This window comes from Actinomadura luteofluorescens, from assembly GCF_013409365.1.
GTDB classification, from domain to species: domain Bacteria; phylum Actinomycetota; class Actinomycetes; order Streptosporangiales; family Streptosporangiaceae; genus Spirillospora; species Spirillospora luteofluorescens.
Genome location: NZ_JACCBA010000001.1, coordinates 2,159,923 through 2,271,592 on the forward strand (window position 1 = coordinate 2,159,923; position 111,670 = coordinate 2,271,592).

Annotated in this window: 111 protein-coding genes, 6 tRNA genes and 3 pseudogenes (1 of these 120 cut by a window edge); 29 read left to right on the plus strand and 91 right to left on the minus strand. The window is 72.8% G+C overall.

Translation table 11 applies throughout. The features are described 5' to 3' along the window. Positions 1 to 22 precede the first annotated feature (22 nt). From BJY14_RS09850 to BJY14_RS09905, 12 genes and pseudogenes are all read right to left on the minus strand, one after another. A pseudogene (locus tag BJY14_RS09850) lies at positions 23 to 292 on the minus strand (tRNA (guanosine(37)-N1)-methyltransferase TrmD); the annotation flags it as partial. After that, positions 289 to 801 (minus strand): ribosome maturation factor RimM, encoded by a 513-nt coding sequence (gene rimM / locus BJY14_RS09855; RefSeq protein WP_179843325.1) that lies wholly within the window; start codon positions 799 to 801, stop codon positions 289 to 291. The gene rimM and the pseudogene BJY14_RS09850, both read right to left, overlap by 4 nt. A gap of 11 nt (positions 802 to 812) precedes the next feature. Further along, positions 813 to 1,055: an RNA-binding protein gene (locus BJY14_RS09860; protein WP_179843326.1), complete on the minus strand. Its 243-nt coding sequence runs from the start codon at positions 1,053 to 1,055 to the stop codon at positions 813 to 815. 1 nt (position 1,056) lies between these two features. Beyond that, positions 1,057 to 1,506, minus strand: coding sequence for a 30S ribosomal protein S16 (gene rpsP / locus BJY14_RS09865; protein ID WP_179843327.1), 450 nt, complete (start codon positions 1,504 to 1,506; stop codon positions 1,057 to 1,059). Positions 1,507 to 2,117: 611 nt separating this feature from the next. Next, the gene (gene ffh / locus BJY14_RS09870) at positions 2,118 to 3,698 is read right to left on the minus strand and encodes a signal recognition particle protein (protein ID WP_179843328.1); all 1,581 of its coding nucleotides are present in this window, start codon (positions 3,696 to 3,698) and stop codon (positions 2,118 to 2,120) included. An 87-nt stretch (positions 3,699 to 3,785) separates the two neighbouring features. Then, on the minus strand, positions 3,786 to 6,176 hold the full coding sequence (locus tag BJY14_RS09875; protein WP_179843329.1) for a [protein-PII] uridylyltransferase: 2,391 nt from the start codon (positions 6,174 to 6,176) through the stop codon (positions 3,786 to 3,788). A gap of 8 nt (positions 6,177 to 6,184) precedes the next feature. Next, positions 6,185 to 6,523, minus strand: coding sequence for a P-II family nitrogen regulator (locus BJY14_RS09880; RefSeq protein ID WP_089312877.1), 339 nt, complete (start codon positions 6,521 to 6,523; stop codon positions 6,185 to 6,187). Then, positions 6,520 to 7,881 (minus strand): ammonium transporter, encoded by a 1,362-nt coding sequence (locus BJY14_RS09885; protein WP_179843330.1) that lies wholly within the window; start codon positions 7,879 to 7,881, stop codon positions 6,520 to 6,522. The genes BJY14_RS09880 and BJY14_RS09885 overlap by 4 nt, the downstream gene beginning before the upstream one ends. Positions 7,882 to 8,072: 191 nt before the next feature. Then, positions 8,073 to 9,218, minus strand: a complete 1,146-nt coding sequence (ftsY, locus tag BJY14_RS09890) for a signal recognition particle-docking protein FtsY (protein WP_179843331.1) — start codon at positions 9,216 to 9,218, stop codon at positions 8,073 to 8,075. 136 nt (positions 9,219 to 9,354) lie between these two features. Continuing rightward, a complete protein-coding gene (locus tag BJY14_RS09895; protein WP_179843332.1) occupies positions 9,355 to 10,020 on the minus strand; it encodes a DivIVA domain-containing protein in 666 nt (221 codons plus the stop codon). Between the two features lie 5 nt (positions 10,021 to 10,025). Beyond that, on the minus strand, positions 10,026 to 11,177 hold the full coding sequence (locus tag BJY14_RS09900) for a globin domain-containing protein (protein WP_179843333.1): 1,152 nt from the start codon (positions 11,175 to 11,177) through the stop codon (positions 10,026 to 10,028). 3 nt (positions 11,178 to 11,180) lie between these two features. Further along, the gene (locus tag BJY14_RS09905; protein WP_179843334.1) at positions 11,181 to 11,588 is read right to left on the minus strand and encodes a globin domain-containing protein; all 408 of its coding nucleotides are present in this window, start codon (positions 11,586 to 11,588) and stop codon (positions 11,181 to 11,183) included. Between the two features lie 885 nt (positions 11,589 to 12,473). Here BJY14_RS09905 and BJY14_RS09910 point away from each other — a divergent pair. Then, the gene (locus BJY14_RS09910; RefSeq protein ID WP_179843335.1) at positions 12,474 to 12,995 is read left to right on the plus strand and encodes a hypothetical protein; all 522 of its coding nucleotides are present in this window, start codon (positions 12,474 to 12,476) and stop codon (positions 12,993 to 12,995) included. Between the two features lie 18 nt (positions 12,996 to 13,013). Here the strand turns inward: BJY14_RS09910 and BJY14_RS09915 are convergent, their stop codons facing one another. The 3 genes from BJY14_RS09915 to BJY14_RS09925 form a co-directional block, all read right to left on the minus strand. Further along, on the minus strand, positions 13,014 to 13,937 hold the full coding sequence (locus BJY14_RS09915; RefSeq protein WP_179843336.1) for a glycoside hydrolase family 16 protein: 924 nt from the start codon (positions 13,935 to 13,937) through the stop codon (positions 13,014 to 13,016). Positions 13,938 to 14,098: 161 nt separating this feature from the next. Next, a complete protein-coding gene (locus tag BJY14_RS09920; protein WP_179843337.1) occupies positions 14,099 to 14,770 on the minus strand; it encodes a response regulator transcription factor in 672 nt (223 codons plus the stop codon). Next, on the minus strand, positions 14,770 to 16,056 hold the full coding sequence (locus tag BJY14_RS09925; RefSeq protein ID WP_179843338.1) for a sensor histidine kinase: 1,287 nt from the start codon (positions 16,054 to 16,056) through the stop codon (positions 14,770 to 14,772). Before BJY14_RS09925 ends, BJY14_RS09920 begins: the two co-directional genes overlap by 1 nt. Before the next feature lie 109 nt (positions 16,057 to 16,165). On the opposite strand from BJY14_RS09925, the gene BJY14_RS09930 reads away from it, so the two are divergent. After that, positions 16,166 to 17,281, plus strand: a complete 1,116-nt coding sequence (locus tag BJY14_RS09930) for a DNA-directed RNA polymerase subunit beta family protein (protein WP_218905247.1) — start codon at positions 16,166 to 16,168, stop codon at positions 17,279 to 17,281. A gap of 13 nt (positions 17,282 to 17,294) precedes the next feature. Here the strand turns inward: BJY14_RS09930 and smc are convergent, their stop codons facing one another. From smc to rsmD, 10 genes are all read right to left on the minus strand, one after another. Continuing rightward, a complete protein-coding gene (gene smc / locus BJY14_RS09935; protein ID WP_179843340.1) occupies positions 17,295 to 20,957 on the minus strand; it encodes a chromosome segregation protein SMC in 3,663 nt (1,220 codons plus the stop codon). A gap of 871 nt (positions 20,958 to 21,828) precedes the next feature. Beyond that, a complete protein-coding gene (locus BJY14_RS09940; protein ID WP_141577590.1) occupies positions 21,829 to 22,026 on the minus strand; it encodes a hypothetical protein in 198 nt (65 codons plus the stop codon). A gap of 178 nt (positions 22,027 to 22,204) precedes the next feature. After that, positions 22,205 to 22,510 carry an acylphosphatase gene (locus BJY14_RS09945; protein ID WP_179843341.1) on the minus strand — a complete coding sequence of 102 codons (306 nt, stop codon included), beginning with the start codon at positions 22,508 to 22,510 and terminating at the stop codon, positions 22,205 to 22,207. 19 nt (positions 22,511 to 22,529) lie between these two features. Further along, positions 22,530 to 23,423, minus strand: coding sequence for a bifunctional DNA-formamidopyrimidine glycosylase/DNA-(apurinic or apyrimidinic site) lyase (gene mutM, locus BJY14_RS09950; protein ID WP_179843342.1), 894 nt, complete (start codon positions 23,421 to 23,423; stop codon positions 22,530 to 22,532). Next, on the minus strand, positions 23,416 to 24,180 hold the full coding sequence (rnc, locus tag BJY14_RS09955) for a ribonuclease III (protein ID WP_179849278.1): 765 nt from the start codon (positions 24,178 to 24,180) through the stop codon (positions 23,416 to 23,418). The genes mutM and rnc overlap by 8 nt, the downstream gene beginning before the upstream one ends. A gap of 317 nt (positions 24,181 to 24,497) precedes the next feature. After that, positions 24,498 to 24,677, minus strand: a complete 180-nt coding sequence (gene rpmF, locus BJY14_RS09960; protein ID WP_067632153.1) for a 50S ribosomal protein L32 — start codon at positions 24,675 to 24,677, stop codon at positions 24,498 to 24,500. A 1-nt stretch (position 24,678) separates the two neighbouring features. Then, positions 24,679 to 25,323 carry a YceD family protein gene (locus tag BJY14_RS09965; protein ID WP_179843343.1) on the minus strand — a complete coding sequence of 215 codons (645 nt, stop codon included), beginning with the start codon at positions 25,321 to 25,323 and terminating at the stop codon, positions 24,679 to 24,681. A gap of 96 nt (positions 25,324 to 25,419) precedes the next feature. Next, on the minus strand, positions 25,420 to 25,902 hold the full coding sequence (gene coaD / locus BJY14_RS09970) for a pantetheine-phosphate adenylyltransferase (RefSeq protein ID WP_179843344.1): 483 nt from the start codon (positions 25,900 to 25,902) through the stop codon (positions 25,420 to 25,422). Positions 25,903 to 25,996: 94 nt separating this feature from the next. Then, entirely contained in the window at positions 25,997 to 27,448 is a 1,452-nt protein-coding gene (locus tag BJY14_RS09975) for a penicillin-binding transpeptidase domain-containing protein (protein WP_179843345.1), read from the minus strand. A 30-nt stretch (positions 27,449 to 27,478) separates the two neighbouring features. Further along, positions 27,479 to 28,045: a 16S rRNA (guanine(966)-N(2))-methyltransferase RsmD gene (gene rsmD / locus BJY14_RS09980; protein ID WP_179843346.1), complete on the minus strand. Its 567-nt coding sequence runs from the start codon at positions 28,043 to 28,045 to the stop codon at positions 27,479 to 27,481. Positions 28,046 to 28,487: 442 nt separating this feature from the next. Here rsmD and BJY14_RS09985 point away from each other — a divergent pair, with 442 nt between their 5' ends. Further along, positions 28,488 to 28,697 carry a hypothetical protein gene (locus BJY14_RS09985; RefSeq protein ID WP_179843347.1) on the plus strand — a complete coding sequence of 70 codons (210 nt, stop codon included), beginning with the start codon at positions 28,488 to 28,490 and terminating at the stop codon, positions 28,695 to 28,697. Between the two features lie 672 nt (positions 28,698 to 29,369). On the opposite strand, the gene BJY14_RS09990 is transcribed toward BJY14_RS09985, so the two are convergent. From BJY14_RS09990 to fakA, 5 genes and pseudogenes are all read right to left on the minus strand, one after another. Continuing rightward, entirely contained in the window at positions 29,370 to 30,233 is an 864-nt protein-coding gene (locus BJY14_RS09990; protein ID WP_179843348.1) for a HEAT repeat domain-containing protein, read from the minus strand. 63 nt (positions 30,234 to 30,296) lie between these two features. Continuing rightward, on the minus strand, positions 30,297 to 30,377 hold the full coding sequence (locus tag BJY14_RS47685) for a putative leader peptide (protein WP_361077255.1): 81 nt from the start codon (positions 30,375 to 30,377) through the stop codon (positions 30,297 to 30,299). A gap of 57 nt (positions 30,378 to 30,434) precedes the next feature. Further along, positions 30,435 to 31,709 (minus strand): annotated as a pseudogene (locus BJY14_RS45035) (ATP-dependent DNA helicase RecG); the annotation flags it as partial. Between the two features lie 261 nt (positions 31,710 to 31,970). Further along, positions 31,971 to 33,647: pseudogene (locus BJY14_RS45040) on the minus strand (OB-fold nucleic acid binding domain-containing protein); the annotation flags it as partial. A gap of 32 nt (positions 33,648 to 33,679) precedes the next feature. Next, positions 33,680 to 35,275, minus strand: a complete 1,596-nt coding sequence (gene fakA, locus BJY14_RS10000; RefSeq protein ID WP_179843350.1) for a fatty acid kinase ATP-binding subunit FakA — start codon at positions 35,273 to 35,275, stop codon at positions 33,680 to 33,682. A 185-nt stretch (positions 35,276 to 35,460) separates the two neighbouring features. Here fakA and rpmB point away from each other — a divergent pair, with 185 nt between their 5' ends. Next, the gene (gene rpmB / locus BJY14_RS10005; protein WP_067632165.1) at positions 35,461 to 35,655 is read left to right on the plus strand and encodes a 50S ribosomal protein L28; all 195 of its coding nucleotides are present in this window, start codon (positions 35,461 to 35,463) and stop codon (positions 35,653 to 35,655) included. Between the two features lie 122 nt (positions 35,656 to 35,777). Here rpmB and thiD read toward each other — a convergent pair whose 3' ends face one another. From thiD to BJY14_RS10020, 3 genes are all read right to left on the minus strand, one after another. Next, entirely contained in the window at positions 35,778 to 36,581 is an 804-nt protein-coding gene (gene thiD / locus BJY14_RS10010; RefSeq protein WP_179843351.1) for a bifunctional hydroxymethylpyrimidine kinase/phosphomethylpyrimidine kinase, read from the minus strand. Positions 36,582 to 36,637: 56 nt separating this feature from the next. Then, on the minus strand, positions 36,638 to 37,519 hold the full coding sequence (locus BJY14_RS10015) for a cellulose binding domain-containing protein (protein ID WP_179843352.1): 882 nt from the start codon (positions 37,517 to 37,519) through the stop codon (positions 36,638 to 36,640). Positions 37,520 to 37,621: 102 nt separating this feature from the next. Further along, a complete protein-coding gene (locus BJY14_RS10020) occupies positions 37,622 to 38,542 on the minus strand; it encodes a thiamine-phosphate kinase (protein ID WP_179843353.1) in 921 nt (306 codons plus the stop codon). 132 nt (positions 38,543 to 38,674) lie between these two features. Here BJY14_RS10020 and BJY14_RS10025 point away from each other — a divergent pair, with 132 nt between their 5' ends. Then, positions 38,675 to 38,908, plus strand: coding sequence for an Lrp/AsnC family transcriptional regulator (locus tag BJY14_RS10025; RefSeq protein ID WP_141577613.1), 234 nt, complete (start codon positions 38,675 to 38,677; stop codon positions 38,906 to 38,908). 49 nt (positions 38,909 to 38,957) lie between these two features. Next, positions 38,958 to 39,374 (plus strand): DUF3515 domain-containing protein, encoded by a 417-nt coding sequence (locus BJY14_RS45045; RefSeq protein ID WP_281382261.1) that lies wholly within the window; start codon positions 38,958 to 38,960, stop codon positions 39,372 to 39,374. A 13-nt stretch (positions 39,375 to 39,387) separates the two neighbouring features. Here BJY14_RS45045 and BJY14_RS10035 read toward each other — a convergent pair whose 3' ends face one another. The 10 genes from BJY14_RS10035 to BJY14_RS10080 form a co-directional block, all read right to left on the minus strand. Continuing rightward, positions 39,388 to 39,939, minus strand: a complete 552-nt coding sequence (locus BJY14_RS10035; RefSeq protein ID WP_179843355.1) for a nuclear transport factor 2 family protein — start codon at positions 39,937 to 39,939, stop codon at positions 39,388 to 39,390. Further along, positions 39,939 to 40,133 carry a ferredoxin gene (locus BJY14_RS10040; RefSeq protein WP_179843356.1) on the minus strand — a complete coding sequence of 65 codons (195 nt, stop codon included), beginning with the start codon at positions 40,131 to 40,133 and terminating at the stop codon, positions 39,939 to 39,941. The genes BJY14_RS10035 and BJY14_RS10040 overlap by 1 nt, the downstream gene beginning before the upstream one ends. Further along, the gene (gene cyp51 / locus BJY14_RS10045) at positions 40,130 to 41,470 is read right to left on the minus strand and encodes a lanosterol 14-alpha demethylase (RefSeq protein ID WP_179843357.1); all 1,341 of its coding nucleotides are present in this window, start codon (positions 41,468 to 41,470) and stop codon (positions 40,130 to 40,132) included. Before cyp51 ends, BJY14_RS10040 begins: the two co-directional genes overlap by 4 nt. Then, positions 41,467 to 42,246, minus strand: coding sequence for an SDR family oxidoreductase (locus BJY14_RS10050; protein WP_179843358.1), 780 nt, complete (start codon positions 42,244 to 42,246; stop codon positions 41,467 to 41,469). The genes cyp51 and BJY14_RS10050 overlap by 4 nt, the downstream gene beginning before the upstream one ends. Continuing rightward, on the minus strand, positions 42,246 to 43,442 hold the full coding sequence (locus BJY14_RS47170; protein WP_312879109.1) for a cytochrome P450: 1,197 nt from the start codon (positions 43,440 to 43,442) through the stop codon (positions 42,246 to 42,248). The genes BJY14_RS10050 and BJY14_RS47170 overlap by 1 nt, the downstream gene beginning before the upstream one ends. A gap of 10 nt (positions 43,443 to 43,452) precedes the next feature. Then, positions 43,453 to 44,019, minus strand: coding sequence for a TetR/AcrR family transcriptional regulator (locus BJY14_RS10060; protein WP_218905252.1), 567 nt, complete (start codon positions 44,017 to 44,019; stop codon positions 43,453 to 43,455). An 80-nt stretch (positions 44,020 to 44,099) separates the two neighbouring features. Next, positions 44,100 to 44,183: transfer RNA gene (locus BJY14_RS10065), tRNA-Tyr, on the minus strand. 26 nt (positions 44,184 to 44,209) lie between these two features. After that, positions 44,210 to 44,282 (minus strand) — tRNA-Leu (locus tag BJY14_RS10070). Positions 44,283 to 44,287: 5 nt separating this feature from the next. Further along, a tRNA-Leu gene (locus BJY14_RS10075) sits at positions 44,288 to 44,361 on the minus strand. Between the two features lie 229 nt (positions 44,362 to 44,590). Continuing rightward, positions 44,591 to 46,042 (minus strand): protein kinase domain-containing protein, encoded by a 1,452-nt coding sequence (locus BJY14_RS10080; RefSeq protein ID WP_179843361.1) that lies wholly within the window; start codon positions 46,040 to 46,042, stop codon positions 44,591 to 44,593. Positions 46,043 to 46,288: 246 nt separating this feature from the next. Between BJY14_RS10080 and BJY14_RS10085 the strand changes: the two genes are divergently transcribed. From BJY14_RS10085 to BJY14_RS10100, 4 genes are all read left to right on the plus strand, one after another. After that, entirely contained in the window at positions 46,289 to 47,719 is a 1,431-nt protein-coding gene (locus tag BJY14_RS10085; protein WP_312879110.1) for an aldehyde dehydrogenase, read from the plus strand. Further along, positions 47,716 to 48,450, plus strand: coding sequence for an SDR family oxidoreductase (locus tag BJY14_RS10090; RefSeq protein ID WP_179843363.1), 735 nt, complete (start codon positions 47,716 to 47,718; stop codon positions 48,448 to 48,450). Before BJY14_RS10085 ends, BJY14_RS10090 begins: the two co-directional genes overlap by 4 nt. After that, the gene (locus tag BJY14_RS10095; RefSeq protein ID WP_179843364.1) at positions 48,447 to 49,322 is read left to right on the plus strand and encodes an NAD(P)-dependent oxidoreductase; all 876 of its coding nucleotides are present in this window, start codon (positions 48,447 to 48,449) and stop codon (positions 49,320 to 49,322) included. Before BJY14_RS10090 ends, BJY14_RS10095 begins: the two co-directional genes overlap by 4 nt. A gap of 73 nt (positions 49,323 to 49,395) precedes the next feature. Beyond that, complete coding sequence (locus BJY14_RS10100) at positions 49,396 to 49,767, plus strand: carboxymuconolactone decarboxylase family protein (RefSeq protein WP_312879112.1); 372 nt, start codon at positions 49,396 to 49,398, stop codon at positions 49,765 to 49,767. A gap of 173 nt (positions 49,768 to 49,940) precedes the next feature. Here BJY14_RS10100 and BJY14_RS10105 read toward each other — a convergent pair whose 3' ends face one another. Beyond that, a complete protein-coding gene (locus tag BJY14_RS10105) occupies positions 49,941 to 50,513 on the minus strand; it encodes an acetamidase/formamidase family protein (protein ID WP_179843366.1) in 573 nt (190 codons plus the stop codon). 159 nt (positions 50,514 to 50,672) lie between these two features. On the opposite strand from BJY14_RS10105, the gene BJY14_RS10110 reads away from it, so the two are divergent. After that, positions 50,673 to 52,532 (plus strand): beta-propeller domain-containing protein, encoded by a 1,860-nt coding sequence (locus BJY14_RS10110; RefSeq protein WP_218905256.1) that lies wholly within the window; start codon positions 50,673 to 50,675, stop codon positions 52,530 to 52,532. 110 nt (positions 52,533 to 52,642) lie between these two features. Next, a complete protein-coding gene (locus BJY14_RS10115; RefSeq protein ID WP_179843367.1) occupies positions 52,643 to 53,608 on the plus strand; it encodes an IS481 family transposase in 966 nt (321 codons plus the stop codon). A gap of 10 nt (positions 53,609 to 53,618) precedes the next feature. On the opposite strand, the gene BJY14_RS10120 is transcribed toward BJY14_RS10115, so the two are convergent. The 3 genes from BJY14_RS10120 to BJY14_RS10130 form a co-directional block, all read right to left on the minus strand. Beyond that, positions 53,619 to 54,743, minus strand: coding sequence for a D-alanine--D-alanine ligase family protein (locus BJY14_RS10120; RefSeq protein ID WP_179843368.1), 1,125 nt, complete (start codon positions 54,741 to 54,743; stop codon positions 53,619 to 53,621). 71 nt (positions 54,744 to 54,814) lie between these two features. Then, positions 54,815 to 55,804, minus strand: a complete 990-nt coding sequence (locus BJY14_RS10125; protein WP_179849280.1) for an NAD(P)H-dependent glycerol-3-phosphate dehydrogenase — start codon at positions 55,802 to 55,804, stop codon at positions 54,815 to 54,817. Between the two features lie 17 nt (positions 55,805 to 55,821). Beyond that, positions 55,822 to 56,730 (minus strand): lysophospholipid acyltransferase family protein, encoded by a 909-nt coding sequence (locus BJY14_RS10130; RefSeq protein ID WP_179843369.1) that lies wholly within the window; start codon positions 56,728 to 56,730, stop codon positions 55,822 to 55,824. An 84-nt stretch (positions 56,731 to 56,814) separates the two neighbouring features. Here BJY14_RS10130 and cofC point away from each other — a divergent pair, with 84 nt between their 5' ends. Both cofC and BJY14_RS10140 read left to right on the plus strand, forming a co-directional pair. After that, positions 56,815 to 57,492, plus strand: a complete 678-nt coding sequence (cofC, locus tag BJY14_RS10135) for a 2-phospho-L-lactate guanylyltransferase (protein WP_179843370.1) — start codon at positions 56,815 to 56,817, stop codon at positions 57,490 to 57,492. A gap of 10 nt (positions 57,493 to 57,502) precedes the next feature. Continuing rightward, positions 57,503 to 57,715, plus strand: coding sequence for a cold-shock protein (locus BJY14_RS10140; RefSeq protein WP_179843371.1), 213 nt, complete (start codon positions 57,503 to 57,505; stop codon positions 57,713 to 57,715). Between the two features lie 106 nt (positions 57,716 to 57,821). Here BJY14_RS10140 and BJY14_RS10145 read toward each other — a convergent pair whose 3' ends face one another. The 4 genes from BJY14_RS10145 to leuC all read right to left on the minus strand — a co-directional run bounded on the left by BJY14_RS10145 (position 57,822) and on the right by leuC (position 60,645). Next, positions 57,822 to 58,100, minus strand: a complete 279-nt coding sequence (locus BJY14_RS10145) for an HU family DNA-binding protein (RefSeq protein ID WP_026403810.1) — start codon at positions 58,098 to 58,100, stop codon at positions 57,822 to 57,824. Positions 58,101 to 58,258: 158 nt separating this feature from the next. Beyond that, a complete protein-coding gene (locus tag BJY14_RS45055) occupies positions 58,259 to 58,492 on the minus strand; it encodes an SCO5555 family protein (RefSeq protein WP_179843372.1) in 234 nt (77 codons plus the stop codon). Between the two features lie 158 nt (positions 58,493 to 58,650). Continuing rightward, a complete protein-coding gene (leuD, locus tag BJY14_RS10155; protein ID WP_179843373.1) occupies positions 58,651 to 59,238 on the minus strand; it encodes a 3-isopropylmalate dehydratase small subunit in 588 nt (195 codons plus the stop codon). A 9-nt stretch (positions 59,239 to 59,247) separates the two neighbouring features. Beyond that, entirely contained in the window at positions 59,248 to 60,645 is a 1,398-nt protein-coding gene (leuC, locus tag BJY14_RS10160) for a 3-isopropylmalate dehydratase large subunit (protein ID WP_179843374.1), read from the minus strand. A 118-nt stretch (positions 60,646 to 60,763) separates the two neighbouring features. On the opposite strand from leuC, the gene BJY14_RS10165 reads away from it, so the two are divergent. The 5 genes from BJY14_RS10165 (at position 60,764) to BJY14_RS10185 (ending at position 64,389) form a co-directional block, all read left to right on the plus strand. Continuing rightward, on the plus strand, positions 60,764 to 61,483 hold the full coding sequence (locus BJY14_RS10165; RefSeq protein ID WP_179843375.1) for an IclR family transcriptional regulator: 720 nt from the start codon (positions 60,764 to 60,766) through the stop codon (positions 61,481 to 61,483). A gap of 177 nt (positions 61,484 to 61,660) precedes the next feature. After that, on the plus strand, positions 61,661 to 62,317 hold the full coding sequence (locus BJY14_RS10170; protein WP_179843376.1) for a MerR family transcriptional regulator: 657 nt from the start codon (positions 61,661 to 61,663) through the stop codon (positions 62,315 to 62,317). Positions 62,318 to 62,384: 67 nt separating this feature from the next. Further along, positions 62,385 to 62,774 carry a YidH family protein gene (locus BJY14_RS10175; RefSeq protein ID WP_179843377.1) on the plus strand — a complete coding sequence of 130 codons (390 nt, stop codon included), beginning with the start codon at positions 62,385 to 62,387 and terminating at the stop codon, positions 62,772 to 62,774. Further along, entirely contained in the window at positions 62,771 to 63,073 is a 303-nt protein-coding gene (locus BJY14_RS10180) for a DUF202 domain-containing protein (protein ID WP_179843378.1), read from the plus strand. The genes BJY14_RS10175 and BJY14_RS10180 overlap by 4 nt, the downstream gene beginning before the upstream one ends. An 83-nt stretch (positions 63,074 to 63,156) precedes the next feature. Next, on the plus strand, positions 63,157 to 64,389 hold the full coding sequence (locus BJY14_RS10185) for an NAD(P)-binding domain-containing protein (protein ID WP_179843379.1): 1,233 nt from the start codon (positions 63,157 to 63,159) through the stop codon (positions 64,387 to 64,389). Here BJY14_RS10185 and BJY14_RS10190 read toward each other — a convergent pair. Further along, positions 64,386 to 65,360: a LysR family transcriptional regulator gene (locus tag BJY14_RS10190; RefSeq protein WP_312879115.1), complete on the minus strand. Its 975-nt coding sequence runs from the start codon at positions 65,358 to 65,360 to the stop codon at positions 64,386 to 64,388. The genes BJY14_RS10185 and BJY14_RS10190 overlap by 4 nt on opposite strands. A gap of 84 nt (positions 65,361 to 65,444) precedes the next feature. On the opposite strand from BJY14_RS10190, the gene BJY14_RS10195 reads away from it, so the two are divergent. Beyond that, entirely contained in the window at positions 65,445 to 65,843 is a 399-nt protein-coding gene (locus BJY14_RS10195) for an NUDIX hydrolase (RefSeq protein ID WP_258938485.1), read from the plus strand. Between the two features lie 124 nt (positions 65,844 to 65,967). Beyond that, positions 65,968 to 67,083: a glycoside hydrolase family 113 protein gene (locus BJY14_RS10200; protein ID WP_218905258.1), complete on the plus strand. Its 1,116-nt coding sequence runs from the start codon at positions 65,968 to 65,970 to the stop codon at positions 67,081 to 67,083. Here BJY14_RS10200 and BJY14_RS10205 read toward each other — a convergent pair. The 10 genes from BJY14_RS10205 to BJY14_RS10250 all read right to left on the minus strand — a co-directional run bounded on the left by BJY14_RS10205 (position 67,080) and on the right by BJY14_RS10250 (position 76,480). After that, entirely contained in the window at positions 67,080 to 68,447 is a 1,368-nt protein-coding gene (locus BJY14_RS10205; protein ID WP_179843381.1) for an NADH-quinone oxidoreductase subunit N, read from the minus strand. The genes BJY14_RS10200 and BJY14_RS10205 overlap by 4 nt on opposite strands. After that, positions 68,447 to 69,928 carry a complex I subunit 4 family protein gene (locus tag BJY14_RS10210; RefSeq protein WP_179843382.1) on the minus strand — a complete coding sequence of 494 codons (1,482 nt, stop codon included), beginning with the start codon at positions 69,926 to 69,928 and terminating at the stop codon, positions 68,447 to 68,449. The genes BJY14_RS10205 and BJY14_RS10210 overlap by 1 nt, the downstream gene beginning before the upstream one ends. Positions 69,929 to 69,932: 4 nt before the next feature. Continuing rightward, a complete protein-coding gene (locus tag BJY14_RS10215; RefSeq protein WP_179843383.1) occupies positions 69,933 to 71,570 on the minus strand; it encodes an NADH-quinone oxidoreductase subunit 5 family protein in 1,638 nt (545 codons plus the stop codon). A gap of 40 nt (positions 71,571 to 71,610) precedes the next feature. Continuing rightward, entirely contained in the window at positions 71,611 to 71,916 is a 306-nt protein-coding gene (gene nuoK / locus BJY14_RS10220) for an NADH-quinone oxidoreductase subunit NuoK (RefSeq protein ID WP_179843384.1), read from the minus strand. Beyond that, a complete protein-coding gene (locus tag BJY14_RS10225) occupies positions 71,913 to 72,428 on the minus strand; it encodes an NADH-quinone oxidoreductase subunit J (RefSeq protein WP_179843385.1) in 516 nt (171 codons plus the stop codon). The genes nuoK and BJY14_RS10225 overlap by 4 nt, the downstream gene beginning before the upstream one ends. A gap of 10 nt (positions 72,429 to 72,438) precedes the next feature. Then, positions 72,439 to 73,302, minus strand: a complete 864-nt coding sequence (locus BJY14_RS10230; protein ID WP_179843386.1) for a complex I subunit 1 family protein — start codon at positions 73,300 to 73,302, stop codon at positions 72,439 to 72,441. Continuing rightward, complete coding sequence (locus BJY14_RS10235) at positions 73,295 to 74,173, minus strand: hypothetical protein (RefSeq protein ID WP_312879116.1); 879 nt, start codon at positions 74,171 to 74,173, stop codon at positions 73,295 to 73,297. Before BJY14_RS10235 ends, BJY14_RS10230 begins: the two co-directional genes overlap by 8 nt. Continuing rightward, entirely contained in the window at positions 74,164 to 74,508 is a 345-nt protein-coding gene (locus tag BJY14_RS10240) for an NADH-quinone oxidoreductase subunit A (RefSeq protein ID WP_179843387.1), read from the minus strand. Before BJY14_RS10240 ends, BJY14_RS10235 begins: the two co-directional genes overlap by 10 nt. A gap of 87 nt (positions 74,509 to 74,595) precedes the next feature. Beyond that, positions 74,596 to 75,042: a helix-turn-helix transcriptional regulator gene (locus tag BJY14_RS10245; protein ID WP_179843388.1), complete on the minus strand. Its 447-nt coding sequence runs from the start codon at positions 75,040 to 75,042 to the stop codon at positions 74,596 to 74,598. Positions 75,043 to 75,775: 733 nt separating this feature from the next. Continuing rightward, positions 75,776 to 76,480 (minus strand): TetR/AcrR family transcriptional regulator, encoded by a 705-nt coding sequence (locus BJY14_RS10250; protein ID WP_179843389.1) that lies wholly within the window; start codon positions 76,478 to 76,480, stop codon positions 75,776 to 75,778. Between the two features lie 57 nt (positions 76,481 to 76,537). Here BJY14_RS10250 and BJY14_RS10255 point away from each other — a divergent pair, with 57 nt between their 5' ends. Genes BJY14_RS10255 through BJY14_RS10265 form a run of 3 tightly spaced genes read left to right on the plus strand, consistent with a single transcriptional unit; the run spans position 76,538 to position 78,402 of the window. Continuing rightward, positions 76,538 to 77,026 carry a cupin domain-containing protein gene (locus BJY14_RS10255; protein ID WP_312879117.1) on the plus strand — a complete coding sequence of 163 codons (489 nt, stop codon included), beginning with the start codon at positions 76,538 to 76,540 and terminating at the stop codon, positions 77,024 to 77,026. Positions 77,027 to 77,060: 34 nt separating this feature from the next. Further along, positions 77,061 to 77,558 (plus strand): hypothetical protein, encoded by a 498-nt coding sequence (locus tag BJY14_RS10260; RefSeq protein ID WP_179843391.1) that lies wholly within the window; start codon positions 77,061 to 77,063, stop codon positions 77,556 to 77,558. Beyond that, positions 77,530 to 78,402 carry an alpha/beta fold hydrolase gene (locus BJY14_RS10265; RefSeq protein ID WP_179843392.1) on the plus strand — a complete coding sequence of 291 codons (873 nt, stop codon included), beginning with the start codon at positions 77,530 to 77,532 and terminating at the stop codon, positions 78,400 to 78,402. The genes BJY14_RS10260 and BJY14_RS10265 overlap by 29 nt, the downstream gene beginning before the upstream one ends. Positions 78,403 to 78,458: 56 nt before the next feature. On the opposite strand, the gene BJY14_RS10270 is transcribed toward BJY14_RS10265, so the two are convergent. Then, positions 78,459 to 79,448, minus strand: coding sequence for an AraC family transcriptional regulator (locus BJY14_RS10270; protein ID WP_179843393.1), 990 nt, complete (start codon positions 79,446 to 79,448; stop codon positions 78,459 to 78,461). A gap of 168 nt (positions 79,449 to 79,616) precedes the next feature. On the opposite strand from BJY14_RS10270, the gene BJY14_RS10275 reads away from it, so the two are divergent. Continuing rightward, the gene (locus tag BJY14_RS10275; RefSeq protein ID WP_246395864.1) at positions 79,617 to 80,591 is read left to right on the plus strand and encodes an NADP-dependent oxidoreductase; all 975 of its coding nucleotides are present in this window, start codon (positions 79,617 to 79,619) and stop codon (positions 80,589 to 80,591) included. A gap of 159 nt (positions 80,592 to 80,750) precedes the next feature. Here the strand turns inward: BJY14_RS10275 and BJY14_RS10280 are convergent, their stop codons facing one another. The 3 genes from BJY14_RS10280 to BJY14_RS10290 form a co-directional block, all read right to left on the minus strand. Then, positions 80,751 to 81,083, minus strand: coding sequence for a YnfA family protein (locus BJY14_RS10280; protein WP_179843394.1), 333 nt, complete (start codon positions 81,081 to 81,083; stop codon positions 80,751 to 80,753). 13 nt (positions 81,084 to 81,096) lie between these two features. Then, on the minus strand, positions 81,097 to 81,567 hold the full coding sequence (locus tag BJY14_RS10285) for a MerR family transcriptional regulator (RefSeq protein ID WP_179843395.1): 471 nt from the start codon (positions 81,565 to 81,567) through the stop codon (positions 81,097 to 81,099). Between the two features lie 118 nt (positions 81,568 to 81,685). Beyond that, a complete protein-coding gene (locus BJY14_RS10290; protein WP_179843396.1) occupies positions 81,686 to 82,825 on the minus strand; it encodes an erythromycin esterase family protein in 1,140 nt (379 codons plus the stop codon). Between the two features lie 90 nt (positions 82,826 to 82,915). Between BJY14_RS10290 and BJY14_RS10295 the strand changes: the two genes are divergently transcribed. Next, positions 82,916 to 83,638 (plus strand): TioE family transcriptional regulator, encoded by a 723-nt coding sequence (locus tag BJY14_RS10295; RefSeq protein WP_218906242.1) that lies wholly within the window; start codon positions 82,916 to 82,918, stop codon positions 83,636 to 83,638. Here BJY14_RS10295 and BJY14_RS10300 read toward each other — a convergent pair. The 10 genes from BJY14_RS10300 to cimA form a co-directional block, all read right to left on the minus strand. Next, positions 83,541 to 84,239, minus strand: coding sequence for a phosphatase PAP2 family protein (locus BJY14_RS10300; protein WP_179843398.1), 699 nt, complete (start codon positions 84,237 to 84,239; stop codon positions 83,541 to 83,543). The two genes, BJY14_RS10295 and BJY14_RS10300, sit on opposite strands and share 98 nt — an antisense overlap. 118 nt (positions 84,240 to 84,357) lie before the next feature. After that, positions 84,358 to 84,430, minus strand: a tRNA-Glu gene (locus BJY14_RS10305). Between the two features lie 684 nt (positions 84,431 to 85,114). After that, positions 85,115 to 85,187: transfer RNA gene (locus BJY14_RS10310), tRNA-Glu, on the minus strand. Between the two features lie 24 nt (positions 85,188 to 85,211). After that, positions 85,212 to 85,283 (minus strand) — tRNA-Gln (locus BJY14_RS10315). A 101-nt stretch (positions 85,284 to 85,384) separates the two neighbouring features. Beyond that, positions 85,385 to 86,020 (minus strand): DUF2461 domain-containing protein, encoded by a 636-nt coding sequence (locus BJY14_RS10320; protein WP_179843399.1) that lies wholly within the window; start codon positions 86,018 to 86,020, stop codon positions 85,385 to 85,387. 10 nt (positions 86,021 to 86,030) lie between these two features. Then, complete coding sequence (locus BJY14_RS10325) at positions 86,031 to 86,798, minus strand: fumarylacetoacetate hydrolase family protein (RefSeq protein WP_179843400.1); 768 nt, start codon at positions 86,796 to 86,798, stop codon at positions 86,031 to 86,033. A gap of 63 nt (positions 86,799 to 86,861) precedes the next feature. Beyond that, positions 86,862 to 88,364, minus strand: coding sequence for a cellulose binding domain-containing protein (locus BJY14_RS10330; RefSeq protein ID WP_179843401.1), 1,503 nt, complete (start codon positions 88,362 to 88,364; stop codon positions 86,862 to 86,864). Positions 88,365 to 88,448: 84 nt separating this feature from the next. Beyond that, positions 88,449 to 88,817, minus strand: a complete 369-nt coding sequence (locus BJY14_RS10335) for a tetratricopeptide repeat protein (RefSeq protein WP_179843402.1) — start codon at positions 88,815 to 88,817, stop codon at positions 88,449 to 88,451. 263 nt (positions 88,818 to 89,080) lie between these two features. Further along, positions 89,081 to 89,359 carry a GNAT family N-acetyltransferase gene (locus tag BJY14_RS10340; protein WP_179843403.1) on the minus strand — a complete coding sequence of 93 codons (279 nt, stop codon included), beginning with the start codon at positions 89,357 to 89,359 and terminating at the stop codon, positions 89,081 to 89,083. Between the two features lie 36 nt (positions 89,360 to 89,395). Continuing rightward, positions 89,396 to 90,973 (minus strand): citramalate synthase, encoded by a 1,578-nt coding sequence (gene cimA, locus BJY14_RS10345; RefSeq protein WP_179833293.1) that lies wholly within the window; start codon positions 90,971 to 90,973, stop codon positions 89,396 to 89,398. A 385-nt stretch (positions 90,974 to 91,358) separates the two neighbouring features. Here cimA and BJY14_RS10350 point away from each other — a divergent pair, with 385 nt between their 5' ends. Then, a complete protein-coding gene (locus BJY14_RS10350) occupies positions 91,359 to 91,598 on the plus strand; it encodes a cold-shock protein (RefSeq protein ID WP_179843404.1) in 240 nt (79 codons plus the stop codon). Between the two features lie 77 nt (positions 91,599 to 91,675). Continuing rightward, positions 91,676 to 92,230, plus strand: coding sequence for a hypothetical protein (locus BJY14_RS10355; RefSeq protein ID WP_179843405.1), 555 nt, complete (start codon positions 91,676 to 91,678; stop codon positions 92,228 to 92,230). 52 nt (positions 92,231 to 92,282) lie between these two features. On the opposite strand, the gene BJY14_RS10360 is transcribed toward BJY14_RS10355, so the two are convergent. The 11 genes from BJY14_RS10360 to BJY14_RS10410 all read right to left on the minus strand — a co-directional run bounded on the left by BJY14_RS10360 (position 92,283) and on the right by BJY14_RS10410 (position 105,934). Beyond that, positions 92,283 to 93,386, minus strand: coding sequence for a branched-chain amino acid aminotransferase (locus tag BJY14_RS10360; protein WP_179843406.1), 1,104 nt, complete (start codon positions 93,384 to 93,386; stop codon positions 92,283 to 92,285). A gap of 164 nt (positions 93,387 to 93,550) precedes the next feature. Beyond that, positions 93,551 to 94,600, minus strand: a complete 1,050-nt coding sequence (locus BJY14_RS10365; protein WP_179843407.1) for a 3-isopropylmalate dehydrogenase — start codon at positions 94,598 to 94,600, stop codon at positions 93,551 to 93,553. Between the two features lie 58 nt (positions 94,601 to 94,658). Then, on the minus strand, positions 94,659 to 95,336 hold the full coding sequence (locus BJY14_RS10370; RefSeq protein WP_179843408.1) for a (2Fe-2S)-binding protein: 678 nt from the start codon (positions 95,334 to 95,336) through the stop codon (positions 94,659 to 94,661). 88 nt (positions 95,337 to 95,424) lie between these two features. Beyond that, positions 95,425 to 96,351, minus strand: coding sequence for an RNA polymerase sigma-70 factor (locus BJY14_RS10375; protein WP_179843409.1), 927 nt, complete (start codon positions 96,349 to 96,351; stop codon positions 95,425 to 95,427). A 6-nt stretch (positions 96,352 to 96,357) separates the two neighbouring features. Beyond that, positions 96,358 to 97,302, minus strand: coding sequence for an NAD-dependent epimerase/dehydratase family protein (locus tag BJY14_RS10380; protein WP_179843410.1), 945 nt, complete (start codon positions 97,300 to 97,302; stop codon positions 96,358 to 96,360). A 945-nt stretch (positions 97,303 to 98,247) separates the two neighbouring features. Continuing rightward, on the minus strand, positions 98,248 to 99,837 hold the full coding sequence (serA, locus tag BJY14_RS10385) for a phosphoglycerate dehydrogenase (RefSeq protein WP_179843411.1): 1,590 nt from the start codon (positions 99,835 to 99,837) through the stop codon (positions 98,248 to 98,250). Positions 99,838 to 100,011: 174 nt separating this feature from the next. After that, positions 100,012 to 100,350: a thymidylate synthase family protein gene (locus BJY14_RS10390; RefSeq protein ID WP_179843412.1), complete on the minus strand. Its 339-nt coding sequence runs from the start codon at positions 100,348 to 100,350 to the stop codon at positions 100,012 to 100,014. A 709-nt stretch (positions 100,351 to 101,059) separates the two neighbouring features. Further along, positions 101,060 to 102,601: a DUF2079 domain-containing protein gene (locus BJY14_RS10395; RefSeq protein ID WP_312879121.1), complete on the minus strand. Its 1,542-nt coding sequence runs from the start codon at positions 102,599 to 102,601 to the stop codon at positions 101,060 to 101,062. Positions 102,602 to 102,657: 56 nt separating this feature from the next. Beyond that, a complete protein-coding gene (locus BJY14_RS10400; RefSeq protein WP_179843413.1) occupies positions 102,658 to 104,637 on the minus strand; it encodes an FtsX-like permease family protein in 1,980 nt (659 codons plus the stop codon). Then, complete coding sequence (locus BJY14_RS10405) at positions 104,634 to 105,350, minus strand: ABC transporter ATP-binding protein (protein ID WP_179843414.1); 717 nt, start codon at positions 105,348 to 105,350, stop codon at positions 104,634 to 104,636. The genes BJY14_RS10400 and BJY14_RS10405 overlap by 4 nt, the downstream gene beginning before the upstream one ends. Then, positions 105,347 to 105,934, minus strand: a complete 588-nt coding sequence (locus BJY14_RS10410) for a PadR family transcriptional regulator (RefSeq protein ID WP_179843415.1) — start codon at positions 105,932 to 105,934, stop codon at positions 105,347 to 105,349. Before BJY14_RS10410 ends, BJY14_RS10405 begins: the two co-directional genes overlap by 4 nt. Before the next feature lie 133 nt (positions 105,935 to 106,067). Between BJY14_RS10410 and BJY14_RS10415 the strand changes: the two genes are divergently transcribed. After that, positions 106,068 to 106,862, plus strand: a complete 795-nt coding sequence (locus BJY14_RS10415) for a hypothetical protein (RefSeq protein WP_218905259.1) — start codon at positions 106,068 to 106,070, stop codon at positions 106,860 to 106,862. A 72-nt stretch (positions 106,863 to 106,934) separates the two neighbouring features. Here BJY14_RS10415 and ilvC read toward each other — a convergent pair whose 3' ends face one another. The 4 genes from ilvC to BJY14_RS10435 form a co-directional block, all read right to left on the minus strand. Continuing rightward, positions 106,935 to 107,918, minus strand: coding sequence for a ketol-acid reductoisomerase (gene ilvC, locus BJY14_RS10420; protein WP_179843417.1), 984 nt, complete (start codon positions 107,916 to 107,918; stop codon positions 106,935 to 106,937). 71 nt (positions 107,919 to 107,989) lie between these two features. Beyond that, positions 107,990 to 108,514 (minus strand): acetolactate synthase small subunit, encoded by a 525-nt coding sequence (gene ilvN, locus BJY14_RS10425; protein WP_179833280.1) that lies wholly within the window; start codon positions 108,512 to 108,514, stop codon positions 107,990 to 107,992. A gap of 5 nt (positions 108,515 to 108,519) precedes the next feature. Next, on the minus strand, positions 108,520 to 110,391 hold the full coding sequence (locus BJY14_RS10430; RefSeq protein ID WP_281382075.1) for an acetolactate synthase large subunit: 1,872 nt from the start codon (positions 110,389 to 110,391) through the stop codon (positions 108,520 to 108,522). Between the two features lie 145 nt (positions 110,392 to 110,536). Next, positions 110,537 to 111,670 carry the final stretch of a putative bifunctional diguanylate cyclase/phosphodiesterase gene (locus BJY14_RS10435; protein WP_179843419.1) on the minus strand. Its footprint extends 1,695 nt past the window's final position, so only the last 1,134 of its 2,829 coding nucleotides appear in the window; the start codon falls outside the window, past its right edge; the stop codon is at positions 110,537 to 110,539.

Consider the following 111,670-nt stretch of genomic DNA (forward strand, 5'->3'; position numbering starts at 1 on the left):
ATGTCGCGCCGGCGGCGTCCGCGGAGGAGGGCGGGGACGTTTCGCCGGGGGTGGGGGGGTTGGGCGGGGGGGCCAGGGTGTCGAGGGCCTCGCCCCAGGGGTCGGGTTTCATGACCATGCCGGGGCCGCCGCCGTAGGGGGTGTCGTCGACGGTGCGGTGCCGGTCGTGGGTCCATTCGCGCAGGTCGTGGACGCGGACGTCCAGCAAGCCGGCGCGCCGGGCCTTGCCCAGGAGGGAGATCTCCAGCGGAGCGAAGTACTCGGGGAAGATCGTGATTACGTCGAGTCTCATGATTCGTCGAGCAGGCCGGGGGGCGGATCTATGACGAGCCGCCCCCCGGGAACGTCCACCTCGGGGACGAGCGCGGCCACGAAGGGGACCAGCTTCTCGCCCCCGGCCCCGCGCACGACCAGGAGATCCTGGCCGTGGTGCAGGACATCCGCGACCAGGCCGACCTCGGTCCCGTCCGTGGTGACCACGGCGAGCCCGAGCAGTTCCTGGTCGTGGAAGTCGTCCGGGTCGGCGGACGGGGGGATGTCACCGGGGTCGACGACGAGCCACGTGCCGCGCAGTTCCTCCGCGGCGTCGCGGTCGCCGACCCCGGCGAAGCGCACGAGCAGGCGTCCCGAATGCCAGCGTTTCCGCTCGATGGTGAGCGGACCGGCGGTGACGGGGTCGGTGGCGAGCGCCGTGCCCGGGACGAACCGGGACTCCGGCTCGTCCGTGCGGACGTCGACGGTGACTTCGCCGCGAACCCCGTGCGGCCGTCCGATCCGTCCCACCACGAGCGGTTCGCTCATCGGGACGCCACTCAGCGGACCTCGTTGACGTCGAGCAGGTCGACACGCACGTAACGGCCTCCGGAGAGGGCGCTGATCACCGTGCGCAGGGCCTTGGCGGTGCGACCGCTTCGGCCGATGACCTTCCCGAGGTCCTCGGGGTGCACACGCACCTCCAGGACCCGGCCGCCCCTGATCCGGCGGGCGCGAACCTGGACGTCGTCCGGGTTCTCGACGATCCCGCGGACCAGGTGCTCGAGCGCTTCTTCGAGCACGTCAGCCCTCGCTCTTGGCTTCGTCGGTCTCGGTGGCCTTCGCCTCGGACTTCTTCGGCTCGGCCTTCTTCTTGCCGCGGGTCGCGCTGCCGGCGGCCTCGTCGTCGCCCAGCGACTCCTTGACGGCGGCCTCGAACGCGGCCTTCTTGTCGGCCTTCGGCTCGGCGACCTTGAGGGTGCCCTCGGCGCCCGGCTCGCCCTTGAACTTCTGCCAGTCGCCGGTGATCTTCAGCAGGTTGAGCACGGGCTCGGTCGGCTGCGCGCCGACACCCAGCCAGTACTGCGCACGCTCAGAGTCGATCTTGATGAGCGAGGGCTCCTGCTTGGGCTGGTAGAGCCCGATCTCCTCGATGGCCCGCCCGTCCCGCTTGGTGCGGGCGTCGGCGACGACGATCCGGTACTGCGGGTTCCGGATCTTCCCCAGACGCTTGAGCTTGATCTTGACTGCCACGGGTGTGGTGTACTCCAACTTCATCACTGGTTGGACGGGCCCGCGCCAGGTGGGGAACACCGGCTCACGGCCGCCCGATGGACTCCGGTCGCGCTGGACGAGAGAGGGCGCCTCGCGATTCCGGGTTTCCAGCCTGTCATTCTGCCAGACGTTCGCCGCGAAAGCGCAATCGCACAGACCGGGTGTCGCCCCTTCACCTCCGAGACAGCCCGTAACCCCCTGCCCCGGCCCGGCCACCGCGTCGCCATGGCGTCCAACACCCCGCTGCCGCGCACCCGCCCGCTGTGCCCCACACCTGCCTGTTGCCGCTCGCGTGTTTGCTGCCGTACAGGTGCTCGCTGTCGCGCGCGTGTTCGCTGCGGGCAGGTGCCGTTGGGGTGTACGTGAGCGGTGTTGCGCTTCGTTGTATGGCTGGTGGCCGTTGCATTGTTCTCTGCGGCCGGGGCGGGCTCGCGTTGGGCGGCTTGCTTGGGGCAGAGCCTGGCCGGGTGGCTGGGGCGGTGCTGTGGAGCTGTTTGTTCGCCGCGGTTCGTGCGGGTGGGTGCGTGTGTGGGCGCGGCAGGGCGGGCTCGAAGGGGCGCGCCCTGCCGCGCGGGTGCGATGGGGGGCAGTTACTTCTTTTTGCGGCCCTGGAGTTTGTTCAGGTCGGGCATCTGGAAGCCGGGGGGGAGTTGGCCGCCGCCCAGGCCGGGCGGGAGCTGGCCGCCGCCGAGGCCGGGTGGGAGGCCCTTCGGCATGCCCTCGGCTGCGGGGGCCTGCTCCTGGGGGGACTTGCCTCCCGCGGCGCGCTTGCGGGGGTCGCCGCTGCGCTGCTTGCCCTTCTTGTTCTTGGCGGCCTTCGCCGCCTTCGTGGCCTTGCGGCGGCCGCCGGGCATGCCGGGCAGGCCCATGCCGCCGGCCATCTGGCGCATCATCTTCTGCGCGTCGAAGAACCGGGTGACCAGGCTGCTGACCTCGCCGACGCCGACGCCGGAGCCCTGGGCGATGCGGGCCCGCCGCGAACCGTTGATGATCTTCGGCTGGGCGCGCTCCTGCGGGGTCATCGAGCGGATGATCGCGGCGATGCGGTCCAGGTCGCGGTCGTCGATCTGGCTGATCTGGTCGCGGACCTGGCCCATGCCCGGCATCATCCCGAGCAGGTTCCCGATCGGGCCGAGCTTGCGGATCATCATCATCTGCTCGAGGAAGTCCTCGAGGGTGAAGTCCTCGCCCGAGGCGAACTTGCTGGACATCTTCTCGGCCTGCTCGGCGTCGAACGCCTGCTCGGCCTGCTCGATCAGGGTGAGGATGTCGCCCATGTCGAGGATCCGGCCCGCCATGCGGTCCGGGTGGAAGACGCTGAAGTCCTCGAGCTTCTCGCCCGTGGAGGCGAACATGATGGGGCGTCCGGTGATGTGCCGGACGGACAGGGCCGCGCCGCCGCGCGCGTCGCCGTCGAGCTTGGTGAGCACGACGCCGTCGAAGCCGACGCCGTCCATGAAGGCCTGGGCGGTGTTGACCGCGTCCTGGCCGACCATGGCGTCGACGACGAACAGGATGTCGTCGGGGCGGACGGCGTCGCGGATGTCGACGGCCTGCTGCATCATCTCGGCGTCGATGCCGAGGCGGCCGGCGGTGTCGATGACGACGACGTCGTGCTGGGCGTGCCGGGCCTGGTCGATCGAGCGGCGCGCCACGTCGACCGGGTCGCCGACGCCGCTGCCCGGCTCGGGCGCGAACACCGGGACCCCGGCCCGCTCGCCGACGACCTGGAGCTGCTGGACGGCGTTGGGGCGCTGGAGGTCGGCCGCCACCAGCATCGGCGTGTGGCCCTCCTGCTTCAGCCAGCGGGCCAGCTTGCCGGCGAGGGTGGTCTTGCCGGCGCCCTGCAGGCCCGCGAGCATGATCACGGTCGGCGGGGTCTTGGCCAGCCGGATCCGCCGGGTCTCGCCGCCGAGGATGGTGATGAGCTCCTCGTTGACGATCTTGACGACCTGCTGCGCCGGGTTCAGCGCCTGCGAGACCTCCGAGCCCTGCGCCCGCTCCTTGATCTGCGCGATGAAGTCCTTGACCACGGGGAGCGCGACGTCGGCCTCAAGGAGCGCGATCCGGATCTCGCGGGCGGTCGCGTTGATGTCGGCCTCGGAGAGCCGGCCCTTGCTGCGCAGCGACGAGAAGACCGTCGTCAACCGGTCGGAGAGCGTCTCGAACACGTGTCTGGACCGTCCTTGGAAAGCTGCTGGGATCGCCTATCAGCGTATCGGGTCACACGGCGAGCCCCGCCCCCTCCGGGAACCCGGTCAGCGGAGGGTCTTCAGAACCCGGGTCCGGACCGCCGCCAGCGCGTCGGGGTCGTCGAGGGGGCGGCCCTGCTCGTCCACCACGTAGAAGACGTCCACGGCCTCGGCTCCGAGGGTGTCCACCTGGGCGGCGCGGACCTGCAGGCCGCAGGACCCGAGCGCCTGGCCGACGCGCCACAGGAGGCCGGGACGGTCGTGCGCCCGGACCTCGACGACGGTGGCGGTGCGCGAGGCGTCGTCGACGATCATGACGCGCGGGGGCGGCACCGTGACGCCGGGCCGGATCCGGACGGACCGCGCCCGCCGTTCCAGCCGCTCGGCCACGTCGAGCCGTCCGGCGAGCATCCGCCGCAGGTCCGCCTCCAGCCCGGCCGGATCCGGCGGCGTGCCGTACTCGGGGACGGCCGTGAAGTCCAGCACCGCGGTCTGGGCGGGCGAGGCCGACGGGGAGGAGATCACGCGCGCGGTCTTCACGGCCAGGCGGTGCAGGGCGAGGACGCCGGCGGCGCGCCAGAGCAGGCCGGGGCGGTCGGGGGCGGCGATGGTGATCCGGGAGCCCGTCACGCGGACGGCGGCGCCGTCGTGGCGCGCCAGGGCGAGGTGGTCGGCGCCGAGCGCCGGCGCGGGCGGGGGCGTGCCGCCGGAGAGCGCGGCGGTGGCGCGGCGGGCGAGTTCGGCGACCAGGCCGGCCTTCCAGGCGCCCCAGGCGGCGGGGCCGGTGGCGCCGCCGTCGGCGACGGCGAGGGCGGCGAGGAGGTCGACGACCTCGCGCTCGCGGCCGGGAACGCCGGACACGGCGGAGGTGACGGTCTGGACGGTGACCGGGTCGTCGATGTCGCGGCGGGTCGCGGTCTCGGGCAGCAGCAGGTGGTGGCGGACGACGGTCTCGAGGACGCGGACGTCGTCCTCCGGGAGGCCGAGGCGGGCGCCGATGTCGCGGGCGACGACCGCGCCGGAGGTGGAGTGGTCGCCGGGCCAGCCCTTGCCGATGTCGTGCAGGAGCGCGCAAATCAGGAGCAGGTCGGGGCGGGCCACCTCGCGGGTCAGGGCGGCGGCGCCCGCGGCGGTCTCGACGAGGTGGCGGTCGACGGTGAAGCGGTGGACGGGGTTGCGCTGCGGGCGGTTGCGGACGCGCTCCCAGTCGGGCAGCAGCCGGACGATCAGCCCGGCCTGGTCGAGGGCCTCCCAGACGGCGATGGCGGCGGGCCCGGCGCCGAGCAGGGAGACGAGCGCGTCGCGGGCCTCGGCGGGCCAGGGGGCCTGCGGCAGCGCGGCGCGGTCGGCGAGCCGGGCGACCGTGGCGGGGGCGAGCGGCAGGCCCGTCTGGGCGGCGGCCGCGGCGACGCGCAGGACGAGCGCCGGGTCGTTCAGATCGGCGTTGCGTGCGAGGACGACCTCGCCCTCGTGCTCGACGGCGCCGTCCCCGACCGGCCTGCGCTCCACACCGCGCCGGCCCGCGCCCTGCGGGACGCCGGGAGGCTGCCGGACTTTGGCCCTGGTGAAGTTCTCGACGCGGCGCCACAGGTGGGACGCCCCGTAGGTGACGGTTCGGGCGGCTTCGGCGATCGAGCGTTGCAGGACGTCGGCGTCCAGGAGCCCGAGGGCGTGGGCGACGGCCTCCTGTTCCTGGAGGACGAGGCGGTCGGTAGAGCGGCCGGTGACCTGGTGGAGCGCGTGCCGGATGTCGAGGAGCAGGTCATGGGCGGCGCGCACTCGCGCGTCCGGGGCGGAGGCCACCCAGGACGCGGCGACGGCGTGCATGACGTGGACGTCCCGCAGCCCGCCGTGGGCTTCCTTCAGATCGGGTTCGAGCAGGAACGCCAGCTCGCCGTGGGCCTCCCAGCGTTCGCGGCACATCGCCGACAGTTCGGCCAGCCGGGTGGGGGCGTCGGCGCGCCAGTCGGTGAGGACGGCGGCGCGCAGCTCGTCGACGAGGGCGTGGTCGCCGGCGACGCGGCGGGCCGACAGCAGGCCGAGGGCGGCCTTCATGTCGCCGCGCGCCACGGTCCGGGCCTCGGCGACGGTGCGGACGGAGTGGTCGAGCCGGAGCCCGGAGTCCCAGACCGGGTACCAGACGCGGTCGGCGATCTCCGCGACGCCGGCCAGGCCGCGGTGCAGCAGGACGAGGTCGAGGTCGCCGCCGGGGGTCAGTTCACGCCGCGCGTGGCTTCCCACCGCGACGAGCGCCACTCCCTCGGGCTCCGCCCCGTCCGCGGCGGCGCCGTCGGAGGGCGGGGCCGTGGTCAGGAGGGAGGCCAGCCAGCGGTCGAGGGCGGCGGCGCGGGCTGCGCGGGCGGTGGCCAGGGCGGCGCGGGCCGACTCCGAAGCGGCGCCGCCGGCCGGAGGGGGCGCGGGGGCCCGGTCTCCGGCCGGCGGGTGGGCGAGGGTCACCGTGCTCCCTAGAGGGCTTCCGGGCCGGTCTCGCCGGTGCGGACCCGGACGACGGTGTCGACCGGCACGGCCCACACCTTCCCGTCGCCGATCTTGTCGGTGCGGGCCGCCTTGACGATCACGTCGATGATGTCGTCGGCGTCCTCGGCCTCGACCAGGACCTCGACGCGCAGCTTGGGCACCAGGTCGACCTGGTACTCGGCGCCCCGGTAGACCTCGGTGTGGCCCTTCTGCCGCCCGTAGCCGCTGGCCTCGCTGACGGTCATCCCCTTGACGCCGAAGGCCTCCAGGGCCTTCTTCACCTCGTCCAGCTTGAACGGCTTGATGACCGCCGTGATGAGCTTCATCCCTTCGCCTCCACCTTCTTCGCCGGGGCGGCGGGGGCGGGCGCCGCCGCGGTCGCCCCGGAGCCGATGCCCGCCCCAGAACCGATGCCCGCGCGGATCGTGCCGAAGTCGTAGGCGGTCTCCGCGTGCGCCGTGCTGTCGATGCCGGCGGCCTCGTCGTCCTCGCTGATCCGGAAGCCCATCACCAGGTCGATCACCTTGGCGATCACGTAGGTGACGACGAAGGAGTAGGCGAGCGTCGCCAGGACCGCGACGGCCTGCTTGCCGAGCAGCGCGAACCCGCCGCCGGCGAACAGCCCGTCGGCGCCGGCGTCGTTGACGGCGGTGGTCGCCAGGAAGCCGATCAGCAGGGCGCCGACGATGCCGCCGACCATGTGGACGCCGACGACGTCGAGCGAGTCGTCGTAGCCGAGCTTGTACTTCAGGCCCACCGCGAACGCGCACACCGCGCCGGCGACCAGGCCGAGGGCGAGGGCGCCGAGGGGGGTGACGAACGCGCAGGCCGGGGTGATCGCGACCAGGCCGGCCACCACGCCCGAGGCGATGCCGAGGGTCGTGGACGCGCCGTCGCGCAGCTTCTCGACGACGATCCAGGCGAACGCGGCGGCGCAGGTGGCGACGAGCGTGTTGATGAACGCGACGGCCGCGGTGGAGCCGGCCGACAGCGCGGACCCGGCGTTGAAGCCGAACCAGCCGAACCACAGCAGCCCGGCGCCGAGCAGGACGAACGGCAGGTTGTGCGGCCGCATCGGCTCCTTCGGCCAGCCCTTGCGCTTGCCGAGCACCAGCACCAGGGCGAGCGCCGCGACGCCGGCGTTGATGTGGACGACCGTCCCGCCCGCGAAGTCGAGCGCGCCGAGGTGGAACAGCCAGCCGGACTTGCCGCCGTCCTTGCCGTCGGACCACCACACCCAGTGGGCGATCGGGAAGTACACCAGCGTCGCCCAGACCAGGGTGAACACCACCCAGGCCCCGAACTTGGCACGGTCCGCGACCGCGCCGCTGATCAGCGCGACGGTGATGATGGCGAACGTGGCCTGGAACGCCACGAAGACCAGCTGCGGGATGCCCGTCCCGTCGTCGGCCGTGGCCGCGTTCTCCAGGCCGACCAGGCCCCAGTCGCCGAACCCGCCGATGAACGAGCTGAGCCCGCCGCCGTCGCCGAAGGTGAGCGAGTAGCCGTAGACGACCCACGCCATGCCCACCACGGCGATGCTGACGAAGCTCATCATCATCATGTTGAGCACGCTTTTGGCCCGGCTCATACCCCCGTAGAAGAAGGCCAGGCCCGGTGTCATCAGCAGGACGAGCGCCGTGCTCGTCAGCATCCAGGCGGTACTACCGCTATCGATCTTCATCTCTGAGCGCGTCCCTCCTCGCCAGGAACTTCGAACTGCTCAGAGACTCTGGCGCGGCCGTTTCGCCCGGTATGCCGCTACGTTTCCGCCATGTGAAACCCGACTTCGGCGTGTTTCGCCGCTGTTTCCAAGTCCTCACATGCCGTATTTACTCGGTTTGCGGGCGGCTTCCGGGCCCGCCGACGGCCGGTTCAGTCGCCGAGGATCGCGTCCACGAACGCCTCGGGCTCGAACGGCGCGAGGTCGTCCGGCCCCTCCCCGAGGCCCACCAGCTTCACCGGGACGCCGAGCTCGCGCTGCACCTGGACGACGATGCCGCCCTTGGCGGTGCCGTCCAGCTTGGTGAGCACCACGCCGGTGATGTTGACGACCTCGGCGAAGACCCGGGCCTGCTGCATGCCGTTCTGGCCGGTCGTGGCGTCCAGGACGAGCAGGACCTCGTCGACCGCGGCCTGCTTCTCCACCACCCGCTTGACCTTGCCGAGCTCGTCCATCAGCCCGGTCTTGGTGTGCAGCCGGCCCGCCGTGTCGACGATCACCACGTTGACCTTGGTGTCGATGCCCTGCTTGACGGCGTCGAACGCGACGCTGGCGGGGTCGGCGCCCTCGTCCTTGCGGACGACCTGCGCGCCCACCCGCGTCCCCCACGTCTCCAGCTGGTCGGCGGCGGCGGCGCGGAAGGTGTCGGCGGCGCCCAGCAGCACGGTGTTGCCGTCGCCGACGAGGACGCGGCCGAGCTTGCCGCACGTGGTGGTCTTGCCGGTGCCGTTCACGCCGACGACCATGAGGACGGCGGGACGGTCGCCGTGCGCCTCGGTGTGCAGGGAGCGGTCGATGTCGGGGCCGATCTGCTTGAGCAGCTCCTCCTTGAGCATCGCCCGGACCTCCTCCGGGCTGCGCGTGCCGAGGACCTGGACGCGGGTCCGCAGGTCGTCGGTGACCTGCCGGGCCACCGCGGTGCCCATGTCGGCGGAGATCAGGGTGTCCTCGATCTCCTCCCAGGCGTCCTCGTCGAGCGTGTCGCGCGACAGCAGGACGAGGAGGGTCTTGCCGAAGGCGTTCTGGGAGCGGGCGAGCCGGGCCCGCAGCCGCACGAGCCGGCCCGCGCCGGGCGGGGGCCGCTCGATCTCGACGGCGGGCCGCGGCGGCGCCTCCGTCGGCGGGGCCTTCTCGATCGTGGGGGCTGCGGTGTCGGCCGCGTCGGCGGCGGTGGCGCCGCCGGTGCGCTCGGAGGGGCGCTCGACCGGCGGGCGGGTCCGGCGCGGCCGCAGCAGCGTGACGCCGCCGATGATCAGCGCGATCACGGCCAGCACGGCGATGACGATCACAAATTCCATAACGCCCCCAGTTTTCCAGACGAGCACTCCCGCGCGAACACGCTGCGCCGGGCCCGCCGATCATGCGGCGAGCCCGGCCGGGCGCGCAACCGCGCGGGAGCCCCGAACGTCACGGCGCCCGCGCCGGGACGGTAGATCAGGCATTACCTCCAGGGAGGGATGCCCGTTCGGAGGACTCCCACTCGTCGACGTTGCGGAGCAGCGCCTCCAGATAGGAGCGCAGGTGGGTCCGGTAGACGTCGCTGTAGGTGCGCAGGTAGGCGATCTCGCGCTCCAGGGCGAGGCGATCCGCGTCCGGGAGGTTCTCGGGGCGGGGCGCCGGCGCGGCCTGCGGCGGGGCCGTGCGGACGGCCGCCTCGGCGACGGCGGCGGCCTTGCGGTGGGCGTCCTCCAGCATCTGCTCCGCCCGTCCCTTGGCGTCGGACAGGATCGCCTCCCGGTGCAGCCTCGCCTCGTGCGCCAGCTCCCTGGTGTAGCGCTCGGCGTCCGCCACGTACAGGTCGGCGGTCTGCTGGGCCTGCGACAGGATGCGGACGGCCTGGAAGTGGGCGTCCTCGGGGGCCATCACGCCTCGGGAGCCGGAGGACGCCTGGCTGCGCAGCCGGTTCACCTCGTCGGCGAGGGCGGCCTTGTCGGTGAAGATCTTGACGAGTTCCCGCTCCACGTACTGCAGGAAGTTGCGGACCTGCTCCTCGTCGTATCCGCGGCGCCCTAGGGCGGCCCGGGCGAACACCACCGAGTGGAGCTCGCCCGGGGTCAGCCGCGAGCCCTCGGAGACGACCGGAAGGTTCGGGGAGTTCAACGCGCTCACCTCTGTGCGTCGGCGAAGGTTTCGAGGCGGATGCGGTCACGGGGGACGCCGAGCCGCGTCAGCTGCTCGACGGTGTGCCCGACCATGACGGCCGGCCCGCACACGTAGGCGTCGTGACCGTCCCAGGGGCCGCGCCTCGCGACCACGTCGGACAGGTTGCCGTGCTCGATGCCGTCGTCCCCCGACTGGAGCAGCGAGGAGAACCCGTGCCCGCCCGGTTCGTCCGAAACGGCCGGGACGACGGTGAGCCAGGGGAAGCCGTCCGCCAGCTTGGCCAGATCCTCCAGGTCGTAGAGGCCGTCGCGGCTGCGAGCACCGAAGAACAGGTGCACGCGGGGCGGGACGGCGCGGCGGGAGACCTGCTCCAGGATCGCCTTCAGCGGGGCCAGGCCGGTGCTGCCCGCGACGAGCAGGACGTCCCGCGGGGAACTCTCGTCCAGCGTGAGGGTTCCGATGGGGGCGCCCATGCGGACGCGGTCGCCGGCCTGGGTGCCGCGCACGAGCACGGGGCTCACCGGCCCGCCGTCCACCAGCCGGACGTGGAAGTCGACGGTGTGGTCGGGACGCGGTGCGTTCGCCATCGAGTAGTACCGCCAGTGCCGCAGCCGGGACGGCACTTCGAGCGCGACGGACTGGCCCGGCGCGTACGGCAGGGGCCGGTCGGGCTGGATCCGCAGGACGCTGATGTCGAATCGGCGGCGCTCGACGGCGACGACCTGCCCGTTCCACCAGGCGGGGCTGGTGAGGGCGTTCTCGTCGGCGGCCTCCAGCATGACCTTGGCGACGAGGGTGTAGGCCGCCGTCCAGTCGCTTTCGAGGTCGTCGGTCCAGGCCGTCCCGGAGAAGTGCCGCAGGGTGGCGAGGAGGCTGGCCCCGACGTGCGGGTAGTGCTCGGCCACGATGCCGAACCTGCGGTGGTCACGGCCGAGCTGCTGCAGGAACGGGACGAGATTGGACAGGTCGTCCACCTGGGACACGATGTGCCCGAGGGCGCGCAGCAGCTTGTCGCGCTGCCCGCTCATCCCGATGGGGAACATGTCGCGCAGGTGGGGGTTGCGTACGAAGAGGTCGGAGTAGAAGAACAGGGCGACCGCGTCGCCCTTCTCGGCGACCTGCGCGAAGCTGGCCTTCAGTCGCTGGGCGTCCACGGATCAGGCGACGGGCTCCGCCGCGGCCTCCGTCATGACCTTCGCGACGACGCCGTAGGCCGCCGTCCAGTCGCGTTCGAGGTCGGCGTTCCATTCCGGGCCGCTGAAGTGCGCGAGGGTGGCGAGCAGGCTGGCGCCGACGGGCGCGTAATGCTCGGCGACGACACCGAAGCCGTGGTGGCGGCGTCCGAGGTCGGTGAGGAACGGGACGAGCGCGTCGGGGTCGTCCACGGTCGAGACGATCTGGGACAGCGCCGCGATCAGCACCTCGTGCTGCTTGGCCATCGACGCGGGGAACATCCGCCTGAGCTGCGGGTCCCGCGCGAAAAGGTCGGCGTAGAAATATTCGGCGACGTCCAGGCCGTTCGTGGCGACCAGGGCGAAATTGTCTTTGAGTTTTTGCGGATCCACGGGTGACACCTCTCAGGCGGTTCTCCGGGCCGGACGGGGGGAGTCCGGTGAAGGAGCCGGAGAGCCGCAGGTCCATATGGGTAGTGGATAGGCCCAGGGCACACAAGCCCGCCAGCGTCGCCGGGTAATCACGGTCGGTGCACGCCGATCCCCTCCGATTACGCGCCACCGGCGCGGATGTGAAGTCTCCAATCGGTTATAGGCCGGGGGAAGACGGCGGAGACGGGGTCCGCCGCCGTGCCCGAAATGTGAGCGCTGGGCGATGTCACGTTCCAAGGAAAATGTGACGCGCATCACCATGACCGCGATGGAGCCGCCCGCCCCGGGGCCAGGGCGCCGGGTGCCGCGGGCCCCTGTTACCGCGGCACCCAGGCGCCTCGACCTGCCGGTGGGCGTCTCACGACGGCCCGGCGACCTCCGGTCGGCCGCCTGCCCGGCCGATCCCATGGAAAGCGACGGCCGCCGCCGGCTTCCTGCGGCGAGCTGAGCCACCGCGCCCAGCCCACCGAGGGTGACGGGACGGCCGGCACTGGGCGCGACGGCCTGCCGCCCATAGCGCGGAAAACGTCTCCGCGGGAGGTCTTTCATCGATTCTTCTCGTGAGATAATCCACCCTTACCTCTCCGCATCCGTCCGGCTCCGCTCGGCTCCGCCTGATCGGCACGGCCGCGCATTTCCCTTCCATGCGCCTGAGGCTTCCCGCAGAGAAAAGGAAGGCACGGATGCGGGCACCGCCAGGACGAGCGCTCACCACCCCTGACCTGGCGATCTTGTCACCGCTGGCCATTCCCCGACCGAGGCGTTAATCTTCGGCTGCCGCCTGATCACCCCGGAAAGGCGGCGCTCTGACATTGGGCCGACACCCCGACCCGAGGAAGGCACGCCATGGCTCTCCGGTTCACTCCCCGCGCCGGCGGCGCGCTCGCCGTCACCGCGCTCGCCATGGCATTTCTCGCGTCCGCTTGCGGCGGTGACGACAAGGACGGCGGTGATGAGGTCTTCCGGCCGCCGTCCCCGTCGCCCACATCGTCCGCGCAGCAGGACACCGACCCGGGCGCCCAGGAGGGGATCGAGGGTGCGCGGGCCGCGCTCCAGGCCTTCCTGCGCGGCCAGGCCGCCGGCGACCCGGCGGTATGCCGCTACGTCGCGAAGGACGGCGACTTCCTTGAGGGCCAGCCGCTCAACGGCGACTGCCCGGCCGGCGTGCGCAACACGCCGCACTTCCTCCGGCCCCAGGAGCGGCAGGCCCTGCGGACCCTGACCGTGAAGGGCGGCCGGCTCTCGGGCGAGGAGGCGGTCATCCCCTTCTCCGCCCTGCACTGGACGAGCGGCTCCATGGTGGAGCGCACCCTCCAGAGCGAGTTCACCCTGCGCCACGACGGGGAGGTCTGGCAGATCGTGAAATGACCTCGGGATCACTGCGGCTCAGGCCCGGTACATGGCGATCCAGTCGACGGAAAGGGTCACGTCCCGCGTCCGGCTGACCCCCTTCGTCGTCAGCTTGGCCATCTGCGGGAACCAGTCGAGCTGGATGGCCTGCCCCATCTTCCCGGGCGGCAGCGCCTCCCGCTTGGACGTGTGGAACCACCTGCGGCCGTCCACGTAGCCCGTCATGCCCCTGGAGTTCCACTCCACCGCGAAGGCGTGCCACTTCGTCAGGTCGACGCGCAGGTGGGCGTCCAGGCGCCGGGAGTCCTTCTCGGGCCCGTAGTGAAGGAAGAAGTTGGTCCCGTTGCGCAGGCCCTTGTCGCCGTAGGTCTCCATCCAGTCGATCTCCCCGCCTCCGTTGCGCGGGTCGGTGCCGCCACCGCCGCCGACCGGCCACAGCAGCAGGTTGGCGTTGTAGCAGGCGCATCCCCGGCTGACCCGGACGCGGGCCTCCCAGCGCCCGGTCTTCTGGGCGCCCTTCATCCAGGCGACGCCCCCGGTGTCGCCGTTGCGCCTGCCCTTGATGCGCAGGACGCCGTTCCGGACGGTCACCGCCTTGGCGACGCGGCGGCCGCGGCCGCCGTTGCCCGGCCCCGTGTAGACCTCCCAGGCCCGCCGGTCGAAGGTCCGGAATCCGTCGGAGGCGATCGGGCGCCCCCACCCGTACCGCCGCGCCGCGGTGGCCGTGACGCGCTTCTTCTTCCCCTTCTTCGCGCGCTCGGAGTCCCAGGTGTCCTCGTGCGCCCGCGGGCCCGGCTTCCCGTAGGCGATGGCGGGCGCGGACTTCTCCAGCGAACCGATGGCGCGGGCGGGAGCCTGGTCCGGGACCGCCTCCGGGGCGGCGGCGAGCGCGAACGAGCAGCCTGCGGCCAGGACTCCGCCGGCGACCACGCCCATTCTGTTTCGGGTCGGCAAAAGCATCGCGTTCCTCCGGGCGACGAATGAGAAGAAGGCCCGGCCGGAATGGCGCCGTCCTTCATGTAGTCCGTTCACCCGGAACGTTATGCGGCCGCCCGCGGGCCGCCCTAGGGCCCTAGGGCCCTAGCGGCGGGAGGTGCGGGCCCCAATCGCGCAGGCCCAGCTCAGCCGCCCGGAGGCATCCCGAGCCAGGTCACGATGGCCGTGGCCCGGTTCGGCACGCCGAGTTTCGCATAAATGCGATTGATGTAGTTCTTGACGGTTTTCTCGGTGAGAAATAGCTTGGCCGCGATGTCGTGATTCGCATGACCGCGCACGATCAGATCCATGACCTGGACCTCGCGGGCGGAGAGCCCGAACCGCGCGCGCTGCTCGGCCGGATCGGCCGCGGGCGCCGCGGGCCGGCCCGTCCGCGCGGCGTCGATGAGCGCGGCGCTGGCCGCGTGCGAGAGGGGGTGGGCCCGGTGCCGGACGGTGTCCCGGATCGCCGCCGCGAGCTCGTCCACCGTGAAGGTGTTGTGCACGAGGTAGCCGACGGCGCCGTTGCGGACGGCCGACAGGATCACCTCGGGCTCCTCCACCTGGGTGAGCATGATCACGCGGCTGATCCGGCTCAGCGCGGCGGCGGCGCTCACCCCGTCGGCGCGCGGCATCCGGACGTCGAGCAGGACGACGTCCGGCACGAGCCGCCAGGCGAGCTCCTCGGCCTCGCGGCCGTCGCCCGCCTCGCCCACCACCTCGATGTCGTCGGTGGACTCCAGCGCGGAGGTGAGGCCGGCGCGAATGAAGGTGTTGTCGTCCACGACCAGGACGCGGTACCGCACGGGCTCGTCCATCACCGGCTCCCGAGGGCGGTCCGCGCGGGTTCGGACTCCGGGCCCCCCGCCCCCATCGACACCGTGATCTCGGTGCCGCCGCCGGGGACGGAGCGCACGGCCAGCCGGCCGCCCGCCCTCCCGGCCCGCTCGTGCATGCCGACGAGGCCGTAGTGTCCGCCGCGGGCGAGCGCGTCCAGCCACCCGGGGTCGTCCGGCCGCCCGGGCATGCCCTTGCCGTCGTCGCGCACGCGCACCTCCAGTTCGCCGGCGTCGACCGCCGCGATGATGTCGACGCGGGACGCGTCCGCGTGCCGCCGCACGTTCTCCAGCGCCTCCCGCACGATCGTGACCAGCTCCCGCCGCGCCGGCGCCGGAAGGTCCGCGCCCGCCGCGATGTCCACCCGCACGGGGACGCCGGTGCGCCCCTCCCACTCCCCCGCCAGTTCCCGCACGGCGTCGCCCAGCGGGACGCCCGCGGAGTCGTCGCGCAGTTCGGCGATGAGCGAGCGCGCCTCGCGGGTGGCGACCTGCGCGGCGGTCGCGATGCGCTGCGCCTCCTGCTCGGCGCGGTCGGGGGACTTGCGGACCCAGCCGGGCAGGCCGTTCGCCGACAGGGCGATCCCGGACAGCGTCGCGGTCAGCGAGTCGTGCATCTCCCGGGCCAGCCGGGTGCGCTCCTCGGCGGCCATCGCCTGCGCCTCCATCCGCCAGCGGGTCTCCTCGGCGGTGGCGTGCTCGTCGAACAGGCGGCGCAGCACCGTGCCGACGAGCGCCGCGACCCCGTAGAAGACGGGCAGCATGACGAGCAGCGGCATGGCGATGCCGCCGTCGTCGGCGGACGGCGCGTTGCGGTAGAGCGCCGCGTAGTAGAGGACGGCCTGCTGCGCGCACAGCAGCGCGGTGACCGGCCACCGGTACAGCAGCCCGGCGAGACCGGCGGTCACCACCGTCACGAGGAAGTAGGGGCCGAAGATCCCGCCCACCTGCAGCACCGCGTAGCCGATGAGCACGTCGAAGGCCAGCAGCGCGGGCTGCTCGAACAGCCGCAGCACGACCTTCTCCCAGCCCGCCAGCACCACGCCGGACACCACGGCCGCGAGGACGAGCACGCCGAGCGCCCAGGGGTCGCCGCGCACCTGGCCGTCCACCAGCACGGTCACCCCGATGACGAGCACGCGCAGCTGCATCAGCAGGACGAACGTGGTGCCGACCCTGGTCTCGACGGAACGCCGCAGAGCAGACGGAACCGATGCACCGGAGCGCGGCATCGCGGGGGCCCTCCAGTTGACGAGCGCCGAACTCATAACGGTATTGATCTTGTCAAAGACCGCAGAACGAACATTAGTCATTCCGGACGAGGAGATCGCTACGATGCCCACGAGAACAAGCGTCCCCGTGCGCGGGAGGACACCGGTGTCGGCTCCGAGGGCGGTCCCGCAGCCGGAGGAGGCGCGCGCCCCGGCCGATTTACTCGACCTGATGCGCAGCCTGCAGCAATGGTCCGGCCTGCCCCTTTCCGAGCTCGAGGAGCGGATGCGCGCGGACGGCGTGGTCGCCCCTTCCGGGGTCGACGCGCTCCTCAGCGCGGGCACCCTGCCGAGCCGGGGACTGGTGACCTCCTTCGTGACCACATGCGGCCTCGTCCCCGCCGAGCGCGAGCGGTGGCTGCGGGTCTACGACCGCCTGTGCGGGCCCGCCGCCGTGCGGAGCGACCCGCGTGGCCCCGTGGAGGGCGACAAGCGCGTCGCCGGACGGCCGGCGCTCAACCTCGGCCCCGCGACGCCCCCGGCTCCGATCCGCACCACCCCCGCCCCGGCTTCCGAGAGCAGCTCCTCCGGGCGCCACGCGGCGCAGCCGCCGAGGGCGCGGCACCGCAAGACGTCATCGCAGGGGCACGCCGGCCGCCGTCCCGTGTCGCTGCTCGTGGCGGCGCCCGCGATCATCACGATCGGCGTGGTGGTCTCGACGCTGACGGGGGTGTTCGGCGGCGGGGACGGGACGCACCGGCCGCAGACGCCGCCCGGGGCGGCCCGCAAGGCGACGCCGCCCCCGCCCGGCTGGTACACGGTCATGCCGCTGACCGACGACGAGCGGACCGGCGACTGCCTGTCGATCCTGCCCGACGACCGGCTGGACCCGCAGCTGTCGCAGGACAAGTGCGCCGCCGAGGACGCGCTCCAGCGGATCCGGCTCACCTCCGTCCCCGACAGCGCCGGGACGTTCCAGCTGAAGGCGTGGACGGCCAAGGGCAAGCTGTGGTGCGTGACGCTCGACGACCTCGTCGAGCGCGCCAAGCTGCACATGAAGGAGTGCGGGAACGACGATCCGATGCAGCGGTTCGGGCTGACGCCCGCGGGCAAGCCGGTGAAGGGCGGGCAGCTGTTCCGCATCGTGCCGCGGGCGACGCGCGACGACGGCATGTGCGTCGGCGTCGACATCCGGGACACCGGCGGCCTGGAGGCGATCTACGCCGGGTGCGACCGGTCCGGGGTGCGCGGCTACCTGTTCACGCCCGCCGCCGAGCCGTGACCGCGCGGCCGGGTCAGTCGAGGTCGCGCAGGCGCTGGCTGACGACCTGGGTGACGCCGTCACCGCGCATGCTGACGCCGTAGAGGGCGTCGGCGCCCTCCATGGTGCGCTTCTGGTGCGTGATGACGATCAGCTGGGACGACTCGCGCAGCTCCTCGAAGACCGTGATGAGCCGCTGGGTGTTGGTGTCGTCGAGCGCGGCCTCGACCTCGTCCAGCACGTAGAACGGGGAGGGCCGCGCCTTGAACACCGCGACGAGGAACGCGATGGCCACGAGGGACCGCTCGCCGCCCGACAGCAGCGAGAGCCGCTTGACCTTCTTGCCGGGCGGGCGGGCCGAGACCTCGACGCCCGTGCCGAGCATGTCGCCCGGCTCGGTCAGCGAGAGGCTGCCCTCGCCGCCGGGGAACAGCCGGGCGAAGATCCGCTCGAACTCGCGGGCCGTGTCGTCGTAGGCGGCGGCGAACACCTGCTGGACGCGGTCGTCGACCTCCTTGACGAGGCCGAGCAGCTCGCGCTGGGTCTTCTTCAGGTCCTCCAGCTGGGAGGTGAGGAACGCGTGCCGTTCCTCCAGGGCGGCGAACTCCTCCAGCGCCAGCGGGTTGACCTTGCCGAGCTGGTTGAGCTGCCGCTCGGCGGTCTTGGCGCGCTTCTCCTGGACGGCCCGCTCGTACGGGGCGGGCGGCGCGTCCTCGCCCTTCTCGGGGTCGGCCGGGACGGGCTGGTCGGGCCCGTACTCCGACACCAGCGCCTCCACCTCGAGACCGAACTCCTCCAGGGCCCGCTGCTCGAACTGCTCCAGCCGCAGCCGCTGCTCGGCGCGGGCGACCTCGTTGCCGTGCACGACGTTGACGAGGCGTTCGAGCGTCGACGACAGCTCGCGCACCTGCCCGCGGACGACCTTCAGCTCGGCCTCGCGCGCCGCCTTCGCCTGCTCGGCGGCCTCGCGGCGCCGCACCGCGGCCGCGAGGGAGTGCTCGATGCGCTCCAGTGCCGCGCGGGCGCCCCGCAGGACGGCCCTGGCGACCCGGGCCTGCTCCTCCCGGCGGGCGCGGCGCTCGGCGGCGCGGGCGCGCTCCTCCCGCTCGCGGCGGGCGCCGCGTTCGAGGGCGTCGGCGCGTCCGGCGATGGCCTGGACGCGCTCCTCGGCGGTGCGGACCGCGAGCCGCGACTCCATCTCCGCGGTGCGCAGCTCCTGGCAGCGGGCGTTCAGCTCGTCGCGCGACTCCGTGTCGTGCCCGGCCTCGTCGGCGACCTCGGCGGCCTCCTCGGCCTCGGCGAGCCGCACCGCCAGCTCCTCGGCGGCCTCGGTGTCGCGTTCGAGGGACTCCCCGGCCGCGTCGAGGGCCTTCGTCAGCCGCTCGGCCTCGCCCCGCGCCGCCCGGACGTCGGCCTCCAGGCGCGCGGCGCGCTTGGCCTCCTGCGCCGCCTGCGCGTCGTACTCCCGCAGCCGCGCGCGGACGCGGTCGAGGTCGGCCTGCGCGCGGTCGACCCCCGCCCGCGCGTCACCGGTCGCGGCCTCGGCCGCCTCGACGGCGGCCTGGGCCGAGTGCTCGTGCTCCACCGCCTCGGAGAGACCGTCGGCGGCGGCGGCCGCCGCGGTCTCGGCCGCGGCGAGGTCCTCGGTGGCCTGGTCGAGCGTCGCGCGCATCTGCAGAAGGCCCTGCCCACCACCGGCGGCGCCGCCCTGCGCCCAGTGCGCCCCGACGAGCTCCCCGTCCCGCGTGACGGCCCGCAGCGACGCCTCCCGGCGCACGAGCGCGACGGCGGCGGGAACGTCCTCGACCACGACCACGTCCCGCAGCAGATGCTCGAACGCGGGACGCACGGAATCCGGGACGCCGACCGCGTCGACGGCGTAGTCGGCCCCGGCGACCCGCTCGGCCGGCGCCGGCGACCCGCCGCCGACGACCAGCCCGGCCCGTCCGGCGTCGCGGGAGCGCAGCAGCGCGAGGGCGGCCTCGGCGGTGTCCAGGGACCCCACCGCGATGGCCTCGGCGGCGCCGCCCAGCGCGGCGGCGACGGCGGTCTCGTATCCGGGCCGGACGTTCAGCAGCGAGGCGACCGTGCCCAGCACCCCGCCGAGCGTCCCGTCGGACGCGGCCGACAGCAGCGCCTCCCCGCCGTCGGCGGCGCTGGCGAGCGTCAGGTTCAGGGCCTCGATCCGCGCCTGGAGCGCCGCGACCTGCTTCTGCGCCGTCTGGTCGGCGGTGCGGGCCGCACCCGAAGCCGACCGGGCCTCCTTCAACGCGCGGCGCGGGCCGTCCACGGCGGCGCGGGCGGTCTCGGCGGCGTCCTTCGCCGCGGCGAGCGCCTCCTGCGCGGCCTCGTGCTCGGCGGCGAGCTCCGGGTCCTCGACGACCTCGGCCTCGAACGCCTCGAACTCGGCCTGCGCGGACTCGGCGCGCTGGTCGGCCTCCTCCCGCGCGTCCGCGAGCCGCCCGATCTCCGACCGCCCGGCCTGCGCCTTGCTGCGCAGCGCCTCGACCCGGCCGCGCAGCCGGGCCAGCTGCTCGCGGCGGTCGGCGGCGGCGCGGGCCGCTGACTGCAGGCGGCGCTCCTCGGCCGCGAGGGCATCCTCGGCGGCGGACCGCTCCTGCACGGCGCCGGAGAGCCCGTCCCGGGCCTCGTCCAGCGCCTCGCGGAGCATCTCCTCCTGCTCGCGGATCTCGGCCGCCTCGCGCTCCATGTCCTCGGGGTCGCGGCCCCGCCGCTCCTCCTCGCGCGCCTCGGCGGCGTTGCGGTGCCGCTCGGCGGCGAGATCGGCGACGCCGCGGAGCCGCTCCTTCAGCGCCGACAGCTGGAACCAGGTGTCCTGGACCTGCGCGAGCCTCGGCGCCTGCTCCGCCTCCTCCGCCTCCAGGACGGCCTCACGCTCCTGCGCCCCGCCCAGCGCTCGCTCGGTCTCCGTGCGCCGCTCCCGGATCGCGGCCTCGTCGGCGGCCTCCTGCTCCAGCCGCGTCCGCAGCGTCACCAGGTCGTCGGCGAGCAGCCGCAGCCGCGCGTCCCGCAGATCGGCCTGGATCACCGCGGCCCGGCGCGCGATCTCCGCCTGCCGGCCGAGCGGCTTCAACTGCCGCCGCAGCTCCCCGGTGAGATCCTGCACGCGCGTGAGGTTGCCCTGCATCGCGTCGAGCTTGCGGAGGGCCTTCTCCTTGCGCTTGCGGTGCTTGAGGACGCCCGCCGCCTCCTCGATCACCGCGCGCCGCCCCTCCGGCCCCGAGTGCAGGACGCGGTCGAGCTGCCCCTGCCCGATGATCACGTGCATCTCGCGGCCGATGCCGGAGTCCGACAGCAGCTCCTGGATGTCCAGCAGCCGGCACGAATCACCGTTGATCGCGTACTCGCTCGACCCCGACCGGAACATCAGCCGGCTGATGGTGACCTCGGAATAGTCGATCGGCAGCGCACCGTCGGAGTTGTCGATCGTCAGCACGACCTCGGCGCGCCCGAGCGGCGCCCGGTTCGCCGTCCCGGCGAAGATGACATCCTCCATCTTGCCGCCGCGCAGCGACTTCGCGCCCTGCTCCCCCATCACCCAGGCCAGCGCGTCCACCACATTCGACTTGCCGGACCCGTTGGGCCCCACGACAGCGGTGATCCCCGGCTCGAACTTGAGCGTCGTGGAGGACGCGAAGGACTTGAAGCCACGCAGCGTCAGATTCTTCAGATACACGCGCCAGCGGCCCCCCTCACACCCGTCCTCCACCAGAACATCCAAGGAAACATACCGCTGTACTCATTGGTTTTCTCTCCTCACTCGGGCCCAGGGGCCCTCCATCGTCGAGAAAACGGGCGATCGCTGGCATCGCTTCGGCTCGCCTGGCGGCTCGCTGCGCGATCAGGTTCTCGCTTCGCTCGAACCTGCCTTCAGACGCGATCGCGAGCGTGGGGTTGTTGCGGGGTGCTGTGCCGGTTGGGGTCGTCGCCGTGGTGGGGTGCTGGGGGTGGGGACGGCTCCGGTCGGGTCACGGCGCTGATGGAGCTGTGCAAGGTGGCGTGAGTTCGGCGGGTGGCCTCGTTGTCGACATCGACATCGGAGCCGGGCCGAAGGAGAGGGGGCGCGCTACAGCGAGCGCCTCAGCGTCGTCGGGTGCGTCGGTGCCGGGTTCGATGCCTGTGAGCACCTGGCCTCACCCAGGGAGTTCGAGGCAAGGTGAATCTTGCCCCGGTTGCTTCCTGCGCTGATGTTGGAGGCCCCTCCAGGGCACGCAAGGCCGACGCGGGTACCTGGCAGCGCACTTGCGACAACATCGGCGGCTGGGTAGCGTCCGGAAGCCAGAGGGCCCGCGCACCCGAAACACGTGGCGAGCCCACTGGACGAGCCGTGCTCACAAAGCGCAAGCGGCCATCGCGACGACCTCAGCCCTCACCACAACCACGCGGCGACCTTGGGGGCCGCGATCGCGTCCGAAGGCAGGTTCAAGCGAAGCGAGAACCTGATCGCGCAGCGAGCCGCAAGGCGAGTCGGAGCGATGCCAGCGATCGCACGCTTTTATCGACGATGGAGGGCGCTCAGCGCCCGAAGGAGGAGAAAAAGCAAAAAATCACGTCAGCGCGGGTTCGCGCTCCTTTACCGGAAGCGACATCACTTCGTCGTCCGTCGCCGTCGCAAGCGCGTCGTTCTCCGCCTGGAGCCGTACGAGTTCGGCCTCCAGGTCACGTACGCGCTGCTGCAGGCGCCGCATCTCCGCGACCATCCGGGGGTCGGGACCGCCGACGTGGCCGAGTAGAGCCTTCGCCATGACTAAGGGTCCTCCACGCTGAGTAACCAGCAGGGATCGCGCACGGGAAACTGCTGATGTAGGTGCGCGTACCGTCTAGAGTCGCACCGGGCGCTGTCCTGGTCAAGACGCACATCACAGGCCGGTAACAACCTTCCACTACCAGTTTAGCAGGTACAAACCGGTACTCCCTACCCGGTCACCGTTCCCGGAACCCGGAGGCCTCTCCGCGCGGCGCGCCCCAGCGGTCAACGACGCCGGTCACAGCGCCGGGACGTCCGGGAACGCCGCCGGGGACGTCGCCGTCCAGCAGCTCGAGAAGCCGGCGGCAGGCGCCGCGCGGGCCCTCGGCCACGACCTCGACGCGGCCGTCGCCGAGGTTCGTGGCGCTGCCGGTGAGGCCCAGTTCGAGCGCCCGTGACCTGACCCACCAGCGGAACCCGACGCCCTGGACGCGTCCTCGCACCCAGGCCGTGAGCCGCACGGTCTCGTCGTCCTCGTCCATCGTCCCCCCTCGGTGCCCGCTAGTACCGTGCCCGCCTGGGGCGCGGCTGGCACACCGGGCAGCTGTAGGACGAGCGGTTCATGAACTCGTCGCGGCGGATCGGGGCGCCGCAGCGGCGGCAGGGCTCGTCCCGCCGCCCGTAGGCGTCGAGGGACCGCTCGAAGTAGCCGCTCTCGCCGTTGACGTTCACGTAGAGGCTGTCGAAGGACGTGCCGCCGACCTCCAGGGCGGCCGCCATGACCTCTCGTGCGGCCTCCAGGACGCGCGCGGCGTCCGCTCGGGTCATCGTCTCGGTCGGCCGCGCCCAATGCAGCCTGGCGCGCCACAGGGCCTCGTCGGCGTAGATGTTGCCGACGCCGCTGACGAGGGACTGGTCGAGGAGGGCCCGCTTGATCCCAGTCTTGCGGCGGCGCAGGGCGCGGTAGAAGGCCTCCGCGTCGAAGGCGTCCTCCAGCGGGTCGGCGGCGATGTGCACGATCGGCTCGGGGACGAGGGCCCGCCCGTCGAAGGCGTCGGGGACGAGGTCGGCGACCATGAGGTGCCCGAACGTCCGCTGGTCGACGAAGCGCAGGTCGAGGCCGTCGTCGTCGAACTCGACGCGGACCCGCAGGTGCTTCTCGCGTTCCCGGCCGGGCTCGCCGACGAGCAGCTGCCCGCTCATGCCGAGGTGCGCGAGGACCGCCTCGCCGGGTGCGTCGTCCTCCTCGTCCCGGAGCGGGATCCACAGGTACTTGCCGCGGCGGCGGGGGGCCAGCATGGTGCGCTTGGCGAGCCGTCCGGCGAAGTCGGCGGGGCCCTCGGCGTGGCGGCGCACCGACCGCGGGTGCAGGACCTCGGCGGACGCGACGGTGCGACCGGTCGTCCAGCGCTCCAGGCCGCGCCGGACGACCTCGACCTCGGGGAGCTCAGGCACCGGCCTGCGCCGCCTGCCCGGCCTCCCTGGCCGCGTCGTCGCCCTCGGCCGCCTCTCGCGGCGCCGGCTCGGCCTGGGTCGCCTCGCGCTGGACGACGATCTCGCGGATGGCGTTCCAGGCGGCCTCGGCGGCGTGCTGCTCGGCCTCCTTCTTGCTGCGGCCCTCGCCGGACCCGTAGGTCTCGCCGCCGACCCGCACGGAGGCGCGGAACGTCTTCTGGTGGTCGGGGCCGCTCTCGGCGACGTGGTACTCGGGGACGCCGAGCTCCTCGACGGCGGTGAGCTCCTGCAGCGAGGTCTTCCAGTCCAGGCCTGCGCCGAGGCCCGCCGACCGCTTGATCAGCCCGTCGAAGAGCCGGTGCACCAGCGCGGACGCCTCGCCGAGACCCCGGTCGAGGTAGACGGCGCCGATCAGCGCCTCCAGCGTGTCGGCGAGGATCGAGGCCTTGTCGCGGCCTCCGGTGCCCTCCTCGCCGCGGCCGAGCCGGATGTGGGCGCCGACGCCGAGGCCGCGGGCGACGCCGGCGAGGGCGCGCATGTTGACCACGGCGGCGCGCAGCTTGGCGAGCTGCCCCTCGGGCAGGTCGGGGTGGCCGCGGAACAGGGTGTCGGTGACGACGAGGCCCAGCACCGAGTCGCCGAGGAACTCCAGGCGCTCGTTGGTGGGCAGGCCGCCGTTCTCGTAGGCGTAGGAACGGTGTGTCAGGGCGCGTTCGAGCAGCTCCTCGCCCACGTCGACACCGAGCGCGCCGGTCAGTTCCGCGCGGTCCGGCGCGGGTTCGCTCTTCTTAGCGCTCACAGGCCCTCCTCGCAGGCCGTGCACCGCGCAGCGCGCGGTCGCCTCTGCGGCGCGCGGCCGATGGGCCGGGACGGCGAGGACGCTCGGCGGGGAGGGTCCGCGAAGACGAGGTGCGCGCCGGTCGGTCTGATCCCGGCGTGCACCACGGCTCCGGGCGCAGTCTCCGCGCCGGTCACCACGCCGACGTCACGCGCCGGGTGGTCGGGGTGCTCGTCCTTCCGCACCGTGAGGGGCGGGCCGCATGCGCGGATCCGCCCCCCAGGATGCGAGAAGACTCAGGCCGACGGGGCGATGACCTGCCGCCGGTCGTAGGTTCCGCACGTCGCGCACGCAGTGTGCGGCAGCTTGTGGTCGCGGCACGTCGGGCACTCGACCAGGTTCGGCGCCGCGGTCTTCCACTGCGAACGCCGGTGCCGCGTGTTGCTGCGCGACTTCTTCCGCTTCGGGACGGCCACGTCAGCCCTCCTGCTTTCCTTCTCGATCCGATGAATCACGGGTGCCGGAGCTCCCGTTCCCCCGGTCGGGGGCTGCCGGCGCGTTGTCGCCGGCAAGGTCCCGCAGCGCCGCCCACCGGGGGTCGGCGACGTCGTGGCGGTGGCCCGGCTCGACGTCGGCGAGCCGCGCACCGCAGTCCGGGCACAGGCCCGGGCAGTCGTCCCGGCACAGCGGGGACAGCGGCAGTGCGAGCAGCACCGCGTCCCGCAGGACCGGTTCGAGGTCGATCAGGTCGCCCTCGAGGCGGAGCTCGTCGTCCTCGGCGTTCCCGCCCGAGCGGGTGTCGTCGTAGACGTAGAGCTCCTGGAAGTCCGCCTCGAAGGTCGAGGCGATCGGGTCGAGGCAGCGGGAGCACTCCCCCTTGAGAGGGACCGTCGCCGTGCCGGTGACGAGCACCCCCTCCAGGACCGCTTCGAGCCGGAGATCCAGCTCGATCGCGGCGCCCTCGGGGACGCCCACCATCTCGACGCCGAAATTCTCCGGTGCCGGCACGGACAGGTGCTCCTCCCGCGACGACCCGGGTTGCCTGCTCAGAGCTCGTGTGTCGAGCTTGAACGGAGCGCTGGGGTCGTTGCGTGTCAGCGGAATCCTGCTTTCGTGAGGCATGGTGGAACGGCGGCCGCCTGTGATGGCCGATGTCCCAGGGTACCGAACACCGGCCGCTGACCCAACTCGCGGCCCGTCCACCAGGGGGCAGGCCGTTCAGCCGTCCTTCTGGAGGCGCTGCACCAGCCGGTCGTGGACGCTGTCGGGGACGAGGCCGGAGACGTCCCCGCCGAACCTCACGACCTCCTTCATCAGGCTGGACGAGAGGAACGCGTACTCGGGGTTGGTCGCCATGAACAGCGTCTCCACGCCGGCGATCCGGTGGTTCATCTGGGCCATCTGCAGCTCGTACTCGTAGTCGCTGACGGCCCGCAGCCCCCGGACGATCACCGGGATGTCCTGTTCCTTGCAGTAGTCGACGGTGAGCCCGTAGAAGGTGTCGACCGAGACGTTGCCGTACTCCCGGGTGACCTCGGAGATCATGTCGGCGCGCTCGTCCACGGTGAACAGGCTCTTCTTGCTCTTGTTGATCAGCACGGCGACGACCACCTCGTCGTAGAGGCGGGAGGCGCGGCTGATGATGTCGAGATGCCCGTTGGTGACGGGGTCGAACGATCCCGGACAGACGACACGGCGCACGGCGCGAACCCCTTCGGTCCCGGTTTCTGACCTGCGGCGTGAACGTACCAAATCGCATTCGGCCGGGTTTCCACCGGGCTCGCCGGGGCCGTCCTCAGCCGCCCAGCGCGTCGACGATCCTGGCGGCGAGGGGGCCGGACTCGATGCCGTACCCGGACGCCTCGGTCATCACCGCGACCGCGTACCTGGGATCGCTGCGCGGGCCGAACCCGATGAACCAGCGATCGTTGTAGGAGGCGCCCTCGACGTCGGCGGTCCCGGTCTTGCCGCCGAGGATGGACGTGCCCCGCAGGGACTTGCCGGTGCCCCGCTCGACCACGGCCTCCATCATGTCCCGCATCTGCTTCGCCTGGTCCCCGGTCAGCGCGCGAGACATCCGTCGGGGCGAGATCCTGTCGACCGTCGCGCCGTCGGGCGCGCGCAGCCTGTCCACCAGCCGGGGCCGCATGACCTCCCCGTCGTTGAGGACCGCGGCGGCGACCATGGCCATCTGCAGAGGCGAGGCGACCGTGCTGCCCTGCCCGATGGAGCCGAGCGCGCTGAGCGACGGCTGGTCGGTCGCCGGGAAGGAACTGGGGGCGCTTTTCAGGCCGTCCGCGAACTCGATCCGCTCACCGAATCCGAACCTGTCCGCCTGCGCCTTCACCGCGTCGTTGCCCGGTTTCTGGGCGCCCATGTAGGCGAACGTCGTGTTGCACGACTGCGCGTACGCCTCGATGAGGGGGATCCGGGGCAGGTCGCAGGAGCCGCCGATGTCGCCCGCGTCGTTGTTGATCGCCTGCCCCGCGCCCGGTGGCTTGTAGCTGCGCCCGGCCTTGACGCGCGTGTCCTCGCCCGTGCCGGATCTCAGCGCCGCCGCGGCGACCACGGTCTTGAACGTGGAGCCCGGCGGGAACACTTCGTAGGCGGCCTTGTCGAGCAGCGGCTTGCGCGGCTGGTCGCCGAGCCGGGCGAAGGCCTTCGTCGCCTTCTCCCGGTCGAGCGTCGACACCTCGTTCGGGTCGTAGGACGGCGTGGAGGCCAGCACCAGGATCGCGCCGGTGCGCGCGTCGAGGACGACCGCCGCTCCCCGGCGGGCACCGCTGGACCGGAGCGCCTCGTAGGCGGCGCGCTGCGCGTCGGGGCTGATGGTGGACACCACCGTTCCGCCGGGGACGTGCTTGCCGATCAGCTTGTCGACGAGGTTGGTGGTGGCGAGACGGGGGTCGGTCCCGTCCAGGAAGTGGTTCCCGGACTCCTCCAGGCCCGTCTGGGAGAACACCGAGAAGTAGCCGGTGACCGGCGCGAAGGCGGCGCCGTCCTTGTAGCGGCGCTGGAACCGGTCGTCGCCGACCTGCTCGGACCAGGCGAGCCGTTCGCCGCCCGCGACGATCGGCCCTCGGTCGATCTTGAAGCGGTCCTCGAACTGGCGGGCGTTGAGCGGGTCGTCCCGCAGCCCCTGCGCCTGGAAGCCCTGCACGTAGGTGACGTTCACCAGGAGCGCCAGGATCAGCAGCAGGGTGATCACCCAGATGCGTGCCACCGCGCGGTCGATCCCGGGCTCCATGCGGATGCCTCTACCCGAACCGCCGGGATGTCAACGGCCGGCGGCGCGGCCGTACCAGAACACCGCCTCGCCGTAACGTCGCTCCCGCTCGGCCTCGTAGCCGTCGGGCCACTCAAGCGCCGGGCCCCGGGCGGCACGCTCCACGACGACCAGCGCGTCAGGAGTGGCCCACCCGTTGTCGCGCAGATCCTCCAGCAGGGCGGTCACGGCCGAGTCCGCCAGAGCGTACGGCGGGTCGGCGAAGATGAGGTCGTAGGGCTCGTCCGGCGCCTTGCGGACGAGCCGCTCCACCTTGTCGGCGCACGGGACCGCGCCAGGCAGCCCGAGCGTCCCGGCGTTCTGCCGGATCACCTTCATCGCCCGCGGATGCGACTCGACCAGCAGCGCATGGCCGGCGCCCCGCGACAGCGCTTCGAGACCGACCGCGCCTGAGCCCGCGTACAGGTCGGCGACGCGCAGCCCGTCCAGCGGACCGAGCAGGGCCAGGACCGTGGAGAAGAGCCCCTCCCGGGCGCGGTCGCTGGTCGGCCTGGTGTCCCGTCCCGGCGGGACGGCCAGCCGCCGCCCCCCGGCACTCCCCGCGATGACCCTGCTCACTGTTTTAGTATTGCGCTTCTCTCCTCCTTCGGGCCCGGAGGGCCCTCCATCGTCGAGAAACGCGGGCGATCGCTGGCATCGCTCCGGCTCGCCTTGCGGCTCGCTTCGCGATCAGATTCTTGCTTCGCTCGAATCTGCCTTCGGACGCGATCGCGACCATTGGGGTCGTCGCGGGGTCGCGCAGGGGGCGGGCGTCTGCGCGGAGATTCGATCGATCGCTGGCGAGGGTGTGAGCACGGCAAGGCGGGCCGCCAGCGCCGTGCCACGCTGGCGACCCGCTCGCAGCCGGTCTCAACTTCGGACCGAAGACGGCCAAGAGCCCGGCGAAGGTCAGGCCACCGTCAATCTGCGACTCGGCGCCTCGCTGAAGTAAGACGAGCGCACGAAGACCACCAGCGCGGCGCCCACGCCGCCGACTCCCCGTCCCCCGGCACCTCCGTCGGTGCCGTCGTCGCCTCTGCTGCCGCAGATCCCGTCCGCCCCTGGCGTGGCCTCCGGCAAGCCGGCGGCCGCCGCCGGTTTCGCGGCCCCGAAGGGACTGCCCTTCAACGGCGGCGACGCGCTGCCCCTGGTGGCGCGCGACCTCACCGCCATCGCCGCGGGAAGCGCCGCCGTCGCTGCGCCCCGCAGGCGCCACGCCCGCGATTCCTGACCGCACCGCCAAAAGGGCGCCTCCCGACCACCACCATCGCAACAACCTCAACCACACAGCACCACGCAACAACCGAAATGGCCGCGATCGCGTCCAAAGGCAGATTCGAGCGAAGCAAGAATCTGATCGCGCAGCGAGCCGCAAGGCGAGCCGGAGCGATGCCAGCGATCGCCCGCCTTTATCGACGATGGAGGGCCGCCAAGGCCCGAAGGAGGAGAAAAAGGCAATAAGAACGGGCCGCCAGCGCCGTGCCACGCTGACGACCCGTTCGTGGCCGCTCCAACGCCGGACCGAAGGACCGGCCACGTCACCCTCGCGATCGATCAACGATCACGAGAACTCACCGCCCCCCCAAATCGCCAGGCGAGCCAAGCAAGAACAGAAACCCACTACTGCAACAACCTCAGCCACACAGCACCACGCAACAACCTCAATAGCCGCGATCGCGTCCAAAGGCAGATTCGAGCGAAGCAAGAATCTGATCGCGCAGCGAGCCGCAAGGCGAGTCGAAGCGATGCCAGCGATCGCCGCAGTACCCGACGATGGAGGGCCCCCCGGGGCCCGAAGGAGGAGGGCACTGCAATAAACACAGCGAGTCGGAGCGATGCCAGCGATCGCCCGCCTTTATCGACGATGGAGGGCGCTCAGCGCCCGAAGGAGGAGAAAAAGGCCTTAAGCAAGACTCCAGCGGGCTTGGGTTCGGACGCCCGGGTCGGGGTCGGTGAGGGTTTCGGTCAGGGCGGTGATGACCTCGGGGATGTCGGTGGCCCATTGTTCGAGGGCTTGGACGGCGGCCCGGCGGACGTCGACGGTGCGGTCGTGCAGGGCTTTGAGCAGTGGTTGGACGGCGACGTCGGGGCGGGCTTCGGCCAGGGCGCGGACGGCGTGGCGGCGGACCTGCCAGTTGGCGTGGGCGGTGGCGGTGACGACGCGTCCTTCGAGGGGTTCGGGGACGCCGAGTTCGGCGGCGGTGGTGAGGGCGGCGATGCGGACGACGGGGTCGTGGTCGGTGAGGAGGTGTTCGAGGGCGGGGAGGCCGGAGGGGTGGGCGAGGTGGCCGAGGCCTTCGGCGACGGCGACGCGGACTTCGCGGGAGGGGTCGTCGGCGGCTTCGGCGACGCGGGCGGTCTCGCGGAGCGCGGTCAGGCCGAGGACGGCCTGGATGCGGACCTGTGGTTCGTCGTCCTCGAAGCCTTGGGCGTACAGTTCGGCGGCGCCTTTGGCGAGGATGCCGATGAGGTCGGCGGCGGTGTCGCGGACGGTGGTGTCGCGGCCGCGGGCGGCGGCGAGGAGCAGCGCGTCGACGCCGTCGTCGCCGAAGTAGAGTTCGGGCAGGTCGCGCAGGGCGTCGGCGGCGACGCGGCGGACGTTCTCGTGGTCGTCGGCGAGGGCCCAGGCGAAGGTGTCGCCGGTGCCGCGCGGCGCCTCTCCGGTGCGGGCGGCTCTGGTGAGGGCCGTGAGGGCTTCGGCGCGTGTCGCGGGGTCGGGGTCGCGGAGGAATTGTTCGGCCTGGTCGAGCCGGATGGGGCGAGTCATGGGCGTGGCCTCCTGGTCGGCCGTCGGATCCGGGGGCGGGTTCGGGCCCGCCGGGGGTCGGGATCAGCGACGGGGACACAGGGCGCTCGCCTGGCGCCGGAGGTCGACGTGCAGGCGGGCGATCAGCGCACGACTCGGGTTCACGCGTTCATCGTGTCCCGCCCGCGCCCCATTGTCAACCAAATAGGTCGGCAATATCTGTTATGTCTTCTCCAGGAAGTCGGCGCGCTCCTCGTCCAGCAGGGACGCCAGGACGGTGGCCAGGCCGGGGTGGTCCGCCAGGCCCGGGTCGGCCTCGACGAGCGCCGTGGCCTCCTCGCGGGCGTCGCGGATGACGTCCTCGTCCCGCTGGAGCGTGAGCAGCCGCAGGCTGGACGAGCGCCCGGCCTGCGCCGCGCCGAGCACGTCGCCCTCGCGGCGCTGCTCCAGGTCGAGGCGGGACAGCTTGAACCCGTCGGTGGTGGAAGCGACCGCGTCCAGCCGCTCGCGGGCCTTGCTGCCCGGCGCCGCGTCGGTGACGAGCAGGCAGAGCCCGTGCAGGGAGCCGCGCCCGACGCGCCCGCGCAGCTGGTGGAGCTGGGAGACGCCGAACCGGTCCGCGTCCATGATCACCATGACGGTGGCGTTGGGCACGTCCACGCCGACCTCGATGACCGTGGTGGCGAGCAGGACGTCCAGCTCCCGCGCGGTGAAGCGGCGCATCACCGCGTCCTTCTCGTCCGGGTGCAGCTTGCCGTGCAGGACGCCGATGCGCAGCCCGTCGAGCAGCTCCTCCAGCTTCGGCAGCACCTCCATGATCCCGAGCGGGGACCGGCGCTCGCCCTCCTCGTCCACGACGGCGTCGCCCTCGTCGCCCTCCTGCTCCCCGATGCGCGGGCAGACGATGTAGATCTGCCGGCCGTTCGCCGCCTCCTCCTTTATCCGCTCCCAGGTGCGGGCGAGGAACGCGGGCTTCTCGGGCGGCACGACGTGCGTCTGGATCTGCGACCGCCCCGCCGGGAGCTGCCCGAGCACCGAGGTCTCCAGGTCACCGAAGACGGTCATCGCCACCGTGCGCGGGATCGGCGTCGCCGTCATGACCAGCACGTGCGGGCGGCCGCCGTCGACCTTCTCGCGCAGGGCGTCCCGCTGCTCGACGCCGAACCGGTGCTGCTCGTCCACCACGACGAGCCCGAGGTCGGCGAACTGGACGGTCTCCTGGAGCAGCGCGTGGGTGCCGACGACGATCCCGGCCGCGCCGGACGCCGCCTCCAGCAGCGCCTCCTTGCGCGCCTTCGCCCCCTGCGACCCGGTCAGCAGCGCCACCCGGGTGGCGTGCTCGGCGCCGCCGATCCGGCCCGCCTGCGCCAGGTCGCCGAGCATCCCGGTGATCGACCGGTAGTGCTGCTGCGCCAGCACCTCGGTCGGCGCCAGCAGCGCCGCCTGCCCTCCCCCGTCCACCACCTGCAACATCGCCCGCAACGCGACCACGGTGTTGTGGGTGGGAGTCCAGCCGTCCGACACATAAAGACGCTCAGGATGGGCGACGGATATGCACTGGACTTCCTTGCGGCCTACATACTCGATGGCGCGGATGCCCTTGCGGCGCCGTTCGTACTTCGTGCGGGGCCGGAGCCTTTCGGCCTTGCGGGACAGCCTGAAAGGCGGGTAGTCGTTCGGCAGCGCGACGCTGGTCTCCCAGTAGTCTTTGCCCTCCTTGCGAACCCTCCGGCATCGCGCGTAGCCGCCGAGTGAACGCGTCAGCCATGCGGTCGCTTCGGCCAGATGCTTCGATGCGGAGAGCAGGCTGACGTCCCTGCCCTCGGCCCGCAACGTCCCGTCGGTGTCCAGCAGGCCCTGCAAGAGCGCGTGGCGTTGCTTGATCGGTGCGTTCAGGTAGCCCCACGGAACGTACTTGTCGTGCGCTTCCCTCCCGTAGACGCCGAGATCCCGAAGCGCGGCGATCAGCGGATTCCCGCTCCCGCGGCGCAAGCCCAGAATCGACCAGCCGAGCGGCCGGTCCTGTTTCCGGCGGAGCCTGCAACCGTCCGGAGCGAGCTCGGCCACCGCGTCGATGATCTCCTGGTCGCGAGACGAGATCTCGACCCGCCCGTACTTCATGAAACCGCCGCCGAGCAGGAGGCCCAGGAGGTAGGGGTCGATCGGGCGTTCCGCGGGCGAGTCCAGTTCGGGGGCCTCGACCAGAGGCACGTACCACTGGCTCCCGCCGGACTTGCGGAGAAGATCCTGGCGCAGTTGCCGTGTCGTCATCACTTCGAGCGGGCTTCCCCTGTGCCAGCCCGTGTCGGTCTTGACGGCCCAGAGGTGTTCGTCGTCGCATTCGACCGACGTGCCGTCGGAGAAGACCAGCCGGTACACGTCACGCTCGCCCTGGGGGAAGACCCCGCGCACCACGGTGACCTCGCCGCCGGGCGTGATCACCTCATCGCCCGGCACCAGGTCGCCCATCCGCCGGAATCCTCCTGGTGTCAGCACCTCGGAATCCAGCGGTTGGGCCTTTCCGGCGCCGACGTCGCCCTGGAGGAGGCGGTGCATGGGGTGGCTCTTGGCGAGGTCGGCGGATATCTCGTCGCCCACCTGGCGCTGGCCCTTGGTGAGCTCGAAAGGCAGCCGCGCGTCGAACTCCGACTGGACGCCCTCGAAGGCCGGGGGGCGGGGCTTGGCGGGCAGGGAGGCGGCGGCGACGCGGCGCTGGGCCAGGGCCACCTGGACGACGAAGGCCTCGTCCCACTTGAGGCGGGCCTTGGCGCGGCCCAGCTCGTCCCAGGTGCCGGGGCGGTGGATGCCCTCGTACGCCTCGCGCAGGCCGATCAGACCGCGGCGGCGCAGGAGCGGGCCGGGCATGGGGTCGTCCGGCAGGTCGAGCTGGTCCAGGACGGTCTCGACGGACGTGCTGATCGCCTCGATGGGCAGCGACTTGCTGGACGGGTAGATCGGGATGATCTCGTCCGCCCACTCCTGCGCGGCCTCCTCGGCGCCCTTCTCGTGGACGACCTTGTACTGCGGGTGGGCCAGCTGGCGCACGGCCCTGCCGCTGCGTGGCACGTAGGTGCTGATCTTCCCGGCGAACAGGCCGCGGGTGCCCGGCGACAGCTCCTTCTCGGGCCGGTAGGAGCCCTTGCGGCCGAAGAAGCTGAGCTTGAGCTCGCCGGTCCCGTCGGTGACGGTGATCTCCAGGACGTACCCGGGGCTGCGGGTGAGGGAGCGGCCCTGCACCTTCACGACCTCGGCCATGACCGTCACGTGCTCGCCGTCCTGCAGCCCGCTGAGCTGCGTCAGCTCGCCGCGGTGGGCGTAGCGGCGCGGGTAGTGGTGCAGAAGGTCGCCGACCGTGTGCAGATCGAGGCCCTTCTTCAGGGCGTTGGCCGTCTTGTCGCCGAGGACCTTGCGCAACGGCTCGTCGAGAGTTGCCACGGGTCTTTTCTAGCCGATGGGGGCGACGGGAATCACTCGACGCCGATGAGCAGGGGGTAGCGTTCCTGGTCGCCGGCGTAGACGCCGACCTCCGCGTCGGGCCGCCGGCGGCGCAGATGGTCCTCCAGTCCGGCGGCGAGGCCGGGCGGGGCGTGCCGCCCCGGGATCAGCGTGACCAGCTCGCCGCCGCCCGACAGCATCCGGTCCAGGACGTCGCGCGCCACCGCGGCGAGGTCCGCGCCGATGGTCGCGACGTCGCCCTCGATCAGGCCGAGGACGTCGCCCGGCCGGCAGAGGCCGGCGCTCGTCACCGCCTCCTGCGCGGCGACCTCCAGGTGGCCGAAGCGGGTGGCGCCGGCGGCGCGGGTCATCTCGATCACGTCCTCGGCGAAGCGGCGCAGCGGGTCGTGCACGGCGAGCGCCGCCAGCCCCTGGACGGACGCCTTCGTCGGGACCACCGCGATGCGCGCCCCGCCGTCCCGCGCGCGCTCCGCGGCGGCCTCGGCGAGGGCGAGGACCTCCGGTTCGTTCGGCAGCACGGCCACCTCGTCGCCGGCGGCGAGGAGGGCCTCGGCGAGCACCGCGAGCGGCGGGACGGCGCCGGGCTCGCGCCGCACGACCCGCGCCCCGCTCTGCTCGAACAGCGCGGCCAGCCCGTCGGCCGCGGTGACGGCGATCACGGCGCGGCCGGTGTGCGGCGCGTGCGGTCCGCCTTCGGCGGCGTGCAGGTAGGTGACGCGGACGCGGTGCGGGCGTCCCGCCGCCATGCCCGCCTCGATGGCCGCCCCCGCGTCGTCGACGTGGACGTGCACGTTCCACAGCCCGTCACCGCCGACCACGACGAGGGAGTCGCCGAGGCCGTCGAGGCGTTCCCGCAGCGTGTGGACGGCGTCGTCGGGCGCGTCCAGCAGGTACATCACCTCGTAGCCGAAGCCCTGGGCGGCCGGGTCCGGCGCGGTGGGCGCGGCCGTCCCGGCGGTGCGGTGCGGGACGTCGTACCGCTCGGGGTACTCATCGGTGATCACGGCGACGAGGGCGTCGAGCACGACGCAGAGCCCGGCCGCGCCGGCGTCCACGACGCCGCTGCGGGCCAGCACGTCCAGCTGCCCGGTGGTGCGGCGCAGCGCCCGCCGGGCGCCCGCGGCGGCGGCTCGCGCGGCCTCGGGCAGCCCGGTCCCGGGGGCCGTCGCGCAGGCCGCGGCGGCCTCGGCGAGGACGCTCAGGATCGTGCCCTCGACGGGGTGCTCGACGGCGCCGCGGGCCAGGACGGACGCGTGGTCGAGGGCCGCCGCGAGGGTCGCGCCGTCCGGCGGCGCCTCCAGCGGGCCGAGGACGTCGGCGAGCCCCCGGAGCACCTGGCTGAGGATCACGCCGGAGTTGCCGCGGGCGCCGAGCAGCGCCCCCTGCGCCAGGGTCCGCCACGGGTCCGCGCCGCCCGGCGGCTCGTCGAGGGCGTCGGCCGCCGCGATGACGGTCAGGTGCAGGTTGGTGCCGGTGTCGCCGTCCGGGACGGGGAACACGTTGAGCGCGTCGATCTCGGCCCTCGTCCGGCCGAGGGCCTCCGCCGCGAGCCTGCACCACCGGCGCACCGCCGCACCGTCGAGGACCACCCCATCATCGAGGGCCACCGTGCTCCCTTCCGCGCCGCCGGGTCGCGGCGCCGCCGATTCGCTAACCCGACGCGCTGTCGGCTAGTCTGGTCCACGCGCCACGTTCGTGGCGCTCATCAGTGAGCGCCCATGATGCCCGGCCCGCCCGAGGCGGCAGCCGGGTGGCGCTCCGATCAGAGCATCGACACCACTTGGAGTTTCCCGTGGCTTCCGTCTGCGACGTCTGCGGCAAGGGACCCGGTTTCGGCATGCGCGTCTCCCACTCGCACCGCCGCACCCCGCGCCGCTGGAACCCCAACATCCAGCGCGTGCGCGCCGTCGTGAACGGCAGCACCAAGCGGATCAACGCCTGCACGTCCTGCATCAAGGCCGGCAAGATCGTCAAGCCGACGGTCTGAGCCCTGCCGGGCCGCCCCGGCGGGGCGGTCCTCTTCACGGCTTCGGTCGGCTCATCGGGATTCCCGGTGAGCCGACTTTCGCGTTCCCGGGCATTGCCGCCGCCGCGGGTGCCACCCGCCGTTCAGCCGCGGTGGCGCCAGGCGTGGTCGACGGGGCCGATGCCGGCGCCGAGCGGGAAGCCCGCCGCGATCGCGCCCGTCACGTACTCCTTCGCCCTGGCCACCGCGGCCGGGACGTCGTCGCCGAGCGCCAGGTGCGAGGCGATGGCGGACGCGAGCGTGCAGCCGGTCCCGTGGGTGTGCCGGTTGTCGTGCCGGGGCGCGGTGAAGCGGTGCTCGCGCTCCCCGTCGAACAGCAGGTCGGCGGGCTCGCCCGGCAGGTGCCCGCCCTTGATCAGCACCCAGGCGGGGCCGAGCGCCTTGACCGCCTCGGCGGCCTCGCGCAGCCCCGACTCGTCCACGACCTTGACGCCGGTGAGCTGCTCCACCTCGTACAGGTTGGGCGTGACGACGGTGGCGGCGGGCAGCAGCGCCGAGCGGACGGCGTCCACGGCCTCCGGGGCGAGCAGCGAGTCGCCGTGCTTGGAGACGCCGACCGGGTCCACGACGGCGGGGGCGTCGGACGCGGCGAGAGTCTCGGCGACGATCTCGACCAGGGCGCTGGACGCGAGCATGCCGGTCTTGATCGCGTGGACGCCGATGTCGGACAGCACCGAGTCGATCTGGGCGCGCACGGCCTCGGGCGGCAGCTCCCAGTAGCCCTGGACGCCGAGGGAGTTCTGCGCGGTGACGGCGGCGACGACGCTCATCCCGTGGACGCCGAGCGCGAGCATGGTCTTCAGGTCCGCCTGGATGCCGGCGCCGCCGCCGGAGTCCGAGCCCGCGATGGTCAGCACGAGGGGCGGGGCGGAGGCGGTGCGCGTCATGCTTCCCACTTTATGGTGATCTGCCGGAAGCGGCGATCCGCCGGGGGCGCCTGATCTCAGACCAGCGTGCAGGGCAGCCTGTTGAGGACGCAGGCGGACGGCTTGGACGGGGCGCCCTGGGCGGCGAACACGATCCGCACGGTGCCGCCGGGGGCGATCGCGGTGCGGCCGCGGACGAAGGGCACCCGGCCCGTCCGCACGACGGTGGCGCCCCGGACGGCCGTGACCGAGACGTTCGGGATCTTGAAGGCGAGCGCCCACGCGGTGACGGGGCGCTGCCCCTTGTTGGCGATGGTGGCGGTGGCCTTGAACCCGCCGGGGGTGCGGGAGGCGACGCGGAAGGCGATGACGAGGCCGTCGGGGCGGCCCGCGCCGCGGCTCGCGCGCCCGCCCGGGCCGCGCTCGGTGATCTGGTTGTCGCGCGGGTCGGTCTGGCTGGTCTTCGGTGCGCCGCCCGCGAAGTTGAGGGAGATCTGCTGGGTGCTCAGCGCGTACGAGACGATCCCCACGGCGATGACGAGCGCGACGATCGGGAGCAGCGGGAGGGGCAGCATGGAGACGATCTTCGTCCAGCCGCTCTTGCCCGGCCCGCTCGTCTCCGGCTCCGGCGCGGCCGGCGAGTCCGCGGGGTCGGGCGGCCCTCCGCGCGGCTGCTCGGAGCCCGCCGGCGCGGGTGCGCCCGGGTAGTCGCCGGGATAGTCCCCGGGGAGCGGAGCGAACCGGTACGGATCGGCCGGCGGATCGTGCTGGCGCTCGGCGCCCGGCGGCGGGCCCGACCTGACCTGGTCGTGCGGCGAGACGTACACCTGGTCGTCGGTCGGCCCGGAGAAGACGTCGTAGGAGGGGTCGACAGGAGCCCCGAAGTACGGCCCTCGCGACGCTTCGGCGCCCGGTACGGGGTCGTCGTCCGGTTGCTCAAGCCTGGAGTGTCGTCCCATCCCATCCCTCTTCGATCACAGGATGTATACCAAACCCGTCCCAAGCATGCCTACCGGAAGTGCCAACGCACACGGCTGTACGCGCTGCGCGCTCCGAGGCGTTCAGACTGGGAAATGATCCCATGCTCCGGGGGGCGGACGGCGCCCGTCCACGCGCACCCCGGCCCCTTCGGCGACGGTTCCGATCCGTGTCCAGAGGGGAGGCAGGACGGCGTCTGCCGAAAAGGTGCCGGCGAACGCGTGGTCCTCACCGCCGGTGAGCGCGAGGGCCCGTCCGTCCGGCCCGAGGATCTCCGGGACGGGCACGCGGGCGGAGTCCACGTCGATCCGGACGCCGCTCGCGCCGGCGATGTGCCCGAGGTCCTGGACGAGCCCGTCGCTCACGTCGAGCAGCGCGGTGGCGCCGTGGGTCCGCGCCTCCTCCCCGGCGGTGTAGGGCGGCTCGGGACGGCGGTGCGCCGCGAGCAGCTCCTCGGGGCCGTCCCGCCCGGCCTCCAGGAGCGCGAGCCCCGCGGCGGCGAAGCCGAGCCGGCCCCGGACGGCGACGACGTCGCCCGGGCGCGCCCCGGACCGGGTGAGCGGCGCCGCGCCGCCGAGGTCGCCGAGCGCGGTGATCGCGAGGGTGACCTGCGGCGCGGCCACGACGTCGCCGCCCGCGACCGACGCCCCCGCCGCGCGGCATTCGTCGGCGAGCCCGTCGTAGAGCCGCTCGGCCCACCCGGCGCCGGTCGCGGGCGGGGCGGCGAAGCCGACGAGCAGCGCCGTGGGGTTCGCGCCCATCGCGACGACGTCGGCGAGGTTCTGCGCGGCGGCCTTGCGCCCGATGTCGTAGGGACCGGACCAGTCGCGGCGGAAGTGCCGCCCCTCCACGAGCAGGTCGGTGGTGGCGACGACGCGGCCGTCCGGCGCGGCGATCACCGCGGCGTCGTCGCCGGGGCCGAGCCGGACCGCCGGGCCCTGGGGCAGCCGCCGGGTCAGGCGGCCGATCAGGCCGAACTCGCCCAGCTCCCCGATCGTGCCCATCTGCGCTGTTCCCCCGTTTTCTCGCGTTTCTCCCGGTTCGTACCGGGCACGCCGTACCCCGACCGCCCATGGCAGCGCGTAACACGATACGGTGACCGTCCGACGGTTGATTCTCCGCTTGGGGAGGACGTGATGGTGCAGGCCTACATCCTCATCCAGACCGAAGTCGGCAAGGCAGCCGAGGTGGCGGGCCACATCTCCGGCATTACGGGCGTAACCCGGGCGGAGGACGTCACCGGACCCTACGACGTGATCGTCCGAGCGGAGGCGCGGAATGTGGACGAGCTGGGCAAGCTCGTCGTCGCGCAGATCCAGGCCGTCGAGGGGATCACGCGGACCCTCACGTGCCCGATCGTCCATATCTGAGCGCTCCGCGGCACCACTCCGCTCCCTGGCCGCCCTCGGAGGCCTGGCGCTGCTCACCGCCGCCTGCGGCGACGGGGCCGTGCAGGTCCCGGCACCGAGCCCCGGCGCGGCGACACAGCGGCTCTGCCAGGGGCTGCGGCTGCCCGAGAAGGTGCACGGGCAGAAGCGCCGCGACACCTCCCCGGACTCGCCGCTGACCGCCGCGTGGGGCTCCCCCGCGATCGCGCTGCGCTGCGGTGTCCCCCTGCCCGCCACGCTCCGTCAGACGTCCCAGCTGGTGACCATCAACGGGATCGACTGGTTCGGGCAGCCCGCCGACCGGCCGGTGACCTTCACCGCGGTGGCGCGGCAGGCCTACGTCGAGGTGACGGTGCCCCCGAAGTACAACCCGGCCGGGGACGTGCTGATCGAGCTGGGACCGTCCATCAAGGCGACGATCCCCGCGAAGCCCGAGGGGCAGCTCTGACCGACGGCGCCGGTCACCAGATCGGGACCGGGCTCCGCCCCCGCGGGTAGTAGCCGGGGATCGGCTCCCCGGACGCCGCCCGCTCCAGCCGCCGCTGCATCCCGTCCGACAGCACCCCGGCCTTCATCATCTCGACGAACACCGACGTGACGTTGCCGAGGTCGAACCAGTCGCGCTGCCACGACCAGCGCCGGTCGCCCGCGTACCGGAACCAGGACCCGCCGATGCCGAGCACCTCGTACGGCCTCCCGTCGGGGCGGCGCGCGTCGGCGACCTGCTTCCAGAACCCGACGACCTCGCCCTTGCGCTCGTCGACCAGGATGCTCTGGTACGGGTAGGTCCAGCCGTCCAGGCCGCCCATCTCCGAGCCGAGCGCGATGTCGCGGATCTCGTCCCGGCCGACGGCCATGAAGTCCTGGTCGGGGCCGATGTTCCAGCCGTAGGTGGCGTCCTCGGTGTAGAGGTCGGCGAGCGGGCGCCAGTCGCCGGCCTCCTCGCAGCGGCGGTTGGCCTCCAGCCAGTGCTCGACCATCGCGTCGAGCTCTTCACGGGGGAACGCGGGCATCACGACTCCAGCAGTCTGAGGGCCTGGGTGGGGCAGTAGCGGACGGCGGAGGCCACCTCGGCGCGCAGGTCCTCGGGCGGCTCGGCGTCCAGGACGCGGACCCTGCCCTTGGCCGGCACCTCGAAGACGTCGGGGGCCTCCAGCTCGCACATGGCGTGTCCCTGGCACAGGTCCAGGTCGGCCTCGATCCTCACCGGCGCCTCCGGCGGTAGCGGACGGCGCAGGGCTGGGCGAGCTGGACGACCATCTTCGAATGGTCGTTGCGGTAGCTCCCGGGCGGCTGCGCGAGCTCGAACTCCCAGTCCCGGAGCAGCACCGAGAAGATGGCCTTGAGCTGCATCATCGCGAAGTTCGCGCCGACGCAGCGGTGCCGGCCGGCGCCGAACGGCACCCACGTCCAGCGGTGGAGCAGGTCCTCCTCGCGGGGCGCGGCGTAGCGCTCGGGGTGGAAGGCGTCGGCGTCGGGGAAGTCGGTCTCGATCCGGTTGGAGACGGCGAGGCTGCAACCGACCATGGTGCCCGCCGGGATGCTGTGCCCGAGCACCTCCTGGTCGGACTGCGCGACCCGCAGCAGCAGGATCAGCGGCGGATGCAGCCGCAGCGCCTCCTTGACCGCCGACTCCAGGTTCGGGATGGCGCGCAGCGCCTGGAACGACACCTCGCGGCCGTCGGCGTACAGCTCGTCCAGCTCGCGGACCACGCCGTCCAGGACGCCGGGGTGGCGGAGCAGCTCGATGAGCGTCCAGGCGGCGGTGCCGGACGTGGTGTGGTGCCCGGCGAACATCATCGAGATGAACATGCCGGTGACCTGGTCGGCGTCGAACCTGAGCGTGCCGTCCCCGTCCCTGATCGACATCAGCACGTCGAGGAGGTCGCGGTCCTGCCTGGGCGGGTCCGGCGGCCGCGCGTCCATGATCTGCTGGACGAGCTCCACCAGCGCCGTCCGCGCCGCGTCCCGCCGCCGGAAGCTGTCGATGTCGGCGTACGGGTCGACGTAGGCGATCGCGTCGGTACCGCGTTCGAGGTCGTGGTACAGGTCGGCGAACCGGCGGTCGAGCTGCTCGCGGAACTTGCGTCCGATGAGGCACGCGGACGAGGTGTAGATCGTCAGCTCGGCGAAGAAGTCGAGCAGGTCGATCTCGCCCTCCGCGCCCCAGCCGGCGACCATCCGGTCGACCTCGGCGGAGATCGTCGCGGCGTGCCCCTTCATGAACGAGCCCTTGAGGGCCTGGTTGTGCAGGGCCTCACGGCGCTGCTCCGGCGTCGCGTCGAACACCACGCCCTCGCCGAAGATCGGCGTCATGAACGGGTACGCCTCGGCCTGGTCCAGCTCCTCGTCGGGGGCGCGGAAGAAGAACTCGTTGGCCTCCTCCCCCGACAGCAGCACGACGCGCCGTCCGGCGAGGCGGAACTCGCCGACGTCGCCGCACTCGTCCCGGACCCGCCGCATCAGCCCGATCGGGTCCGAGCGCAACTCCTCCAGGTGGTCGGGCCCGCCCGACACGACGCGCGGCTCCACCAGTGCGGTCACGACTCCTCCAACGGGGCTTCGGGCTGTACTTCGACGAGCCGGAGATGGGCGCCGCGCGGGGCCGCGACGATCGCGGCGACGGCGGCGGCGACGTCGGACGGGCGCAGGAAGTAGGGGTGGCGGGCGTGGCCCCACCTGACCCAGTCCTCCAGGACGGCGCCGGTGGTCTCCGCGTCCCAGCTCATGCCCATGCCGGTCGCGGTCGGCCCGGGCCGGACGATGGACGCGCGCACGCCCGTCCCCTCCAACTCCATCTGCATGGTGCGGGCCATCCCCTCCACGCCGTTCTTGGCCGCGACGTAGGCGCCCGTCCAGGACCGCGGGGCGGGGACGGTGTCGGAGGAGACGAACACGATGTCGCCGCGCCTGCGCGCCACCATCTGCGGGACGAAGTGCGACACGAGCCGGTGCGCGCCCACGAGGTGCACCTGCACCTGCGCGAGGAACTCGGCGGTGTCGAGCTCGTGGAGGCGTCCGGCGGACAGGTCGCCGGCGCTGGAGACGACGATCTCGATGGGGCCGAGCGCGTCGGCGGCCGCCGCGGCGAACGCCTTGACCGAGTCGGAGTCGGCGACGTCCAGCGGGTGCGCGAACGCCTCTCCCCCGCCGGCCCGGACCGTCGCGGCCAGTTCCTCGCACCTGTCGGCGCGCCGGGCGCCGAGCGCGACCGGATGCCCGGCCATCGCCAGCGCCGTCGCCGTCGCGGCGCCGATCCCCGACGAGGCGCCGGTCACCACGGCCGCGCGCCGCCGCGGATGGGGTTCGAACCTGGGCATCAGCGCACCTCCACGCGCACGGGCAGCGCGGCGAAACCGCGCACGTTCACCGAGTGCACGCGCTCGGCGCCGTCGTGGTCGATCTCGTAGGAGGAGACGCGGCGCACGAACTCGGTGAGCGCGATGCGCGCCTCCAGCCGCGCCAGGTTCGCGCCGAGGCAGAAGTGCCTCCCGCCGCCGAAGCTGACGAGCGGGGAGGTGTCGCGGTCGAGGTCGTAGGCGTCGGCGTCGGCGAACACGCGCGGGTCGCGGTTGGCCGACCCGACGAGCAGGAGCACGCGGTCGCCCTCGCGGACCTGCCGCCCGTGCAGCTCGACGTCCCGCACGACCTTCCTGGCGAGCATCTGGCTGGAGGTGTCGTAGCGGAGCGTCTCCTCGACCCAGTCGTCCACGCGGGACGGGTCGCGAAGCGGCTTGGCGGCCTGGTCCGGGTTGCGCGCCCCCCAGTACAGGGCGTTGGCGAGCAGCTTGGTGGTGGTCTCGTTCCCCGCGACCACCATCAGGAACAGGAACGCGATGACCTCCTCGTCGTCCAGCCGGTCGCCGTCGATCTCGGCGTCGAGCAGGGCGGAGGTCAGGTCGCCGGTCGGCGCGCGGCGCCGCTCGGCGACCATGTCCTGGTAGTAGCCGACGAGGGTGAGCGCCGCGTCCATCCCGGCGGGCGGGACGTCGTTCAGCCCCTCCTCCCGGTGGACGACGGTGTCCGCGAGCCGGCGCACCTCGGCCCGGTCGCCCTCGGGGACGCCCATCATCTCCGAGATGACGTCCATGGGCAGCAGCCCGGCGAAGCCGGACACGAAGTCGAACTCGCCCTTCTCCAGGGCGGGCTCCAGATGGCGCCTGGTGAGCGCCAGGATGCCGTCGCCCAGTTCCTTGACCCGCCGCGGCGTGAAGCCCTTGGACACCAGGGCGCGCATGCGGGTGTGGCGCGGCGGGTCGAGCGCGAGGAACGACATCGTCCGGGGCGCGTGCGGGCCCCAGGCGCTCGGCTCCACCGAGACGCCGTGGGAGTTGGAGAACGTCGCGTGGTCGCGGAAGGCGGCGGACACGTCGGCGTGCCGGGACAGCGCCCAGAAGCCGATCTCGTCGTTGCGGTAGAGGGGCGCCTCCTCGCGGAGGCGCGCGTAGAGGGGGTAGGGGTCCTCGTGGACGGCGTAGTCGAAGGGGCTGTAGGAGACCTGCGAGGCAGGGTCCACGGCCGTCACCTCACTCGGGGGGTTCGGGCAGGATGAGCTCCGCCATCTCGGCGAGCCGGTCGGCCATGCGGGCGTAGGACGTGTAGCCCATGCCCGCGTACAGGAGCGCGCCGGTGTAGGCCAGTTCCAGCGCGCCGAGGATCTTGGGGTCGTCGTGCTCGCGCAGCGCGGCGCGGAGCCGCTCGCGGATCGCGTAGCCGATCCGCATCCGCAGTTCGCGGACGTCGGGGTCGGTGCCGAGCAGCGCGGTGGTGCACGCCGCCGCGAGGTCCGGCTCGTCCGACACCAGCAGCGCGATCTCGCGGAGGGTCCCCACCACCCGTTCGCGCAGCGTCCCGTCCGCCTCGACCGCGGGCAGGGCGCTGAGCCGCCGCCAGAACACCTCGGTGATCAGATGGTTCTTGGAGGCGAAGTAGGTGTAGGCGGTCGCGGGCGCCACGCCGGCGCGGCGGGCCACGTTGCGGACGGTCAGACCCTCGTAGCCGGTCTCGCCGACCTCCACCACGGCGGCGTCGGTCAGCCGCCGCACCGTGTCGGCCTGCCGCTCGGTGAGGCGGCGCCGGGTGGGCTCGGTCATGGGTTCGGGTTTTCCGGACACGTGTCCAGACATTAGTTCAGAAGTTGGCCGCGCGCAACGCCCCGCGCGTCCGTCCCGGGTGAGGCGGGTGGGATTCGAACCCACTCAGTCAGCGACACTTGGGTTACAGCCAAGCCCGACTCTCCGAACGTCGGCGCCGCCCCTCGCGCGGGCCGCCGGGCCCGCGCCGTACCTCCGGAGGGATTCGAACCCCCAGCGCACAGCACCTCATGCTGCCGTCTCTGCCGTTGGACTACGGAGGCTTGCGTGCGGCTCCCGGGATTCGAACCCGGAACGTCCACTTCCTGAGAGTGGCCTCTCTGCCTGTTGGAGTAGAGCCGCGGGGAACTCGCTGGGTCGGGCGTCGCTCGCGGCGGCTCGGCAGGGGCGTCTAGGAGACGGGATACCGGCCGGGGCGGGCGTGCGACGCCGAGGGCAGTCGAAGTCGATACTGCTCCAGAACCATGGCCGGTCCTCCTCTCGGGCGGCTCGCGTCACCGCCCCTGTCTCGGACGGGCTGACGTCGTCAACGGTGCCACCGGCGGCGCGACGGCCGCAACGGGTTTTCCGCTCAGTTCTCGTCCGGCAGGGCCGCGCCGAACGCCACCAGGGCCCAGAACGCGACCATGATCCAGCCGAGCGCGATCCCCGTCACCGCGAGCCCGAGCCCGCGCTCGCCGGAGCGCCGCAGCCGCACCCAGGCCATGTGCCCCGCCACGATCGCGGGGATGGACGGCAGCCCGCACGTGATCAGCCCCACCGCGCCCATGGACACCGCGTAGATCGCGAGGCTGTTCATCGGCGGCTTGGCGTGCGGATGGTGCGCGGGCTGGTACTGGTGAGGTGCCTGGGTGGGGTGGCCCTGGTACCCGGTCTGCTGCTGGTAGCCCGTCTGGTGCTGGTATCCGGTCGGCTGCTGGTAGACCCCCTGCCGGGCGTCGATCGCGTCGGCGTAGCGGTGCCAGCTCTCCGCCTCGGCGGTCCGTCCCTGCCCGCCGAGCAGGACCGCGAGGTTGCGCATCGCCGCCGGGTCGCCGGCCTGCGCGGCCTGCCGGTACTGGCCCTCGACGAGGGCCGCGGCCTCCCCCGCGGCGAGCGCCGGCGCGTGCGTCCCCGGGGTCTGCGAATGGGGCGGCGCCTCCGTGTGCGGTGGGGCGGGTGTTTCGGCGCGGTGCCGTCTGGGCGCCTGGGTGTCCTGCGTGGAGGGCGCGGGCCGGCGGACCCCGCTGGAGATGAGGCCGTCCAGCAGCGACTGGGCGGACGGCCGCCGCGCCGGGTCCTTGGCCAGCGCCGCCCGGACGGCCTCGAGCAGCGTCCCGTCGAGCCCGCCCAGGTCGGGTTCGCCGCTGATGATCTGGTGGATGACCGCCGGCAGCGAGTTGCCGCCGAAGCACGGCCCGCCGCGCGCCGCGAAGGCCACGGTCGCGCCCCACGCGAACACGTCGGACGCCGGGGTCGCGCCGCGCCCGTCCAGCTGCTCGGGGGCCATGAACGCGGGCGTGCCGACGATGCCGCCGGTCGCGGTGAGGCGCGTCCCGTCCAGGGAGCGCGCGATGCCGAAGTCGATGACGCGCGGCCCGAACGTGGACAGCAGCACGTTCGCGGGCTTGAGGTCGCGGTGCACCACGCCCGCGTCGTGGATGGCGGTCAGCGCGGTCGCGATGCCGACCGCGACGGCCTCCAGGTCGGCGCCGCGCAGCGGCCCCTCCTTCGCCACGGCGTCGTCCAGGCTGGGGCCGTTGACGAACTCGGTCACCAGGTAGGGCGGGTCCGCGCCGGGGTCGGCGTCCAGGACGGGCGCCGTGCAGAACGGGCGCACGCGCTTCGCCGCCGCGACCTCCGCCTCGAACCGCGCGCGGTACTGCCGGTCGGCGGCGTACTCCCGCCGGATCACCTTGAGGGCGACCTTGCGCCCGGACGCGTCCAGCCCCGCGTACACCGTTCCCATGCCGCCCTCGCCGAGACGGTCGACGACCCGGTAGGGGCCGATGCGTTCCGGCAGGTCGGCGTGCGGCACGGACATTCCCCTCGGGACGGTAATCGGCGCTACAAGCCTGGCACATCCCCACGCTTCACGCGGCCCCGTCCGCGATCATTCCGGACCGCGGCACCTCAGGCCCTGACCACGTCCCCTGCCCGGCGATGAGTGGGGCCGGGTCGCGTCCGGCAGCGGGATGCCGTGGGTGAATTCGCGGGGGCGTCTTGCGTTTCGCCGGGGGCTGAACTGTAGTCTGGACAGGTGTCCAGAACAAACGATCGCTTGCTTCTGGTGGACGGGCGTCTCGTCCCCGGGGCGGGCGGCGCCTTCGAGACGATCAATCCCGCGACCGAGGAGGTGCTCGGTACCGCCGCCGACGCCTCCGCAGACGACATGGACCGGGCGATCGCGGCCGCGCGCCGCGCGTTCGACGAGACCGGGTGGGCGACCGACCACGCCTTCCGCGCGCGGTGCCTGCGACAGCTCCGGGAGGGGCTGCGGCGGCGGGCCGACGAGCTGCGCGAGCTCACGATCCAGGAGGTGGGCGCGCCGAGGTTCCTCACGTTCGGGGCCCAGTTGGACGCGCCCGTGGACGACCTCGCGTGGTTCGCGGACCTGGTCGAGGACTACGCCTGGGAGCGGGACCTCGGGCGGGCCGAGCCGATGGGGATGCCCAGCCACCGGCGGGTCGTCCGGGAGGCGGTGGGCGTCGTCGGAGCCGTCACCCCCTGGAACTTCCCGCACCAGATCAACCTCGCCAAGCTGGGTCCGGCGCTGGCGGCGGGCAACACGGTGGTGCTGAAGCCGGCGCCCGACACGCCCTGGTGCGCGGCGGTGGTCGGCGAGGTCATCGCGGAGGAGACCGACATCCCACCGGGCGTGGTCAACGTGGTCACCTCGTCCGACCACGCGCTGGGCGCTCAGCTCACGCGGGACCCCCGCGTCGACCTGGTGTCGTTCACCGGGTCCACGGCGACGGGACGGAACGTGATGGCGAGCGCGGCCGGGACGCTCAAGCGGGTGTTCCTGGAGCTCGGCGGCAAGTCGGCGTTCGTGGTCCTGGACGACGCCGACCTGCGGGCCGCGTGCTCGTACGCGGCGTTCGCCGGGATCACCCACGCCGGGCAGGGGTGCGCGATCACGACCCGGATCCTCGTCCCGCGCGAGCGCCACGACGAGGCCGTCGAGATCACCGCCGGGGCGCTGGCGAAGCTCGGCGCCGGGGACCCGCAGGACGACCGGACCATCTGCGGCCCGGTGATCTCGGCGCGGCAGCGCGAGCGGATCGAGGGCTACCTGAAACTGGCGGTCGAGGACGGCGGCGCGTTCGCGTGCGGCGGCGGCCGTCCGGAGGGCCGCGACCGGGGCTTCTGGATCGAGCCGACGCTGATCACGGGGCTGACCAACGACTCCCGCGCGGCGCGCGAGGAGATCTTCGGACCGGTGCTGGTGATCCTGCCGCACGACGGCGACGACGACGCGGTGCGGATCGCGAACGACTCGCCGTACGGGCTGTCGGGCGCGGTGCACGGCGGGGACGTCGAGCGGGCGCGCGGGGTCGCGCGGCGGCTGCGCACCGGGACCGTCAGCGTGAACGGCGGCGTCTGGTACGGCGCGGACGTCCCGTTCGGCGGCTACAAGCAGTCGGGCATCGGCCGCGAGATGGGCGTGGCCGGTTTCGAGGAGTACCTGGAGACCAAGTCGATCGCGGAGGGCGTGTGAGGTTCGAGGGAAAGGTCGCGGTCGTCACCGGGGCCGCGCAGGGAATCGGCGAGGCGTACGCGCGGGCGCTGGCGTCCGAGGGCGCCCGCGTGGTCGTCGCGGACGTGGACGAGCGCGGCCGGGACGTCGCGGACGACATCAAGGGCCTGTTCGTGCGGACGGACGTGTCCGACCCCGCGTCCGTGGACGCCATGGCCGAGGCGACCGTGGAGCGGTTCGGCGGGATCGACCACCTCGTCAACAACGCCGCCATCTTCGGGACGATGAAGCTGGACTTCCTCTTCACCGTCGACTGGGACTACTACAAGAAGTTCATGTCGGTGAACATGGACGGCGCGCTTCTGTGCGCGCGCGCCTGCCACCCCCACATGCAGGCGCGCGGCGGCGGCTCCATCGTCAACCAGTCGTCCACGGCGGCGTGGCAGTACTCGGGCTTCTACGGGCTGGCCAAGGTCGGCGTCAACGGCCTCACGCAGCAGCTCGCGCACGAGCTGGGCAGCATGAACATCCGCGTGAACGCGATCGCGCCGGGCCCGATCGACACCGAGGCCAACCGGGCGGTCGTGCCGGGGAACATGTCGCAGAAGATCGTCCGGGACAGGATGGCGCTCAAGCGGATGGGGTCGCCCGGGGACCTGGTGGGCGCCTGCCTGTTCCTGCTGTCGGACGACGCCGCGTGGATCACCGGTCAGATCGTCAACGTCGACGGCGGCGAGGTGTTCCGGGCATGAGCGAGGCGCGCGTCCCCCCGGAGGGTGAGCGCATGGCGGTCGGCTTCGTCGGGCTCGGGCAGATGGGGGCGCCGATGGCGGCCCATCTGGCGGGCGCGGGGCTGACGGTGTACGACGCGCGGGCCGAGGCGATGGCGCCGCTGGTGAAGGCGGGGGCGCGGGCCGCGAAGAGCGTCGCCGAGGTCGCCGCGCACTGCGACCTGGTCTCGGTCATGGTCCGGGACGACGCCCAGGTGGTGGAGGTGGGCGAGGAGGTGCTCGCGAGCGCCCGTCCGGGCACGGTCCTGGCGGTCCACTCGACGATCCGGGCGCGGACCGCCGAGGACCTGGCCGCGCGAGCGCGGCGCTACGGGATCGAGGTGGTGGACGCGCCGGTGAGCGGCGGGTTCATGGGGGCGAGCGCGGGGAGCCTCGCGGTCATGGTCGGCGGGACGGACGAGGCGTTCGGGCGCTGCCGCGAGCCGTTCGGCGCCTGGGCGGACCTCGTCCTGCACATGGGGCCGGTCGGCGCGGGCACCCGCACGAAGCTGGCCCGCAACATGCTGCACTTCATCTCGTTCACCGCGGCGGCGGAGGCGCAGCGGCTCGCGGAGGCGTCCGGGGTGTCGCTGCGCAAGCTCGGCCGCGTCGTCCGGCACACCGACGCGATCACCGGCGGCGCGGGCTCGATCATGCTGCGGCCGACGACCGCGCCGCTGGCTCCGGACGACGATCTGTACGACATCCTGCGGCACACGCGGGACCTCGGTGAGAAGGACCTGTCGCTCGCGCTGGAGCTGGCGGACGAGCTGGGGGTCGACGTCCCGCTCGCCCGGATCGCTCTCGATCGGTTCGGTGCGGGTCTTGGTCTGGTGGGAGAGGCCGATGACTGAGCGAAGCGAACCGGGGGGCGTGGGGGGTCGGCCCCCCACAGAGAACACGCCTGAGCAAAGCGAACCAGGGGGCGTGGAGGGGCGGCGGGAGCGCGGGCTGGAGATGATGCGCCGGGTGTACGGGTGGGAGGTGTCGGACGGGCCCGGCGACTTCTTCGGGATCACCGTGGAGCACCTCTTCGGCGACATCTGGACGCGGCCCGGGCTGAGCATGCGCGACCGGCGGCTGCTGCTCGTCGGGGTCCTCGCCGGTCAGGGGCTGAACGACGTCCTCGACATCCAGATCCCGGCGGCGCTGGCCAACGGGGAGCTGTCCCCGGACGAGCTGCGCGAGATCGGCGTCTTCCTCACCCACTACATCGGCTGGCCGCTCGGGTCGAAGCTGAGCGTCCAGATCGACACGCTGATCGCGAGGCACGAGAAGCGCGCCCGGCGGGACGGCTAGGGCCTGTCTCGAAGTGGCCCCGGCCACGCGCGCGAACGCGTGACCTGCCCGGTGGAGCGAAGCCGGAGGCGAGCGGAACCGGGCAGATCGCGAAGCGATGCCGCGTTCGCCCAGGCCCGGTCACGCAGCGAGCCGCAAGGCGAGCGAAGTGGGCCGGGACGTGGAAACACTGCCTAGCACAGGCGCGGGGTCGGGTCGGGCATCAGCATCGGCCCGGTCACGCGGAACCGTTCGACGCCCTGCCGGGTGAGGCTGACGCGCAGGTCGATCCAGCCGGCGGCGCCGGGCTCGCCGCATTCGTAGGCGCCTCTGCGCGGGAAGTGCAGGTCGCCCACCGACAGCTTCGCGCCTCGGACGTGCACCGGCAGCAGGAGGCGGGAGCCTGCGGACAGGGGGGCGATGAGGCATCCGCCCACGTCGCGGCCGCGCGCGTCGCCGGGGACGGCGACGGGGCCGGACGGCGCGCAGCCGATGATCCCGGGGTGGCCGCCGGCGTCGCGGGCGCCTCCGGGGCGCCCGACGGCCAGCACGTCCACCACGATCACGTCGCCGGGTTCGGCTCCGACGACGACGAGCGGGCCGCACAGCAGGGTCCCGAGGCCGGGTTCCCGGCCGGGGCACTCCATCCGGACGGACCCGCCCGTGATGACCTCCGCCACGCCCGGGATGTCGGGGTGCCAGTGGGAGTGTCCGAGAACGTCCCGCATCCCGGGGTCGCCGAGGTCGAACATGGCTGGTGAGGGCATCGGGCAGTGCTCCTTCCGGCAGGGGACAGGCGATGCTCCGATCGTGCCCAGCCGCTGTTTCCGGACGGTTTCGGCGCGCTGACGCTCGCGTAAGACGGCCTTCACCGGAAAACGCCGCCCTCCGGGGAACCAGGCGGCGAGGGCGGGCGTCCAAAGTCCATGCGTGGTCGCATCTTCCTCCCGGTCGCGACGACGCTCCTGCTTGCCGGGACCGCCGCGTGCACCCCGTCCGAGCAGGCCCCCGACCGGGACGCCGAGGCCCCGCCGGTCCGGCTCGTCGCCTATCGGGGCTGCGACGCGCTGCTCGACGAGCTGCGCCGCGCCACCCTGGACAAGGTCGGCCCGTACGGGCTCGGTGGCGTGCCGGTCGACGGCATCGAGGCGCTGGCGAAGGCGCCGAGCGCGGGCAAGGTGCCCGGGGCTCCCGCGCCCGCTCCGGAGCACTCCACGACGAACTCGCACGAACCGGGCGCGGACGAGCCCGATCTCGTGAAGACCGACGGCCGCAGGATCGTCGCGTTCGCCCAGGGGCGCCTCAGGATCGTCGACCCGGCATCGCGCAAGGTGACGCACACACTGGAACTGCCGGGCGGCACCCGCTACGACAGCGGGGAACTCCTGCTCAGCGGTGACCGCGTTCTCGTGCTCACCCGGCAGGCCAGAGCCATCCCGTTCGAAGGGCCGGGACGGCCGTTGCCGGGCCGAACGCTGCCCGAGCCGACGCAGACGACGCGCCTCACGCTGGTCGATCTGTCCGGCAGGCCGAAGGTCGCCGGGACGATGACGTCCGGCGCCGACTACCTGGACGCGCGGCAGACCGGCTCTACCGTCCGCGTGGTGATGAGGTCCCTGCCGCGCATCGACTTCCCCGGCGGCGACAGCGAGAAGAAGTCCGTCACGGCGAACCGGGAGGCCGTGCGGAGGGCCCCGCTTGAGGCCTGGCTCCCGTCCTTCGACGTGGAGGGCGGGACGTCGTACAGAACGCCGTGCGACCAGGTCAGCCGCCCGTCCTCGTACGCGGGTTCCTCGATGCTGACCATGCTGACCTTCGACCTCGCGAAGGGCCTCGGCGACCCGCAGCCGGTCGCGATGACCGCCGACGGCTCGACCGTCTACGGCAACGGGGAGAGCCTTTACGTCACCGGCACTCCCCCGGCTCTGTTCGGGTGGCCGCGCAAGAAGGTGGTCGAGCCGCGTACGGACATCTACAAGTTCGACATCCGCGATAGCGGGCGCCCCAGCTACGTCGCCTCAGGCTCGGTGAAGGGCTTTCTCCTCAACCAGTACTCGATGTCGGAGCACGAGGGGAACCTGCGTCTGGCCGCGACGACCAGCCGGATCGAACCCGGCAGCAGGGCGTCGCAGAGCTCGGTGTACGTCCTGGCCCAGCACGGCCCGCGACTCGACCAGATCGGACGGCTCGACGGTCTCGGCAAGGGCGAGCAGATCCGCTCCGTGCGGTTCATCGGCGCCACCGGCTACGTCGTGACGTTCCGGCAGACCGACCCGCTGTACGTCGTCGACCTCCGCGACCCCCGCCGTCCCCGGACCACCGGCCAGCTCAAGATCAACGGCTTCTCCGCCTACCTGCACCCGACGGCGGACGGGAAGCTGCTCGGCGTGGGCCAGGACGCCGACGCCTCCGGCCGGACGAGCGGCCTCCAGGTGTCCCTCTTCGACGTCTCCGCCGGGCCCCGCAGGCTGGACGCCTACAAGCTCCCCGGGGCCGCCTCCCAGGCGGAGTTCGACCCGCACGCGTTCCTGTACTGGCCGAAGACGGGCCTCACGGCCGTCCCGGTGACGCCGCGGGACGGCGGCCCGCCCGAGACCCTCGTCCTCAAAGTCACTGGCGCGGGCGTAACGAAGCTCGGATCCGTCCGGCCTCCGGGCAAGCATCCCGGCGACGGCGCCGGCCGCTCGCTCGTCATCGGCGACACCCTCTGGACGTTCTCCGGCGCGGGCGCGCACGCCGTCGACGCGTCCACCCTCAAGGGCGGCGACTGGCTCGCCTACCGCTAGCTGTACTTGGCCATGATCTTGGTGACACCTGACCGGTAGGTCTTTGATCAGCAAGAGGACCTCCTGGCGTAGTGGAGTTTCACCGACTTCACCGTCACCAGGAGGTCCTTGTGGGTCACGCTAATGCCCGGCTGACGCTTCATGGCAGATGTCTACTGGTTCGCCGTGTCGTGTTCGACCGGCGTGCGGTCGCGCACGTCGCCGCCGAGCTCGGGGTGTCGCGGCAATGCGCGCACCGGTGGGTCCGACGGTTCCGTGACCAAGGCTGGGCCGGGCTGGCCGAGCGGCGCAGCGGGCCGCGCGCGTGCCCGTCCCGGACCCCGGTCAAGACCGAGGAGCGGGTGCTGGCCGCCCGAGATGAGTTGCGTGCCGGGCCCGACCACATCGCGGCGGCCACCGGAGTGCCGGCCCGCACCGTCACCCGGATCCTGCGCCGTCACGGTGTGCCGGTGCTGGCGGCCTGCGACCCGCTGACCGGCACCCGGATCCGCGCGTCCCGCGCGAGCGAGCGCCGCTACGAGCACGACGCACCGGGCGAGATGATCCACCTGGACGTCAAGAAACTCGGCCGCATCCCCGACGGCGGCGGCTGGCGGGCACACGGCCGCGGCCAAGCCGTCCGCGTCCGCGGCATCGGCTACGACTTCGTCCACACCGCCATCGACGACCACACCCGCCTGGCCTACGCCGAAGTCCTGCCCGACGAGAAAGGCACCACCACCGCCGCCTTCCTCACCCGAGCCGCAGCGTTCTTCGCCGGCCACGGCATCACCCGGATCCACCGGGTGCTCACCGACAACGCCAAGAACTACCGCGTCTCGGCCGCCTTCCAGCAGGCCTGCGCCCAACTGGGCGCCCGCCAAAAGTTCACCCGACCCCGCCATCCCTGGACCAACGGCAAAGCCGAACGCCTCAACCGCACCCTGGCCACCGAATGGGCCTACCGGCGCCCCTACACCAGCAACGACCAACGCACCCAAGCCCTCAAGCCCTGGCTGGAGCACTACAACACCACACGCCCCCACTCGGCCCTGGGCGGCAAGCCACCCATCACCCGACTGTCACCAAGATCATGACCGAGTACAGCTAGCGCAGCCCCGTCGAGCGCTGGAGCGCCGTCTGGATGAGCCGGTCGACCAGCGCCGGGTAGTCCAGCCCCGTCGCGGCCCACATCTGCGGGAACGCCGACGCCGGGGTGAAGCCCGGCATCGTGTTGATCTCGTTGAGGATCCAGCGGCCGTCGGGCGTGTGGAAGAAGTCGACCCGGGCGAGGCCCTCGCAGTCGAGGGCGTCGAACGCCTGCACGGCGATGCGGCGGACCTCCTCGATCGCCGCGGGCGGCAGGTCCGGCGGGACGGCCATGGTGGTGGAGCCGTCGAGGTACTTCGTCTCGAAGTCGTAGAAGTCGTGCTCGCCCGCCATCAGCACCTCGGCGGGCAGGCTGACCTCGGCCGGACCGTCGTCCACGCCCTGCAGGACGCCGCACTCGATCTCGCGGCCCTCGATGGCGCCCTCGACGATGACCTTCGGGTCGTGCTCGCGGGCCGTCTCGACGGCGGCCTCCAGGCCGGCCTCGTCGGTGACGCGGGTGATGCCCATGCTGGACCCGGCGCGGGCCGGCTTGACGAACACCGGCGTGCCGTCGGCGAGGCCGAGCTCCCTGATGATCTCGTCGAGCTTGCGCTTGCGCTCGCGCCGCCACTCGCGGTCGCCGACCAGCACGTAGGGGCCGACGGGCAGGCCGCGCGCCTGCCAGACGAGCTTCATGAACCCCTTGTCCATGCCGACCGCGCTGGCCAGCACGCCGGCGCCGACGTAGCGGATGCCGGCGAGGTCGAGCAGCCCCTGGATCGTGCCGTCCTCGCCGTAGGGGCCGTGCAGCAGCGGCAGGACCACGTCGACGTCGCCGAGGGTCGCGGGCACCTCGCCCGGCCGGACCACCATCAGGCCGCGGCTGTCGGGGTCGAACGGCAGCGCGAGGACGCCGCCCTCCGCGGTCACCTCCGGGAGCCGGCCGCCCTCGATCGCCAGGCGCAGGTCCGCGGGCGGGAGCACCCAGCGCCCGTCGCGGGCGATGCCGATCGGCACGACCTCGTACCGGTCCCGGTCGATGGCGGCCATGACGGCTCCCGCGGTGACGCAGGAGATCGCGTGCTCTGAGCTGCGCCCGCCGAAGACCACCGCCACGCGGATCCTAGAAACCTGGGACATGACGCCCGACCCTACCGGTGATCAGCACGGGTCGGCCACGAGCGAACCGGGCGCGGTGCGCGGTCATTCCGTCACACCCCGTACCGCTCGGGCTTGGGAGACCGCGAAATCAGCGAGATCGCCGCCTCCTTGATCGGGACGCCGCGGTGCAGCACGTCGGTGACGGCCTCGGTGATCGGCATCTCCACGTTGTGCTTGCGCGCGAGCTCCAGCACCGCCTCGGCCGACTTCACGCCCTCCGCGGTCTGCTTCGTGACGGCGATGACCTCGTCCAGCGTCATGCCGCGGCCGAGGTTCTCGCCGAACGTGCGGTTGCGCGCGAGCGGCGAGACGCAGGAGGCGACGAGGTCGCCCATGCCGGCCAGGCCCGCGAAGGTGTGCTCGTCGGCGCCGAGGGCGGCGCCGAGCCGGGCGATCTCGGCCAGCCCGCGGGTCATCAGCAGCGCCTGGGTGTTGGAGCCGAACCCGAGCCCGACCGACATCCCGACGCACAGGGCGACGACGTTCTTCACCGCGCCGCCCAGCTCGACGCCGATCACGTCCGTGGAGGTGTAGACGCGGAAGTAGGACGTCATGGTGGCGGCCTGCAGGCCGCGCGCGGCGTCCTCGTCCACGCACGCGGCGACGGCGGCGCTGGGCTCGCCGGTGGCGATCTCGCGCGCCACGTTCGGGCCGCTGAACACCGCGACCCGCTCCTCGGGGACGTCGGCGACCTCGCGGATCACCTCCGACATGCGGCGGGTGGTGCCGAGCTCGACGCCCTTCATCAGGCTGACCAGGACGGCCTCGCGCGGCAGCAGCGGGACCCAGCCGCCGAGGTTGTGCCGCAGCGTCTGCGCCGGGACGGCGAGCGCGACGAAGTCGGCGCCGCGCAGGGCCTCCGCCGGGTCCAGGGTCGCGCGGACGGTCTCGGGGAGCGGGACGCCCGGCAGGTAGTCGGCGTTCTCGTGCCGTTCGTTGATGCCCTCGACCACCTCGGGCCGGCGTCCCCACAGGACGACCTCGCCGCCGGCGTCGTGCAGCATCATCGCGAACGTGGTGCCCCAGGAGCCGGAGCCCATCACCGCGGTACGGAAGGTCACGAGTCGGCCGCCTTCGGTTCGGCCGCGCGGGCGGACTCGGGCCCGGACGGTCTGGCCTGCTCGGGGACCGCGCCCCTGGCCGTCTCGGCCGCCTGCTCCTGCGCGGCGCGGCGGCGCTCCTCCAGGACCTTGTGGTGGTCGAAGGGCACTTCCGGGGGCTCCTCGCCGCGCAGCTCGCCGAGCAGGGCGGTGATCGCGGCCATGATGTCGTCGGTGGCGGCGCGCAGGGTGTCGCGGTCCAGCGGGAGCCCCGCGTACCGCGTCAGGTCGACGGGCGGCCCGGCGATCACCTGCATCCTCTTGCGCGGCAGCGGGTGGACGCCCTTCTTCAGGCTGCCCGCGAGGCCCTTCTGCTCGCCCTTCTTGTACGGCATCAGCTCGTGCGCGCCCCAGCTCGCGACGGGAACGACCTGGGCGCCGGTCTTGAGCGCCATCCGCGCGGCGCCGGTCTGGCCCGTCATCGGCCACAGCTCCGGATCGCGGGTGCAGCTGCCCTCCGGGTAGAACATCAGGCATTCCCCGTCCAGCAGGGCCTTCTCGGCGTCCCTGAGGGCGAGGGAGGCGTCGGCGCTGTCGCGGTAGACCGGGATCTGGCCGGTACCGCGCAGCACCGCCCCGATGAACCGCACGTCGAACAGCGTGGACTTGGCCAGGTAGACGGGGTAGCGGCCCGACTCGTAGACGAAGTGGGCGAGCGCGAGGGGGTCGGCTTCGGAGATGTGGTTGGCGGCGATGATGACGCCGCCCTTCCTCGGGACGTTGCCGCGGCCGCGCCAGTCGCGCCTGAGCAGCCCGTACAGCAGCGGGCGCAAGATGACGATCGTGAGCGTGCGCCATCCCGGCGAGTAGCGGTGGCCCGGGCGTCCCTCCTGCGAGGGGGCGGCCCCCTGCTTCGCTCCGCTCATCTCGCCCCTCCCTCGATCCGTCCCACAGGTGAACCTGGGGTGTCCTCAAGTGTCGCGGTTGCGTGCGCATAGTGTCGAGTTGCCATGTCTACACCAGCACCCCCCGCGCAAGCGCACGGGACGCCGCCGCTCCGGTGGTCGCTCGTGGTCCCCGTGAAGGTCCTCGCCAGGGCCAAGACCCGCATGTCCGCGGCGGCCGGTCCGCACCGGGAGGCCCTGGCGCTCGCGGTCGCGGCCGACACGGTCGCCGCCGCGCTGCGCTGCGACCGGGTCCGCGACGTGATCGTAGTCACCGACGATCCCCTTCCGGCGGCCGAGCTCGCCGCCCTCGGCGCCCGGATCGTTCCGGACGTTCCGGATGCCGGCCTGAACCCGGCCCTGGTCTACGGCGCCGGCCGCGGCCGCGAGCTGGCCTCCGACGCCGGCGTCGGGGCGCTTTCGGCTGATTTGCCCGCTTTGCGGCCTCTTGAACTCGCACGGGTCCTGGACGCCGCCGGCGCCGTGCCCGAGGCGTTCGTGCCGGACGCGGCCGGCGTCGGCACGACGCTCTACACGGCCCGCCCGGGCGTCCCGTTCTCCCCCGCGTTCGGAAGCGGCTCGCGGACCGCCCACCGCGCCCGCGGCGCCCGGGAGATCCTGCTGCCCGGCACCGACAGCGTACGCCGCGACGTCGACACACCGGACGACCTCCGCGCGGCGCTCGCCCTGGGCGCCGGTCCCCGCACCACGGCCGTCGCGTCCCGCCTGCCCTCGTTGGCCTAGAGTCTGGGGCATGCAGGGGACGGTGAAGGCGTTCGACGCGGGAACCCGCTCGGGGAGCGTGCTCCTCGACGACGGGACGGAACTGCCCTTCGACGCCGAGGCGTTCGCGGCGGGCGGCCTGCGGCTGCTGCGCTTCGGCCAGCGGGTGAACCTGGCGCTGGACGGCGACCGGGTCTCGGTGGTGACGCTGTCGACCTTCCCGCTGCCCTCCCCGCCCGCCTGAGCGGGGCGCTCCGCACAGACGTCCCGGGCGGGCGCGTCCGGGCCGGGCCCGGGAACGCGGCAGCGCCCGGAACCCTGCGGTCCCGGGCGCTGACGCGGTGAGGCACTTACTTCTTGCCGGCCACCAGGTTCTTGAAGTCGGCGCCCGCCTTGAACTTCGGCACGGACGTCGCGGGAACCTCGATGGTCTTGCCCGTTGCGGGGTTGCGGGCCGTGCGGGCAGGCCGGTCGGCCTTCTCGAACGAACCGAACCCGGTGATCGCGACCTTGTCGCCCTTGGCGACGGCGGTCTGGATCGCCTCCAGGATGGCGTCGACGGCCTCGGCTGCGGCCTTCTTGCTGCCCAGCCGGTCAGAGATGGCGTCGACCAGCTCACGCTTGTTCATGGGTTACTCCTCTAGTTCCCCCCTTGCCCGAACGAAACTAAGGGACCACCACCATGGACACAATCACCTGCACGCAAACGATGGCGTGTCGCTGGCGTTTTTGTCGGTCTCGCCCCCGTCTCGCCCGGTGACCGGACCGGATCCGGCCACTGCGCACGCTAACCGACGTCGGGCCCCTCTTGGAAATCGGCGAGGAACGCGTCCAGCCTGCGAGCGGCCAGTTCGGCGTCCCGTTTGGCCAGATCGGTGATCGCCAGCAGGTGCCGGATGAGCCGCTGCCGGTCCTGGGGCGGGAGCGGCGCCACGGCGCGATGAGCGTCACGCAACTGGCGTGCGAGCTGCGTCAACGTCGGATCGTCCCACTCTGGCCCTGTCCACGGGGCCGTGCTCACTTGGAGTCCCCCAACGGTCGGCGGTCGTTGCTCACTAGGGGGATTCTCCCCCGCGCCCATGCCGACCGTCTCGCCCGGGGTACGTTCGGGCGCGCCCGTAGCGCCGGATACCTCCCGATATCCGGCGCCAAGGGCGGTGTGCCGTGGGGCTCCGAGGGCTAGACCGTGGTGGGGAGCAGCGCGGTGCGGGCGGCCTCGAAGTCGCCGATCGCGTCGGCGTGGCGCAGCGTGAGGCCGATGTCGTCCAGGCCCTCCATCAGCCGCCAGCGGGTGTAGTCGTCGATCTCGAACGTCGCCGTGTCCGCGCCCCAGCGGACCTCGCGCCCGCCCAGGTCGACGGTGATCTCCAGGGCGGGGTCCTTCTCGACCGCGCTCTGCAGCGCCTCGACCTGCTCGCCCGTGAGGACGACCGGCAGCAGGCCCATCTTCGTGGAGTTGTTGCGGAAGATGTCGCCGAACCGCGGCGCGATCACGACGCGGAAGCCGTACTGCTGCAGCGCCCAGACGGCGTGCTCGCGGGACGATCCGGTGCCGAAGTCGGGCCCGGCCACCAGGATGCCCGCGCCCTCGTAGCGCGGCTGGTTCAGGACGAATTCCGGGTCCTCGCGCCAGGCCGAGAACAGGCCCTTGTCGAACCCGGTGCGGCTGACCTGCTTGAGCCACACGGCCGGGATGATCTGGTCGGTGTCGACGTTGCTGCGGCGCAGCGGCACCGCGCGCCCGGCGTAGGTGGTGAACGCTTCCATCGTGCTTCCTTACAGGTCGGCGGGCGCGGCCAGGTGCCCGGTGACGGCGGTGGCGGCGGCGACGGCGGGCGACACCAGGTGGGTGCGCCCGCCCGGTCCCTGCCGGCCCTCGAAGTTACGGTTGGACGTGGAGGCGCTGCGCTCGCCGGGCGTGAGCTTGTCGGGGTTCATCGCCAGGCACATCGAGCAGCCGGCCTCGCGCCACTCGGCGCCGGAGGCGGAGATGACGGCGTCCAGCCCCTCCTCCTCGGCCTGCTTCTTGACCTTCATGGAGCCGGGGACGACCAGCATCCGGACGCCGTCGGCGACCTTGCGGCCCTCCAGCACGCCCGCGACGGCGCGCAGGTCCTCGATGCGGCCGTTGGTGCAGGAGCCGACGAAGACGGTGTCGACGGCGATGTCGCGCAGCGGCGTCCCGGCGGTCAGGCCCATGTACTCCAGGGCGCGCTCGGCGGACTGGCGCTGGGCCGGGTCGTCGTAGGACGCGGGGTCGGGCACGGACCCGCCGAGCGGCAGGCCCTGGCCGGGGTTCGTCCCCCAGGTGACGAACGGGGTCAGCTCGGCCGCGTCGATCACGACCTCCCGGTCGAAGACCGCGTCGTCGTCGGTGCGCAGGGACGTCCAGTACTCGACGGCCCGGTCCCAGTCCTCGCCCTGCGGGGCGTGCGGGCGGCCCTTGAGGTAGGCGAACGTGGTCGCGTCCGGGGCGATCATCCCGGCGCGGGCGCCGGCCTCGATGGACATGTTGCAGACCGTCATGCGGCCCTCCATCGACAGCGACCGGACGGCCTCGCCGCGGTACTCGACGATGTGGCCCTGGCCGCCGCCGGTGCCGATCCGTGCGATGATCGCGAGGATCAGGTCCTTGGCGGTCACGCCCTCGGGCAGCGCGCCCTCGACCGTGACGGCCATCGTCTTCGGCCGGATCTGCGGCAGCGTCTGCGTGGCGAGGACGTGCTCGACCTCGCTGGTGCCGATCCCGAAGGCGAGGGCGCCGAACGCGCCGTGCGTGGAGGTGTGCGAGTCGCCGCACACGACGGTCATGCCGGGCTGGGTCAGGCCCAGCTGCGGGCCGATGACGTGGACGATGCCCTGGCCCTCGTCGCCCATCGGGTGCAGCCGGATCCCGAAGTCGGAGCAGTTCTTGCGCAGCGTCTCGACCTGGGTGCGCGACACCGGGTCGGCGATCGGCTTGAGCAGGTCCGTGGTCGGGACGTTGTGGTCCTCGGTGGCGATCGTCAGGTCGGGGCGGCGGACCTGGCGGCCCGCCATCCGCAGCCCGTCGAACGCCTGCGGGCTGGTGACCTCGTGGACGAGGTGCAGGTCGATGTAGAGGAGGTCGGGCTCGCCCTCGGCGTGCCGTACGACGTGAGCGTCGTACACCTTCTCGGCCAGTGTTCGGCCCATCACTCCACCTCACCTGTGCTGGTCGGTCGGCGCTGCGTCGCGCCGTGGTCCCGGTCACCCCGGGCGGTCTCGGCCACCTCGATTTGCATCTCAAATTACGAGACGGCAATATCAATGCATGGACAACTCTAGCGGAGTCGGCGTACTTGACAAAGCGGTGCTCGTGCTGAACGCGCTGGAGGCCGGTCCGGCCTCGCTCGCCCAGCTCGTCCAGACGACGGGGCTGGCCCGCCCCACCGCCCACCGGCTGGCCGTCGCGCTGGAGCACCACCGCCTCGTCCACCGCGACACGCAGGGGCGCTTCATCCTCGGGCCGCGGCTGGCCGAGCTCGCGGTCGCGGCCGGCGAGGACCGGCTGCTCGCGATCGCGCAGCCCGTCCTGGCCCAGCTGCGCGACCACACCGGCGAGAGCGCGTCGCTGTTCCGCCGCCAGGGTGACGTGCGGGTCTGCGTGGCCGCCGCCGAGCGCACCAGCGGCCTGCGCGACACCATCCCGGTCGGCGCGGCGCTGCCGATGACCGCGGGGTCGGCCGCGCAGATCCTGCTCGCCTGGGAGGAGCCCGACCGGCTGCACCGCGGGCTGCGCGGCGCCAAGTTCGAGGCCACGACGCTGGCGTCCGTGCGGCGCCGGGGCTGGGCGCAGAGCGTCGGCGAGCGCGAGCAGGGCGTCGGCTCCGTCTCGGCCCCCATCCGCGGCGCCGCCGGACGGGTGATCGCCGCCGTCTCGGTGTCCGGGCCCCTCGAACGCCTCACCCGCTCCCCCGGGCGCCTGCACGCCGCGCCCGTCGCCGCCGCCGCCGAGAAGATCTCCGAGGGCATGCGCCGCACGGCGTCCTGATCAGCGCCCCGCTCACCGTCCTGATGACCGTCCCGATCAACGTGCCGGCCGGCCGTCCCGGACACGCGGCCTGATCCGGCCGCGGTGCGAATCACCATAAGCCGGACGGACCTGAGATTGTGCCGGTCTCCGCGCCTCCGACCTCGCTACCGTTGCCTTCGGTCAAGGGGGTGCAACGTGCAGATCTCCGAGCTCAGCGACCGCAGCGGGCTGACGGTCCAGACGATCAAGTTCTACATCCGGGAGGGCCTGCTGCCGAAGGGCTCGGTGGTGAGCGCCACGCGCTCGGAGTACGACGGGCGGCATCTGGATCGGCTCCGGCTGATCAGCGCGCTGCGCGAGGTGGGCGACATGCCGATCTCGGCGATCCAGGAGATCATCGAGGCCGTCGAGGACGACGGGGTCGGCATGCACGAGCTGTTCGCCACCACCCAGCACGCGGTCGGCCCGCACGTCGCCGCACCGCACGACCCGCACTGGCGGGCCGCCCGCGAGGACGTCGACGCCATCGTCCGCGAGCTCGGCTGGCAGGTCGACGACCGCGCCCCAGCCCGCGACCTGCTGGCGCACGGGTTCGTGGCACTGCGCCGGCTCGGCTTCCCGATCACCCTCAAGGACCTGCGCCCCTACGTGAAGGCCGCCGCCGAGGTCGCCGAGCACGAGATCGGACGGGTCGCCGAGGGCGCCCCGCGGGCCCGGACCGTCCATTCGCTGCTGGTCTCGACCATCCTCTACGAGCAGGTCCTCACGTCGCTGCACCGGCTGGCGCAGGAGGACGCCTCGGCGCGCCGGTTCGCCGCGCCCGACCCGTCCCACCAGGCATTTCCGGGATAGACGGTCGGAATTGCCATTCACGCCCCCGTTTTAGGGCTTTCGCTTTCTTCGCCTAATATGAAAGGCGATGACCGCGACAACGCCTCCGGGCTCCTCCGGCGGCAGGTGGACCGACCGCCTGCTCGCCGAGGGCGACGACCCCGATCCGCGCTTCTCCATGGCCAACGAGCGCACGTTCCTGGCCTGGATCCGCACGGCGCTGGCGCTGATCGCGGGCGGCATCGGCCTCGCCCTGGCCCGTGACCTGATCGACTCGCCGCTGCGGCAGGTGCTCGCGGTCGGCTTCGCCGCGGGCGGCGCCCTCGTCGCGGTGCTGGCGTTCCGCCGGTGGCTGCGCACCGAGCGCGCCCTGCGCCGCTCCGAGACGCTGCCGCCGCCCGCGCTGGCCCCGGTCATCTCCTACGGGCTGGCGGGCGCCGCGATCGTCCTGCTGGTGGCGCTGCTGGTCACCCGGTGAAACTCCGGGACCCGGGCGCGCAGCCGGAGCGGACGGCGCTGGCGTGGTCGCGCACCACCCTGGCCCTGATCGGCGCGGGGCTGTTGTGCGTGCGGCTCGCCCCCTCGGCTCCGGGCACCGTCCTCGCGGCGGCGGTCGTGTGCGGCGGGGCCGCGCTGATGCTGCGCCGCACCCGCAGGAGCTTCCACGCGCGGCGCGCCCTGCCCTCCGGAGCGGGCGCGGCCGACCCGGTCTCCATCATGATCACGACCGGTCTGGCGATGCTGCTGGCGGGAGTCGCCGCCGTCCTCGCCTTCTGATCGAGGCATGCGTGCCGCGCATGGCTGGCGTGCGAAGTCTTCGCTGGTGGCATGAGTGTTGAGCGTCTAGCGTCGGTCGCGCCATGACACGAATCGCCTTTCTCGGACTGGGACGCATGGGCGTCCCGATGGCCCGGCGCCTCGCCGCCGCCGGGCACGACCTGACCGTATGGAACCGCACTCCCTCCCGGGCCGCGCCGCTCGCGGAGGCGGGCGCCGCCGTCCGCGGCACGCCCGCCGAGGCGGCCCGGGACCGCGAGCTGGTCGTCACGATGCTCACCGACGCGGCCGCCGTCGAGGCCGTGCTGTTCGGCCCGGACGGCGCCGCCGCGGCCCTGCCGCCCGGCGCCCTGGTCGCCGACATGTCGACGATCGGCCCGGCCGCCGTCCACCGCGTCCGGAGCCGGCTCCCCGAGGGGATCGGGTACGTCGACGCGCCGGTCTCCGGCAGCCTCCCGCAGGCGGAGGCGGGCGAGCTGGTGATCCTCGCCGGCGCCGAGCCGGACGATCTCGCCCGCTGCGCCGGCGCCCTCGCCGTCCTCGGGGAGGTCCGGCACGTCGGGCCGCCCGGCTCGGGCGCCTCGCTCAAGCTGGTGGTGAACAGCGCGCTCGTCGGGAACTTCGCCGTTCTCGGCGAGGCGCTGGCCCTGGCCGACCGGCTGGGCGTCGACCCGGGCCTCGCCCTGGACGCCCTCGGGCGCACCAGCCCTCAGGCCCGCCGCCTCAAGGAGCACACCGGCGGCGACGCGCCGCGCTTCACGCTCGCTCTGGCGGCCAAAGACCTCGGCCTCGCCCTGGACGGCTCCCCGCCCGCGGGCGTCCTGCCCGCCGTGCGGGCCCGGACGGACGCCGCGCTCGCCGCCGGGCTCGGCGGCCACGACCTCGTCTCCCTCACCGACCACATCAGGAGGACCCCGCCCATGCGCGTGACGCTCGGCAACCCCGGCACCGTCCCGGCTCCGCCCAACCCGGCCTACTCCCACACCGCCTACGTGACGCAGGGCCCGATGCTGTACGTGTCGGGGCAGATCGCCCTCGGCGAGGACGGCGCGATCGACAAGCCCGGCGACATGACCCGCCAGTCGGAGGTGATCATGTCGCTGCTGGAGCGGATCCTCGCCGCGCACGGGGCCGGGTTCGGGGACGTGGTCAACATCCGGACGTTCGTCACCGATCTGGACCGGCTCCGCGAGTACGGCGACGTCCGCAGGCGGTACTTCACGGGCACGCCGCCGACCAGCACGACCGTCGAGGTGTCCCGGCTCTTCCACCCCGACGCCCTGCTGGAGGTGGAGATCGTCGCGGCCGTCCCCTAGGGCCGGTGCTCCCCGCCCTCGGGGCGCGGCTCCCCTCCCTCGGGGCGCGGCCGCTCTGCCCCGGGGCCGAGCTCGGCGGCCACCTCCCGCAGGTCCGCGAGGAACGCGGTGACGGGCGGGGACCTGCGCGCGTGCCGGCCCACCGCCGCGTAGACGGCGCGGCGGGACCGGCCGGACGCCACGGCGCGCAGCACGACGCCGTCCCGCGCCATGGCGGAGGCCGCCAGCGCCGGGACGAGCGTGACGCCGAACCCCTCGGCGACCAGCCCCAGCTTGGAGATCCACTCGGCGACCCGCAGCGGTGTGCGCGGCACGAACCCGGCCGCCTCGCAGCGGGCGTGGAGCGCCGCGATCGCCGCCGGGTCGTCGGCCACGATCCACGGCTCGTCCGCCAGCTCCCCGAGCGGGACGCGCTCGCGCGCGGCGAGCCGGTGGCCGGACGGCAGCGCGACGAGCAGCGCGTCGTCGAGCAGGGCCACCAGGCCGTCGGCGGCGATCGAGGGGACCTTGTGCGTGCTGACCAGCGCGATGTCGAGGTCGCCCGCCTCCAGCATCGGCAGCAGGCGCTCGGTCGTGCCCTCGCGCAGCAGCGGCAGGACGCCCGGGTGCCGGGCACGGAACCGGGCGAGCGCGCGCGGGACGAGCACGGCGTTGGCGGTGGCGAACGCGCCGAGCCGCAGGGTCCCGGTGTCGAGCCGGCGCAGCCCGTCGAGGGCGCGGGCGGTGTCGGCGAGCCGGTCGAGGAGGGCGCGCGCGTGCGGGAGCAGGTACTCCCCGGCGGGCGTCGGCCGCACGCCGCGGGCGCCGCGCGCGAACAACTCCACCCCGCAGACGTCCTCCAGCGCCGCGACCTGCCGCGAGACGGCGGACTGCGTGTAGCCCTCCGCGGCCGCCGCGGCGGTGAAGGAGCCCAGGTCGGCGACGGCGACGAAGGTCCGCAGCAGGACGGGGTCGAGGGCTTCGGCGCGCACCCCCGGAGCATACGGCCACCGGGCGGCGCCGGTCCGCCGCCCGCGGCCGCGCGCCGCCGGGCGCCCTGGGGGACAATGGCCGTCGTGGAAGATCTTGACGTGGTCGCGTGGATCCAGGTGTCGGACGGCCGGATGCTCGCCGTCCGGTCCCGTGGCCGCGACCTGCTGTACCTGCCCGGCGGGAAACGGGAGCCGGGCGAGGACGACTGGTCGGCCCTGTCCCGGGAGGTCCGCGAAGAGCTGGATCTGGAGCTGGACCGGACGTCCTTCCGGGAACTGGGCGTGATCCGGGCCCCGGCCCACGACCAGCCCGACTTCGCCCACGTCCGCATGGCCTGCTTCACCGCCGCCTACCGGGGCGCGATGGCGGCGGCCGGCGAGGTGGACGAGTACGTCTACGTCGGGCGCGGCGACCGGCACCTGCTCGCGCCGGCCGCGCAGGCCGCCCTCGACCTCGCCGAGCGGCACGGCATGCTCGCCTGATCGACCTTCGGCCCCCGCGCCCGGCGACTTTGGTCGGCGCGGGCGTGGTCCGGTGGCCGCTGCCCGGGCACGGCCGCCCCCGGAAGGCTCGGTGGCGGGCGGCCCGACCAGCGAGGAGCAGACCTTGTCACAGACGGAACCCATGGCGCGGATCAGCCGCAGGACCGTGCTCGCCGGCACGGCGGCGGCCGCCGTGTCCGGGGCGGCGGTGATCGCCTGCGACGCGATGACCGGCACCGCGTCGGCCGCGCCCGTCCGAGGGCGGCCGCTGCCGCAGCACGGCGTCAACTACGACACCGAACGCGAGGTGTGGAGGCCCGCGTACGTGCGGCGCGAGATCCGGGCGATCCGCCGCGACCTGCACTGCAACGCGATCATCCTGCTCGGCTCCGACCTCGGGCGCCTCATGCTCGCGGCCCGCTGCGCGGCGCGGGAGGGCATGTTCGTTTGGTTCGAGGCCCGCCAGTTCGACAAGGACGCGCGGAGGACGCTGAGGTTCCTCACCGCCCTCGCCAGGGCGGCCGAGGGGCTCCGCCGCACCCACCCGGGCGTGGGCATCTCGGTCGGGTGCGAGCTGACGATCTTCATGGACGGGCTGGTGCCCGGCAGGGACTGGCGGGAGCGCGCGGGCAACCTCGGGACCCCGGCGGGCGAGGGCTACGACGAGCGGCTGAACACGTTCCTCGCGCGGGCGCTCCGGACCGTCCGGCCATTGTTCGGAGGCCGTCTCACCTACACCTCGGGCGTCTGGGAGGAGGTCGCCTGGCGCGGCTTCGACGTCGTGGGCGTCGACCTGTACCGGGACGAGACGAACGAGGCGACCTACGTCCAGGACGTCCGGGCCCTGCACCGGTTCGGCAAGCCCGTCGTCATCACCGAGTTCGGATGCTGCACCTACCGGGGCGCGGACAGGCGCGGCGGCGACGGGTTCGACATCGTCGACTGGTCGCAGGACCCGCCCGTCATCCCGCCGGGCTACGTCCGCGACGAGGGGGCCCAGGCCCGCTACATCTCCGAGCTGCTGGACGTGTACGAGGCCGAGGGTGTGTACGGCGCGTTCGTCTACGACTTCATCGAGCCCGACGGCCCCTCCTCCCCCGATCCCGCCAGGGACCTCGACATGGCCGGGTTCTCCCTGGTCAAGGTACTGCCGCCCGAGACGGGCCTCGGCTACGAGCGGACCGGCCACTTCGAGCCGAAGCTCGCCTTCCGCACCCTCGCCCGCCGCTACGCCCCCTAGGCGGCGAGGGCGGCGCCTCCGGCTATGCCGAGGGCCAGGGAGAGCAGCGCGGCGGCGGCGGCGATCGCGGTGGCGCCGCGCGCCGGGGGCGGCGGGCCGGACGGCCGCCGGAACAGCGGGACGATCCAGCGCAGGTAGTAGAAGACGCTGGCGACCGTGTTCACGGCGGCCACCGCCGCGAGCCATGCGTGGTCGCCGTCCAGCGCGGCACCGAACATCAGGACCTTCCCGACGAACACGGCGGTCGGCGGCGTCCCGACGAAGCCGAGCAGGCAGACGACGAGGGACAGGCCGAGGAGCGGGGAGGCGCGCAGCAGGCCGGCGTATCCGGCCAGGTCGTCGCGGCCGGCGGCGACCACGACCGCGAAGGCGCCGAGGTTCGTCACCGCGTAGGCGGCGACGAAGTACAGCAGCGCGGGCCGGGCCAGGTCGCTGCGTCCCGCCATCGCGACCGGGACGAGCAGGTAGCCCGCCTGGCTCACGGTCGAGTACGCCAGCAGGCGCCGGACGTTGTCCTGCCCGAACGCGGCGAGGTTGCCGAGCGTCATCGTGGCCGCCGCGATCACGGCGAGCAGGACGGGCCAGCCGTCCGGGGAGATCTCCGCGCCGAAGCGGTAGAGGGCCGCGAACGCGCCGATCTTGGGGACGGTGGTGACGTACGCGGCGACGGCGGGCGGGGCTCCCTCGGTCACGTCCGGCACCCAGTAGTGGCCCGGGACGGCGCCCGCCTTGAACAGCAGCCCGGCCAGGAGCGCGACGAGGCCCGCCGCGACGGCCGCCGGGGGCGCGCCGGCGAGCCCGGTCCGCAGCACCGGGTAGGCGGTGCCGCGCCCCACGCCGGACAGCAGCGTCACGCCGCCGAGCATGAACACGCCCAGCAGCGCGCCCATCAGGTAGTACTTCAGCGCGGCCTCGGTCCCGGGCGCGTCCTTGCCGAACCCGGCGAGGGCGTAGGCGGGGACGCTCGCCAGCAGGTACGCGGCGACGAGGACCAGCAGGTCGGACGAGGCGCCGAGCATGATCGTCCCGAGCGCGGACAGCAGGATCAGGACGTGGTGCTCGCTCTCCCTCGGATGGCCCCGGACCGGCCCGGCCGCCAGGAGGACGACGGCGAGCGTCGAGCCGAGCACGGTGATCCGGGTGACGTGCGTGATCGCGTCGACGGAGAAGGCGTCGAACGCCGTCAGGCCGGGGCGGGCCGCCGCGGCCCCCGCGAAGGCCAGGCCCGCGACGAGCCCGGCCGAGCAGGCCGCCGGGGCCGGCCACTGCCTCGCGCGTGGCAGGAACATCCCCGCCACCAGCCCGGCCACGGCGGCGGCCAGCACGCACAGTTCGGGGGCGAGGTCGGCGGGGTTCTCGTTCATCAGCGGCCCACCAGCGCGACGACGGCCGCCGACAGCGGCTCGATCGTGTCGAGCAGCACGCGCGGCGCGACACCGATGACCAGCGACAGGGCCAGCAGCGGGACGAGCGCGGCCAGTTCGGGGCGGCGCACGTCGGTGACGAGCGGGGTCAGCTCCCCGGGCGGCCCGAGCACGGCGCGGTGCAGGACGCGCAGGAACAGCGCGGCCGTGACGAGGATGCCGAGGACGGCCAGCGCGCCGGTGACCGCCGTCGCCGCCGTGCCGCTCCCGATCGTCCCGGCGAAGATCTGGAACTCGGCGACGAACCCGGACAGGCCCGGCAGCCCGAGCGAGGCGAACGCGGCCACCGCGGTCAGCGCGGCGAAGACGGGCGCGCCGCGCGCGATGCCGCCGAACCGCCCGAGGTCGTAGCTGCCGGCCCGGTCGTACAGGACGCCGCACAGCAGGAACAGCGCGCCGGTGACGAGGCCGTGGCTGACCATCTGCGTGACCGCGCCGGTCACGGCGAGCCGCCGCGCGTCGGCGTCGCCGGTGGCGTACCCGGCCGCGCCCAGCGCGAGGACGATGTAGCCCATGTGGTTGACCGACGTGTAGGCGACCAGGCGCTTGACGTCGTCCTGCGCCAGCGCGACCAGCGCCCCGTACAGGACGCCGGCCAGCCCGACGATCAGGAACACCGGGGCGTAGCGCCGCCAGGCGTCGGGCAGCATCGGCATCGCGATGCGGACGAGGCCGTAGGTGCCCATCTTCAGCATGACCCCGGCGAGGATCGCCGACCCGGCGGCGGGCGCGTCGGTGTGGGCGGGCGGCAGCCAGGTGTGGAACGGCACGACCGGGGTCTTGATGCCGAGGCCGATCCCGACGGCGAGGAGCGTCAGCCCCGCCGGGCCGCCGCTCAGCGGCGGGGTCCGAGTCAGCTCGACCATGTCGAACGTGTGGGGGTCGGCGCCGAGGTAGAGGCCGATGAATCCGAGCAGCAGGACGAGCGACCCGAGGAACGTGTAGAGGAAGAACTGGAGCGCCGACCTCGTCCGGTCGCCGTGCCCCCACAGCAGGATCACGAAGTACATGCCGACGATCGACAGGTCGAAGAAGACGAAGAACAGCAGCAGGTCGAGGGCCGCGAACAGGCCCAGGCAGACGGTCTCCAGGAAGAGGAACAGGATCGCGAACGCCCGCACCCGGTGGGTCTGCCGCAGCGAGTACACGGCGCACGCGGCGAACAGGACGGCGGTCAGGGCCAGCAGCGGCAGCGACAGGCCGTCCACGCCGACGTGGTAGCCGGCTCGGACGGACGGGATCCACCGCACGTTCGTCTCGTACGCGACGCCGCCGCCGGTGCCGTGCGCCGCCCACATCCCGATGACGAGCGCGAGGTCCAGGACGCAGGCGCCGATCCACGCCCAGGGGACCGCGCGGCGCGGGACGGCGGGCAGCGCGAGCGCCACCGCCAGCGGGAGGAAGATCACCAGATTCAGCATCGGCTCACCCGGCCAGGACCGCGACGACGACGAGCACCGCGAGCACCACCGCGGCCTGGGCGTAGTACAGGTGGACCTGTCCGGTCTGCGGGCGCCGCGCCAGGGCGCCCAGCGCGCGCGCCGCGCGTCCGACCGCGGCGACCAGGCCGTCCACCCGGAACTCCACGCGGCGCCCGGCCAGACCGGCGACCGCCAGGCCGCCGCGCGCGACGCGCTTCACCGCGCCGTCGACCACCCGGTCGTCGAACCGGGCCAGCGCCCGCGCGGTGGCGAACGCCGGGCGGACGACCACGGCCGAAGCGGCGTCCTCCAGCCAGAGCCAGTGCAGCGCCCACGCGGGCTCCGGGATCCGCCGGACGACCATGACCGCGCCGACCGTGAGCAGGGCGAGGGCACCGGAGAGCGCGACCGTCCACGGTCCGGGTCCGCTCTCGTCCGGCACGCCGAGCAGCCGCCGCCAGGCGTCCGCGACCGGGGGGAGGCCGAGCACCCCGAGCACGGCCGCCGCGAAGGCCAGCGGGACCAAGGGCGCCGACTGCGCGAACGGCACCCGGAGCACCCCGCCTCCGCCCATCGGACGGAACGCGGCGAGCAACGCCTTCGCCGCATAGGCGGCCGACAGGACGGACGCGGCGAACCCCACCACGAGGAGGGCCGGCGAGCCGCCGGCACCCGCGAGGATCTCGTCCTTGGTGACCCACAACGACAGCGGAGGGACACCGGCCAGCGCGAGCGCGCCCACTCCGAACGCCGCGCCGACCGCCCGGTGGCGCCGCGCCGCACCCTGCAACGCGTCCAACCGCTTCGTCCCGAGCACGCCCAGCCACACGCCCGCGCAGAGGAACAGCAGGCTCTTCACCGCGGCGTGGGCGACGAGGTGCGCCGTCCCGCCGGCAGGCGCGCCGGTGCCGGCTCCGAGCACCATGAACCCGATCTGCGCGCACGTGGACGCGGCGAGAAGCTGCTTGAGGTCGCGCTGAGCGAGCGCGACGGCGCCCAGGACCAGCGCGGTCACCGCCCCGGCCCAGGCCGCGAGCGTGGCGGCCCAGCCGGTCGCGGCCAGCAGCGGATGCACGCGTATCAGCAGGTACGCGCCCGCGGCGACCATCGTGGCCGAATGCAGGAGCGCCGACACCGGGCTCGGCCCGTCCATGGCGCGCGACAGCCAGAACGAGAACGGGAGCTGCGCCGACTTCCCGAGCGCCGACACCACGAGTCCGGCCGCGATCAGGTCCCGCCAGGGCGCGCCGGCCGCGGCGAGGTCGTCCAGCCGGAGGGAGTGGGCCCCGGCGACCGCGAAGCCCGCCGCCGCGTAGAGGCCCATGTCGGCGGCCCGGGTCGTCAGGAAGGCGACGCCCGCCGACCGGACCCGCCGTGCGTCCCACCACTCGTAGCCGATGAGCGCCCACGACATCGCGCCCATGACCTCCCAGCCCATCAGCAGCAGGACCAGATCGGTCGCCGTCACCGTGACGGCCATCGCCGCCGCGAACAGGAGCATCAGGCCGAAGAAGCGAGCGCCGTACCCCTCCCCCGCCGCGAAGACGAGGACCGCCGCCAGGACGGTGCCGAGCGTCACGAGCAGGACGGCGGACAACCCGTCCACCGCGAGGCCGCCCGGCCACCCGGGAAGGAACGTCATCCGCCCGCTCCCCGCGCGCGGACGTCCCCGCTCGCCGCGCTCATCCCCTGAGGTCCCCCGCGTCGTCGGTCATGTCCACGTCGCGGGCCCGGAACAGGGCGGTGACGACGGCGAACCCCATCGCCATCTCCAGCGCCATCACCGTGATCGCGACGAGGACGAGCACCTGCCCGTCCGCCCTGCCGGGCGACACCCAGAACCAGAACGCGGCCCCGGCGACCACGATCCCGTTGATCATGAGTTCGAGGCCCATCATCAGCATCACGATCGACTGCTGCGACAGCGCCCCGAACAGGCCCACGCAGAACAGCGCGGCGGCGAGCAGCAGGAACCCCTCCAGCGTCATCGCGTCCCGTCCCCGCCGTCGTAGCGGCCCCGGTGCGCGGCCAGCACCACCGTCGCGATCATGGTGGCCAGGATGGCGACGCCGATCACCATCATGACCAGCATCTTCGGCCCCATGATCGCCTCGCCGAGCGCCACCGTGGGGTCGCGCGGCGGGCGCCCCGCGCGCCGCGGCCACGGGACGGTGAACACCCCGGCGGCCAGCGCGGCGAAGGCGGCCCCGGAGACGGCGAGGGCGCCGCGCCTGTTGTGCAGCATCGTCATCGGCATCAGCCCGGCCGGGTTCATCATGTACATGACCATGAAGACGGCCATCACCAGCATCTCCATGATCATCATGAGGACGATCAGGACGCCGAGGTAGTGCAGGTCGATCAGGAGCAGCTCGCCGCCGACGCACAGGAACGAGGCCAGCAGCGCGAACGTCGCCCGCGCCATGGAGTCCACGACGAACACGGCGATGCCTGCCCCGACGGCGGCGACGGCCAGCACCCAGAACGCGACGGCCTCCACTGCCCCCTCCTCACACCACGACGATCGCGACGACGAGCGCCTGCAGGACCGAGGCCGGGATCAGGACCGTCCACGCCACGGTCATGGCACGGTCCATGCGCAGCACCGGCAGGCGCCGGCGCGTCCAGACCAGCAGCGCCAGGACGGCGCACGTCTTCAGCAGCGACCACAGCCAAGCCGGCAGCAGCGGACCCGCGCCGCCGCCGAGGAACAGCGGGACGGCGACGGCCGAGGCCGCGGCCAGCAGCCCGTAGCGTCCCGCCAGGAACACGAGGCGGTCAGGACCGGACAGTTCGAGCAGGACGCCCCCGGCAAGGTCGTCGCCGACGGGATGGTCGAACGGCCCCCAGAACGCCATCGCCGCCGCCGACACCAGGTAGACGGCGAAGGCGACCGGCATCCAGACCGCGAACCACAGACCCTCCTGCGCGTGCCCGATGGCGCGCAGGTCGAGCGAATGCGCGGCGAGCGAGGCGGTGACGAGCGCGAACATGTGCGGGAGCTCGTAGGCGAGCCCCTGCACGAGGAACCGGTACCCGCCGACCAGCCCGAACGCCGAGTTGACGCCCCAGCCCGCGAGCCACACCGACCCCCAGGCGACGACCTCCATCGCGTTGAACCAGACGACGCCGACCCGCGTCCCGACCGCGACGCGGTCGCCGAACGGCACCACGAGCGCCGCCAGCGCCGCCGCCACCGGCAGCGACACGACCCCGATCCTGGCGAGCAGCACGTCCGCCCTGGCCGTGACGCGCCGCTGCGTCGTCAGCAGCCGCGCGGCCTCGCGGAACGGCTCGGCCGGACGCCCGGCGAGCGCGCCGCCGAACGACGCCGCCGCCACCGCGAGGACGCCGAGGACCAGCACCTCAACCATCGCCGACCGCCCCGAGGTCGGGGTCCAGGCTCGCGACGATCAGCCTGGCCCGGGCCAGTTCCGCCCCGCTGAGGAGCGCCGGCAGGACGGCGGCCGTCTCGTCCCAGGTCTCGCGCGGCCGGACGGGCCGTCCCTCCAGGGCCGCGCCGATGTCGCGGAGCCGCTCGTCCAGCCGCTCCTTCACGAAGCCCCGCGTCATCCACCCCAGCGCGCGCGACCTCCCGACCATCCGGGCGAACGAGGCGAACCGCCGCGTCAGCGCATCGTCGGCGGGACCGTCCAGGGCGTCGTCGCGCAGTACGGCGGCGCGCTCCCCGGCCGCTTGCCATCCCGCCACGTGCAGCAGCCGGGAGAGGCCGTCGAGGCGGGACGCGGCCTGGCGATCCTCCGTCCAGAACGTCCCACCGCCGGTGTCGACCGCGGTGACCTCGGCTTCCTGGACGACGTCGCCCTGCAACGTCAGATCGACCCGCAAGCCCGCCGGCCAGTACGACAGCACGGGCCCCAGAGGCACATGCAGGACGTCCAGCTTCAGGCCGTCCCGGTCGTCGGCCCGGTCGGCCATGCCCGCGTCCAGGTCGAGAGCGGGACGCGGACCTCCGGCGACGCCCTCCAGGTCCGAGGCGGAGACGCGCACCCGGGGCTCCGGCATGTCCCGCCAGACCACGTCGATGGCCCCGGCCAGCGCGGGCCCGGGGTTCCCGCACACCACGAGCATCCCGGTCTCCGCGGGCGACAGGGCGGGACGCCACCGGCGGCCCCGCATCGCGCGCTCCACCGCGAGCCGGTCGCTCGTCCCGTCCGCCGCCGGGACGACGAACGGGCGCCGCGCGGCGAACCGTCCCAGACCCGCGGAACGCCTCAGACCCACCGGAACACCCCCTCCCGCCACGCGTAGAGGACGCCGACCAGCAGCAACGCCAGGAAGGTGAACATCTCCACGACCGCCTTGACGCCGATCGACGCGACGACGAGGGCCCACGGGAACATGAAGACCATCTCCATGTCGAAGGCCAGGAAGACCATCGACACCGTGTACCAGCGCACGTGGTACCGCGACACCGCGTGCTCGGCCGGGCGCGCCCCCGACAGGAACGGCCCGCTCTCGAACCCGCGCGGCGCCACCGCCGCCGACACCGCGTAGACCCCGGCGACCAGGGCGGCCACCAGCCCGAGGACCGACAGGACGGCGGCGAACGGCGGCATTGCCCCTCCGGGGTATGGGTGACGCTCTAGTCGCCCTCTACCTGATCAGGTGCCCGGCGAAACATCGCCCGGCGCCGCCGCCCGGCGTCAGGCGTGGCGCACGCGGTCGGCCTCGGCGGCGGCGAGGATCATCTCGTCCACGACCCAGCGCGCCTCCGGGGACAGGTCGACCAGGGCGCGCAGCACCTCGGGCCGGATGATGCCCTGCTCGACGTCCCGGCGCAGGGCCTTCAGCGTGAGGTCCTCGCCGATGGGCCCGGACTCCCCGGCGAAGCCGAAGTAGCCGATCGGCACGCCGAAGAACGTGGCGAGCGCCGTCAGGGTCTTCAGCTGCGGGTTCTCCTGCCGCCCGGTGCGCAGCTTCCACACGGTGGTGGACGAGATGTCCTCACCGGTGGCATGCGCGATGGCGGCGGCCGTCTCCACGTTGTTGCGCGGCGGGTCCGCGTCCGCCGGCCAGAGATTCTGGATGAGCCACTCGACCTTCTCGGCGAGCGACGCTCCCGGCGGCACCTCGTCCACATGACGCTGCATTCGGCTCCCACTCCCCCCATCGCCAGCGATTTAAGTTGACCACAACCTCATCCGTCAGCCAAGGACATGCGCGTGGACGGGGACGGTCGTGGCGCGCCGCCGCGCGGCCCCAGGACCGGGAGGCGGCGATCCCGCCGGCGCCGGGCGTCGCGCCCTACAGAAATTGCCATGAAATATGCGCGGGCCTTCGCCTTTCCGACCGACACCGAAGATCCGAAGCACCTTTTCGCCCGGGCCGCCCAGCCAATGACATCGGTTTTCATTACGCCGAAGAGTCCAATCTTTGACCATTGTCCGATCCGACTATCGCGACAAATCAGACCCCACGCGACCCCCGGATCGCCTTGCGAAAACGGTTGCACACGACCCGTCCGCCCCACCCTTACATCGGCACATGATGCCAGGTAACACCCGAGGTCAGGAGAGGATTCCCGCATAAACGCCCCGCCACCGGAGAGGTGATCGTCAATGTTCTCCACTCCCGTGCCGCCCGAGCGCAGAGGATCTCTCCGGCACACTCGGGCAAGCAGGACGCCGCCCCGCGAGACGGGCGAAGCCGGTCGACTTCTCTCCGCTTTTACGAGAATCCTCATTTCCAGTTCTTCGCCAACACCCATTCGACTAACATGCTGTTCGCACGCCCCGGGGGACCGAGAATGGCTCCGCCGGGCGGGAGCTTTTCGGGGACGCGGAGGGGCGGTCGGGGGGGCCGCCCCTCTCGCATGCCGGAACGCTAGATCGTCTTCGCGGACGGTTCACTGCGTCCGGGCGTGCCGAGGCCCAGAGCATGGCGCATCTGGTCGGCCAGCCAGGCGGTGTAGGCCTGGTCGCTCCAGCCGCGCGTCCGGACCAGGGCCCGATAGTGCGAGGGGTCGTTGAACATCCACACGATGTCCACGGCGCGCTCGTGGCCGAGGTCGAGGTCGTGTGACGCGGGGCCGAGCGACTCGATGCGATCGATCACCATGGCGGCGCCGGCGCGGCGGTTGCGCTGCATCGTCTCCCACAGGTCGGCCGTCTCGGGCCCCTCGTCCGCCGCGCGGCGGACGACCTCGAAGATCTCCGCGGCGCGCCCGCCGATGAGGCGGCAGACCTCGGCGTAGGCGTTCACGACCGCCTGCGGCGTCCTGCCCTCCAGCACCGGGCGGAACCAGGGGCGCTCGGCGACCGGTACGGGCTCGTCGTCGCCCGCCAGGGCCTGGTCCACCACCTCGCGCAGCAACGCGGCCTTGGAGCCGAAGGCGGCGAAGGCCGTCGGCCGCGCCACCTCGGCCTCCTTGGCGATGTCGGCGAGGGACGTGGCCGCGTAACCGCCCTCCACGAAGAGCCGGTTCGCCGCCGCGACGATCGCCTGCCGGGTCTGCCGGGCCCGCTGGTCGCGCAGCGGCGAGTCGTACCGGCGCCTCCCGCGGCCTGACGCGCTGTCATTGACGCCCATGCCGAGGCATACTAGCGTGCTATTCAATAGACGTTGTCTCTCCAAATGGAGGCGGCCGTGTCGTCCGTCAACCGTCCCTACGTCCTGGGAAGCGCCGAAGGCCGGGCACTGTGGTTCCTCGGCAACCTCGTCACCGTCAAGGCCGCCGGCGCGCAGACCCGGGGCCGGCTCACCGTCGCGGAGTTCCTCAACCCGGCCGGCTTCGCCCCGCCGCTGCACCGGCACCTGGAAGAGGACGAGATGTTCTACGTCCTGTCAGGCACGGCGCGCTTCCTGTGCGACGGGGAGGAACTCGTCGCCGGGCCCGGGAGCTTCGTGCTCCTGCCGGTCGGCCTGCCCCACACGTTCGTCGTCGGCTCCGAAGAGCCGCTGCGGTGCCTGCAGATCACCACGCCGTCCGGCTTCGAGGAGTTCGCCGCCGACGCCGGCTCCCCGGCCTCCGAGCTTCGCCTCCCCGATCCGGGACCGTTCGACCCCGCGGCCCTCGGGCACGTCGCGGCACGCCACCACGTCGAGATCCTCGGCCCTCCCCCGAACACTACTTGACACTTGAGAGCAAGTACTTGCTATCTTTCGTCAAGTGACGACCACGGAAGACCACGTCGAGCTGGTGGGCGAGCTGGTCCGGGTGCTGGAGACGCGGATCCTCGACCCCCTGGAGATCCTGCTGACCTCCGACGAGCTCCTCGGGCCGATCAGGGCGCGGCTGCGCGTGGAGGCCGAGGTCTGGGCCGCCCAGCTGCTCGGCGCCGACCGGGAGCGCGCCACGCTGACCGCGGCCCGGCTCGTCGGGGTGCTGTTCCCCGGCGACGCGCCCTTCGACCCGCCCGCCTCCTGGTGGAGCACCGCGCTGGGGCGGGCGGTGGCCCGCACGACCGGCCACCCCGCGGCGGCGGCCGTGTCGTACGCCACGGCCGGGGCGATGCTCGGCATCACCCGGCAGGGCGTCCACGACCTGGTCAAGCGCGGCAAGCTCGACAGGGATCCCGACGGCGGCGTCACGACGTCCTCCATCCGAGACAGGCTCAACCGCCCCCAGGAGCGCCCCCGTGCCGCACCGAGAAGTGATCATCGATGACCGCCCCGTCCGCCTGGCCGTCCGCGACCACGGCGGCAGCGGATCTCCCGTGCTGCTGCTCCACGGCCTGGGCGGCACCCTTCTGCACTGGGACGCGGTCGCGCCGCTGCTGACCGGCGCGCACCGGGTCGTCACGATGGACCTGCGCGGCCACGGGCTGTCCGGCGACGGGCCGTGGGACTGGGAGGCGGTCCTGGACGATGTCCAGGCGGTCATCGACCGTCTCGGCCTGGACGCTCCGCTCGTGGTCGGCCACTCCCTCGGCGGCATGGTCGCGGTGCGGTGGGCGCTGCGCCACCCGGACGGGCCGGGCATCGTCAACCTCGACGGCCTGCGCTCGGCCGAGACCGCACCACACCACTACACGGGCATCCCGCACGACGAACTGACCGCGCTGCTGGCGGAACTGAAGGCGCTCTTCGACGCCCAGGCCGAGGCGATGGCCCGGCCGCTGCCCGAGACCCACGCCGCGATGCTGCCCCAGCGGGCACTCCGCACCACCGGCGAGGGCGTCTACGTGCGGCCGGACGCCGCGCTGGCCGAGCGGATCAGGTACGACCCGTACTTCCAGGACGGCGTCGCGGCGGTGGCCGGCGTCCGCTGCCCCGCCCTGTTCGTCCTGGCCACCGAGAACCTGCCCGGCCTGCCGGGCCGCGTCGGCGACCTCATGCCGGCGCTGCGCGCGGGAACCCGCCGCGACCTGCTGGCCCTCACCGCCGATCGGCCGCACCTGCGCGTGCTCGAACTGGCCGGCAGCCACAACATGGTCGCCGAGCAGCCCGATCAGATCGCCCGGGCCGTGCTGGGATTCCGGACGGAGACCGGGGCCGGCAGTCGGCGCTGAGAACGTCCCGACGGGGTACCCGGTGACACTCTGGCGGTCGCGGCGCGGGCGTGACCTCAGGCGCGCGGGGCGAGGTCGACGTCCGCCGGCTCCGGCCTGCCGGGAGAGCGGCTGTTGCGCCGGTAGCGTCCCGGCGGAAGGTCGAACTCGCGTTTGAACGCGTTGGCGAACGCGTACTCCGAGCCGTATCCGACCTTTTCCGCCACGACGTTCAGAGGGGCGTCGGAGTCGCGCAGAAGCCGCATGGCGGTCGTCAACCGCCACCAGGTCAGGTAGGCCAGCGGTGGCCGCCCCACGAGCGCCGTGAAACGGCGGGAGAAGGCGGCCCGCGACAGCCCCGCGCGGGCGCCCAGGCCGGCGACGGTCCAGGGACGCGCGGGATCGTCGTGGAGCGCCTCCAGGGCGGCACTGATCGCCGGGTCGGCGAGCGCCGCCGCCCACCCGGTGGCCCCGCCGCCCGCCGGCTGATCGGCGAACCACGCCCGCAGGATGTAGAGCAGCAGCGTGTCCAGCAGAGCGGGCACGAGGGCGCCGGTGCCCGGCTGGGGATCGTCGAGTTCCGCGCCGAGCAGCTCGACCGCGGCGCGCAGCCGGGGATGGCGTCCCAGCCGAGCGGGCAGATGCAGCACCGAAGGCAGATCGTCGAGCAGCGGGTGGACGCGGGCGGCGTCGAGTTCGTAGGCCCCGCAGAGCGTCACCGTGGCCGGAGGGCCGGCGCCCGGCCGTCCGATCGGCGCGGCGGCGTGCCTGCGCTCGAACCTGACGTCGTCCTGCGGATCGCAGACGTGTTCGGCCAAGGGCGTGGACGGAGCGTCGGCCAGGCCGTGCCGGCTCTCGTGCGGAAGGAACACCACGTCACCGGCGGCCAGCGGGAACGGGTCGCCACCTTCAGGGATGAACCAACAGGAACCGCGCAAGACGACTTGGAATCCCGCCGCTCCCCGCGGTGTCCGGAACCGCTGCCCCCACGGCGCCGGCCATTCGACCAGTGCCGATCGCGGCTCGCCGGTGCGCATCACGGCTATCACGTCGCTCAGCACGTCCATCCTCGGATCCTAGCGATGGTGCTCATCGGGGAGACGCTCGCTTAAAGATCCGAGATGGATGCGCATTGGTCGTCCACGGCACCGGCCCTACGGTCGAATCACTCGAGATCAGCGCGCCCCGCACCGGTGCGGGGCGCGGTCTCGCTCCCCTTTCATCGAGGACGACTCATGACACCAGAACTCCGATCGGACCAGCGCGCCGCGAGCCCGAGCGCGACGATGACGGCGGCGCGCGTCCACGCCTTCGGCGGGCCGGACGTGATCCGTCATGAGCGGGTCCCCCGTCCTGACCCGGGACCGGGCGAGGTGCTGGTAGCCGTCGCGGCCGCCGGGTTCAACCCCTCGGACGTCGGCTTCCGGGCCGGGATGATGCGGGACGTCGTCCCGCTGGACCTGCCGTTCACCCTCGGCTCCGAGGCCGCCGGGACGGTCGTCCGGGCAGGGGACGGCGTCGAGCGTTTCGCGATCGGCGACCGCGTCGTCGGCCGCCTCGACGAGGGCGGCGCGGCGGCCGGATACCTCACCGCTTCCGCCGCCCGGCTGGTTCGCGCGCCCTCCAGGCTCCCGCTCGCCCATGCCGCGGCGATCCCGGTCGCCGGCCTGACCGCCTGGCAGGGGTTGTTCGACCACTCCCGCATCGAGCCGGGCATGCGGATCCTCGTCAACGGCGCGGGCGGCGGCGTGGGCATGTTCGCCGTCCAACTGGCCCGGCGCGCCGGTGCCCGCGTCATCGCCACCGCCGGTCCGCGCAGCGCCGACCGCGTCCGCGGCTACGGCGCCGAGCAGATCATCGACTACACGCGGGTCTCCCCGCACCAGGCGCTGGACCGTCCGGTGGATCTGGTGCTCAACCTCGTCCCGCTACCGCCCGAGGCCGCGGAGGCACTATCCCGCGTCGTCCGCCCGGGCGGTTCCATCGTCTCGATCACCGGCCCGGTGAAGCCCCCGGCCGGATCGGGCGTGGCCGCCACGCACTTCGTCGCCCGCAACGACCCCGCGCAGCTCACCGAACTCATCGCCCTCATCGACGACGGCGGGGTGCGCGTGGACGTCGCGGCAACCCGTCCGCTCGCCGAACTCCCGGCCGTGCACCGGGACGCCGAAGCCGGCCGCACCCACGGCAAGACCATCCTCGTCCCCTGAAGGAGACCCAGATGACCACCACCTCCACCCGCTCGCCCGCGCCGGAACTTCGCCTCCACGCATGCGCTGGTGCACCTGGGCGTCGCGGTCGTCCTCGTTCCGCTCCTGGGCCGTCGAAGCCGGTCGGCGCTTCCCGCCGAGCGACCGGGAACGTCGTGCTCAGGCGCGCGGGGCGTACATGATGATCAGGACGCCGAGGACGCAGACGGCCGCGCCGGCGACGTCCCAGCGGTCGGGACGGAAACCGTCCATGGCCATGCCCCAGGCCAGGGACCCGGCGACGAACACGCCCCCGTAGGCGGCCAGGACGCGGCCGAAGTGGGCGTCGGGCTGGAAGGTGGCGACGAACCCGTACAGGCCGAGGGCCACCAGGCCCGCGCCGATCCACCAGCCGCCCCGGTGCTCGCGGACGCCCTGCCAGATCATCCAGGCTCCGCCGATCTCAGCGACCGCGGCGAGGACGAAGAGGACCAGGGAGCGCGCGATGGTCATACCGCAACCGTAGTCATCCGCGGGAACGCTCCGGCGCGGCCCCGGGACCGGCGAACGGCAGCGGGCAGCACGGCTCCCCCGCGCAGGCGATCAGGTCGTCGCAGCCGGCGTCGAGGGCGCCGCGGAGCGCGGACCGGATCACCTCCAGGTCGGCGATGCGCCGCTCCACCTCCTCCAGCTTCGCGCGGGCACCGGTGGCGAGCCCGGCATCGCGGGGGCCGTGCCGGTGCCGCGCGGCGGCCAGCAGCCCGAAGACCTCCTCCAGGGTGAACCCGAGCCGCTGCGCCGTCTTGATCACCCGCAGCACCGTGACGGCCTCGGCCGGGTAGAGCCGGTGCCCGCCCAGCGTCCGGGCGGGCTCGGCCAGCAGCCCCCTCCGCTCGTAGTACCGCAGCGTCTGCGGGTTCACCCCGGCCGCCTCCGCGACCTGCCCGGAGCGCAGCCCCTCGTACCCGCCGCCCGCGGCGCCCGGCGTCTCGGCCATCCCTGCTCCTCGTCCCAGCCGCCCCACGACCCGACGGTAAGCCTGTACCTCGCTACAGGTTGCAACCCCGCGGGCCGCCGGGCGCATCCCCACCGCCACGGGCCGGGGCGGCGGGGGCTCAGACGGTCGCTCCGTCGCTGATGTGCAGGACCGCGTCGGCCGTGTCGAGGACCGCCTGGTCGAGGGGGAAGTAGCCCTGCTCGGGGACGGCGTCGGTGCGGCGGCGGGCGGACGGGATCGCGGCGGCCGGAGTCAGGCCCCAGGTGGTGATGCGGCACTGCATGCCGCCCTCGAACGTGTCCGGCTCCGGCTCCCCGAGCTTGATCGTCTCGCTGCGGCCCAGGCTCCCGGCGACGAAGACGTACCGCTCGTCCAGCAGGGACGCGATGACGGCGCCGGTGCCGAACCAGGTGAGATCCATGTCCCCCATGCGCATATGGCTCGGGTTTCGCTGCAGGTGGGTGTTGTGCGCGAAGACGAAGGTCGGGCCGCGCCGCTCCTCGGCGTTCCGGATGGCCAGGAGGTTCTGGGCCATGAGCGCGTCCCGGGCGGCCGCCAGGCGCGAGATGCGCGCGTTCCGCTCCAGTCGCTGGGTCGCCCGCCTGTGGTAGCGCAGCAGGCCGAGCCCGGCGGTGAGGTGGATCTCGGCCCTGGACCACTCGGCGCGCGACGTCGCCGCGATCAGTTCCGGCGCCCGCTCGTAGAGCGCGACGAGCATGTCGTCGGCGATGACCCGCAGTTCGCGGGCCTCCGCCGTCGCGCCGATCGACATGGCCGGGTCCATGACCGCCTCCGGGCGGCTCCACCGCCGGTCGTCGCCGGAGAGGGACGCGATGTCGAGGTCGAGTCCCATGTAGTCGCGGGCGTGTTCGAGGTAGGCGCGGGGGCTCGGGGCGCTGAGGGTCTCCATCGGAGCGTCGAAGCCGTGGAAGGCCAGCCGTTCGTGCGGGGGACGGTCCTCGTTGTACTCCCGCATCCAGGCGACCAGCCGCCGGTTGGCGTCCACGTCCCCCCAGCCGTGCGAGAAGCCCTCGCGCATCACCGCGTCGAGGCTCCCCTCGCCTTCCCGGACGAAGTCGTCGACGGCGAGGGCGGCCACCCGGTCGGTCTCCATGGCGATCGACCGGAAGCCGTGGCCGGCCAGCCGCGGGAGCAGCTCGTTGCGGAGCCGCCCGAAGGACGGTTCCCGGTGCGTCGGCTCGCCGAACGCCAGCAGTTCACATGAAGCGGTCACGAAGTCGCGAATGTCCTGACTCATGTGGTGAAATCGTATCGTTGAAAAAACGTTTGATACTTTTTCGCCTGTGACCGTCCTTCTTCCCTCTCAAGTCTCAAAGCGGTGTTGACCCTGAGGCCGTCCGACCTCGCGCGGGAGCACGGGCTGTCGGCGCAGGCCGTGCGCAACTACGAGCGCGACGGGTTCCTCCCGCCCGCGGACCGCACGCCCAGCGGCTACCGGATCTACACCGAGGTGCACGCGGCCGCCCTGCGCGCCTTCCTCGCCCTCGTCCCGGCGTTCGGGCACGCGGCCGGCGGCCGGATCATGAACGCGGTCCACGACGGCGACCTCGACGACGCCCTGCTGGTCATCGACCGCGGGCACGAGCAGGTGCTCCGCGACCGCGAGACCCTCGCGGCGGTGAAGAACGCGGTGGACCATCTGATGGCCGAGCCGGGTGCCGGGCCCACGGACGCTCCAGGCCCGCGGACGATCGGCGAGCTCGCCCACCGGCTCGCGGTCACGCCGGCGACGCTGCGCAACTGGGAAGGCGCCGGCATCCTCGTCCCCGCCCGGGACCCGGGGACCGGCTACCGCGTCTTCCGCGCGAACGACGTCCGCGACGCGGAGCTCGCCCACCTTCTCAGGCGCGGCGGCTACCCCCTGGAGCACATCGCCATGGTGGTCCGCCAGGTCCGGACGGCGGGCGGCGCCGGGCCCCTGGCCGAGGCGCTGGACGACTGGCGGCGCAGGCTCACCGCGCGGGGCCTCGCCATGCTCGGCGCGTCCGGTCAGTTGACCCTTTATCTGGACGTTCTGGACCGCGCCGGGTGGCGAAGGGATCCAGGATGAGCAGGCCCTGCAGCAGCAGGGGGCCGAGGGCGAGGCTGAACAGGCAGTCGGTGAGCCAGTGCTTGTCGACCACGGTGAGGGCGACCGCCGTGACCGTTCCCGTCACCACGGCGATGTCGCGGCGGCGTCGCGGCGGCAGAGCCCCGGAGGAGGCGGGGAACGCGACGACCACCAGTTCGAGGATGATCCAGACGAGTACGAACCCGTTGAGGGTGTGCCCGGAGGGGTAGGCGTCGCCGCGGACGAACAGCACATCGGTTCCGCTGATCGGGAACGTCCGGGGGATCGCCGCTTTCAGCAGCACCTGCAGCAGCGAGAGGACGCCCACGATCAGCACGCTCGCCCACAGGTACCGCAGCGACCGCACCCGTATCGCGGCGATGATCGCGAGCGGGATAATGATTCTGGCCAGGTAGCCCCGCTGGCCGAGTGCCGCGAAGACGTCCACCGCCGTCAGCCGCCAGCCCTGGATGTGCGCGTCGCTCCAGTCGTGAACGACATGGTCGAGGTGGCGGAGCGGACCGTCGAGCAGGACGTCCGCCGTGACGAGCACCATGACCGCCACCAGCACCGCGTACCAGCTCTTGGACCCCCACCTCACGGCGGGAACATTCCCCGGCCCGCGCAGGAAGCACCTCATCAGAACGTCAGAATGACGCGCCTCATGAGAGAAGCGAGTGAGAGCCGACGCGCAGAACGGCGCCGCAGAACTGGCTGGGTACCCCCGAGCGGATTCGAACCGCCGTTACCGCCTTGAGAGGGCGGCGTCCTAGGCCACTAGACGACGGGGGCTGGACCATGACCGTCGCGGTCTCCCGCGCGGCCTCGCCTAGCTTACCGGACCCCGACCCCCACCTCGACCCGGTTTACACCAAACACCCCGACCCCATCCACCGCGCGACTCCCCGGCACCAGACCCCACGAGCACGCCCACGCCGACAACACATCGCGCACCTTAGGTCGTGTTCCAAAGCCCTGGCCCACTTCGCTCGCCTGGCGGCTCACTACGCGACTGAGCCTGAGCGAAGCACCGGGCAGGTCACGCGTTCGCACGCGTGGCCGAGGCCACTTCGAGACAAGCCCTAGGTCTCTCCACGACGCCCCCGGCAATTGCACAGGCCCCGAGTGGGCTCCGTGCGACGCATCTCCGAGAGCCCCTCACAGGCAGAGGCACGCCACGAAACGAAATCGTCACCGGAGGCTTCGGGGCAAACAACTACGTTGAACCACAGCAACGCGAGCACATGCGGCACCCAACGCGAAATCCCGAAATCGCCCACAACGCGACGAGAAGAACAAGCACGGCCGCAGAAGAACGCCTCTTGGACGTCGCAGAAAAACCCTCTAGACGTACGCCCCAACCAAGTGAGGGCGAAGCCCGAACACGAGGGTTCCAGGGGGTCGCCCCCCTGGGAAGACACTGCGGGCCCCGGCGAAGTTGAGCCGAAGGCTCAACGAGCAGGGAAGCCCGCCACGTACCCCCGAGCGGATTCGAACCGCCGTTACCGCCTTGAGAGGGCGGCGTCCTAGGCCACTAGACGACGGGGGCGTGTGTCCGCCTGGGCGGACGCAGCTGGGGTACCAGGACTCGAACCTAGACTAAGTGAACCAGAATCACTCGTGCTGCCGATTACACCATACCCCAGTGAGGTACGGGCTCCCGAACCGTTTCCGGCTGGTCGCTCGCGCCTCAAGGAGAATACAGGACAGCGGGAGTTGGGCCAAAACGATTGGCCGTTCGGTGGGTCAGCGGGTGGAGTCGGGCGGTCCGACGTGCTCGTGGCCCCAGGTGACGAGGGGGCGCAGGCGGCGCCAGGACGCGCGGACGCGGGCGATGACCTCGCCGGGGTCGGACATCCACGGGTCGGCGGGCCAGCCCTCGCGGGCGTAGAGGGAGCGGTGCCGCAGGAGGTCCAGCCGGGGGTGGCCGGGGTCCGTCCCGCGCGGGCGGGTCTTGAGGCGGTCGCCTGCGATCTCCATGCCGGCGGCGCGGAGACGGTCCACGATGGCCCGCAGTTCGGCGCCGCTGGTGTCGGAGGCGACGGCTTCGCGGTAGCGGCGGAGCTGGTCGGGGGTCGGGGCGTACATGCCGCCCGCGACCATGAGCCCGTCCGCGTCGACCTGGATGTAGAAGCCCTCGCCGGTGTGGCCGCCCTGGTGGGTCTTGTACGGCGACTTGTCCTTGCTGAAGCGGACGTCGCGGTACGGGCGGAAGAGCTTGACGGCGCCGAACTCGTCTTCGAGTTCGGCGCACAGCTCGGCCAAGGGTTCGCGCACGTGGCGCTCGTAGGCGTCCTTGTGGGACGTCCAGTAGGGCTTGCTGTTGTCGGCCTGCAGCCCCTCGTAGAAGGCGAAGGCCTCGTCGCTGAAGCCGGTGAACACCTGGGGCTCCTCAGTCGCGGGCGATGACCCGGTTGGTGAGGCTGCCGATGTTCTCGACGGTGACGGTGACCTCGTCCCCGATCTCCAGGGGGCCGACGCCGGCGGGGGTGCCGGTCAGGATGACGTCGCCGGGCAGCAGGGTCATGACCTGGCTGACGTACTGGACCAGCGTCGGGATGTCGTGCAGCAGCAGGGACGTGCGGGCCTCCTGCCGGACCTCTCCGTTGACGGTCGTGGAGATCGCCAGGTCTGCGGGGTCGATCTCGGTCTCGATCCAGGGGCCGATCGGGCAGAACGTGTCGAAGCCCTTGGCCCGCGTCCACTGCCCGTCCTTCGCCTGGAGGTCGCGGGCGGTGACGTCGTTGGCGCAGGTGTAGCCGAGGATGACCTCGGCGGCGCGGGACGCCGGGACCTCGCGGCACATCCGGCCGATGACGACGGCGAGCTCGCCCTCGTAATCGACGCGCTCGGACAGCTTCTGCGGGTAGGCGATCGCCTCCTCGGGGCCGATGACGGCGGTGGACGGCTTGGAGAACAGCACCGGCTCCGCGGGCGGCTCGTCCCCGCCCATCTCGCGGACGTGGTCGGCGTAGTTCTTCCCGATCGCGATGATCTTGCTGGGCAGGATCGGGGCGAGCAGCCGGACGTCGGCGAGCGGGAGGCGCTGCCCGGTGAAGGTCAGCTCACCGAAGGGGTGGGCCGCGATGACGGCGACGGTGTTCTCCTCCACCACACCGAAGGACATGCCGTCGTCGGTGGAGAATCTGGCGATACGCATGGTCAAGAGCCTAGTACGCCGTCCAGAAGCCGCGGCCCGCCCGCCGGTCGCGGGCCCGCCCGCTCAGAAGCCGCAGGCCCTGCCGTTCAGCTCGCAGGACTTCGGGGTGGCCGCCGTTCCGGCCGCGCCGAACTGGACGTCCCACGTCGCGCCGGGCTGGATCGGGGGCACGCCGTCCAGGTTCCTGATCTCGACGGTGGAGCCGCCGTGCACGAGCCGGGCGCCCCAGATGTTCTTCACGTCCGCGCCAGGCGACTTGAACGTCAGCTTCCACGCCTTCAGGGGTTTCCTGGTGCGGTTCGTGATGACCATCTTGCCCTCGAAGTACCCGCTGTCCTGCTGGACGAGCTGGTAGGTGATGCCCTTGCCCTGGACGAGCGGCCCGATGGGGGCGGTGGTCACCGGGGGCGGCGCGGCGGGCTGCCCGCCCGGCTGCTGGCCGCCCGGCTGGTTCGTGGGGGCACCGGACTGCGGGGGCGTCGCGGGCGCGCCGCCGCCGGGCGAGGGCGTGCCGGGGGACGCCGGTCCCGTGCCGCCCGGCGTCGCCGGAGTGCTCGCCGCCGGGGACTTCTGGTCGGCGGCCTTGCCCTTCGTCTCGGAGCCGCTGCCGAGCATCAGCACCACGACGCCGATCAGGACGAGCACCACCACCAGGGCGATCAGCAGGAGGAGGACCATCGGCCGCCGCGAGCGGGACGGCGGCTGCCCGCCACCAGGGCCGCCGGGCAGCCCTCCGGACGGCGAGGCCATCGCGGGCGGCGGCATCGGCGGGGCGGACGCCCCGTGGTGCGGGGGCATCGTGCTCTGGGCGGGAGGCTGCGCCCCGGGCGTTCCGTAGGCGAACGCCGGGCCGCTCTCCGACTGGTTCACCGTCTCGTCGCCGGAGGCGAACTGCTCCGTCCACGGCGCCTCGGCGGGCATCGGGGCGGCCGCCGCCTGGGCGGCGACCTGCGCGGGCGGCGCCTGCTCCGAAGGCTGCATCTGCTCCGGGACGAGGTTCGGCCCCGGGACGGGTTCCCGGTACGGAGCGGGAGGCGGGGCGTACACCACCGCCGGGTTCGCGGCCTGCTCGAAGGCGGCCGGCTGCGCCGGCGGCGGGACGGCCGGAGCGGCCTGAGGCGGGACGGCCGGGGTGGGCTTGGAGGGCTTGGAGGGCTGCTCCATGGGGATGTCGGCGAAGGTGACCGGCGGCTGGAACGCGGTCACGTCCAGCTCGTCCACGGTGTCCGCGGGCGGCTGCTTCTGGAAGGCGACGGCCGGGCCGTCCCGGAGCGTGGTGTCGAAGTCGTCCTCCGGCTCGTCGCCCGGACCGTCCTGGTACGTCGACTCCAGATCGTCCTCGGGGTCGTCGGCGGGAAGGTCCTGGATCGCCACGCCGTCCATTTGGGGGACGTCATGGGTCGTGACGTCGCCGTCGAAGAGGTCGTCCACCAGATCGTCGGCGGCCGGTACGGCCGCGGTCCCCGGCCGGGCCGGTTCTCCGGGCGCGGCGGACTTCCTGGTGACGCCGAACTCTGCGGTCGTCTTGTGGTCCGGGGGCACGTACCCGGAGTCCTCGCCGCTCAACTCGTCCACCTTCCACTGACGCCGATCTCATGGAGTCCGACGACCGGCGCGACGGATCGGTTCGCCACCCGCCCCGCGAAGGTGTCAGCCGGCGGGGGCAGGTTCGAGTCCGCGGCGCGCGGCCTGCCGCATCTGCCGGTTGAGCGTAGCGGTGATCAGCTCGATCGCGTCGGGAGTGGTGGCGTCCTGCGCGCCGCTGAGCCAACGGGTCGCCTCCGCCAGCAGCTCGTCGGCGGCGTGGTCGGCCCCGGCGTCGGCCATCCGTCCGAGAACGGCGCCGAGCCGCAGCGCGGCGTCGGCGCTCCCGGACTCGGCCGCCCGCCGGTACCAGTGGGCCGCCTGCTCCAGGCGGCCCTCGCGCTCGTACGTCTCGCCGAGACCGAACGCCACGTCGGCCCAGGTGCCGTCCGTGGGACGCCCAAGATCCTCGGGGCTCCAGGGTCGGATGGGCATACGATCACTCCGGCAGGTCGGTCACGGGACGTCGGTTCACAGGGGCAGGGATTCTACGGGGACACGGCGCGCGGGAACCTCGCACGTGCCGTGCACCTTCCTATAGTGGATCCTTCAACTGAAATCCGCTACCGGTTTCGTCGCTTTGACGAACTTTCTACGTAACCGCGCCAATACTCACGGAAAGATGCTCGTTCGGTCGAACGGGCGAGACCACTCCCCGTGTGTCCGCGGATACGGGCGCGACACGTCCCACGGCAGGGTTAACGCACCAGATCCTTGTAATCCGGGTGCCTTAGGATCCACTTCTTGATGAACGGGCACAGCGGGACGACCGACAGGCCCTGGGAGCGGACGTCGTCCAGGGCGCCGCGGGCCAGCGCGCTTCCCACGCCCTTGCCCTCGAAGGCGGAGTCGACCTCGGTGTGGGTGAAGACGACGGCGCCCTCGCCCCGCTCGTACTCGGCGAATCCGGCGAGGTCGCCGTCCAGCCTGATCTCGTAGCGGCCCTGCTCGGCGTTGTCGGTGATCTCAGTGCTCATGCCCTGATAATGCCCGCGCCCGCGAGGAGATTCCCGTCAGCCCGCCTCGTAGCCGGCGCGGAGCAGGCAGTAGGTGACGGCCTCCTCCAGGGCCTGCCAGGACGCGGCGATGACGTTGTCCTCGACGCCGACCGTCCCCCACTCACGCTCACCGTCGCCGGACTCGACGAGGACCCGGGTCCGCGCGTCGGTGCCGTGCGCGCCCTCCAGGATGCGGACCTTGTAGTCGACCAGCTCCAGCCGCGCCAGTTCCGGGTAGAGGCGGCCGAGCGCGATCCGCAGCGCGTTGTCGAGGGCGTTGACGGGGCCGTTGCCCTCGCCGGTCGCGATGATCCGCTCGCCCTTGGCGTGCAGCTTGACGGTGGCCTCGCTGATCATCGACCCGTCCGGGCGGCGCTCCACGATCGACCGCCACGACTCGACCTCGAAGTGCCGCTGCCGGACGCCGGTCAGCTCCTCGCGCAGCAGCAGCTCGAACGAGGCGTCCGCGGCCTCGAAGGTGTAGCCGGTGGACTCCAGCTCCTTCACCCTGTCCACGACGGCCTTGGCCTTCTCGCCGGACAGGTCGTAGCCGAGCTCGCGGCCCTTCAGCTCGACCGACGCGCGCCCGGCCATGCTGGACACCAGCATCCGCATGTCGTTGCCGACGGCGGCCGGGTCGATGTGCTGGTAGAGGTCGGGGTCGATCTTCACCGCGGACGCGTGCAGCCCGGCCTTGTGCGCGAACGCGGACACGCCCACGTACGGCTGCTGCGAACTCGGCGCGACGTTGGTGACCTCGGAGACGGCGTGCGCGATCCGCGTCATCTCGGCGAGCTGGGCGTCCGAGACGAGGCTCATGCCCCGCTTGAGCTGGAGGTTCCCGACGACGGTGAACAGGTTGGCGTTGCCGCTGCGCTCCCCGTACCCGTTCGCGCAGCCCTGGACGTGCGTCGCGCCCGCCCGGACGGCGGCGAGCGTGTTGGCGACCGCGCAGCCGGAGTCGTCGTGGCAGTGGATGCCGACGCGGACGCCGTGGCCGACGACCTCGTGCACGACCTCGGCGAGCTCGTCCGGCAGCATGCCGCCGTTGGTGTCGCAGAGCGCGACGACGTCGGCGCCGGCCTCGGCGGCGGTGCGGACGGCCTCCAGCGCGTAGGCGCGGTTGGCCTTGTGGCCGTCGAAGAAGTGCTCGGCGTCCAGGAAGACCCGTTGGCCCTCCGCACGCAGGTGGGAGACCGTGTCGCGGATCATCGCGAGGTTCTCCTCCAGGGTGGTGCGGAGGGCCAGCTCGACGTGCCTGTCGTGACTCTTGGCGACCAGGGTCACGACGGACGCGCCCGAGTCGCGCAGGGCGGCGACCTGGGGGTCGTCGGCCGCCTTCACCCCGGCCCGGCGGGTCGCGCCGAACGCGGTGAGCTGCGCGTGCCTCAGGTCGAGCTCTGTTCGAGCCCGCCTGAAGAACTCGGTGTCCTTGGGGTTGGCGCCCGGCCAGCCGCCCTCGATGAAGCCGACGCCCAGGTCGTCCAGATGTCGCGCGACCGCGAGCTTGTCGGGCACGGAGAGGTTGAGCCCCTCCTGCTGCGAGCCGTCGCGCAGGGTGGTGTCGTAGACGTGGAACGCGTCGCCTTGCATGTGAGAACCCCCAGGGGGATCAGCGCCAGGGCACAAAAAAGACCCCTCACGGACGTGAGAGGTCTGCGCGCCGGCGGTGTCCCGTTAGCTGCCGGCGCGCCAGCCGATAATCACGAGGCTGTGGCGCATGATGCGCTCATCATGCCACATGGTCCATGGATTTGGGACATCCGTCTCACATACTGGGACGTCGATCGTCCGTGCCGGCGGCGCCCCGGCCAGCACGGAGTCATATCTCGCTTTTCTCCACTTGGAGTTCATTGCGCGACAAAAAACGATTGCCGAGCAAAGGATGGCGAGAATGCATTCCTTACCTCGAAATGCACTTGCGCTGTCACGGTAAAACGATTAATGATCGCACTGTCCGCCGGAGGAAGGGGATCCGATGAGCGGCGAACCGGTCCGCGGGACGGTGGCGTCCTGGGACGACGAGGCCGGCTGGGGGGTGCTGGTCTCACCCGACGTGCCCGGCGAGGTCTGGGCACACTTCTCGGTCGTGCGCGCCGAACCGGGCGCCTTCGCCTCCCTCGATCCGGGCGAAGGCGTGCTCTTCACCTGGGAGGAGGCCGAACAGGACGGCTACGCCTACCGCGCGCTGGACGTGCGGTCGGCCGGCCGCGGCTGAGCACCGGGGCGGCGGACTGATCGCGTCCGTCCACCCGCCGTGGGGGACGGCGAACCTTTTCGAGGGGAATTCCTGGAATGCGTATGCACACATTCGGCCGGACCGCGGCCGCTTCCGGAACGGCGCTGGTGATGGCGCTCGGCTCCGTGTCCGCCGCGTCCGCGGCCGAGCGCCCGGAACGCGCCGCGCCCATCCACCACTACGTGTTCACGAAACGGCACCAGTCGTTCGCCTACCACGACTCGGTCGGCTCGTTCCACGCGCAGGTGAGGCTGACCGGGCCGCACTCCAGGCGCTACCCGATGCCGTGGGTCTTCCGCATCACCAGCGCGAAGCTGCGGTCGATCGCCCGCGGCAACGCCGTCTGCACGGCGACCGGGCTGAACGGCCGGTACCACGACCGGCACGTCGTCCCCGTCGGCTACTACTGGCACTCCACGGTCGCCCCGCACCGGGCCCGGAAGGTGTACACGCTCTCGGGCACCTGCACCTTCGCGGTGCAGGTCGGCGGGCGGCCCGGCCGCGCCTTCGTCGGCTTCTCGTTCCACTACGCCGTCAACCCGTCCTCGCGGGGCGCCGCCCCGGCGAGCACGGGTCCGGCCGTCACGACGTCGGTGCACATCCGCCACTGACCGGCCCGGCGGCGCGCGCGCCCGTCGCGAGCGCGCGCCGCCGGCGCACCGATCAGACGATCTTGTGGACCCACCCGTAGGGGTCGGGACGGGTGCCGTACTGGATGCCGACCAGCTCCTGGCGCAGCCGCATCGAGATCTCGCCGGGCTCGCCGTCGCCGATCGTCCACTCGCGGTCCCGGCCCTTGACCCGGCCGACCGGGCTGATGATCGCGGCGGTGCCGCAGCCGAACACCTCGGTGATCTCCCCGGAGGCGCAGCCCGCCTCCCACTCGTCGATGCTGATCTTGCCTTCCTCGGTGGGGACGCCGAGGTCGGGCGCCAGCTTGAGCATCGAGTCGCGGGTGACGCCGGCGAGCAGGGTGCCGGTGAGCGCGGGGGTGAGCAGCCGGGCCCGCGCGCCGGAGCCGTAGACGAACATGAGGTTCATCGAGCCGACCTCCTCGACCCAGCGGTGCTCCACCGCGTCGAGCCAGACGACCTGGTCGCAGCCCTGCGCGACGGCCTCGGCCTGGCCGGCGAAGGACGCGGCGTAGTTGCCGCCGAACTTGGCCTCCCCGGTGCCGCCGGGCGCCGCGCGGGTGTAGTCCTGCGACAGCCACACCGAGACGGGCTTGATGCCGCGCGGGTAGTAGAGGCCGGACGGGGACGCGATGACCATGAAGAGGAACTCGTGGGCCGGGCTGTTGACGCCGAGCGCGCGGGTGGTGGCGATCATGAAGGGCCGCAGGTAGAGGCTGTGCCCCTCGGTGTCGGGCACCCAGTCCTTGTCGGTGCGGACGAGCAGCTCGACGGCGTCGACGAACAGCTGCTCGGGGATCTCCGGCATCGCCATCCGCCGGGCGGACCGGTTCATCCGCGCCGCGTTCATGTACGGCCGGAAGGTGACGATCGAGCCGTCCGGCTGCCGGTAGGCCTTGAGGCCCTCGAAGAGCTCCTGGGCGTAGTGGAACACCTGCGAGGCCGGGTCCATCGGGATCGGCCCGTAGGGCTCCAGCTTCGCGTCGTACCAGCCGCGCTCGGCCGAGTACCGGACCGTGACCATGTGGTCGGTGAAGTACCGGCCGAACCCGGGCTCGGCCAGGATGCGCGCGCGTTCGTCGGCCCCCGTGGGCCGCTCGGTGCGCGTGATCTCGAATTCCAGGGTGTCGCTCATCGCGGTCTCGTCCTCTCGCGGATCGCCCAGGCGGCCCCATCGCCGCATCGGCTTCCTAGTCCCCATTGTCCTACTTCGTCTAGACCTGCTCCTCCACGCGCGCGCATACGGAAAACCGGGCGCGCCGCGAGGGCACGCCCGGTCTGGCCGGAGGCGGCGTGCCCCTAGCCGGATACTCGCTTGGCGATCGCGTCGCCGATCTGGGACGTCGACCGGGCGCCCAGCGCGGCGCGCTCGGCCAGGTCGTCCGAGACGGCCTGCTCGACGCGGCGGGCGGCGGCGCCCTCGCCGACGTGGTCGAGCAGCATCGCGACCGACAGGATCGTGGCGGTCGGGTCGGCCTTGCCCTGCCCGGCGATGTCGGGGGCGCTGCCGTGGACCGGCTCGAACATCGACGGCGCGGTGCGGTCGGGGTTGACGTTCCCGGACGCGGCGAGCCCGATGCCTCCGGCGATCGCGGCGCCGATGTCGGTGATGATGTCGCCGAACAGGTTGTCGGTGACGATGACGTCGTACCGCCGCGGCTGGCTCACGAAGAACATCGTGGCCGCGTCGACATGGCAGTAGTCGGTCGTGACCTGCGGGTACTCCCCGGCGACCCGCTTCAGGGTCCGCTGGTAGAGGTCACCGGCGAAGGTGAGCACGTTGTCCTTGTGGACGAGCGTCAGCTTCTTGCGCGGCCGGGACGCCGCGACCTCGAACGCGTACCGGATGACGCGCTCGACGCCGAAGGCGGTGTTGACGCTCTCCTGCGTCGCGACCTCGTGGGGGGTGCCCTTGCGAAGGACGCCGCCGACGCCGGTGTAGGGGCCCTCGGTGCCCTCGCGGACCACGACCATGTCGATGTCGTCGGGGGTCACACCGGCCAGCGGGGTGCTGACGCCCGGGAACAGCTTCACCGGGCGCAGGTTGACGTAGTGGTCCAGCTCGAACCGGGTCCGCAGCAGCAGCCCGCGCTCCAGCGTGCCGCTCGGCACGCTCGGGTCGCCGACGGCGCCGAGCAGGATGACCTCCTGCTCGCGCAGCTCGCCCAGGACCGAGTCGGGCAGCGTCTCCCCCGTCCGGTGCCACCGGGCGGCGCCCAGGTCGTAGGAGGTCTGCTCGAACGTGAGGTCGCCGGACACGGCGTCGAGGACCTTCAGTCCCTCGGCGACCACCTCGGGGCCGATCCCGTCACCCGGGATCACGGCCAGACGAATGCTGCGCGAAGCCATGGGCGCACTCTACTGCAAACGTCTCAGTGCTTGGGCTTCCGTCTCACATCACGGACAATCAGCGCGCGAGCCCGCAATCGCCGCACATGCCGCCACCAGGAACGCGGTAGTACAGGCAGCAGTTGTTCCGTACGTACCCGCGCGGCCCGAAGGACCCGGCCTCGGCGAGCGGCTCGCGCGCGAGCAGTTCCCGCACGATCGCGACCCGCCCCGGGTCGGCCGCCCCCACGTTCAGGCTCCCGGCGAGCGCCGAGGCCGCGTTGCCCCAGACCAGCCCGTCCGCGAGCTTGACGAAGCCCAGCATCGCCTCCCGCAGCGGGCGCAGCAGCCCGTCCACGACCATGGGATGGACGATCTCGACGGCCTCGCCCGCGTTCTCGACCCGCCACCCGCGGACCTCGGCGAGCCCCAGCATGATCGCCTCACCCGGCGCCCACCGCCACCGCACTTCCGAAAGATCGGGAACGACCCCGAGCGCCGCCGCGGCGACGACCGGCGACCAGATCCGCGCCGCGAGCCCCTGAAAGAGCAACGAGGCCGCCACGCGGACCTCATCGGTCCCGAGCCGCCCGGCATAGTCGCCGACGACTTCCCGAAGCCGGCCGGGACTCCCCGGAAACGCCCCCCAGGCAGAGTCTTCCGAGACCCCCTCGGCGGCGAGCTCGAAATAGGGCCCGAGCTCAGCGACGCGCCCCATCACACCAAGGACTTCGGTGCCGCTCACATCGCCCGTCACTCCCCCAGTCTCGCATCACCGCCCCACCCGCCCGCCGGCGAGCGCGCGTCGGCGCCTCCGGACGAGCGGGGCCGCGCCGACCAGCGGTTCAGCCGTCGCCGGCGGCTCGGCGGCCCGCATGCACCAGGACACCGATGTCGCCGACCCGGTCGAAGTGCTGAAGTTTGTCGGGGTTGACGATGGAGTGGATCGTCTGCACCCTGCCGTCGGCGATCTCCAGCCCTATCACCCCGACCAGCAGGTCCCGGACGTCGAACACCAGGGCGCCCGGCTGACCGTTGACCTCGGTGACGTGGAAGCGCACGCCGCCGGCACGGGCCAGCACGGGCACCACCGCCGCCAGGACGTGGGCCACGCGCCGCCGTCCGCCGACCGGCCGGCCCAGTGCCGGCACCTTGCCGCCACCGTCACCGTGCAGGGCCACATCCTGCGCCAGCAGCTCTTCGAACGCCCGCAGGTCACCCTGCTCGACGGCGGCGAAGAAGCGCTTGGCCAGCTGCCGCCGCTGCCGCCGAGTGGCGTGGTAGCGCGGCCGGTGCTCCTGGACGCGGAGGCGAGCCCGTGCCACCAGGTGCCGCGTGCCGTCCACGTCGGTGCCGATGATCTCGGCGACCTCGCCGTAGGGGTACTGGAACACCTCCCGCAGCAGGAACGCGGCCCGCTGCCGCGGCGACAGGCTCTCCAGCAGCACCAGGAAGGCCAGGGACAGCGAGTCGGCGGTCTCCGCCTGCTCGTCCGGGGACGGATCGGCGGCCAGCGGTTCCGGCAGCCATTCGCCGACGTACTGCTCCCGCCGTGCCCGCGCGGAGCGCAACTGGTCGATGGCGAGCCGGGTGACCAGCGTGGCGATGTACGCCCGCGGCGACTCGATCCGCTCGTCGCGCCGCAACGTCTGGTGCAGCCGCAGGAGCGCTTCCTGCACCACGTCCTCGGCTTCACTGACGCTGCCGAGCATCCGGTATGCGATGGCGAACGCCCGCGGTCGCAGCTCGTCATAGAGCTCGGTGGTGGACACGCCGACCTACCTCAACCCGTCGGTGAAACCCGTTCGCCACGTGGGGTACCGCGGCGCCCAGTCCAGTTCGCGCTTGGTCTTCTCGCTGGAGATGCCGCGGGCCCGCGTCATCAGGTCCACCGGCCCCTTGCCCGCCAGCAGGCGCACGAGCCAGGCGGGAACCCGGCGCGGCGGTTCGGCCCCGAGCGCGCGGGCCAGCTCCGGCAACCAGACGCGCACCGGCGCAGGCTCGTCATCGGCGACGTGGTAGATCCCGGGCCTGCCGCGTTCGATGGCGGCGACCGTGGCGGACGCGGCATCGGTGATGTGCACCAGCGACCACACCCCGCCACCGCCGCCGACGATCGGGAACTTCCGCCTGCCGATCTGCTCGGTCATCACGGCGTCCCGCGCGGCGCTGATGCCGGTCCCCGGCCCATAGAAGCCACCGTAGCGAAGCGCGATCCCGTCGGCCCAGGTGATACCGGTCACCGCCTCCTCCAGGTGGCGCAGCGCGGCAACCGACCTCTCGACGTCCGCGGGCGGGCTGGGCTCGATCCGGCCGTTCTCGTCGGCGACCGGCCCGCCGGTCCGCTCCATCCACATGGCGTTGCTCTGTGCCACGAACCTGCCGACGCCGGCGGCGCGCCCGGCGGCCAGCAGGTGGTCGGTGCCCTCGGTGCGCAGCCGGTCGGTGGCCGCCGCCATCCGCTTCACGTGCCGGAAGTCGGCCGGTCCCCCCAGCGCGGTGAGCTGATGGACGATCACCTCGGGCTCCGCCCTGGCCACCGCGTCGGCCACCGAGTCGGGGTCGAGCGCGTCGACGATCACCGGTTCGGCGCCCAGCGCCCGGAGCGCGGCGGTCTTGGCGGCCGAGCGGGTGGTGCCGACCACCTCGTGTCCGCGCGCCACCAGTTGGGGAACGAGATGGCCGCCGATCGCCCCCGACGCTCCGGCGATGAAGATCTTCATGACGTCTCCGTTCGTAGTACTCACGAACAGAAGACGAAACGGCCCCGCACCCCATGAACAGCAGTAACGCAGATCACACGTCCATGGCACCTCGGGCGCTGGCAGCACTCCGTCCGGCGGCCCCCACGGAGAGCCTGCTCCGCACCCACGCAAGGGCCTCAACGGCCGCGACTACGTCAGAACCAAGTCTGCGAAGCAGAGCCGAGCGAGACAGCACTACTCACCGACCCCGAGCCTTAGGACCGACAGGCCCAAAGGGCGACCCGAAGCCCAACGGACGCGCCCGCCTCAGCCGACGAAGCAACCGCCGACAACCTGAGAAGTGGCGATCGCGTCCGAAGGCAGGTTCGAGCGAAGCGAGAACCTGATCGCGCAGCGAGCCGCCAGGCGAGCCGGAGCGATGCCAGCGATCGCCCCAATTTTTCGACGATGGAGGGCCTTCAAGGCCCGAAGGAGGAGAAAAATTTAGTCAGCACGCCTATCCAGGGCCGTCTGCAGGGCGCGGGCGGCTTCTTCCTGGGCGTCTTCGGCGGGGGCGTTGTTCTGGGTGTCGTTCATGATGGGTTGCTCCGATCGCTGGGCTGGTGGCCAGAGGGGCCGCCGGTGGGCCGTGGTTCGCACGGTCCGGCGCGGCATCGGACTCACGGCCAGGCAGAGCCTCCGCAGCGGGAGCCGGCCTGCCGATGATCAGGCCCCGCTGCGGCAGCGAAGGATTACCACGAAGCGCCGCATGACTACTGCGAGGCTACCCCCGGTTCGGCGGGCTGTCCCGACCCGTGTCTCAAAATCTCGGCATATGAGATGGGCGGGCGTCCGGCACATGGCCGGACGCCCGCCCGAGGCTCAGCCGTCACGACGGCTGACCTGCACATTATTCTGAGGGGCAACCCCCAGACCCCCGACTACCCCGCGCATCATTCTGAGGGGCAACCCCCAGACCCGCGACTACCCCTCCAGGTCGACGCGGCGGCCCATGTCGGCGCCGACCTCGCGGGTGATGGCGTCGACGAGCTGGGGCGCGACGGCCGAGTCGACGGTGAGCGCGATGAGCGCCTTGCCGCCCTTGGCGTCGCGGCCGACCTGCATGCCGGCGATGTTGACCTGCTCGTCGCCGAGCAGCTTGCCGACCGCGCCGACGATGCCGGGGCGGTCGACGTAGGAGAAGAAGGCCATGTGCTCGGTCGGGACGAGCTCCATGTTGTAGCCGTTGATCTCGATGATCCGCTCAGCGTGCTTGGGGCCGGTGAGGGTGCCCGACACCGACACGACGGAGCCGTCGGCCATGGTGCCGCGCACCTGCACGACGTTGCGCCAGTCGGGGCTGTCCTCGCTGGTGGTGAGGGTGACCTCGACGCCGCGGTCGCGGGCGAGCAGCGGCGCGTTGACGAAGGTCACGGCCTCCTCGATGACGTCCACGAAGACGCCCTTGAGGGCGGCCAGCTCCAGCACCTTGACGTCGTGCTCGGCGATCTCGCCGCGGACCACCACGTCCAGCCGGACGGGGACGCCGCCGGCGAGGGCGGTGAAGATGCGGCCGAGCTTCTCGGCGAGCGGCAGGCCGGGCTTGACGTCCTCGGCGACGGCGCCGCCCTGCACGTTCACCGCGTCCGGGACGAACTCGCCGGACAGCGCGAGCTTCACGGAGCGGGCGACCTGGGTGCCCGCCTTCTCCTGCGCCTCGTGGGTGCTGGCGCCGAGGTGCGGGGTGACGACGACGCTGTCGTGGTGGAACAGCGGGCTCTCGGTGCACGGCTCGGTGCTGAACACGTCGATGCCGGCGCCGGCGACGCGGCCGTCCTTGAGCGCGAGGTCGAGGGCCGCCTCGTCGACGATGCCGCCGCGGGCGGCGTTGACGATGCGGACGGACGGCTTGACCTGCTGGAGCTCGCGGTCGCCGATGAGGCCGAGGGTCTCGGGCGTCTTCGGCAGGTGGACGGTGATGAAGTCGCTCTCGCGGAGCAGCTCGTCGATGGTGACGAGCTTCACACCGAGCTGCGCGGCGCGGGCGGCCTGCACGTAGGGGTCGAACGCGATCACGTTCATGTCGAAGGCGGCGAGGCGCTGGGCGACGAGGACGCCGATGCGGCCGAGGCCGAGGACGCCGACGGTCTTGCCCTGGAGCTCCACGCCGGTGTACTTGGAGCGCTTCCACTCGCCCTGCTTGAGCGCGGAGTGGCCCTGCGGCACGTTCCGGGCGACGGCCAGGAGCAGCGCGATCGCGTGCTCGGCGGCGGTGACGATGTTGGACGTGGGCGCGTTGACGACCATGACGCCGGCCTTGGTGGCGGCCTCCACGTCGACGTTGTCGAGGCCGACGCCGGCGCGGGCGACGACCCGGAGCCTCCTGGCGTGCTGGAACACCTCGGCGGTGACCTTGGTGGCGCTGCGGACGATCAGGGCGTCCACGTCGGCGACGGCGGGCAGCAGCTGGTCTTTGTCGCTGCCGTCGACGTGGCGGACGTCGTAGTCGGCCTCCAGGACGGCGATGCCGGCCGGGGAGAGTTCTTCAGCGACGAGGACGACGGGCTTGCTCAAGTGGAAACAGTCCTTCGAGAAAAGTAGGTGTTCGTGTGCCGTGCAGGTGAAGTCGCGAGTCACCTCGTCGTGCCCTCGCCCCCTCCGGTGAGTCTATAACCCGGGGGCGGCGGCGGTTCGCGGCGGGGAAAGACCCGCCAGTAACTCCGGTTCGTCCCGCGGCGCCGGTTTCCGTCAGGCGGCGTTCGGCTCCGGCACCGAGGCGAGCACCGACGCGACCCGCTCGGCGTCGCCGACGTGCACGTGCGGGACGTCAACGAACACCCGCAGCGGCCCCGGCGGCAGCCCGAGCTCGTCGGCGACCCGGACCTGCACCTCGCGGAGCGGGATGTAGGCCAGGTAGGCGCGGTGGACGTTCTGCGACCGGAACATCGCCGTCATGATCAGCCGGTAGCCGCGGATGCGGAACGACAGCGCGGTCAGCGCCGGCAGCCCGTCGGCCGGTTCGCCCGGGATCGTCAGCGAGATCCACGCGCTGGTGGTCCACGGTCTCGCGCGCAGCAGGTCCACCACCCACCGGATCTGGTCGTGGCCCTGCAGGTCGTGCAGCCGCGGCCAGAACCGCCCGCGGACGACCCGGCGGGTGCGCTCCTGCGCCCTGCGGACGAGCCGGGGCCCGGTCGCCGTACTCGTGCAGGATCGGGTCCTCCCAGCTCAGCGAGCAGATCTCGAACAGCAGCGGCGGCCCCTCGATGATGGGCCCGCCGTCCTCCAGCCCCGCCTCCCCGGCCGCCCATACGTGCCGCAGGACGCCGATCCACGCCCGCCCGCACGTCTCGAAGCGCCGGACGTCCCTGTCCTCCGGCCCCGGCATGTCACGGCTCCTCGCCGTGTTCGGTCCCCGGGTCCGCCGCACGGATCACCGGGGATTCGCCCGCCCGCCGCATTGTCCGCCGGGCGGGGAATTCCGGGCCGCCGTCCTTCGGGGCCCTCGCCTCGCCGCCGTTCCGCCTCACACCGCTCATGCACACGCCCCAAGCCCGCTCCGGCCTAGGTCACGGGGTGTTCGCGCAGGTTCTCCCGCGCCGGCCGCGGCCGTAACGGCTTTCTTCAAGTATCTGGCAAAGTACCCAGAAAGGATAGGGATGATTGGCCGATCGGCGCCTTCACTGGAATTCTTACCCGTGCGACGATGATCGGTCATCGGACAATCTGTCCAAAAGCCGCGTTTCGCCTTATCAGGGGTTCGCCTTACCGGCGCCCGCCTCCCCCGGGTCTCGCCTCACCAGGGGTCGGCGACGTCCCGGTGCAGCACGATGTAGCCGCCCCTCCGGAAGACCTCCCGGTACCCCTCCGCCTTCAGCTCCCCGACGCGCCGCCGCTGCTCGGCTGGCGAATCGAACGGGAACTCCAGCCGCTCCACCTGGGCGATCACCCAGGGCGCGCCGTGCGAGCGGTCGTCCCACAGCAGCACGCGGGCGCGGGACGTCAGCGCCGGGCCGAGGCCGTTGGCGGCCTCGACGAGCGCTCCGTCCGGGATGCGCGCGACGGCCGCGGACGCCGCCAGGGCCCGCTCGTTCGGCCGCCACAGCGCGGGATCGGTCAGATGGCGGTAGGCGAAGAACGGCACGCACGCGACCGTGACCGCGAGGAGCCCCGCCATCGGCGCGGTGGACGGCAGCCGTCCCAGCCGGCTGCCCGCGATCCGTTCCCGCCCGCGCAGCCGCGCCGCGCCGTCCGCCGCCGCCAGCACGAGCACGGCGACGATGAACGCGTTGTAGTGGTAGTGCGGCTCCCACCAGTTGCCGAATCGGCTGGCGAGCATGCGCTCGGCGAGTAGAGGGAGGGCCGTAAGGGTCAGCGGGGACGCCAAGGGCAGAAGGAGCAGCGGGAGCAGCAGCAGCGCCATCGTGAGGAGCTTCTGCGGTGGGTCTCCTAGGACGCGCAGGACGTCCCACGGGTGGGTGACGGCGTGGACCGCCGCGTGGGGAAGGTCAGGGCCGAGCGCCCCGTACGCCCAGTAGTAGTCGTTGTCCCCGCCGAACGCCGCGATCGCCACGCGGGAGCAGGCCCAGGTCGCGGCCAGCCCCACCGCGACGTAGGCCAGGCCCGCCCGCCGGTCGCCGGGGGGCAGGAGTCCGCGCAGGCCCCGCCGCCCGCGGCCGGTGGGACGGGTGAGCAGGTAGAGGCCGAAGCCGGCGAGCAGCAGCCCCATGTCCTCCTTCACCAGCAGCAGGGCGAACGCGGCGGCGGCCGCCTGGAGCCGCCGTCCCGCGTCGTGCCGCTCGACCATCAGCGCCGACAGCAGCGGCACGAAGGCGACCTCGTGGAAGTCGAAGGCGAGCGCCTCGGCGATCGGCCAGGACAGCGCGTAGGCGCCCGCGGCGCAGTAGGCGGCGCGGGCGCCGAGCCTGCGCTCGGTGTACCGCCAGATCGGCGGGATCGCGAGCGCGAGCAGGACGGCCTGCGCGACCAGCAGCGTCCCCGGGCCGTCGTGGATCCAGTAGAGCGGCGCGAGCAGCGCGAGGATCGGTGAGAAGTGGTCGCCGAGGATCGAGAAGTCCGGGCCGAAGTCGTTGTGGACGCCCTTGACGATGGCGACCGGCATGCCGAACCGGCTGTAGGAGCGGATCGCCTGGTCGAAGATCACCAGGTCGTAGCTGCCCGTCCGGAAGGCGCGCAGCCGCATCAGCGAGTACGCCCCGTACAGCAGCGCGCTCGCCGCGATCATCGCGGCCAGGGCGGCGCGCCGGCGCCGGGCGGCGCCCCCGCGGCCTGCGGCGGGTTCACCGGCCGGTCCCTGCACCGCAACCGCCTCGACCACGCGCCGGACGCTATCACCAGCGCCGGCGCGCGGCTGAGGGGCACCGGCGGGCGCTTCTACCCCGGGGTGCGCCCGGCCTTCGGGAGGCGGCCGCCGGTCACCGCGCCGGCGACGCACGCCGCGACGAGCGGGACGCCGACCGCGATCGCGAGCAGGAGCAGCCACGGGATGTCGGTGATCGTGCCGTGCGGGGCGGCGCCGGTCTCCTCCACGCCGTCGGTGAGCGGGCGCGTCACCGCGAGGCCGGGGACGAACCCGCCGGCGATGCCGAGCCAGCAGCCGAGCCCGGCGATGTAGGCGCCCCGGCCCGTGGTCAGCAGCCGGCGGGTGCGGGGCCGGGCGCCGACGGCGCGCAGGGTCGCCAGGTCGGGACGGGCGTCGGCGCCGGCGAGCCCGGTGGCGATCAGGGTGGCGCCGAGCGCCAGGACCGCCGCGACCGCGCCGAGCATCAGCGTGATCTTCCCGTACGACTCGGTGAAGCCCCGCTCGACGCGGACGGCACTGGAGTCGTCGCTGAAGGTCTTCATCGTCCCGGTCAGCCGTGCCTGCTCGGCCTTGGTGACCCGGTGGTCGGCGCGGTCGACCCCGTACGCCTCCGTCCGGACGGGCACGCCCGCCGTCGCGGCGAGCCGATCCGCGATCTTCGGCGGGACGATGGCCGGCACGTGCGGGTCGCCCTGGGCGGCGACGGCCGGCAGGTCCTCGACCCGCGCGATCGTGTGCTCCCTGTCGTCGTCCCAGTAGGTCGCGACGGCGGTGACCGTCCCGTGGTCGAGCGGCCGCACCCGGAACAGGACGATCTTGCCCGCGTCCAGCGCCGAGGTCACCGCGGGATCGTCGCGGCCGAGCAGCATCCGGGCCTCGCGGGAGCCGCCGACCACGATCGGCAGGATCTCGTTGACGCCCGCCCCGTCGCGCTCGGCCGAGAAGGACAGCGCGGGGCACTTCGAGCTGTCCTGCGCCAGGCATTCCCCCCAGGGCCCGGGAAGGGTGCGGATCGGGACGACGGGCACGCCCGGCAGGTCGCGCCGGATGGCGGCCTCGCCGGCGCCCTGCTTCTCGCCCTGCGGCAGCCGGATCAGCGCCGAGCCGTGGGGCAGCTGCGCCTGGTACTCCACCCGCCGCTGCTCGAAGTCGCTGGCGCCCCCGATGGCCAGCGCGGTGACGCCCGCCACGGCCGCCATGATCGCGGCGACCGCGGGCGCGGTGCGGGCCCGGTTGCGGGCGCCGTCCCGGACGGCCAGGCGCAGCGGCAGGGGGAGCCGGGGCGCGAGCCGCCCGGTCGCCCCGACGATCCACGGAGCGGCGAGCACCAGGCCGATGATGATCGCCGCGGCGCCGAGCGCGGCGCCGAACTCGCGCAGCACCCGGACGCCCTCCAGGGAGGCCGCCAGGCCCGCGACGACGAGGACGCCGCCGGCGATCGGCAGGCCGCGGCGCGCCCGGCCCGGCGGTTCGCGGCGTCCGGCGAGGGCGGCGACGACGTCCATCCGCCCGGCCTGGCGCGCGGGCACCAGGGCGGCGAGCAGCCCGCTGCCCGCGCCGAGCAGCATCGTCACGGCGATCGTGCCCCACGGCACGGTGAGCGGGCCGAAGCCGTCCGGTCCGGACGCGACCCGCGCGACCACGGCCGCGGCGGCGATGCCGAGTCCGGCGCCGGCCACCGCGGCGATCCCGCCGAGGAGCAGGCCGCTCGCCAGCACGACGGCGCGCAGGTGCCGGCCCGCACCGCCCGAGGCCGCGACGAGCGCGAGGTCGCGGCGCCGCCGCCGGGCGTCCACCATGAACGCCGGCCCGGCGAGCAGGACGACCTCCAGCACGACCATCGAGACGATCATCGCGAGCACGGCCGACTCGGCGGCGCTCGGCGCGCCCGCCCCGCCACCGGCTCCCGCCTCGGCGCTCGAGCGGAGCACGGCCAGGGCGACGACGGCGCCGATCGGCAGGCCGATCATGGACAGCACCAGCGCGGTGCGGCCCTTGGCGCGCAGCGCGTCCTGGCGGGCCATGCGCAGCGCGAAGACGTAGCGGTTCACGGGGTCTCCTGGAGGAGGCTCTCGGGGCCGGTCGAGCGGGGCGTGGCGTCGACGATCCGGCCGTCGCGCAGGAACACGATCCGGTCGGCCCAGGCGGCGTGCCGGGACTCGTGCGTGACCATCAGGCAGGACGCGCCCGCGTCGCAGCGGGCCCGCAGGACGCGCAGGACGTCCTCGCCGGTGTGGCTGTCGAGCGCCCCGGTCGGCTCGTCGGCGAGGACGAGCCGCCGTTCGCCGACCAGCGCGCGGGCGATCGCGACGCGCTGCTGCTGGCCGCCGGACATCTCGTCGGGGAACCGGTCGGCCAGCTCGGCGACGCCGACCTCCCCGAGCGCCTCCCGCGCCTCGCGGCGGGCCGTGCGGGCGCGGACGCCGTCCAGCTCGCGCGGCAGCATGACGTTCTCGCCCGCGGTGAGGCTCGGGATGAGGTTGAGGTCCTGGAAGACGTAGCCGACACCGCGGCGGCGCAGCGCGGCGCGCCCGGCCCTGCCGAGCGCGCCGAGGTCGGCGCCGTCCACCAGGACCTGTCCCGCGGTGGGATGGTCGAGCCCGCCGGCGAGCGCCAGCAGGGTCGACTTGCCGGAGCCGGACGGGCCCATCACGGCGACGAACTCGCCCGCCGCGACGTCCAGCGTCACCTCGCGCAGCGCGTGGACGAGGGACGGGCCGGCGCCGTGGTCGCGGGACACCTCCCGCATCGCCAGCAGGCTCATCGCCGCGCCTCCTCGTCGGCCGGAGCGGGCGCCACGACGGGGGCCGAGGGGGCGGCGGGCTCGGCGCGGGCGACGTAGGCCTCGCAGTGGTCCAGCCAGCGGACCTCGGCCTCCGCCTGGAAGATCATGGATTCCAGGACCAGCCGCCAGGCGCGGTCGCCCTGGCCGGCGGGGACGGCGGGCGCGTCGGCCTTGAGGCGGGTGAGGTCCTGCAGGGTGCGCAGCGTGGCGGTGCGCTGGGTCTGGACGACGTGCGCGGCGTCGACGCCGGGCGTGGTGACGGCCATCGCCAGCTTGATCGTCAGCTCGTCGCGGGGCCGGTCGGAGCGGGCGATGGGGGTGGCGAACCACCGCCGCACGTCCTCCTCCCCCGCCGGGGTGATCCGGTAGACGAACCGGCCCTCGTCGTCGGCGCCGACGCGCGTGACGAGCTCGTCGCGTTCGAGGCGGGACAGGGTGGAGTAGACCTGGCCGATGTTGAGCGGCCAGGTGGCGCCGGTGGACGACTCGAACTCGGCGCGCAGCTGGTAGCCGTAGCGGGGCCCCTGGGACAGCAGGGCCAGCAGACCGTGTCGGATGGACATGCCTACCAAGTATGCATACCGAGTATGGGTTGGGCAATACCGAGTATGCATCCGGGGCGACACACCGGCCGGAATTCACTGTGCGCGACGGGCCGGGGCCTTACCGTGACCGATGTCCCCGGCCGATCAGGAGATGCCCGTGACCTCGGACAGCACCATCAGCGTTCTCCGCGACGTCCTGCGCGTGTACGACCACCGGTTCCTGGCCCTCGACGGCCCGCAGCGGGAGCGGCTCGTGGAGGGCACGCGCCGCGTCCTCGGCGAGGACGGGCTGAGCGAGGCCGCCCGCGCCGCGATGCCCGCGTCCGCGCGGCTCAGGGCGTTCTGCATCCAGCACGGCCTGCGCGAGGAGCTGGAGCGGCTCATCCGGGACGAGGTCGAAGGGACCCCGGCGGGCGCGGTCGTGGTCGGCGGCCGGATCTACGCGATGTACCCCTACCTGCGCGGCGTCTCCCGGCAGGACGCCGACATCACCACCGAGGTCGGCGTCGAGCACCGCCTGGAGGCCGTCTGCTGGCAGGGCAAGAAGGTGCGCATCCGCGGCCTCGCCGCCCTCCAGCGCGTCGAGACCGGGCGGACGTCCGTCGACGTCGTCCTGCGCGAGCGCGCGTCCGGCAAGGAGCACGGCTTCGTCGCCGACCCCCGCGCGGGCCGCACCGGCGGGTTCGAGGTCGTCGCCGACCCGGCCGCCGTGGAACCCGGGCGCTGGGACGTGCACGTCACCGCGACCGCCCTCGGCGTCACCCGCGAGGCCCGCTTCGGCTCGGTGCGCGCCGAGGGCGTCAAGACGGCGGCCCAGCGGCGGGCAGTCGGCACGAAGGACGTCACCGTCTACTTCACCAAGGGCGGCCACCTGGCCCTGCTCGTGGCCGAGGCCCACGAGCCCGCCTCCCTGCGCGGCAGGATCCGCCGCCGCCTCCGGCGCTGAGCCCGCGCGCTGACCGCGGGCATGCGAAGGCGCGGGAACCGGGCACCGGTCCCCGCGCTCTCACCGAACGGCTCAGTCGTTGAGCCAGCTCATCATCGGGCGCAGCTCGGCGCCCGTCTTCTCGATCGGGTGCTGGGCCAGCTCCTCGCGGTACTGCGTGAACTTCTTCTGGCCGCCCTCGAACTCGTCCACCAGCTCCTTGGCGTACTCGCCGGACTGGATCTCGCCGAGGATCTTCTTCATCGCGGCCTTGGTCTCCGGCGTGATCACACGCGGGCCGCGGCTGTAGCCGCCGTACTCGGCGTTGTCGGAAACCGACCAGTACATCTTGGAGACGCCGCCCTCGTACATCAGGTCGACGATCAGCTTCATCTCGTGCAGGACCTCGAAGTAGGCGACCTCCGGCTGGTAGCCGGCCTCGGTCAGCACCTCGAACCCGGTCTTGATCAGCTCCGAGACGCCGCCGCACAGCACCGACTGCTCGCCGAACAGGTCGGTCTCGGTCTCCTCGGTGAAGGTCGTCTTGATGCCGCCCGCGCGCAGGCCGCCGATGGCCTTGGCGTAGGACAGCGCCAGCGGCCAGGCGTTGCCGGACGCGTCCTTCTCCACCGCCACGATCACCGGCACGCCGCGCCCGGCGACGAACTGGCGGCGCACGAGGTGGCCCGGGCCCTTGGGCGCGACCATGGCCACGTCCACGCCCTCCGGCGGCTGGACGAGGTCGTAGCGGATGCTGAAGCCGTGGCCGAAGAACAGCGCGTCGCCCTCGACGAGGGCGGGCCTGATGTCCTTCTCGAAGATCTCCCGGTGGTGGTGGTCGGGGGCCAGCAGCATGATCAGGTCGGCCTCCTCGGCGGCCTCCGCCGGGGTGACCACGCGCAGGCCCTCGGCCTCCGCCTTCTCCCGGCTGGCCGACCCCTCGCGGAGCCCGACCCGCACGTCGACGCCGGAGTCGCGCAGCGAGAGCGCGTGCGCGTGCCCCTGGCTGCCGTAGCCGATGATCGCCACGTGCCGGCCCTGGATCACGCTCAGGTCGGCGGCGTCGTCGTAGAACATCTCAGCCACAGTGCTGTTGCCTTTCGTTGGTGTGGTTGGTGCCGCCCAGCGGGGCGGCGTCGGGTCGCGGGTCAGGCGCTGCGCTCGATGGCCCGCAGCGAGCGGTCGGTGATGGACCGGGCGCCGCGGCCGACGGCCACCATGCCCGACTGCACCAGTTCCTTGATGCCGAACGGCTCCAGGATCCTGATGAACGCGTCCAGCTTGTCGCGGTTGCCGGTCGCCTCGATCGTGACGGCGTCGGGCGCGACGTCCACCACCTTGGCGCGGAACAGCGTCACGGTCTCCAGGACCTGCGAGCGGGTCTCGGCGTCGGCGCGCACCTTGACCAGCACGAGCTCGCGCTGGACGGACGCCGAGGGATCCAGCTCGACGATCTTCAGCACATTGATCAGCTTGTTGAGCTGCTTGGTGACCTGCTCCAGCGGCAGGTCGGCGACGTTCACCACGATCGTCATCCGGGAGATCTCCGGATGCTCGGTGGTGCCGACCGCGAGGGACTCGATGTTGAAGCCGCGCCGGGAGAACAGCGCCGCGACCCGAGCCAGGATGCCGGGCTTGTTCTCCACCAGCACCGAGAGGGTGTGCAGGCTCATCGGGGTCAGTCTCCGTTCTCCCAGTCGGGCGCCATGTCCCGGGCGATCTTGATGTCGTCGTTGCCGGTGCCGGCCGCGACCATCGGCCACACCATGGCGTCCTGGTGGACGACGAAGTCGATCACGACGGGGGCGTCGTTGATCTCCATGGCCTTGCCGATGACCTCGTCGACGTCCTCGGCCTTCTCGCAGCGCAGCCCGACGCAGCCGTACGCCTCGGCGAGCTTGACGAAGTCGGGGATCCGCTTCGCCGAGTGCAGATTGGTGTTGGAGTAGCGCTCGTTGTAGAAGAGCGTCTGCCACTGCCGGACCATCCCGAGGTTACCGTTGTTGATCACGGCGACCTTGACCGGGATGCCCTCGATCGCGCAGGTCGCGAGCTCCTGGTTGGTCATCTGGAAGCAGCCGTCGCCGTCGATCGCCCAGACCGTGGAGTCCGGCGCGCCGACCTTGGCGCCCATCGCCGCCGGGACGGAGTACCCCATCGTCCCGGCGCCCCCCGAGTTCAGGAACGCGCCTGGCCGCTCGTACTTGATGAACTGCGCGGCCCACATCTGGTGCTGGCCGACGCCCGCGACGTAGTACGCCTCCGGCCCCGCGATCTCGCCGATCCGCTCGATGACGTACTGCGGCGACAGCGAGCCGTCGGCGGGGGTGTCGTAGCCCAGCGGGTACGTCTCGCGCCAGGCGCCGAGCTGGCGCCACCAGTCGGAGTAGTCGCCCTTTCGGCCCGCCTCGTGCTCGTTCTGCAGGGCGACGACCAGGTCGGCGATCACCTCGCGGGCGTCCCCGACGATCGGGACGTCGGCGTGCCGGTTCTTGGAGATCTCCGCCGGGTCGATGTCGGCGTGCACGACCTTGGCGTGCGGCGCGAACCCGTCCAGCTTCCCGGTGACGCGGTCGTCGAACCGGGCGCCGAGCGCGACCAGCAGGTCGGCGCGCTGCAGCGCGCCGACCGCGCCGACCGCGCCGTGCATGCCCGGCATGCCCATGTTCAGCGGGTGGCTGTCGGGCAGCGCGCCCTTGGCCATCAGCGTCGTGACGACCGGCGCGCCGGTCAGCTCGGCGAGCACCTTCAGCTCGGCGGCCGCGCCCGCCTTCAGCACCCCGCCGCCGACGTACAGCACCGGCCGCCGCGCCTGGACGATCAGCCGTGCCGCCTCGCGGACCTGCTTGGAGTGCGGCCGGGTGACGGGCCGGTACCCGGGCAGCTGCAGCGCGACCGGCCACTCGAACGCGACCGTCGCCTGGAGGGCGTCCTTGGCGATGTCGACCAGGACGGGGCCCGGCCGCCCGGTGCCCGCGACGTGGAACGCCTCGGCGATGGTGCGCCCGATGTCCTCGGCCCGGGTGACCAGGAAGTTGTGCTTGGTGATCGGCATCGTGATGCCGACGATGTCGGCCTCCTGGAAGCCGTCGGTGCCGATCAGGGAGGACGCGACCTGCCCCGTGATCGCCACGATCGGCACCGAGTCCATGTAGGCGTCGGAGATCGCCGTGACGAGGTTGGTCGCGCCCGGCCCGCTGGTGGCCATGCAGACGCCCACCTTGCCGGTCACCATCGCGTAGCCCTGGGCGGCGTGGCCGGCGCCCTGCTCGTGCCGGACGAGGATGTGGCGCAGCTTCCTGGAGTCGAACAGCGGGTCGTACGCCGGGAGGATCGCGCCACCCGGGATCCCGAACACCGTGTCGACGCCGACGTTCTCCAGGGCGCGGACCAGCGCCTGAGCTCCCGTCATCTGTTCGGTCGTCATGATTCTGCGGTTCCTTGGGGAGTGAGTGTTGGCTCGCCGGGCAACAAAAAACCCCCGCCGCCGTGGGGCGGTCGAGGGGAGGCGCGCAGGACGGAAAGCTTGGTCAGCCTGCGCGCCGACCAAGTACTACGAGGATGGTGGAGGTGCTCTGCACGTGCCCACTTTCGCCGATGTCCGGCCACCGGTCAAATCCGTGGACGCTTTGTCTCATATGTCGAGACGGCAATGTCGCCCCGGAACGGCCGCGCCGGCATGACCGCGCACGCCGTCATCCGGGCAGCGGGAGCGGGACGTCGCCCGGGCGGGCCTTCCCGGCGAGGTTCGTCCGCACCAGCGACTCGACCCGCTGCGCCGCCATCGGCCGCGCCACGAGGAACCCCTGGCCGCGCGGGCAGCCCATCTCCCGCAGCAGCTCCAGCTGCTCGGGCCGCTCGATGCCCTCCGCCACCACGGTCAGCCCGAGGTCGCTGCCGAGCCGCACGATCGTCCGGGTGAGCAGCGTCAGCGTCTCGTCCGAGCCGAGCCCCGCCACGAACGACGGGTCGATCTTGATGATGTCGACCGGGAGCTGCCCGAGGTAGGCCAGCGAGGCGTACCCGGTGCCGAAGTCGTCGATCGCGAGCCGGACGCCGAGGTCGCGCAGCTGGGACAGGCGCTCGACGTTCTGGTCGGCGTCCTCGACGAGGACCTCCTCGCGCACCTCCAGCGTGAGCGCCTGCGGCGGCAGCCCGGTCTCCGCCAGCGCCGCCGCGACCGACTCCACGAACCGCGGCGCGGCGATCTGCCGGGCGGTGAAGTTCACCGACAGGCCCACGTCCCACGAGTCGCCGCGCCAGCGGGCCACCTCCCGGCACGCCTCCCGCAGCATCCAGTCGCCGAGCGGGATCATCAGGCCGGACTCCTCGGCCAGGCCGATGAACTCCTCCGGCGGTACCGCCTCGCTCCCCCGGCGCCAGCGCAGCAGCGCCTCCACGCCCGTCACCCGGGAGGTGGCCAGGTCGACGACCGGCTGGAACTCCACGGAGAACTGCTCCTCGGCGAGCGCCGCCTGCAGGTCGCTGCCGAGCTCCAGACGCCGGACGACGTCGGCGTGCATGTGCGGCGCGTACACCTCGACGCGCCCGCCGCCGAGCTCCTTCGCGCGGGCCATCGCGAGGTCGCCGTTGCGGATCAGTTCGGCGGCGCCGCGGCGGAGCCGGCGCCCCGCGTCCGATCCGCCGCCGTTCGGCTGCTCCGCGTCGGCGGCGAACGCGATGCCGACACTCGCCGTCAGCACGATGTGCTTGTTACCGACCTGGTATGGGTCGACCGAAAGCACGCGAAGGAGCCGACCGGCGAGTTCCACTGTGGCGCGCGTCTCACGGTCGTCCGGCGGCAGCTGCACCAGGACGGCGAACTCGTC

Bases quoted from the DNA above. Each gene is read 5' to 3' on its own strand.
- leuC (WP_179843374.1), bottom strand. From the start codon at position 60,645: ATGGGCCGAACACTGGCCGAGAAGGTGTACGACGCTCACGTCGTACGG.
- BJY14_RS09925 (WP_179843338.1), bottom strand. From the start codon at position 16,056: ATGAGTTCGGCGCTCGTCAACTGGAGGGCCCCCGCGATGCCGCGCTCC.
- BJY14_RS10165 (WP_179843375.1), top strand. From the start codon at position 60,764: ATGGACAACTCTAGCGGAGTCGGCGTACTTGACAAAGCGGTGCTCGTG.
- BJY14_RS09975 (WP_179843345.1), bottom strand. From the start codon at position 27,448: ATGGAGCCCGGGATCGACCGCGCGGTGGCACGCATCTGGGTGATCACC.
- BJY14_RS10240 (WP_179843387.1), bottom strand. From the start codon at position 74,508: ATGCCGCCGTTCGCCGCCGTCCTGTCGGTCCTCGGGCTGGTGGCCGCC.
- BJY14_RS10245 (WP_179843388.1), bottom strand. From the start codon at position 75,042: ATGCAGCGTCATGTGGACGAGGTGCCGCCGGGAGCGTCGCTCGCCGAG.
- cofC (WP_179843370.1), top strand. From the start codon at position 56,815: ATGTCTACACCAGCACCCCCCGCGCAAGCGCACGGGACGCCGCCGCTC.
- BJY14_RS10020 (WP_179843353.1), bottom strand. From the start codon at position 38,542: ATGGGCACGATCGGGGAGCTGGGCGAGTTCGGCCTGATCGGCCGCCTG.
- ilvC (WP_179843417.1), bottom strand. From the start codon at position 107,918: ATGTTCTACGACGACGCCGCCGACCTGAGCGTGATCCAGGGCCGGCAC.
- BJY14_RS09990 (WP_179843348.1), bottom strand. From the start codon at position 30,233: ATGACTCGCCCCATCCGGCTCGACCAGGCCGAACAATTCCTCCGCGAC.
- BJY14_RS10110 (WP_218905256.1), top strand. From the start codon at position 50,673: ATGCGTGGTCGCATCTTCCTCCCGGTCGCGACGACGCTCCTGCTTGCC.
- BJY14_RS10080 (WP_179843361.1), bottom strand. From the start codon at position 46,042: ATGTCCGTGCCGCACGCCGACCTGCCGGAACGCATCGGCCCCTACCGG.
- BJY14_RS09945 (WP_179843341.1), bottom strand. From the start codon at position 22,510: ATGGACGAGGACGACGAGACCGTGCGGCTCACGGCCTGGGTGCGAGGA.
- BJY14_RS10230 (WP_179843386.1), bottom strand. From the start codon at position 73,302: ATGGTTGAGGTGCTGGTCCTCGGCGTCCTCGCGGTGGCGGCGGCGTCG.
- BJY14_RS09920 (WP_179843337.1), bottom strand. From the start codon at position 14,770: ATGGACGAGCCCGTGCGGTACCGCGTCCTGGTCGTGGACGACAACACC.
- BJY14_RS10290 (WP_179843396.1), bottom strand. From the start codon at position 82,825: ATGAGTCAGGACATTCGCGACTTCGTGACCGCTTCATGTGAACTGCTG.
- BJY14_RS10185 (WP_179843379.1), top strand. From the start codon at position 63,157: ATGACACGAATCGCCTTTCTCGGACTGGGACGCATGGGCGTCCCGATG.
- BJY14_RS10250 (WP_179843389.1), bottom strand. From the start codon at position 76,480: ATGGGCGTCAATGACAGCGCGTCAGGCCGCGGGAGGCGCCGGTACGAC.
- BJY14_RS10015 (WP_179843352.1), bottom strand. From the start codon at position 37,519: ATGGGACGACACTCCAGGCTTGAGCAACCGGACGACGACCCCGTACCG.
- BJY14_RS10280 (WP_179843394.1), bottom strand. From the start codon at position 81,083: ATGACCATCGCGCGCTCCCTGGTCCTCTTCGTCCTCGCCGCGGTCGCT.
- BJY14_RS10210 (WP_179843382.1), bottom strand. From the start codon at position 69,928: ATGCTGAATCTGGTGATCTTCCTCCCGCTGGCGGTGGCGCTCGCGCTG.
- nuoK (WP_179843384.1), bottom strand. From the start codon at position 71,916: ATGACGCTGGAGGGGTTCCTGCTGCTCGCCGCCGCGCTGTTCTGCGTG.
- BJY14_RS10285 (WP_179843395.1), bottom strand. From the start codon at position 81,567: ATGGCCGAGACGCCGGGCGCCGCGGGCGGCGGGTACGAGGGGCTGCGC.
- rimM (WP_179843325.1), bottom strand. From the start codon at position 801: ATGAGCGAACCGCTCGTGGTGGGACGGATCGGACGGCCGCACGGGGTT.
- BJY14_RS09885 (WP_179843330.1), bottom strand. From the start codon at position 7,881: ATGAAGATCGATAGCGGTAGTACCGCCTGGATGCTGACGAGCACGGCG.
- BJY14_RS10275 (WP_246395864.1), top strand. From the start codon at position 79,617: ATGACACCAGAACTCCGATCGGACCAGCGCGCCGCGAGCCCGAGCGCG.
- BJY14_RS09910 (WP_179843335.1), top strand. From the start codon at position 12,474: ATGGCTCTCCGGTTCACTCCCCGCGCCGGCGGCGCGCTCGCCGTCACC.
- BJY14_RS10360 (WP_179843406.1), bottom strand. From the start codon at position 93,386: ATGAGCGACACCCTGGAATTCGAGATCACGCGCACCGAGCGGCCCACG.
- thiD (WP_179843351.1), bottom strand. From the start codon at position 36,581: ATGACGCGCACCGCCTCCGCCCCGCCCCTCGTGCTGACCATCGCGGGC.
- BJY14_RS10130 (WP_179843369.1), bottom strand. From the start codon at position 56,730: ATGAGCGGAGCGAAGCAGGGGGCCGCCCCCTCGCAGGAGGGACGCCCG.
- BJY14_RS10140 (WP_179843371.1), top strand. From the start codon at position 57,503: ATGCAGGGGACGGTGAAGGCGTTCGACGCGGGAACCCGCTCGGGGAGC.
- BJY14_RS10175 (WP_179843377.1), top strand. From the start codon at position 62,385: ATGACCGCGACAACGCCTCCGGGCTCCTCCGGCGGCAGGTGGACCGAC.
- BJY14_RS10380 (WP_179843410.1), bottom strand. From the start codon at position 97,302: ATGAAGATCTTCATCGCCGGAGCGTCGGGGGCGATCGGCGGCCATCTC.
- BJY14_RS10355 (WP_179843405.1), top strand. From the start codon at position 91,676: ATGCGTATGCACACATTCGGCCGGACCGCGGCCGCTTCCGGAACGGCG.
- BJY14_RS10350 (WP_179843404.1), top strand. From the start codon at position 91,359: ATGAGCGGCGAACCGGTCCGCGGGACGGTGGCGTCCTGGGACGACGAG.
- BJY14_RS10095 (WP_179843364.1), top strand. From the start codon at position 48,447: ATGAGCGAGGCGCGCGTCCCCCCGGAGGGTGAGCGCATGGCGGTCGGC.
- BJY14_RS10145 (WP_026403810.1), bottom strand. From the start codon at position 58,100: ATGAACAAGCGTGAGCTGGTCGACGCCATCTCTGACCGGCTGGGCAGC.
- BJY14_RS10325 (WP_179843400.1), bottom strand. From the start codon at position 86,798: ATGCGTATCGCCAGATTCTCCACCGACGACGGCATGTCCTTCGGTGTG.
- BJY14_RS10215 (WP_179843383.1), bottom strand. From the start codon at position 71,570: ATGACGTTCCTTCCCGGGTGGCCGGGCGGCCTCGCGGTGGACGGGTTG.
- BJY14_RS10410 (WP_179843415.1), bottom strand. From the start codon at position 105,934: ATGTCCATCCGACACGGTCTGCTGGCCCTGCTGTCCCAGGGGCCCCGC.
- BJY14_RS10125 (WP_179849280.1), bottom strand. From the start codon at position 55,804: ATGGGCTCCGGCTCCTGGGGCACCACGTTCGCGATGATGCTGCACGAC.
- BJY14_RS10405 (WP_179843414.1), bottom strand. From the start codon at position 105,350: ATGAGCCTGCTGGCGATGCGGGAGGTGTCCCGCGACCACGGCGCCGGC.
- BJY14_RS10205 (WP_179843381.1), bottom strand. From the start codon at position 68,447: ATGAACGAGAACCCCGCCGACCTCGCCCCCGAACTGTGCGTGCTGGCC.
- BJY14_RS09940 (WP_141577590.1), bottom strand. From the start codon at position 22,026: ATGGCGAAGGCTCTACTCGGCCACGTCGGCGGTCCCGACCCCCGGATG.
- BJY14_RS10365 (WP_179843407.1), bottom strand. From the start codon at position 94,600: ATGGCTTCGCGCAGCATTCGTCTGGCCGTGATCCCGGGTGACGGGATC.
- ftsY (WP_179843331.1), bottom strand. From the start codon at position 9,218: ATGGAATTTGTGATCGTCATCGCCGTGCTGGCCGTGATCGCGCTGATC.
- leuD (WP_179843373.1), bottom strand. From the start codon at position 59,238: ATGGAAGCGTTCACCACCTACGCCGGGCGCGCGGTGCCGCTGCGCCGC.
- BJY14_RS10035 (WP_179843355.1), bottom strand. From the start codon at position 39,939: ATGCCCGCGTTCCCCCGTGAAGAGCTCGACGCGATGGTCGAGCACTGG.
- BJY14_RS10050 (WP_179843358.1), bottom strand. From the start codon at position 42,246: ATGCCCAGGTTCGAACCCCATCCGCGGCGGCGCGCGGCCGTGGTGACC.
- BJY14_RS10340 (WP_179843403.1), bottom strand. From the start codon at position 89,359: ATGAGCACTGAGATCACCGACAACGCCGAGCAGGGCCGCTACGAGATC.
- BJY14_RS10270 (WP_179843393.1), bottom strand. From the start codon at position 79,448: ATGGACGTGCTGAGCGACGTGATAGCCGTGATGCGCACCGGCGAGCCG.
- BJY14_RS09965 (WP_179843343.1), bottom strand. From the start codon at position 25,323: ATGCCTCACGAAAGCAGGATTCCGCTGACACGCAACGACCCCAGCGCT.
- ilvN (WP_179833280.1), bottom strand. From the start codon at position 108,514: ATGAGCCTGCACACCCTCTCGGTGCTGGTGGAGAACAAGCCCGGCATC.
- cimA (WP_179833293.1), bottom strand. From the start codon at position 90,973: ATGCAAGGCGACGCGTTCCACGTCTACGACACCACCCTGCGCGACGGC.
- BJY14_RS10060 (WP_218905252.1), bottom strand. From the start codon at position 44,019: ATGACCGAGCCCACCCGGCGCCGCCTCACCGAGCGGCAGGCCGACACG.
- BJY14_RS10105 (WP_179843366.1), bottom strand. From the start codon at position 50,513: ATGCCCTCACCAGCCATGTTCGACCTCGGCGACCCCGGGATGCGGGAC.
- BJY14_RS10025 (WP_141577613.1), top strand. From the start codon at position 38,675: ATGGTGCAGGCCTACATCCTCATCCAGACCGAAGTCGGCAAGGCAGCC.
- BJY14_RS09880 (WP_089312877.1), bottom strand. From the start codon at position 6,523: ATGAAGCTCATCACGGCGGTCATCAAGCCGTTCAAGCTGGACGAGGTG.
- BJY14_RS09915 (WP_179843336.1), bottom strand. From the start codon at position 13,937: ATGCTTTTGCCGACCCGAAACAGAATGGGCGTGGTCGCCGGCGGAGTC.
- BJY14_RS10335 (WP_179843402.1), bottom strand. From the start codon at position 88,817: ATGCCCATCCGACCCTGGAGCCCCGAGGATCTTGGGCGTCCCACGGAC.
- BJY14_RS10120 (WP_179843368.1), bottom strand. From the start codon at position 54,743: ATGTCCCAGGTTTCTAGGATCCGCGTGGCGGTGGTCTTCGGCGGGCGC.
- BJY14_RS10415 (WP_218905259.1), top strand. From the start codon at position 106,068: ATGCCCGTGACCTCGGACAGCACCATCAGCGTTCTCCGCGACGTCCTG.